General features: G+C 41.8%; 96 protein-coding genes and 3 tRNA genes (1 of these 99 running past the window's edge). 55 read left to right on the top strand and 44 right to left on the bottom strand.

Features of this window, described 5'->3' with window-relative positions; all coding sequences use genetic code 11:
• The 5 genes in view from HKX39_RS08710 to HKX39_RS08690 are tightly spaced (at most 7 nt apart) and all read right to left on the bottom strand, a layout consistent with a single transcriptional unit that may run on beyond the window.
• A protein-coding gene (locus HKX39_RS08710) for a sulfite exporter TauE/SafE family protein (protein WP_171680935.1) crosses the window boundary here: on the bottom strand, positions 1-35 show its 5' portion. It extends 790 nt beyond the left edge of the window; 35 of the gene's 825 nt are visible here — the first part of the coding sequence; it begins with the start codon at positions 33-35; its stop codon lies beyond the left edge, outside the window.
• 6 nt (positions 36-41) lie between these two features.
• Entirely contained in the window at positions 42-809 is a 768-nt protein-coding gene (locus HKX39_RS08705) for an ABC transporter ATP-binding protein (protein WP_171680934.1), read from the bottom strand.
• Positions 810-816: 7 nt separating this feature from the next.
• Positions 817-1551 (bottom strand): ABC transporter permease, encoded by a 735-nt coding sequence (locus HKX39_RS08700; RefSeq protein WP_171680933.1) that lies wholly within the window; start codon positions 1549-1551, stop codon positions 817-819.
• The gene (locus HKX39_RS08695) at positions 1548-2237 is read right to left on the bottom strand and encodes an ABC transporter permease (RefSeq protein WP_171680932.1); all 690 of its coding nucleotides are present in this window, start codon (positions 2235-2237) and stop codon (positions 1548-1550) included. Before HKX39_RS08695 ends, HKX39_RS08700 begins: the two co-directional genes overlap by 4 nt.
• Before the next feature lie 3 nt (positions 2238-2240).
• Positions 2241-3026, bottom strand: a complete 786-nt coding sequence (locus HKX39_RS08690; protein ID WP_171680931.1) for a transporter substrate-binding domain-containing protein — start codon at positions 3024-3026, stop codon at positions 2241-2243.
• A 118-nt stretch (positions 3027-3144) separates the two neighbouring features.
• Here HKX39_RS08690 and HKX39_RS08685 point away from each other — a divergent pair, with 118 nt between their 5' ends.
• The 7 genes from HKX39_RS08685 (at position 3145) to HKX39_RS08655 (ending at position 9067) form a co-directional block, all read left to right on the top strand.
• Positions 3145-3756, top strand: a complete 612-nt coding sequence (locus HKX39_RS08685) for a GNAT family N-acetyltransferase (protein WP_171680930.1) — start codon at positions 3145-3147, stop codon at positions 3754-3756.
• 4 nt (positions 3757-3760) lie between these two features.
• On the top strand, positions 3761-4675 hold the full coding sequence (locus HKX39_RS08680) for a LysO family transporter (protein WP_171680929.1): 915 nt from the start codon (positions 3761-3763) through the stop codon (positions 4673-4675).
• Between the two features lie 23 nt (positions 4676-4698).
• Positions 4699-5598 (top strand): EamA family transporter, encoded by a 900-nt coding sequence (locus HKX39_RS08675; RefSeq protein ID WP_171680928.1) that lies wholly within the window; start codon positions 4699-4701, stop codon positions 5596-5598.
• A gap of 102 nt (positions 5599-5700) precedes the next feature.
• On the top strand, positions 5701-5946 hold the full coding sequence (locus tag HKX39_RS08670) for a GlsB/YeaQ/YmgE family stress response membrane protein (RefSeq protein ID WP_171680927.1): 246 nt from the start codon (positions 5701-5703) through the stop codon (positions 5944-5946).
• Positions 5946-6299: a YkvA family protein gene (locus HKX39_RS08665; protein WP_171680926.1), complete on the top strand. Its 354-nt coding sequence runs from the start codon at positions 5946-5948 to the stop codon at positions 6297-6299. The genes HKX39_RS08670 and HKX39_RS08665 overlap by 1 nt, the downstream gene beginning before the upstream one ends.
• 24 nt (positions 6300-6323) lie before the next feature.
• Positions 6324-7694, top strand: coding sequence for a DUF2868 domain-containing protein (locus tag HKX39_RS08660; protein WP_171680925.1), 1371 nt, complete (start codon positions 6324-6326; stop codon positions 7692-7694).
• Positions 7694-9067 carry a DUF3482 domain-containing protein gene (locus tag HKX39_RS08655; protein WP_171680924.1) on the top strand — a complete coding sequence of 458 codons (1374 nt, stop codon included), beginning with the start codon at positions 7694-7696 and terminating at the stop codon, positions 9065-9067. Before HKX39_RS08660 ends, HKX39_RS08655 begins: the two co-directional genes overlap by 1 nt.
• A gap of 23 nt (positions 9068-9090) precedes the next feature.
• On the opposite strand, the gene HKX39_RS08650 is transcribed toward HKX39_RS08655, so the two are convergent.
• From HKX39_RS08650 to HKX39_RS08640, 3 genes are read right to left on the bottom strand one after another with little or no spacing between them, the layout of a single operon-like run.
• Entirely contained in the window at positions 9091-9612 is a 522-nt protein-coding gene (locus HKX39_RS08650) for a TPM domain-containing protein (RefSeq protein ID WP_343043442.1), read from the bottom strand.
• Positions 9572-10453, bottom strand: a complete 882-nt coding sequence (locus HKX39_RS08645; RefSeq protein ID WP_246226137.1) for a TPM domain-containing protein — start codon at positions 10451-10453, stop codon at positions 9572-9574. Before HKX39_RS08645 ends, HKX39_RS08650 begins: the two co-directional genes overlap by 41 nt.
• Positions 10453-11061: a LemA family protein gene (locus HKX39_RS08640; protein ID WP_171680923.1), complete on the bottom strand. Its 609-nt coding sequence runs from the start codon at positions 11059-11061 to the stop codon at positions 10453-10455. The genes HKX39_RS08645 and HKX39_RS08640 overlap by 1 nt, the downstream gene beginning before the upstream one ends.
• A gap of 109 nt (positions 11062-11170) precedes the next feature.
• Between HKX39_RS08640 and HKX39_RS08635 the strand changes: the two genes are divergently transcribed.
• From HKX39_RS08635 to HKX39_RS08600, 8 genes are all read left to right on the top strand, one after another.
• Positions 11171-11794 (top strand): LysE family transporter, encoded by a 624-nt coding sequence (locus tag HKX39_RS08635; protein WP_171680922.1) that lies wholly within the window; start codon positions 11171-11173, stop codon positions 11792-11794.
• A 44-nt stretch (positions 11795-11838) separates the two neighbouring features.
• Entirely contained in the window at positions 11839-13449 is a 1611-nt protein-coding gene (locus HKX39_RS08630; protein WP_171680921.1) for a peptide chain release factor 3, read from the top strand.
• A gap of 21 nt (positions 13450-13470) precedes the next feature.
• On the top strand, positions 13471-14034 hold the full coding sequence (locus HKX39_RS08625; RefSeq protein WP_171680920.1) for a hypothetical protein: 564 nt from the start codon (positions 13471-13473) through the stop codon (positions 14032-14034).
• 173 nt (positions 14035-14207) lie between these two features.
• Positions 14208-15572: an imelysin family protein gene (locus tag HKX39_RS08620; RefSeq protein WP_171680919.1), complete on the top strand. Its 1365-nt coding sequence runs from the start codon at positions 14208-14210 to the stop codon at positions 15570-15572.
• Positions 15573-15650: 78 nt separating this feature from the next.
• The gene (locus tag HKX39_RS08615) at positions 15651-16937 is read left to right on the top strand and encodes a di-heme oxidoredictase family protein (protein WP_171680918.1); all 1287 of its coding nucleotides are present in this window, start codon (positions 15651-15653) and stop codon (positions 16935-16937) included.
• Positions 16938-17945: an imelysin family protein gene (locus HKX39_RS08610; protein WP_171680917.1), complete on the top strand. Its 1008-nt coding sequence runs from the start codon at positions 16938-16940 to the stop codon at positions 17943-17945.
• 2 nt (positions 17946-17947) lie between these two features.
• On the top strand, positions 17948-18868 hold the full coding sequence (locus tag HKX39_RS08605) for a sterol desaturase family protein (protein WP_171680916.1): 921 nt from the start codon (positions 17948-17950) through the stop codon (positions 18866-18868).
• A 1-nt stretch (position 18869) separates the two neighbouring features.
• Positions 18870-20000, top strand: a complete 1131-nt coding sequence (locus HKX39_RS08600; RefSeq protein ID WP_171680915.1) for a cytochrome-c peroxidase — start codon at positions 18870-18872, stop codon at positions 19998-20000.
• Between the two features lie 124 nt (positions 20001-20124).
• Here HKX39_RS08600 and bfr read toward each other — a convergent pair whose 3' ends face one another.
• From bfr to rpoN, 3 genes are all read right to left on the bottom strand, one after another.
• A complete protein-coding gene (gene bfr, locus HKX39_RS08595; protein ID WP_171680914.1) occupies positions 20125-20601 on the bottom strand; it encodes a bacterioferritin in 477 nt (158 codons plus the stop codon).
• A gap of 152 nt (positions 20602-20753) precedes the next feature.
• Entirely contained in the window at positions 20754-20969 is a 216-nt protein-coding gene (locus HKX39_RS08590; protein WP_171680913.1) for a (2Fe-2S)-binding protein, read from the bottom strand.
• 221 nt (positions 20970-21190) lie between these two features.
• Complete coding sequence (rpoN, locus tag HKX39_RS08585; protein ID WP_171680912.1) at positions 21191-22561, bottom strand: RNA polymerase factor sigma-54; 1371 nt, start codon at positions 22559-22561, stop codon at positions 21191-21193.
• 6 nt (positions 22562-22567) lie between these two features.
• Here rpoN and HKX39_RS08580 point away from each other — a divergent pair, with 6 nt between their 5' ends.
• Together HKX39_RS08580 and leuA are read left to right on the top strand one after the other, a co-directional pair.
• Positions 22568-23182, top strand: a complete 615-nt coding sequence (locus HKX39_RS08580; RefSeq protein WP_171680911.1) for a hypothetical protein — start codon at positions 22568-22570, stop codon at positions 23180-23182.
• A 421-nt stretch (positions 23183-23603) separates the two neighbouring features.
• Positions 23604-25274 (top strand): 2-isopropylmalate synthase, encoded by a 1671-nt coding sequence (gene leuA, locus HKX39_RS08575; RefSeq protein ID WP_171680910.1) that lies wholly within the window; start codon positions 23604-23606, stop codon positions 25272-25274.
• Between the two features lie 125 nt (positions 25275-25399).
• Here leuA and HKX39_RS08570 read toward each other — a convergent pair whose 3' ends face one another.
• A complete protein-coding gene (locus tag HKX39_RS08570; protein WP_171680909.1) occupies positions 25400-25765 on the bottom strand; it encodes a DUF1840 domain-containing protein in 366 nt (121 codons plus the stop codon).
• A 101-nt stretch (positions 25766-25866) separates the two neighbouring features.
• Here HKX39_RS08570 and HKX39_RS08565 point away from each other — a divergent pair, with 101 nt between their 5' ends.
• The 4 genes from HKX39_RS08565 to HKX39_RS08550 all read left to right on the top strand — a co-directional run bounded on the left by HKX39_RS08565 (position 25867) and on the right by HKX39_RS08550 (position 32654).
• Positions 25867-29310 carry a phospholipase effector Tle1 domain-containing protein gene (locus HKX39_RS08565; protein ID WP_171680908.1) on the top strand — a complete coding sequence of 1148 codons (3444 nt, stop codon included), beginning with the start codon at positions 25867-25869 and terminating at the stop codon, positions 29308-29310.
• Between the two features lie 80 nt (positions 29311-29390).
• Positions 29391-31076, top strand: coding sequence for an arginine--tRNA ligase (gene argS / locus HKX39_RS08560; RefSeq protein WP_171680907.1), 1686 nt, complete (start codon positions 29391-29393; stop codon positions 31074-31076).
• Between the two features lie 7 nt (positions 31077-31083).
• Positions 31084-31911 carry an SPOR domain-containing protein gene (locus tag HKX39_RS08555; RefSeq protein ID WP_171680906.1) on the top strand — a complete coding sequence of 276 codons (828 nt, stop codon included), beginning with the start codon at positions 31084-31086 and terminating at the stop codon, positions 31909-31911.
• A gap of 128 nt (positions 31912-32039) precedes the next feature.
• Positions 32040-32654: a thiol:disulfide interchange protein DsbA/DsbL gene (locus HKX39_RS08550; protein WP_171680905.1), complete on the top strand. Its 615-nt coding sequence runs from the start codon at positions 32040-32042 to the stop codon at positions 32652-32654.
• 95 nt (positions 32655-32749) lie between these two features.
• On the opposite strand, the gene HKX39_RS08545 is transcribed toward HKX39_RS08550, so the two are convergent.
• Complete coding sequence (locus HKX39_RS08545) at positions 32750-33946, bottom strand: trans-sulfuration enzyme family protein (protein WP_171680904.1); 1197 nt, start codon at positions 33944-33946, stop codon at positions 32750-32752.
• Positions 33947-34020: 74 nt separating this feature from the next.
• Between HKX39_RS08545 and HKX39_RS08540 the strand changes: the two genes are divergently transcribed.
• Positions 34021-34656: a LysE family translocator gene (locus tag HKX39_RS08540; RefSeq protein ID WP_171680903.1), complete on the top strand. Its 636-nt coding sequence runs from the start codon at positions 34021-34023 to the stop codon at positions 34654-34656.
• 87 nt (positions 34657-34743) lie between these two features.
• On the opposite strand, the gene HKX39_RS08535 is transcribed toward HKX39_RS08540, so the two are convergent.
• Positions 34744-35805: an MBL fold metallo-hydrolase gene (locus HKX39_RS08535; RefSeq protein WP_171680902.1), complete on the bottom strand. Its 1062-nt coding sequence runs from the start codon at positions 35803-35805 to the stop codon at positions 34744-34746.
• 187 nt (positions 35806-35992) lie between these two features.
• Between HKX39_RS08535 and HKX39_RS08530 the strand changes: the two genes are divergently transcribed.
• The 6 genes from HKX39_RS08530 to HKX39_RS08505 all read left to right on the top strand — a co-directional run bounded on the left by HKX39_RS08530 (position 35993) and on the right by HKX39_RS08505 (position 44744).
• Positions 35993-36376, top strand: coding sequence for a MerR family transcriptional regulator (locus HKX39_RS08530; protein WP_171680901.1), 384 nt, complete (start codon positions 35993-35995; stop codon positions 36374-36376).
• A 153-nt stretch (positions 36377-36529) separates the two neighbouring features.
• The gene (locus tag HKX39_RS08525) at positions 36530-37708 is read left to right on the top strand and encodes an isovaleryl-CoA dehydrogenase (protein WP_171680900.1); all 1179 of its coding nucleotides are present in this window, start codon (positions 36530-36532) and stop codon (positions 37706-37708) included.
• A 33-nt stretch (positions 37709-37741) separates the two neighbouring features.
• Positions 37742-38923 carry an acetyl-CoA C-acyltransferase gene (locus HKX39_RS08520; RefSeq protein ID WP_171680899.1) on the top strand — a complete coding sequence of 394 codons (1182 nt, stop codon included), beginning with the start codon at positions 37742-37744 and terminating at the stop codon, positions 38921-38923.
• A 29-nt stretch (positions 38924-38952) separates the two neighbouring features.
• The gene (locus HKX39_RS08515; protein ID WP_171680898.1) at positions 38953-40560 is read left to right on the top strand and encodes a carboxyl transferase domain-containing protein; all 1608 of its coding nucleotides are present in this window, start codon (positions 38953-38955) and stop codon (positions 40558-40560) included.
• A 15-nt stretch (positions 40561-40575) separates the two neighbouring features.
• Positions 40576-42591 carry an acetyl/propionyl/methylcrotonyl-CoA carboxylase subunit alpha gene (locus tag HKX39_RS08510; protein WP_171680897.1) on the top strand — a complete coding sequence of 672 codons (2016 nt, stop codon included), beginning with the start codon at positions 40576-40578 and terminating at the stop codon, positions 42589-42591.
• A gap of 158 nt (positions 42592-42749) precedes the next feature.
• Positions 42750-44744 carry a UDP-glucose:protein N-beta-glucosyltransferase gene (locus HKX39_RS08505; RefSeq protein WP_171680896.1) on the top strand — a complete coding sequence of 665 codons (1995 nt, stop codon included), beginning with the start codon at positions 42750-42752 and terminating at the stop codon, positions 44742-44744.
• A 99-nt stretch (positions 44745-44843) separates the two neighbouring features.
• Here HKX39_RS08505 and HKX39_RS08500 read toward each other — a convergent pair whose 3' ends face one another.
• Positions 44844-45089: a hypothetical protein gene (locus HKX39_RS08500; RefSeq protein ID WP_171680895.1), complete on the bottom strand. Its 246-nt coding sequence runs from the start codon at positions 45087-45089 to the stop codon at positions 44844-44846.
• A gap of 15 nt (positions 45090-45104) precedes the next feature.
• The gene (locus HKX39_RS08495; protein ID WP_171680894.1) at positions 45105-46295 is read right to left on the bottom strand and encodes an acetylornithine transaminase; all 1191 of its coding nucleotides are present in this window, start codon (positions 46293-46295) and stop codon (positions 45105-45107) included.
• 375 nt (positions 46296-46670) lie between these two features.
• Between HKX39_RS08495 and HKX39_RS08490 the strand changes: the two genes are divergently transcribed.
• Both HKX39_RS08490 and gluQRS read left to right on the top strand, forming a co-directional pair.
• Positions 46671-48128, top strand: a complete 1458-nt coding sequence (locus tag HKX39_RS08490) for an RNA-binding domain-containing protein (protein ID WP_171680893.1) — start codon at positions 46671-46673, stop codon at positions 48126-48128.
• Between the two features lie 149 nt (positions 48129-48277).
• Positions 48278-49177: a tRNA glutamyl-Q(34) synthetase GluQRS gene (gene gluQRS / locus HKX39_RS08485; protein ID WP_171680892.1), complete on the top strand. Its 900-nt coding sequence runs from the start codon at positions 48278-48280 to the stop codon at positions 49175-49177.
• 60 nt (positions 49178-49237) lie between these two features.
• On the opposite strand, the gene HKX39_RS08480 is transcribed toward gluQRS, so the two are convergent.
• Together HKX39_RS08480 and HKX39_RS08475 are read right to left on the bottom strand one after the other, a co-directional pair.
• Positions 49238-50824: a GDYXXLXY domain-containing protein gene (locus tag HKX39_RS08480; protein WP_171680891.1), complete on the bottom strand. Its 1587-nt coding sequence runs from the start codon at positions 50822-50824 to the stop codon at positions 49238-49240.
• Between the two features lie 75 nt (positions 50825-50899).
• Complete coding sequence (locus HKX39_RS08475; protein ID WP_171680890.1) at positions 50900-51871, bottom strand: DUF2157 domain-containing protein; 972 nt, start codon at positions 51869-51871, stop codon at positions 50900-50902.
• Between the two features lie 194 nt (positions 51872-52065).
• On the opposite strand from HKX39_RS08475, the gene HKX39_RS08470 reads away from it, so the two are divergent.
• The 3 genes from HKX39_RS08470 (at position 52066) to HKX39_RS08460 (ending at position 57062) form a co-directional block, all read left to right on the top strand.
• On the top strand, positions 52066-54669 hold the full coding sequence (locus HKX39_RS08470; RefSeq protein WP_171680889.1) for a DNA topoisomerase III: 2604 nt from the start codon (positions 52066-52068) through the stop codon (positions 54667-54669).
• Positions 54670-54824: 155 nt separating this feature from the next.
• A complete protein-coding gene (gene hemN, locus HKX39_RS08465) occupies positions 54825-56189 on the top strand; it encodes an oxygen-independent coproporphyrinogen III oxidase (protein ID WP_171680888.1) in 1365 nt (454 codons plus the stop codon).
• A 57-nt stretch (positions 56190-56246) separates the two neighbouring features.
• Complete coding sequence (locus tag HKX39_RS08460; RefSeq protein ID WP_171680951.1) at positions 56247-57062, top strand: methyltransferase; 816 nt, start codon at positions 56247-56249, stop codon at positions 57060-57062.
• A gap of 87 nt (positions 57063-57149) precedes the next feature.
• Here the strand turns inward: HKX39_RS08460 and ilvB are convergent, their stop codons facing one another.
• Positions 57150-58883, bottom strand: a complete 1734-nt coding sequence (ilvB, locus tag HKX39_RS08455; RefSeq protein ID WP_171680887.1) for a biosynthetic-type acetolactate synthase large subunit — start codon at positions 58881-58883, stop codon at positions 57150-57152.
• Positions 58884-59011: 128 nt separating this feature from the next.
• Between ilvB and panB the strand changes: the two genes are divergently transcribed.
• The gene (gene panB, locus HKX39_RS08450) at positions 59012-59842 is read left to right on the top strand and encodes a 3-methyl-2-oxobutanoate hydroxymethyltransferase (RefSeq protein ID WP_171680886.1); all 831 of its coding nucleotides are present in this window, start codon (positions 59012-59014) and stop codon (positions 59840-59842) included.
• The gene (locus HKX39_RS08445; protein WP_171680885.1) at positions 59835-60320 is read left to right on the top strand and encodes an SET domain-containing protein; all 486 of its coding nucleotides are present in this window, start codon (positions 59835-59837) and stop codon (positions 60318-60320) included. Before panB ends, HKX39_RS08445 begins: the two co-directional genes overlap by 8 nt.
• 5 nt (positions 60321-60325) lie before the next feature.
• Here HKX39_RS08445 and HKX39_RS08440 read toward each other — a convergent pair whose 3' ends face one another.
• Positions 60326-60802 carry a nucleoside 2-deoxyribosyltransferase gene (locus tag HKX39_RS08440; protein WP_171680884.1) on the bottom strand — a complete coding sequence of 159 codons (477 nt, stop codon included), beginning with the start codon at positions 60800-60802 and terminating at the stop codon, positions 60326-60328.
• A 163-nt stretch (positions 60803-60965) separates the two neighbouring features.
• Here HKX39_RS08440 and HKX39_RS08435 point away from each other — a divergent pair, with 163 nt between their 5' ends.
• Complete coding sequence (locus tag HKX39_RS08435) at positions 60966-62543, top strand: YdgA family protein (protein ID WP_171680883.1); 1578 nt, start codon at positions 60966-60968, stop codon at positions 62541-62543.
• Between the two features lie 43 nt (positions 62544-62586).
• On the opposite strand, the gene HKX39_RS08430 is transcribed toward HKX39_RS08435, so the two are convergent.
• The 7 genes from HKX39_RS08430 to HKX39_RS08400 form a co-directional block, all read right to left on the bottom strand.
• Positions 62587-63414 carry a hypothetical protein gene (locus HKX39_RS08430; protein ID WP_171680882.1) on the bottom strand — a complete coding sequence of 276 codons (828 nt, stop codon included), beginning with the start codon at positions 63412-63414 and terminating at the stop codon, positions 62587-62589.
• On the bottom strand, positions 63411-72413 hold the full coding sequence (locus HKX39_RS08425; protein ID WP_171680881.1) for a two-partner secretion domain-containing protein: 9003 nt from the start codon (positions 72411-72413) through the stop codon (positions 63411-63413). Before HKX39_RS08425 ends, HKX39_RS08430 begins: the two co-directional genes overlap by 4 nt.
• 62 nt (positions 72414-72475) lie before the next feature.
• Complete coding sequence (locus tag HKX39_RS08420) at positions 72476-74209, bottom strand: ShlB/FhaC/HecB family hemolysin secretion/activation protein (RefSeq protein ID WP_171680880.1); 1734 nt, start codon at positions 74207-74209, stop codon at positions 72476-72478.
• Positions 74210-74306: 97 nt separating this feature from the next.
• Positions 74307-75044, bottom strand: a complete 738-nt coding sequence (locus tag HKX39_RS08415) for an ABC transporter ATP-binding protein (protein ID WP_343043441.1) — start codon at positions 75042-75044, stop codon at positions 74307-74309.
• The gene (locus HKX39_RS08410) at positions 75034-75822 is read right to left on the bottom strand and encodes an ABC transporter ATP-binding protein (protein ID WP_171680878.1); all 789 of its coding nucleotides are present in this window, start codon (positions 75820-75822) and stop codon (positions 75034-75036) included. The genes HKX39_RS08415 and HKX39_RS08410 overlap by 11 nt, the downstream gene beginning before the upstream one ends.
• A gap of 15 nt (positions 75823-75837) precedes the next feature.
• On the bottom strand, positions 75838-77724 hold the full coding sequence (locus HKX39_RS08405) for an ABC transporter permease (protein ID WP_171680877.1): 1887 nt from the start codon (positions 77722-77724) through the stop codon (positions 75838-75840).
• Positions 77725-77730: 6 nt separating this feature from the next.
• Entirely contained in the window at positions 77731-78924 is a 1194-nt protein-coding gene (locus HKX39_RS08400; RefSeq protein WP_171680876.1) for an ABC transporter substrate-binding protein, read from the bottom strand.
• A 163-nt stretch (positions 78925-79087) separates the two neighbouring features.
• Here HKX39_RS08400 and HKX39_RS08395 point away from each other — a divergent pair, with 163 nt between their 5' ends.
• Positions 79088-79864: a ferredoxin--NADP reductase gene (locus HKX39_RS08395; RefSeq protein ID WP_171680875.1), complete on the top strand. Its 777-nt coding sequence runs from the start codon at positions 79088-79090 to the stop codon at positions 79862-79864.
• A gap of 177 nt (positions 79865-80041) precedes the next feature.
• On the opposite strand, the gene HKX39_RS08390 is transcribed toward HKX39_RS08395, so the two are convergent.
• Both HKX39_RS08390 and HKX39_RS08385 read right to left on the bottom strand, forming a co-directional pair.
• Positions 80042-80812 carry a phosphodiester glycosidase family protein gene (locus HKX39_RS08390; RefSeq protein ID WP_246226133.1) on the bottom strand — a complete coding sequence of 257 codons (771 nt, stop codon included), beginning with the start codon at positions 80810-80812 and terminating at the stop codon, positions 80042-80044.
• A gap of 19 nt (positions 80813-80831) precedes the next feature.
• Positions 80832-81464 (bottom strand): nicotinamidase, encoded by a 633-nt coding sequence (locus HKX39_RS08385; RefSeq protein ID WP_171680874.1) that lies wholly within the window; start codon positions 81462-81464, stop codon positions 80832-80834.
• A 95-nt stretch (positions 81465-81559) separates the two neighbouring features.
• Between HKX39_RS08385 and HKX39_RS08380 the strand changes: the two genes are divergently transcribed.
• Positions 81560-83470: a UvrD-helicase domain-containing protein gene (locus tag HKX39_RS08380; RefSeq protein WP_171680873.1), complete on the top strand. Its 1911-nt coding sequence runs from the start codon at positions 81560-81562 to the stop codon at positions 83468-83470.
• Positions 83471-83622: 152 nt separating this feature from the next.
• On the opposite strand, the gene HKX39_RS08375 is transcribed toward HKX39_RS08380, so the two are convergent.
• From HKX39_RS08375 to HKX39_RS08355, 5 genes are read right to left on the bottom strand one after another with little or no spacing between them, the layout of a single operon-like run.
• Positions 83623-85200, bottom strand: coding sequence for a peptide ABC transporter substrate-binding protein (locus tag HKX39_RS08375; protein WP_171680872.1), 1578 nt, complete (start codon positions 85198-85200; stop codon positions 83623-83625).
• Between the two features lie 32 nt (positions 85201-85232).
• The gene (locus HKX39_RS08370; RefSeq protein ID WP_171680871.1) at positions 85233-86225 is read right to left on the bottom strand and encodes an ABC transporter ATP-binding protein; all 993 of its coding nucleotides are present in this window, start codon (positions 86223-86225) and stop codon (positions 85233-85235) included.
• A gap of 1 nt (position 86226) precedes the next feature.
• Positions 86227-87156 (bottom strand): ABC transporter permease, encoded by a 930-nt coding sequence (locus HKX39_RS08365; RefSeq protein ID WP_171680870.1) that lies wholly within the window; start codon positions 87154-87156, stop codon positions 86227-86229.
• A 1-nt stretch (position 87157) separates the two neighbouring features.
• Positions 87158-88093, bottom strand: a complete 936-nt coding sequence (locus HKX39_RS08360) for an ABC transporter permease (protein WP_171680869.1) — start codon at positions 88091-88093, stop codon at positions 87158-87160.
• A complete protein-coding gene (locus HKX39_RS08355; RefSeq protein ID WP_343043440.1) occupies positions 88093-89019 on the bottom strand; it encodes an ABC transporter ATP-binding protein in 927 nt (308 codons plus the stop codon). The genes HKX39_RS08360 and HKX39_RS08355 overlap by 1 nt, the downstream gene beginning before the upstream one ends.
• A gap of 102 nt (positions 89020-89121) precedes the next feature.
• Here HKX39_RS08355 and HKX39_RS08350 point away from each other — a divergent pair, with 102 nt between their 5' ends.
• Positions 89122-90066 carry a pseudouridine synthase gene (locus HKX39_RS08350; RefSeq protein WP_171680867.1) on the top strand — a complete coding sequence of 315 codons (945 nt, stop codon included), beginning with the start codon at positions 89122-89124 and terminating at the stop codon, positions 90064-90066.
• Here HKX39_RS08350 and HKX39_RS08345 read toward each other — a convergent pair.
• From HKX39_RS08345 to HKX39_RS08335, 3 genes are all read right to left on the bottom strand, one after another.
• Complete coding sequence (locus HKX39_RS08345; protein WP_171680866.1) at positions 90035-90826, bottom strand: metallophosphoesterase family protein; 792 nt, start codon at positions 90824-90826, stop codon at positions 90035-90037. The two genes, HKX39_RS08350 and HKX39_RS08345, sit on opposite strands and share 32 nt — an antisense overlap.
• 91 nt (positions 90827-90917) lie before the next feature.
• Positions 90918-91691 carry an NAD(P)H-binding protein gene (locus tag HKX39_RS08340; protein WP_171680865.1) on the bottom strand — a complete coding sequence of 258 codons (774 nt, stop codon included), beginning with the start codon at positions 91689-91691 and terminating at the stop codon, positions 90918-90920.
• Positions 91691-92257 carry a gamma-glutamylcyclotransferase gene (locus HKX39_RS08335; RefSeq protein ID WP_171680864.1) on the bottom strand — a complete coding sequence of 189 codons (567 nt, stop codon included), beginning with the start codon at positions 92255-92257 and terminating at the stop codon, positions 91691-91693. The genes HKX39_RS08340 and HKX39_RS08335 overlap by 1 nt, the downstream gene beginning before the upstream one ends.
• A 215-nt stretch (positions 92258-92472) precedes the next feature.
• Here HKX39_RS08335 and HKX39_RS08330 point away from each other — a divergent pair, with 215 nt between their 5' ends.
• Positions 92473-94767: a TonB-dependent receptor gene (locus HKX39_RS08330; protein WP_171680863.1), complete on the top strand. Its 2295-nt coding sequence runs from the start codon at positions 92473-92475 to the stop codon at positions 94765-94767.
• A gap of 112 nt (positions 94768-94879) precedes the next feature.
• The gene (locus tag HKX39_RS08325; RefSeq protein WP_171680862.1) at positions 94880-95560 is read left to right on the top strand and encodes a Fe2+-dependent dioxygenase; all 681 of its coding nucleotides are present in this window, start codon (positions 94880-94882) and stop codon (positions 95558-95560) included.
• Between the two features lie 140 nt (positions 95561-95700).
• On the opposite strand, the gene gyrB is transcribed toward HKX39_RS08325, so the two are convergent.
• The 3 genes from gyrB to dnaA form a co-directional block, all read right to left on the bottom strand.
• The gene (gene gyrB / locus HKX39_RS08320; protein ID WP_171680861.1) at positions 95701-98142 is read right to left on the bottom strand and encodes a DNA topoisomerase (ATP-hydrolyzing) subunit B; all 2442 of its coding nucleotides are present in this window, start codon (positions 98140-98142) and stop codon (positions 95701-95703) included.
• Between the two features lie 82 nt (positions 98143-98224).
• Positions 98225-99340: a DNA polymerase III subunit beta gene (gene dnaN, locus HKX39_RS08315; protein ID WP_171680860.1), complete on the bottom strand. Its 1116-nt coding sequence runs from the start codon at positions 99338-99340 to the stop codon at positions 98225-98227.
• Positions 99341-99342: 2 nt separating this feature from the next.
• On the bottom strand, positions 99343-100944 hold the full coding sequence (gene dnaA, locus HKX39_RS08310) for a chromosomal replication initiator protein DnaA (protein ID WP_171680859.1): 1602 nt from the start codon (positions 100942-100944) through the stop codon (positions 99343-99345).
• A gap of 359 nt (positions 100945-101303) precedes the next feature.
• On the opposite strand from dnaA, the gene rpmH reads away from it, so the two are divergent.
• The 5 genes from rpmH (at position 101304) to HKX39_RS08285 (ending at position 104731) form a co-directional block, all read left to right on the top strand.
• Entirely contained in the window at positions 101304-101438 is a 135-nt protein-coding gene (gene rpmH / locus HKX39_RS08305; protein ID WP_023951589.1) for a 50S ribosomal protein L34, read from the top strand.
• A gap of 35 nt (positions 101439-101473) precedes the next feature.
• The gene (gene rnpA / locus HKX39_RS08300) at positions 101474-101830 is read left to right on the top strand and encodes a ribonuclease P protein component (protein WP_171680858.1); all 357 of its coding nucleotides are present in this window, start codon (positions 101474-101476) and stop codon (positions 101828-101830) included.
• A gap of 1 nt (position 101831) precedes the next feature.
• Positions 101832-102062: a membrane protein insertion efficiency factor YidD gene (yidD, locus tag HKX39_RS08295; protein ID WP_171680857.1), complete on the top strand. Its 231-nt coding sequence runs from the start codon at positions 101832-101834 to the stop codon at positions 102060-102062.
• Positions 102063-102131: 69 nt separating this feature from the next.
• Positions 102132-103772, top strand: coding sequence for a membrane protein insertase YidC (yidC, locus tag HKX39_RS08290; protein WP_171680856.1), 1641 nt, complete (start codon positions 102132-102134; stop codon positions 103770-103772).
• 476 nt (positions 103773-104248) lie between these two features.
• The gene (locus HKX39_RS08285) at positions 104249-104731 is read left to right on the top strand and encodes a low molecular weight protein-tyrosine-phosphatase (RefSeq protein WP_171680855.1); all 483 of its coding nucleotides are present in this window, start codon (positions 104249-104251) and stop codon (positions 104729-104731) included.
• 231 nt (positions 104732-104962) lie between these two features.
• Here the strand turns inward: HKX39_RS08285 and HKX39_RS08280 are convergent, their stop codons facing one another.
• From HKX39_RS08280 to HKX39_RS08265, 4 genes are all read right to left on the bottom strand, one after another.
• Positions 104963-105388 (bottom strand): HIT family protein, encoded by a 426-nt coding sequence (locus HKX39_RS08280; protein WP_171680854.1) that lies wholly within the window; start codon positions 105386-105388, stop codon positions 104963-104965.
• Positions 105389-105623: 235 nt separating this feature from the next.
• A complete protein-coding gene (locus HKX39_RS08275; protein WP_171680853.1) occupies positions 105624-105800 on the bottom strand; it encodes a hypothetical protein in 177 nt (58 codons plus the stop codon).
• On the bottom strand, positions 105748-106152 hold the full coding sequence (locus HKX39_RS08270) for a hypothetical protein (RefSeq protein WP_171680852.1): 405 nt from the start codon (positions 106150-106152) through the stop codon (positions 105748-105750). The genes HKX39_RS08275 and HKX39_RS08270 overlap by 53 nt, the downstream gene beginning before the upstream one ends.
• An 854-nt stretch (positions 106153-107006) precedes the next feature.
• On the bottom strand, positions 107007-108173 hold the full coding sequence (locus HKX39_RS08265) for a methionine aminotransferase (RefSeq protein WP_171680851.1): 1167 nt from the start codon (positions 108171-108173) through the stop codon (positions 107007-107009).
• Between the two features lie 274 nt (positions 108174-108447).
• Between HKX39_RS08265 and HKX39_RS08260 the strand changes: the two genes are divergently transcribed.
• The 9 genes from HKX39_RS08260 to HKX39_RS08220 all read left to right on the top strand — a co-directional run.
• Complete coding sequence (locus tag HKX39_RS08260; RefSeq protein ID WP_171680850.1) at positions 108448-109578, top strand: RNA-guided endonuclease InsQ/TnpB family protein; 1131 nt, start codon at positions 108448-108450, stop codon at positions 109576-109578.
• Positions 109579-110075: 497 nt separating this feature from the next.
• Positions 110076-111971 carry a tRNA uridine-5-carboxymethylaminomethyl(34) synthesis enzyme MnmG gene (mnmG, locus tag HKX39_RS08255; RefSeq protein ID WP_171680849.1) on the top strand — a complete coding sequence of 632 codons (1896 nt, stop codon included), beginning with the start codon at positions 110076-110078 and terminating at the stop codon, positions 111969-111971.
• Positions 111972-112050: 79 nt separating this feature from the next.
• Positions 112051-112716, top strand: a complete 666-nt coding sequence (gene rsmG, locus HKX39_RS08250; RefSeq protein ID WP_171680949.1) for a 16S rRNA (guanine(527)-N(7))-methyltransferase RsmG — start codon at positions 112051-112053, stop codon at positions 112714-112716.
• Position 112717: 1 nt separating this feature from the next.
• Complete coding sequence (locus HKX39_RS08245) at positions 112718-113494, top strand: AAA family ATPase (RefSeq protein ID WP_171680848.1); 777 nt, start codon at positions 112718-112720, stop codon at positions 113492-113494.
• A gap of 3 nt (positions 113495-113497) precedes the next feature.
• Positions 113498-114451 (top strand): ParB/RepB/Spo0J family partition protein, encoded by a 954-nt coding sequence (locus HKX39_RS08240; protein ID WP_171680847.1) that lies wholly within the window; start codon positions 113498-113500, stop codon positions 114449-114451.
• A 235-nt stretch (positions 114452-114686) separates the two neighbouring features.
• Positions 114687-114772, top strand: a tRNA-Tyr gene (locus HKX39_RS08235).
• Between the two features lie 80 nt (positions 114773-114852).
• Positions 114853-114926: transfer RNA gene (locus HKX39_RS08230), tRNA-Gly, on the top strand.
• Between the two features lie 12 nt (positions 114927-114938).
• Positions 114939-115013 (top strand) — tRNA-Thr (locus HKX39_RS08225).
• Between the two features lie 49 nt (positions 115014-115062).
• On the top strand, positions 115063-115343 hold a 281-nt coding region (locus HKX39_RS08220), incomplete at its 3' end, for a GTP-binding protein (protein ID WP_246226131.1).

Here is a 115343-nt window from a genome sequence, read left to right as displayed (position 1 = left end):
AATAGAAGTAGTGAAAGGATGGTTATCGCATTCATATTTTCTTATTTTAAATTGCCTGACAAGAACTGTTGTAAACGAGGACTCTTGGTTTGATTAAAGACGTCCTCTGGTGTCCCTTGTTCTTCCACACATCCTTTGTGTAAGAACATCACCTGTGTGGCAATATTACGCGCAAAGCCCATCTCGTGCGTTACCACAATCATCGTACGCCCTTCTTCAGCCAATTGTTGCATCACTTTAAGTACTTCACCCACCAACTCAGGATCTAACGCCGATGTTGGCTCGTCAAACAACATAACCTCAGGCTCCATGGCCAACGCACGCGCAATCGCCACACGTTGTTGCTGACCACCTGACATCTGCGATGGATATTGATTCTCGACAGCAGGAGGCAAACCAACCTTTTGTAAGTAGTGACGAGCTCGCTTAATCGCCTCTTCTTTGCTCAAACCCAACACATGAATAGGTGCTTCAATAATGTTCTCAAGCGCTGTCATATGCGCCCAAAGATTAAAATGCTGGAACACCATTGCTAACTTTGTGCGGAAAGATTGCAATTTTTTCTCATCGCTCACACGACTTTGTCCACGCTTGTTCTTTTGCACATCAAGTGTTTCTCCTAATAAAGAAATTGAACCACTATCAGGAAACTCTAAAAAGTTAATACAACGTAAAAACGTACTTTTACCCGAGCCACTTGAGCCAATAATAGCAATCACATCGCCGGCTTTCGCCTGTAATGAAACACCCTTAAGTACTTCATTATCACCATATGATTTATGAATATTTTGTACATCTAGCTTAAACATAATCGTCCTATTTCTTCTCGTAAGCTAAAAAAGCCAAGGCTCTACGCTCAACAACTCTAAATAATCCTACAAATACAAAAGCCACTACCATATATAAAATGGCGGCTATTCCATAAGAGGTAAACGTCAAATAAGTGGCGGAATTCGCATCTCGCGCCACTTTTAAAATATCCGGCACGGTCGCTGTAAATGCCAATGAGGTCGAATGCAACATCAAAATTACCTCATTACTATACGCGGGGATAGCTCGACGTAATGCCGATGGCAATACAATACGACGATAAATTTGTGCCTTACTCATACCATAAGCATATGCTGCCTCTACCTCTCCATGAGGCGTTGCTTTAATATAGCCCGCAAAAATCTCTATCGTATAGGCCAAGGTATTTAAGGTTAATGCCAATACCACGCAATTATACCCGCTCATAAAAAAAGTATTAAGACTCGGGGTATTGCGCACAAATTCCAAGCTAATCATACCGCTATAAATCAAGAGAATCTGAATATATAGCGGTGTTCCTCGGAAAACATAGGTAAATAACCAAACAGGCCCACTTATCCAAGGGTTTTTAGACACTCGAGCAATCGATAGGGGTAATGCCAGCAAGAATCCAAACAACAGCGATAGCACTAAAATCCATAGCGTTACCGCTAGACCCGAAAACTCTGTGCCATCCCAAAAGATAAAAGGTTTCCAATACTCATTGAGAATTAAGAGGAAATTATCCCATGCTTCTGTCATAATTTAGCCTCTCTTACCCCAACGGAGTATTTTTTCTCTAACCACCATAATACGGCATTAGAAAGAGAAGTTAATACCAAATAAATAGCACCCGCGATCAGAATATAAAAGAACATCTGACCCGTCGCACGCCCAGCCTGCTGCGCCACTAAGACAATATCACTCAACCCAATAATCGATACCAATGCCGTTGCTTTCAAAACAACCAACCAGTTATTACCGATGCCAGGCAAAGCAAAACGCATCATCTGAGGAAAAAGAATGCGCGAAAAGATTCGCATGGGAGAAAAACCATAAGCTTTCCCTGCTTCTAACTGCCCTTTAGGTACAGCCAAGAAAGCACCTCGAAAGGTCTCCGCAAAATAAGCCCCATAGATAAACCCGATGGTAAGCACACCAGTCACAAATGGATCCAAGTCAAACTGTGCAAGCCCTAGTGCATCTGTCACCATATTCAACAACTGCTGAATCCCAAAGAATACGAGAAGCATAAGTACTAAATCGGGCACACTACGAATAATCGTGGTATAAAGCTGCGCCCATGCACGGAAAAACCAATTACCGAACAACTTAGCGGCTGCCGCTAATAAACCCAGCAAGAAAGCGACCAATAAAGAAAAAAATGCCAACTTGATGGTCTCCATCGTACCGACGAAGACCTGGTTGGCATAACCACCTAAAAACATAGTTTATTTAGCACCTAAAAAGTCTAATTCACCTTCAGCAAAATATTTTTTCGCTAGTGCGGTAATCACCCCTTCTTTTTGCAACTCTGCAATCGCCGCATCCACATCTGCTTTTAATTGCTTATCTTGCTTACGTAGGCCAAGACCAATACGATTAGCTAATAAAGGATGCTCTAATTGCTCACCCACAAACTCATAGTCTTTACCTTCTGGTTTATTTAATAGACCGGCAATACCATTGGGTTTCTCAGCAATCACCACATCAATACGACCCGCTAATAAATCCACAAAGGTTTGATCTTGGTCTTGATAAGAAACGATTTTCACCCCTTCTTTACCCCATACTTGCTTAGCAAACGCCTCTTGTGCAGAACCTTGCAATGCTCCTACGCGTAGAGACTTTAAAGACTCAATCGTTGGTACCACGCCACTGCCTTTTTTGGCAATTAATTGTGTTGGAATGGCATAGACGCTTTCTGAGAAATTAATCACTTTCTCACGTGCTTCATTATGCGTCAAGCTTGCATGAATAATATCGAATTTACGCGCTTGTAAACCCGGAATCAATGAATCAAAAGGTTGCTCTACCCATGTACATTTTGCTTTTAATTTTTCGCAGATGGCATTGCCCACATCAATATCAAAACCCACCAATTCACCTTTTTCATTTTTATATTCAAAAGGCGCATAACCTGATTCTGTACCAAACTTAATTTCTGTGTAGTTTTGCGCTACTGCCGTACCTGTCAAACCAAATGCCAAACCTAAGGTCAATAAAACTGAACGCATAAAGATTACCTCACATTGAGTTAGAGAGTTAGAAAATACGTCCATTATAAAACTTATGTTTCTTTCGACAAGTATCATCTACTATAATTTCATTAATTTTTTAACAAAAGGATACATAATGTCGTCAATTACGCCTTTCACTATGCCTCTACATAAAATTCAACTAGAGGGATATGGGCTAATTTTACAACCATTAAAACCTGGACATGAACCCGGTCTAGCCAAGGCGGCCGCCGATGGCGAGCTATGGAATCTCGTCTTTACCTCCGTACCAGCACCTGGTGAGGAAAGGCAGTATATTGACAAAGCCCTCGAAGAGCAAGCTCAAGGAAAAGCACTAGTATTTGTCATTATGGATGCAAAAACCAAAGAAATTATAGGCACTTCTCGTTATTACAATATCGTACCGGAATGTGCTCGCCTTGAAATTGGCTACACATGGTATGCCCAGTCACGCCAACGTACCTTTGTTAATACAGCCGCTAAATATCTAATGATGTTTTATGCCTTTGAAAGTCTAAAAGCCAATGTGATTGCTTGGCGTACCGATATTATCAACACTCGTTCTCAAGCAGCCATTGAGCGACTTGGTGCGAAAAAAGACGGTATTATCCGCGGTGATCAATTACGTCGCGACGGATCTATCCGTGACTCTGTCATCTATAGCATGACAAAAGAAGAATGGTTAAATGAACATAAGCAACGTCTTAAAGAAAAAGTGAGTTCGTAAATCTATGGATATTCTGTTTTCCCTTTTACCGATTTGTCTAGCCGTGTTCTTAGGCATGTTAGCCGGCAAATTTCTACCCTCTGCCATCAGCCTAAAAATATCAAAGATGATTGGACCCTTTGTTTGGGTACTCCTATTTGCGATTGGCTATAAATTTGGGCTAGTCATTGAAAACTTAAAAAACATTGCTCAAATACTAAAGCTCGCCACTATTTTCTCTATTGGAATTAGTTTGGTAGTCGGTATTTGTATTTATCTCATTTATGAACGCAAAACAACACAACAACGCCAACACCATGAAACAGACTTAGGCATTACTCATGTTCTCAAAGAATGCGCCTTTGCCTTTTTATCCATTATTATTGGTTGTGCCGTTGCGCAAGGACTCATTAGTCTAGGCTGGGATACTTCCCTTATGCCATCGACGGATGTTTTCCTCTATATCCTACTCTTTATGATTGGTGTGGATATTATCAATGCTCCTATCAACTTTAAAGCCATTAGTCCTCGCCTTATTTTTATGCCTATTGCCATTATCATTAGCTCGGCGGTGGGTGGTGTAGCACTCGCTGCACTACTGGATATGGACTTACGCTATGGACTGATTTTTTCGGCGGGATTTGGTTGGTTCTCACTCTCAGGGGTGATGGTCACCAGTCATCTTGGTGAATACTATGGAGCTATTGCATTACTCACCGATTTATTCCGCGAGTTATTCTCTATTGTTATTCTCTTTTTCTGGGGAGCACGTTATCCCGACTCATCTATTGCCACAGCAGGCGCTACCGCCATGGACACCACATTACCCATTATCAAAAAAGCCTCTGGCAATCAATATATCGCCCAAGCACTCTATATTGGTGTCGTTCTTAGCCTAGTGGTACCCTTTTGGTTAGGATTTTTACTTAGTTTCTTTTAACTTAACAAAATAGGCAACATCACATGCCATTATTTGATTGGTTTCTGGCTTTAGTCACCATTTTTGCTTGGGGGATTAATTTTCTCGCCAGCAAAATAGCCTTAACCGAGGCTCCTCCCCTGTTATTTGGAGCCTTACGCTTTATCTTGGTCGCTATCCCTGCGATATTCTTTGTCAGATTCCCCAAAGCACCGCTAAAAACCATCATCGCTTACAGCCTAACCATCAATTTCTTGCAATTTGCATGCATGCTCAGTGCCATTGCCTTTGGACTTGCCTCAGGCTTAACCTCTTTACTCATGCAATGGCAAGCCTTTTTTACTGTATTGATTGCTGCCCTTTATTTCAAAGAAAAAATCCCTATCGGCTTACTCGTTGCCTTTGTCATTGCTCTCATCGGTATGGTACTCATCGTACAAGGCGGCAATATGGATACTGCGCTACCTATGAGTGGGTTATTTGCAGCGATTGGTGCAGCCTTCTTCTGGGCATGTGGTAATATCACCATCAAGAAAATGCCACATGTCGATATGGTTAGTCTAGTTATTTGGGGCGGTGCAATGAGTATTCCTGCCTTTGCTCTCGCAAGCTACCTTATCGAAGGACCAGAACTCATCCAGCAAAGCCTATCGCAGATGGGGGTTAAAGGATGGGGAGGTATCGCCTATGCCGCTTATGTCTCTACGCTCATTGGTTATGTTATTTGGTGTAAGTTGCTCTCACGTCGCCCCATTGCGTTGATTGCCCCCTTAACCCTCCTTGTCCCCATCATTGGCTTTATTTCAGGCTATCTCGCCTTTGGCGAGAAAATGACGTGGGTACAATGGATAGGCTCCGCCATTGTGCTACTGGCTCTTGGCATTAATATCTTTTGGTTAAAAATAGTTAAGTTCTTACATCTTCAGGCATTTCGCAACAAATAATAAACTTTATCTACAAAAAAAGACTTGAAACCTCAGCATTCGCTCTTATAATAGGTCTTAATGAAGGAATACTCTATTCCTCTTGATTATAAGGAGTTTTCAATGGAAATTATTGGTGCTATTGTTATTGGTTTTATCGTTGGTTTAATTGCGCGTGCCTTAATGCCCGGCAAACAGTCTCTCGGCTTTATTATGACGACAGTCCTTGGTGTCGCTGGTTCACTAGTTGGTACTTATCTAGGTCAAGCCGTCGGTCTATACGACAATTTCTCTGAAGCAGGTTGGATTGGTTCCATCGTCGGTGCCATGATTCTTTTATTTGTATTCGGTCTTATCTCTAAGAAATAATGACTACGTCTACAGAAACAGAAGGCGTGTTCGCACGCCTTAAATCTGCAGCGACTCGCATCGGCAAACCACTCGTTGAAAAGGCGCTCTACCTCTATTTTGCACTTAGAAACCCCAAGACTCCTGCTTGGGCAAAAAAAGTGATTTATGGTGCTTTAGCCTACCTAGTGTTGCCTGTGGATGCTATACCTGACTTGCTACCTGGTGTAGGTTTTACCGATGACCTTAGCGTCATTACTGCGGCATTAGCCACGGTTTCACTCTACATCACGGCTAATGTCAAAGCACAAGCAAAAGAAAAAGTGAATAAATGGTTTAATACCGACAAGCCTAGCATAACAGACGTAAAATAGCGTCCTACTATTTTTCTTACTGATATGTCAACATTTCGCTTTCAAGACTTGTGGGTAGCACAAGCTATTCGTCAAAAAGAAGAACATTGGGGTCCCCTAGAAGATCAAGCCATTATGGTCAAGATTAAAGCGGACCCTAATACACATTCTATTGACCAGAAAATCATGCAACGCGCCCAATTGCTCGCGCAACGAGAAGGACTCACTCACGTTATTCAGCAATGGAGTGCTTCAGCCAAACTCGCCTTATGGGTTCTCGCTTTATTCGCTATTATATCGGGCGTCACACTGGCTTTTAATGCCCTAGATACCCAACAGCAACAAGTCAATATTCTCATTGCCTTAGCCGCACTCTTGGGTTTACATCTCTTTACTTTTTTTCTATGGCTCGCCTCCTTTTTAGCTTCTTGGCAACAACAAAGTCTGTTAGGTCGCCTATGGCTTTGGCTGAGTAAAAAACTCGCCCGCAGCCCAGACTCCACGCTAGCACTTCAAGCCTTTATCCATACCTCCAGCAGCAGTATGCGTTGGATTGTAGGCAGTATTACCCATGGTTTTTGGTTAATCACCTTATCAGTTGCTGTGATTGTTTTTCTCGCTCTTTTAGCGAGTCAACACTATAGTTTTGGTTGGGAAACGACCATTTTATCGGGACAAACCTTCGTACAATTAACGCATATAATGGGTAGCTTACCCTCCCTGTTAGGTTTTGACTTACCTAGCACCGAACTCATCTTGCAGAGTAACAATCAAATTGCTACCTTGCCCGATGCACAAAAAACTTGGTCTATCTGGTTAACGGGGCAAGTGTTAATATGGGGTGTTTTAGTACGCCTTATCAGCTTTATTTTCTGTGTCCTCAAAGCACGTTCAACGCTCAATAATATCGCACTCGACATTGAAAGCCCAGCTTATGCCACTTTAATTAATCGCTTTAGTCCAAGTAGCGAAAAAATAGGCTTAGATAGTCTAGCACCTCGCTATGAACTACCCACCATACAAACACAACAACTTGCATGGCGAACTACTCGTCTTATGGTGGGCATTGAATTAATCCCCCACCAACCATGGCCGATTATCCCTTTGCATAGCTCAGTATCTGACGCAGGCAAAATAGAAACAAGAGAAGAGCGCCATCAACTACTCGCTCGCCTCAGCCAACATCCTGTGCAAGAGCTTTTAATTGTATGCAATGGACAACAAACACCTGACCGTGGTATTGCCTACTTTATTCGAGATATCAGTCAATATGCCCAACAAACCAAGGTGTATTTACATATCGATAATGAGGCACAAAGCCGCCTCAACTTATGGGAAAAGTCATTAATGGATATGGGTATTGCTCAGGATGCCATTTGGCATCTCCCTCATCAGCTGCTTTCGTGGAGTGCTTGATGAATAAGGATATTCTTCGTTTAGCCGTCGTTGGACATACCAATACTGGTAAAACATCACTACTTCGCACCCTACTAGAAGACCGCTCTTTTGGCGATATTCAAAATGCTCCAGGTACTACTCGTCATGTCGAAGGGGCTCGCATTCAAGTCAATGCACAATCCTCTATTGAGCTCTACGATACTCCGGGATTAGAAGATGGTATTGGTTTGCATGATTATCTCGATCAACTTAGCCAATTTCATCAACAACGCTTAGATGGTCCAGACAGTATCCACCATTTTTTACAAAGCTCCGAAAGTAAAGGACGATTTGAACAAGAAGCTCGTGTATTACGTCAGCTCCTAGCATGTGATGCAGGCTTATATGTGGTCGATATTCGGGATCCAATTCTTGCCAAACATCGTGACGAACTCGCTATTCTAGCGCGTTGTGGTAAGCCCTTAGTCGCTATTTTAAACTTTATTCATAGCAAAGATAACTACCTCAATGACTGGCGAGAGACTTTAGCGCGTTTAGGCATTCATATGAGCATTGAATTTGACACGGTGGCACCTGCCATTGACGGCAAAGCACAACTTTACCAAAAACTCGCCTTAGTACTTGATAAACACTCCACAGCTCTCACTGGCTTAGCCGAAAATATCAAACAACAGCGTTATCTGCGCAAAACCATTGCCATGAATATGCTGGCAGAACTATTGATTGATGTCGCTTCTCTCAAAGTCAGTAGTCAAACTGATGAGCATAGCATCAAAATGCAATGGGCAGACATTCAGGATCGTATTCGTCAACGCGAAAATCGCTTTATCAAAGAACTCTTAAAACATTATCGCTTTTCCGAACAAGACTATCCCGAACAAACGTTACCTATTGAGGGAGAGCGCTGGGGCATGGACTTATTTCACCCAGATGCACTAGTCGATATGGGTGTACATGTCGGTAAAGGCTTTGCTGCTGGTGCGATGGCAGGAGCAACTATTGATGTCTTTACAGGAGGTCTTAGCCTAGGGGCTGCCGCCTTAATTGGAGGTGTCGTCGGCAGTGTATGGCAAGGCGTTGATAAATTCGGCAAACGTATTCTCGGCAAAATCCAAGGATACGAAGAACTTAGTGTTGACGATGCGGTTATCCGTTTATTAGGGTTACGAGGATTACAACTGATTGACGCGTTAGAGCATCGTGGGCATGCCGCCCAAGAGGTCATTAATCTCAGCAAATCCACCATTACACAATGGCAAGAAGGCAAGCTCCCTGATGAAATTCAACAAGCACGCGCCAACCCTGAATGGTCTAAGATTGGCGATGACTTTGAGAATGAAAGCGATCGAGAGAAAACCATCAAGGCATTGGCGGCTATATTGAATACTTAATCCATCTAGCCACCAACGCATCCTTAAAGTAAGACTGGCTTATCCACCAAAGCATTTTCTGCATTGAGCGGTAAGCCCTCACACGCTTTTGCCAATAAATGCTCAATAGCTAAAATCGCCCTTTTTAGTCCATCCTCATACTGCCCTGACGCCAAAGCTTGTGATAAGGCTTTGCAGACTTGTTGCCATTCCTCATCATTGACAGTAATACCTCGATCAGCAATGATTTCTATCGTATGCAACGAGAGGTTCAGATACAGTAATACTCCTGTGCTATAAGGCGTATCCCATACTCTCAAGCGACCAAACACCTCTAAGGCGCGTTCGTGACTGCTTAAGCCCTTCACGGGAGGATGAGCCTCTACCGCCAATACGAGCTCACCCGCATGACGAGTCTCACTTTGCGTAATTTCTTCCGCTAAACGAGCTAATACCGTATCGGTAAAAAAGCGACGCTTGAGGTACACACCATGCCAATGCCCCAAACCAATTTTATGTAAGCCATTACCAACCACCTGATGCACCTCCACCACCACTTGAGCCACCGCCTCCTCCGCCGAAGCCGCCTCCGAAACCGCCTCCGCCAAAACCACCACCGAAGCCACCTGGACCCCAGCCGCCTCGACGACGTGAATTGATACGACTCGCATTTTGACGTTGAATCGCACTAATTGGCTCTCTAAAAATAAAGCGAATAATACTCGCGATAATAAACACGGCTACCGCAGCAACTACAGCAAACAAAGGTGAACCCATAATGCCAAACGTCACACTCCCTGCCACCATCGCACCGATAGCCGGATGACCTAAAATCGCAAAGATAAAAACAACCGCGATAGGAATAACAATCGCCATCCAATCTTCTTGCTCAATATCCGCACTACTTCCCTTGCTCGGTAGTCCTTCATTTTTAATCAAGCCCATCATACGAGTAACGGCCGAAGCAATCCCTCCAGCAAAATCACCTTGCCTAAAATAAGGGTTCACATTTTCATTTAGGATGCGACTAGCCAATACATCAGGAATCGCACCCTCCAAGCCATAGCCTACTTCTAAGCGATGACGACGGTCATTTTTAGCAATAACCAAAAGCACTCCGTCATCAATACCCTTACGCCCTACTTTCCATGCCTCAAAAACACGAACAGCATACGTTTCTATCGTTTCAGGTTGGACTGTGGGTACCATTAACACAAAAATCTGTGACCCCGTTTCCTCATCAAACGCCTTTAACTGTGCATTAAGCCTATCTAACTCACTGGCTGATAAAGTCGCAGTGGTATCAACGACATAGTTTGTCGAGGCAGGGATCTCCACCTCTTGCGCAAAGGCACTACCGATAAAAATCAGTAGTGCACTCATGAGGCTAAATAAACGAACAATCATTACTGAGCCGTTGCTGGACGATTATTGAATTGTACTTTAGGTGCTTGCATAATCTCTACTTGATTTTCAACACCAAAGTTCGGTTTTACATCATAGCCAAAGACCTTAGCCGTAATGAGTTGAGGGAATTGACGGATAAAGGTGTTGTATGTTTGCACCTCCTTGATATAGCGAGTACGTGCTGTCGCAATACGGTTCTCTGTCCCTTCAAGCTGAACATTTAAATCACTAAATAAAGTATTGGCTTTTAGGTCTGGATAATTTTCTGAAACCGCCAATAAGCGTGATAGCGCCGATGTCATCTGACCTTGAGCTGCTTGGAATTGTTTAAGCTCCTCTTCTGTGGGTAATTTATCAGCACTCACTTGCAGAGAACCAACGCGTGAGCGTGCCTCAGCCACTTGTGTTAATACATCACGCTCATGCCCGATATAAGCATCAACACTGGCTACAATTTGAGGTACTAAATCAGCACGTCGCTGATATTGGTTAAGCGTTTCTGACCACGCTGCCTTAACACCCTCATCAAGCTTTTGAATATCGTTATAGCCACAACCTGCCAATAAAGTAGTCACCATTAAAACAATTAAAGCACGAAATTTTTTCATTACATTCTCTCTATTAAACGGAAGGGTTACACCCTACTATCCATTTATTATATAAAGAGATATACTCAATGTTTCATTTCTTTGATATTTTTAAGATTTTGGAGCCATGATGGCGTGGGTTGTTTGGGTCAATCTTTGCTTTGCCAGTTTTGCTATTTCACTTTCTCCCGGCCCCGGCGCTGTTTCCTCTCTGGCTTCCGGCCTACGTTTTGGCTTTGCACGAGGCTACTGGAATGCAATTGGGCTCGCCATTGGTTATGCCGCACAGTATGTGATTAGTGTGATTGGTGTAGGTGCTATTCTTGCTACTTCTGACCTCGCTTTTAATATCGTGAAATGGGTCGGTGTCCTATACTTACTTTATCTAGGATACAAACAGTATCGCTCCCCTGTCGCTATTATTAAAATTGATCAAAACCATACAGAGATACTCTCACGTCGAAAACTCATTATGCAGGGTATCTTAGTCAATCTAACCAACCCTAAGGGAGCTGTCTTTCTGATTGCGATTACCCCACAGTTTTTAAATATCCACGCACCGCTTTTACCTCAATATGCCATTATCTGTGCCACCTTAGTCATTGCAGACATGATCGTCATGGCAGGGTACACTGGATTAGCTGCTCGTATTATGAAGTTTATGCGTAGTCCACACCGTGCAGCCGCCCTTAACAAAATTTTTGGTCTCTTATTTATGCTAGCTGCCCTCTTTATGGCATTTATGAGCAAATAAGCGTTTAAAATATACTGTTTATTTCTAAAATTATCGTAAAAACAATGTCGTCTATTGCTCAAGAAGTAGCACGTCGTCGCACGTTTGCTATTATTTCTCACCCTGACGCGGGTAAAACCACCTTAACTGAGAAACTCTTATTATTCTCTGGTGCTATTCAAATTGCCGGTAGCGTAAAAGCGCGCAAAGCGAGTCGTCACGCTGCCTCCGACTGGATGGAAATCGAGAAACAACGTGGTATTTCTGTCGCCTCTTCAGTCATGCAGATGGAATATAAAGACTGTGTGATTAATCTATTAGATACACCGGGACACCAAGACTTCTCAGAGGATACCTATCGTGTACTCACAGCAGTTGATGCTGCTATTATGGTGATTGATGCCGCAAATGGTATTGAGCCACAAACCATCCGTCTTTTACAGGTCTGTCGTGCACGCAATACACCAATCATTACCTTCGTCAATAAGCTTGACCGTGAGGTGAAAGAGCCTTTAGATTTATTGAGTGAAATTGAATCCCACCTAGGCATGGATGCTATTCCATTTTCATGGCCTATCGGTATGGGCAAACACTTTGGTGGCGTATTTGACCTTCGTAATGACCGCATGCGTTTATTTAAGGCTGGTCAAGAGCGCCTAGACGGTAATGACGAATACATCGAAGGTCTACATAACCCTATCATCAAAGAAAAATTTGGTTCTTACTACGATAAAGCCTTAGAAGAAATCGAGCTCATTCGTGAAGCAACTCCTACCTTTGACCATGCAGAATTCCTTGCGGGCAAACAAACACCCGTCTTCTTTGGCTCTGCTGTGAATAACTTCGGAGTACAAGAAGTTTTAGATACTTTGGTCGAATGGGCACCCAAACCCGGTGCACGTCAAGCATTACAACGCACAGTACAGCCAGAGGAGCCCAAATTCACTGGCGTTGTATTCAAAGTCCAAGCCAATATGGATCCAGCACACCGTGACCGTGTTGCCTTTGTCCGTGTAAGCTCAGGTAAATTTGAACGAGGTATGCGCCTAAAGGTTAGTCGCACCAACAAAGAAATTCGCCCTAACAACGTGGTTTCATTCCTATCACAACGCCGTGAACTCTTAGATGAAGCCTATGCTGGTGACGTTATCGGTATTCCTAATCATGGCGTACTCCATCTCGGTGATGTATTAACTGAAGGTGAAAATCTCCAATTTACAGGACTACCCTTCTTCGCTCCAGAGCTTTTCCAAGCCGTTGAGGTTAAAGACCCCTTACGCAGCAAACAACTCCGCACAGGACTTACCCAACTCGGTGAGGAGGGTGCTATTCAAGTCTTCCGTCCTGAAGCTGCAGGTGGTGCCTTATTACTGGGTGCAGTAGGACAATTACAATTTGAAGTAGTAGTACATCGACTCAAAACCGAATATGGCGTAGATGCTCACTTAATGCCTTCACGCTATACCATGGCACGTTGGTTTACTAGTGATAATCCAGCTGCTCTACGCAAATTTATGACAAGCAATGCACAACATATTGCGTATGATGTGGTCGATGCCCCTGCTTTCTTAGTGAGTTCTATGGCACAATTAAGAGTAGCCGAAGAACTCAACCCAGATATTAAGTTCCATGCGATGCGTGAACATGGCGGTCAAGTCTTCCACGAAAACAGCTAAACCACGTTAAAGGTTATTTTTATGAGTTGGCGTTTATTATTTTTTACCTTACTAGTGCTTGCTGGTATCGCAACAGTGGGTGGTTTATACACAGGGGACTGGTTAATTGAGCATGCGCCTCGTCAAGCCAATCTACCGAACATCAGCGAAAACGACCCTATGCCGGTTGTAGGCGCTGACGGCACACCTCAGCTGCGCCAACCACCACAGCCATTAATGAGTGGTAAACTAGGTGTACCAGACCAAGTCGTCAATGTCGATTGGCACGTAAAAGCTGACAATCTTTCACAAGCAACAACAGCTTCCACAGTAGCAAGCCCAGCCACCAATACACCTCACACTAATGCGACAAATAGCGTGAGTAGCGGAGGTTCAAGCAGTCAAGCCATTCGCACGCGTCCTATTGGCGCTGCCAATACAGCCTCTGGCAGCGGTAGCGGTTGGGAACCAGCTTTCCGCCGAGAAATTGCCGCATGTCGTCAATTAGGTTTCTTTGAGCGTGCGAGTTGCGTGGGTGATGTACGAGAACGTTATTGTGGTGCTAATAAGGCATGGGGCAAAGTAAACGATTGCCCTGCTCGTTAAAAAATTAGATATCCTTATCTGTGGCGCTCCACATATCGGATACTTGAAGAATACCCAAAAAACCTTCCAAACTCATAACTCTTTTACGGTTATGAGTTTTTATTTATCCCTCTTATCTTTAAGGTGTATAATAAAAATAATTCTTATTATTGTTTTTATTATGAGGAAATGAGATGAGATTACGCCAACATTCTATAGCTCTAATTCTAGGGGGCATACTGACAGCCACACCTATTCTGATAAATCAAAATATCAGTGTGGCACAAGAAATAAAAGCAGAAAACATTACCGCTACGCTAACTAGCTATGCAAACCAAGCATACACCTTGTATAGCGCCAGCTTAAAAGATGCTCAAGCTCTCCAAAAGTCGATTCATGAGTTTACCAATAAACCCTCAGAAGCATCTTTTGAAAATGCCAAAAAAGCTTGGCTACAATCTAGAGAAAGCTATGGATTAACAGAAGTATTTCGTCTATCAGGCGGCCCTATTGATGCTGAAGAAGGTTGGGTAGCAGATGCTTATGGCAATCTTGAAGCACAGTTAAATGCATGGCCTTTAGATGAGGTGATGATTGACTACACCGTAGATGCTAACGGTAGACGCACGAGTGGCAATATTATTGATAGCAAAGGAAAATTCACCCCTGTTGGTGAAGATGCCAAAGCCGTCAATATTGATAAGATTACAACTGACACATTGGGTGAACTCAATGAAAACGGTGGTGAAGCTAATGTAGCTAGCGGTTACCATGCTATTGAATTCCTCTTGTGGGGTCAAGACCAAGATTACAATAATTTTGTCGAAGATAAAATTACACATGGTGCAAAAATAGCAGGGCAGCGTCCTTTAAGTGACTATACCACCGATAAATTTGCGAACCGTCGTAAAGCTTATCTCAATGCTGCCGTAGATAAATTAGTTATTGATCTTCATACAGTAACTTCAGGATGGGAGCCTAAAGTAGGCAAGGGGAATACAGGACTTTATCGCGCTGCTTTCTTAGGTCAATTAAAAGATCAAGATGCGGCTAAAAACATCGACGCTAAAGAGGCCTTACGCCAAATTATTGCTGGTATGGGCGTCTTTATGAAATCTGAATTAGCGAATGAGCGCATTGCTGTTGCCGTCCTAACCCCTAGTGAAGAAGATGAACACTCTTGCTTCTCTGATAATACGCACCGCGATATTACCCAAAATTTTGAAGGTTTTGTCGCCGTACTTAAAGGCGAGCTAAATGGTAAAAAAGTCGGTCCTGCGCTATGGGATGCTCTCTCTTCAACCGAACAAGCTGAAATTGATAAACTGATTACGGACATCCGTGCTCGTATCGAAAAAATGAATGCAACAGCCAACTCAAGTATGCATTTTGATTATCAAATCATGCCACAAAACGAAGCTGAAGCACGTAATATCGTTGGCATGAAGAATCAAATGCGTCGCCTAGGCGATCAAATGATTAATGTTGCTAAAGGCTTTGGCATCACCTTAACCGAAGATGATGTTACTGATTCGGAAGAAACAAAAGTTGAAGGCTAACGCACAGAAGTGGTTTAATCACGTTTGACTATGTACCTCAGCAAATGTCACACTTACCGTATTCTCCCCGCACTTTTTATGAGTGTGTCGGTAAGTGTTGCATTGGCTGATGATAGTCAGTCTAAGAATGCTCAAGAAGATTTACTCCTTCAAGGACGTTCCTTTTTTCATGTACCTTGGGTAGCAGCACCTAGTTCAACAACAGCACGTGATGGACTTGGTCCATTATTTAATGCCAATACCTGTAGCAGCTGTCATCTCACGACGTTGAAGCCACAAACTAGCTTTCTTAAGACAATTTCAACACAAGATAACACACCACCTATACGGCATTTTGTGCTTAAGCTGAGCCAACCTCATGTACAAAAACAAGCATCACAAATCACCACCCCAGACCCTGTTTATGGCTATCAAATTGCTATTAATGCCATATCCTCTGTAAGTGCCGAGGCTAAACTTAGCCTTCAAGCCAAAGAAAAAACCTTTACCTTTACTGATGGGACAATATTACCTCTTCGCCATTGGCAAGTTAAACTCAATAATTTCGCTTATGGTCCACTTGCATCAGAAACACGTACGAGTCTTCGCATTGCTCCGACCTTAATGGGACTCTCTTTTATAGAAAGTATTCCAGAGCAAAACTTAATTAAGTCTCAGCAACAACAAGAAAAAGAATTTCCTCTCTTGGCTGGACGTTTGAATACAGTTTATCACCCAGCCAATCAGCAGCAAACCATTGGTCGTTTTGGTTGGAAAGCCTCCCAAGCCGACCTCATCACCCAAACAGCCGATGCGGCATTTCATGATATGGGATTAACATCCATTTATTACCCTACTGAAAGCTGCACACCCACGCAAACGGACTGTCTTAAGGCACCACAAGGTCGTTCAGCTTATCCCCATGAGCCCTCCCACGACCTTACCCATCCACGCCTGATCGCCATTGCACACTATACAGCCAATCTGGCACTACCTAAAGCGATTAAGACACCCCCTGAAGAACAATCAGCCTTGCAAAAAGGACAAGCACTCTTTAAAAAGATGCAATGCATTGTCTGTCATCAAGCAGAACAGAAAACCTCCTCTGGCGAAGTATTTTTCCCTTATAGCGATTTCTTATTACATGATTTAGGTGAAGAGCTAGCCGACCATCGTCCCGAGTTTATGGCAAAAACCTCCGAATGGCGCACTACTCCTCTGTGGAGAAATCGTTATAAAACCCACTTCTTACACGATGGGCGAGCTCGTACCTTATTAGAAGCGATTGCTTGGCACGGCGGTCAAGCCGCTTCCTCACGCGAATTATTCAAACAACTCTCGCCCCAAGAACGAGAAGCGTTGATCATTTTTTTGGAAAGTCTTTAAATGAAAAAGTTTATTTCTCAACTCTCGCACGGCTTACTAGCTACCTTTGCACTCATAACAACAACACAAGCACAGGATTTTTCTATCCACCTCAAAAGTATTTATGAAGAGGTGATTGAGCATAATGCGAAACAAGCCACAGAAAGTTGTTATATCCTAGAAGAACAACTACAAACGCTCACCGATAACAAACCAGAAAGCATTAAGCCCGCTTTTACGCAATTAATTAAAGACTGGAAAGCTATTGAGGCGACCTATATATTGGGCGATTTACATGAGGATTATTTAGATACGCCTCGTCGTATCGATATTTTCCGTCAAGGGAAAGAAGATTGGCAGACCCAACTCAATCGTGCTTTGGAAGGAAAAAGCGAACCTAAAGTAGCTCTTTTTAAGCATTCTTCACGGAGTATTAATGCATTAGAGTTTATGCTCTTTCAAGACAATCACATTAGTGACCGTGAACGAGCATTTGCTACCCATATGACACAATCTATCTGCCGTCATCTTCACGATATTGAGCAGGGATATCAACAAGCCAAAACCAGGTTTCTGACAGAACAAGACAAATCATTAAGTTATATTGTGCATAGCTTAGCCAGCAGTATTTTTGCCGCGAGAGATTGGCGCATTGGAGATATCCGTGGTCTTAGTCGTAAATACAAAGGAAAACCAGATATCCGTCGTACTGAATACTTTTTAAGTAATCGTAGTGCAGACGCTTTAAGCAGTATTTTTAATACCCATCAACAAGTATTTGGACGTCACAATCAAGAACGTTTAAATGCGATTCTAACTTATTACAAAGAAGAAAAGCTTACCTCAAACATTAAAGATAATTTAGATAAAATCCAAGCAATTCTAAAACAAACATCAACTGATAAGGAATTATTTGATAAAGGTGAAGCCATTTATCAAATCAGCCATCAACTCTATCAACAATATTACATCAGCATGGTCGCTGCACTACCTATCGTCGCCAAAGTGCTCGATGCGGATGGAGATTAATCATGACAGATTGGCTTAGTGAGTTTCTTCTCAATACAGGACAACGACTATTCTGGGTCTATATTCTTAGCTCATGCCTGATAGCTATTGTCTATACACTTTTTCAGGCATGGCAATCAAACGAGTCAACGTCACGACACCTATCATGGCTTAATTTCAAAAACTATTTACTACACCCAAGTGCGCTTCTAGACTATCGTTATTTCTTTATCGGTACCTTGATTAAAATCATACTGATTGCACCTTTGATTCTTTCAGCAAAAACCGTCGCTATTACCGTTTTTAAATACTTAGCCCCCTATACTGACGGCCCTATTCAAATCCTCTCTCACCAAAGCATAACCATACTCTATACTATCAGCCTTTTTCTCAGTAATGACGTGAGTCGCTATTTCTTACATCGCTTATTGCATACCAATAAATATCTTTGGCAATTTCATAAAGTTCATCATAGTGCAGAAGTATTAAACCCTCTCAGTTTTTATCGTGTACACCCTATTGAAAACATACTTTTCGGTTTACGATACTCTCTTTGTGTAGGTCTGGTGACTGGGGTATTTTTAACACTTTTTGGACCCCGGATTAGCTTATGGACTATCCTAGGAACTAATGGTTTTTTATTCATATTCTCATTACTCGGCACCCATTTACGCCACTCTCATTTATATATCCAATATCCCCGCTATTTAGAGAAATTTTTTATCTCCCCTGCCATGCATCAAGTACACCACTATAAAGGGCATATGCTCTTTAACTATGGCAGCTATTTGGCTATATGGGATAGACTTTTTGGTAGTTGGAAAGCCTCTGCTGATGTTCAACAAGGTCTCCCTATGGGATTTGCAAACAATCAAATGCAACACTACCGTAGTGTTTCTCAATTACTCTTTCAACCCTTTCGAGCTTTGATGAAAAGGTATTAATATGTTTAAAAATAAAATAATAGTGCTTACCTTCTTCAGCTTATTATCATCATCAATAAGCGCCTCTCACATAGATAAGGCCACACTTGGTCAAGCCTTATTCTTTGACACACGCTTATCACTCAATAACAAACAAAGTTGTGCAAGCTGTCATAACCCACAACACGCTTTTATCGATGACCGAGAGAATAGCCGATTTCGTATGGTATCAGAAGGCGCTGACGGTCATTCTTTCGGTAATCGTAATACTCCCACCGCGATGTATAGTGCATTCCACTCTGCTCTTAGCTATGATACAAAACGTCAAACATTTAAAGGAGGATTATTTTGGGACGGTAGAGCCAAAGACCTCGCCGATCAAGCAGGTCAACCACCATTAAATCCCGTTGAGATGCAAATGCCCAATAAACATGCTGTTATTGAGCGCTTAAGTCAAATCGATTTTTATCAAGAGAACTTTAAAAAACTTTATGGCTCTGATATTTGGGAGAATGTAGACAAAGCTTACCAAGCCATGGGGGATGCGATTATGGCTTTTGAAAAAACCAAAGAGTTTGCTCCTTTTGACTCTAAATATGACCGTTATCTACGAGGTGAATATGAACTCACTCCACTAGAAGATTTAGGTCGTACCCTATTCTTTTCAAATAATAATGTGAACTGTAAAACTTGCCACTCTCTCAAACCAGAAGATAGTGAAGGTGAAGTTTTTACGAATTTTGAACACCACAATATTGGAGTACCTCGTAATCTGAAACTCATGGTACTCAACCAACTGGATAAGAACTTTAAAGATCAAGGCAGTCTAGAAAACCCTACCATTAAGGGTGATACAAAACAAGCGGGTAAATTCAAAACACCTACCCTACGCAATGTAGCCATCACAGAGCCTTATATGCACAATGGCGTGTTCAAAGATTTACGTACTGTTATTCTCTTTTATGATAAGTTCAATAATCCAGAACGTAAGATTAATCCTGAAACAGGCGAACCATGGGGAGAGGCAGAAGTACCTGAAACAGTGAATCTCACCGATTTAAGAGCGAATGCTTTAAGTGATAGAAAAGTCGATGCCCTAGAAGCTTTTCTAAAAACGCTCACCGATAGGCGCTATGAGCATTTATTGAAGTAAATTTTTAGATGTCTCGGTGTGTGCAGCCTTTTGTAAAAAGACGGCACATCAAAGCCTACATGATATAAAAAAGTCTGTTCAACCCAATAGAAGAACAGACTTTTAATCTTATAGAGCATCCGGATTAATCCGCACTTTCCATATGTGATTGGAGATAGTTTTGTAAACCTAAAGATTGGATAAGCTCTTGCTGTGTTTCTAACCAATCAATTTGCTCTTCATTTTCATCGAGAAGATGAACTAATAATTTACGAGTCACAAAGTCTTGTGCACTTTCCATATGAGCAATCGCTTCTTTTAACTCTACTTGAAACTCACGCTCCAATGCCAAGTCACAAGCAATGATATCTTCAACGTCCTCACCGATACGAATCTTACCTAAATCCTGAAGATTAGGTAGGCCCTCTAACATAAACACACGCTCGATAATATCATCTGCATGTTTCATCTCTTCGATTGACTTCTTATACTCGAATTTACCCAGACCGTCTAAGCCCCAGTTTTTTAACATACGGGCATGTAAGAAATACTGGTTAATTGCCGTTAATTCAATTTTTAAAATTTTATTTAAATACTTATTTACATCGTTTGGTGCTTTCATCGCAACCCCCTCTAATTAAACTCAAGATACGCCCATTCTAACACGCAAAAAAGCCACTCTCAAGCACGATAAATCGGCTGAAGAATGGCTTTAATTAAGGATTTTTGGCTAATAAGAATAGTTGCGATTTAGATTATTTATCTAGCTCTCAGTTAAGCAACTTTCTTCCATGGAGGATTAATTTCCGTCGCTTGAAGAATAGAAGCATCTACCTGTGGCTCTAAATAAGATTCTGCACAACTTGCACAGCATCCACAACAGGTCGCTACCCCTAGCTGAGCCTGCAAATCCGCTAATGTGCGAGCACCATTAGCCACAGCAGTCTTAATCGCTTTATCGCTAATTGCATTACAAACACATACGTACATAGTCGAAACCTATACAAACTTATCTCTAATGAGAATGATTATTATATGTTTTTTCTAATTTGTCAATTAATAATTATTATCATTAAGGTTTCTACTAACAAAATATTGTTTCAAGCTGTTCTTCAATAAACCGTGGATTACTTACAACAATTCAGCACAAAATACACAACCTCTTTGCTTAGAATCATGTGGTAAAAGATTGTGTGATAACAAGAAACTCCTCAACCCTGCAAAAGCGCCTGTGCTTTACGCAAAGAAGCGGTGGGGATATTCATGCCTTCGCGATATTTAGCGACTGTACGGCGTGCTATCGCAATCCCTTCTTTTTCTAAAAGCTCAGTCAATTTACTATCAGATAAGGGCTTTGCTTTAGATTCTGCCTCAATGAATGCACGAATTCTCTGTTGAATAGCAGTGGCTGAGGCTTGCTCACCTTCTTGTGTCGCCACACCACTACTAAAAAAGCGCTTGAGCTCAAAAACACCATAGGGAGTCGCCATAAATTTTTGATTAATGGCGCGCGAAACCGTTGATTCATGTACCCCTATCTGTTCCGCAATCACTTTTAAGGTGAGAGGCTTAAGCCCTGATAAACCTTGTTGAAAAAAAGCATATTGCTCTTGCATAATACTCTGTGCTACCGCTAATAATGTTGCAAACCGTTGATTTAACTGCGTCATAAAAAGTTTTGCTATCTGCAACTGCTCTAGCATTTCCTTGCTTGCTGATGCCTTATCGACCACTTTTAACATACGCTCATATTCCGCATTAATCCTAAGTTTTGGCACCACTTGAGGATTAATATACACTTCCCACGATCCATTTTTATAACGTGTCAAGACATCCGGAATCGCCAAATCCGCTTCTGGCGTACTGTACAACTTACCTGGTTTAGGATTTAAACGGCGAATTAATTGATGTGCCTGGCGAATATGCTCAATATCCGTCTCCGCTAATATTTCCAATGCATTTAAATCAGCACGTACTAAGGCATCTAACCCCTTTTCACAAATAATCCGCGCCACACTCAAAACATCGACATCAATACTAAAAGCCAACCGTTGCTTATCTAGCTGCAATAACAAGCACTCAGCCAATGACCTTGCCCCAATACCTGCAGGATCAAAACTCTGTAACACAGCCAACGCCTGCTCACCTTCGTCTAAAGTGATAGGTTGATGTAATAACTCACTTAAAGCGGTGACAATTTCTGGCAACGTTGACGACAAATAACCATTATCATCAATATCACCAATCAAGTAACTCACCAATGTTTTTTGAAAATCATCAATCTCACTTGTTCCCAACTGCTCAAGCAAATAATCTTGTAAACTTACCTTGGCGACCATTTCAGGGCTATAATCCTCCTCATCGTCGTGACGATAAGTAGGATAGTCCTCAGTAGATGAACCCTCTTCTGAGGAACCCCCTACGAGCTCTAGCAAAGGGTTGTCTTGCAACATCTGCTTTAGTTCTGTTTCAAGCTCTAATGAGGAGTACTGCAACAACTTCAACGATTGTTGTTGCTGTACCGTCATCACCATCTGCTGGCTAACCGTTGCCCTTATTCCTTGTTGTAAATTTACTGACATTATCTTATGACACCATCAGCTTCAAAAAACTCTGATCTTTCACTACTAAATAAAACCCTATTTAAGCTTGCACTACCGAGATTAATCACGCGTATCGTAGTCGTGGCAGTAGTAGCTATTATATGGCTAGTTATTGCCAATTGGTTACTCCATTTTGGCGCTCAACAAGACTATGCTTTTCTTAAACAATACAGCCCTCAAGTGAGCGAATACCTTAACAGTATAAACAAATATATCTGGTGGGGTTTAGTTTTAATTGGCTCAGTCGTGCTTTATTTTATACTGGCTGCATGGGTCGAAAATAGCATCAAAAAAGCAGGCTATATTGTACCCAAACAAGAAGTCATGGAAACCCTTATCCCTCAACTTTCCCAAAGCGCAAAAGATGTACTCGTTTGGGTATGGGACGATCAACGTGAGCCTATCACTATTAAAAACCTACACGATACACGTAATCAACTCCGTGCCAATCGAGTCAGCCGACTTGAACAAATTCGCCAACAACGCGAACTACTGGGTTTACATGCAGGAGCAGAAGTCTCTGCCCAAGAGTTGGTACGAGAAAAAGAAAATGTAGATCAATTATTAGGCAGCATTTCGCTTGATTTAGAAGAAAAATAACATCCTCCGTGCTTTTAAAATAGGAAATAATGTCCTCTCTACACTAAAGTATGGCGTTTTACGACTCAAGACTCATCATCACCTCCTACCACCTTGGAAACAACACTTCCAAGGTTTTTTTCTATCCACCACGAATTAGGACTTGATTTTCTTGTAAGTTTTGGTAAATAATAGGGTTATGGATACGCAAATTAACTCATTCTTGTTAAATTCCTCAGACCGTTACTTAGCTAATGGCGTTTCTGCTCGTGCGTACTCTTCTCTACTGCTGCTAGACCTAGCGATCGGTTGCCGAGCCTAGAGCTTTGGTGGTGCTCCGCAGCCTTATTCTGCCACTTTGGATTTTTTAAATAAACAAATCCCAGTGACAACTAGGCTAGTCCTGAATGCACTGGGTATCTGATAGATAAACAGGTGCAATATGCTTTCTAACCCAGCTTCAAAATATATCCCTTTTAAGCCTTTTACTCGTGACTTCTCTGAACGTACTTGGCCAAGTAAAACCATTACTAAACCGCCTATTTGGATGAGTACCGATTTACGTGACGGCAATCAATCCCTCATTGAGCCGATGAGTGTTGAACGTAAATTACGTTTCTTCAAACACCTCGTACAGATTGGTTTCAAAGAAATTGAAGTCGGTTTCCCTTCTGCCTCGCAAACAGACTTTGACTTTGTTCGCACCCTTATCGATGACAAACTTATTCCTGATGATGTGACAATCATCGTACTCACACAAGCGCGCGAAGACTTAATCAACCGGACAGCCGAGGCATGTGCTGGCACTAAAAACGCCATGATTCATATGTACAATGCGACAGCCCCTGCTTTCCGCAAAATCGTTTTCAATATGACCCAAGACCAAGTACGTGATTTCGCTGTGGCAGGTACTCGTATGGTCAAAGCCGCCATGGCAAAATATCCCGAAGTAAACTGGCGTTTTGAATACTCTCCAGAGGTTTTCAGTACGACAGAACCAGAATTTGCGGTCTCTGTATGTAATGCTGTCGCAGCTGAATGGGGAACGTCAGCAGACCGTAAGATTGTCTTTAACTTACCTGCAACAATTGAGGCAACCACCCCTAATTTATACGCTGACCAAGTCGAATACTTCTGTAACCATGTGAATAACCGTGAGAATGTTATCGTCAGCGTGCACCCACATAATGACCGTGGTACAGCCGTTGCAGCAGCAGAGCTTGCTGTTATGGCAGGTGCGGATCGAGTAGAAGGTTGTCTATTCGGTAGTGGCGAACGTACAGGTAATGTAGACTTAGTGACATTAGCACTTAATTTATACACCCAAGGCGTACATCCCGGTTTAGACTTCTCTGATATTGATGCCGTCCGCCTAACTGCCGAATACTGCAATCAGCTTCCTGTACATCCACGCCATCCTTATGTGGGCGATTTAGTCTTTACCGCTTTCTCTGGCTCTCACCAAGATGCCATCAAGAAAGGCTTTGCCCAACAAAAAGCAGACCAACCTTGGGAAGTTCCTTACTTACCTATCGACCCAGCCGATTTAGGTCGTAGTTACGATGCCGTGATTCGTGTCAATAGCCAGTCAGGTAAAGGTGGCGTCTCTTACTTATTAGAAAATGAGCATGGTTTAAATTTACCACGTCGCCTACAGATTGAGTTCAGTCGTGCTATCCAACGCGTAACAGATGAAACAGGTACCGAGGTTAATGGTAATGCGGTTTACGATATCTTCAAAAAAGAATACCTTACACAAAATACACCTTGGAGTCTTGTGAGCCACCAAATCACCACCTCATCTAATGGTGATAATAGCAATACCTTTATCATCGAAGCCGAACTTAAAAATGGCGATGAAGTGAAAAAAGTCCGCGGTCAGGGTGATGGTTCTATTTCTGCATTTGTAGATGCATTGAATCTACCTATCCGCTTTATGGACTACCATGAGCATGCCTTAGGTTCTGGTGAAAAAACCAATGCTGTCTGCTACGTGGAATTACGTTTAGGAGACTCAGCAACAGGCTTTGGTGTGGGTATCCACAAAGATATCGTCACCGCCTCATTTAATGCCGTATTAAGTGCTGTGAATCGTCACATTAATAACGGTTAATCACAAAGCACTCAGCAACAACGGCGAATCATCAAAAGATGGTTCGCCGTCTTGGCTAAAATAACACTTAAATGGCACAAAATAGTGCTGAATTAGCGAAAAATAAGTAGAATTAAGCTATTCGTTTACCACGCATTCCCTGTTCGCCACACCACCTGATCCTTCTCATTTTTTAGCGCTTGTTTCATCATCTCTAACAAAGGAAACGCACGACGTGCAAGGCTCACAGGCTCTTGCATAGGATGAGGCTTATCTTCCCCCTTTTCCTCTCGCTCATCTTCCTCTTGATAAGCATCTTTCACATTTTCTTTTTTATCTTCTGCAATCGCTTTTTCTAAAGCCTCAATACTCTCTGTCAATTGAGCATGCGTAATCACCCCTTCAGCAGGTACCGTCTCATAGGCTCGCCCCAAAGCATTCAATACCAACAAAGCATGCTTATCGAGCATTAATACATCACCGCTAGAATTTGAAGAAAAAGTAATCAACATATTAGTAGAACTCCTAATGGATAAACACGTGTCAGTGCTATTGTAAAAATAATATCCCAATTAGAAAATAACTGCATCTACTTAACTTTACGAGGTTAACGATGAAATTTCTATTTGGTCTTATTGGCACCCTATTCATCATAACAGCTCAAGCACAAGAAAACACCTGCCCAGCCGCTAAAACGGGGAATCCATGTTCACATTCCTCAAGAGCACCTTCACTCAATCTCGGCGCTGGCAACCCCATCCATCTAATGAGTGGTAATAAATTCCAAGCAGAACATGATATGCTCATGCGTCTATCGGGACTGGAAGTCACCCGCTACTATAATTCCATGGCAAGCACCGCCAGCCCTTATGGCGCAGGTTGGAATATCAGCTACAACACCCGCTTATTCCAATTTCCACACAGTTGGCAAATTCTCATGGATGACGGTCAACGCATTGACTTTCATCCACCGAATGGGAGCCCACAAACAAAAGCCCAAATAGCATCTTATGGGCATCTACAACAAAATACTCAACAGCACTGGGAATGGCATACCCCCGAAGGTACTATCCGCACCTTTAATTCCAAAGGACTCATGATCAAACTAGCGATTAAAGGGTTTCCTGATATTCATATTGAACACACCCAGAGCAAATCTCAGTCGCTAATTTCTCGCGTTTATACACAGGACGAAGAGCTAACTTTTCACTATCAACAAGCAGAAGACCTGTTGCTTAGCCATATCACCACGCCTGTCGGGACTATCTACTATCATTACCAAAAACCAGAACAGGGACTTTACCATCAACTTGATAAAGTACAACGTGCTGATCACTGGGAGCGTAAATACCTCTATGAACCCGAATTCCAAGCAGGAGACCCATACCGTCTCACCGGTATTGTTATGTTTACCCCAGAAAAGCAATTTCTACGTCTGAACGAATGGCATTATCAAGAGGACGGCAAAGCGATTTATAGTCGCTCCAGCTACCCTGCACAACACCGTCTTTCTATCTATTATCAACAAGAGGCTCTCAAAAACAATGATCGTAGCATCACCATTATTACCGATGAAAAAGGTCGTCAAACACAAATTCATGGTCTGATGCGAAACGGTCAATATCTCCTCGAAAAAGTCACGGGGCATGGTTGTCATCTTTGCCCACCTGTAGGCACTAATGCACAATATGATGATAAAGGGCAGCTTAGCCTACTAAATGGCTTTTCCATTCATCGCGATGATGCACAGCGCATCAACAAAATCGAGTTTGAACATCCCACTTGGAATAAAGTCAGTATTCAGTATAATCATCATGGCTATGTCAAAAACTGGCATACCCCATATACTGGCACACAACCACCCGGCCCTCATAAACTTATTCGCTACTACTTAGAAGAACCTCCCGAAGAGAATGAATTTGTCACCTTTAAAGACAATCAACTGGTTTATAAAAATGGTTTAATCTTAAAGCATCTATCACCCGATGAAAGCGTACAAATTCTCAGTCTAGAAAAAAACAATTCCCCTATTTGGGAACAACATCGTATTTATTGGGATCCTCGACTCCTTCAACAAGAACTCATTCATTTTGTTGATAAAGATATCAGTCTAGACTATGAGTATCTTTATGATGATCAACAACGGTTGATTGCCGCCAAACAATTTCATCTTCCTAGTGAGCAAGAAACACTCTTTTATTATGCATGGCATAAAGATGGTACGAGCAAAGGTGTTGCTATCAATGGCAAAACTATCACTCCCAATATTCAACGCGACAAACAAGGTCTACCTACCCAGATAGATCATCGTAAAGTCATCTATGGGGAAAGCAAACGTATCGAAAAAGTCCTCGAAAATGGCAAGACCATAGCAACCTATACCTATGACAAACATAGTCGTCGCACAACAAAAGAAACGATGCAAGGACGTACCTTATTTCATTATCAAGGTAATCGTTTAAGTCGCGAAGAATACTATCCTCACAAAACAAACTCTCCTCAACATAAGCAAAGTAAAGTCGCCTATACCCAACGACACTATGCTTATCGCGGTCTGATGTTAGTCGGGTTTATTGAGCAACAATACGATAAATCCCACCAACTTATCCGCACCGAAAACTTCTATGTCCACAATGACCATCTAGGCCAACCCTTTCTGATTAGTGATGCTCAACAACATATCCGTTGGCGTGCCTATTACTCACCGATGGGAAAAGCCACGATTATCACGGAAGACATCAGCTTTAATATCCGCCAACCCGGTCAATACTATGATGCCGAAACTGGTTGGCATGATAACTACTTCCGCACCTATGATCCAACCGCAGGGCATTATTTTGAACCAGACCCGCTCGGTCCTATTGCAGGAAATGACCCTTATGGTTATGCCGCGCAACAACCACGACAAGCAATTGACCCTCTCGGGCTACTGCTCTTTGCCTTTGACGGTACCACCAATAACATAAAATCCAACACGAATGTCTGGAAATTCTACCAACTCTATGACGGCGACAAATTCTACAAAGAAGGTCCAGGCGGTATCCCTGGTGAAAGTTGGAAAGATAAATGGGGCGGAGCACTTTTTTCAACCACTACCCATATCATCCTAGATGAACATAAACGCAATCTCATCAACTATATGAGCACTAAAAATAATAATTTTACCGATGTCACCCCCATTGATATTGTCGGCTTCTCACGCGGAGCTGCCATTGGCATGATTTTTGCCAATTATGTCAAAAGTTTGGTGAATGACGGCCTTTTCCACTATAGTGAAAGATACATCCAAAACGGTCTAGAATATATCCGCGACATCCGTACCTGTGTAGATTTACGGTTTATCGGTCTTTTTGATACGGTTGCCCAATTTGGAGCTAATGGCTTTCATAATAATCGCTTTGACTACTCCGCGGCCCCAGAGTGGGAGCTCATTACCCATGCCGCAGCGATGAATGAATACCGATATTTACTCCCTCTTACCACATATCATGGCAAAGACAATGTTATTGAGCAAGGCTTTCTTGGCAACCATAGTGACTCTGGCGGCGTCCATGTACCCGATGATTTAAATGATAAAAACAACCCTTTAAAAACCCACTTTGGTGATTTAAGCCATATCCCCTTAGCATGGTCATATACCCAAGCCCAACAATTAGGCCTTCCATTAAAGCCTCTTAGTGAAGTAGCTACCGTGCTGAATAGTCGTCTAAACCTTGTTCAAAATCCCGTCATGCATAACACCTATGGCGAATATTATTATTCTTACTACCATAATAGAGAAGACGGTTTAAATGACCGTAAAATCCGCACACTAGATCGTCATCTGCAAGCACCCAATCAAACCAAAAGAGCTTTCTTGCAGGGACAGTCAGAGCATTTAGGCGATAGCACGCGTCAAGAACATACTAAAGCTGCAGAGGTCGAGTTTCTATCGACTCAAGAACGTCAACTCTCGGTCGCTGATGTCGCCATCTACGGCAAACTTGATGCCCAAAAATATCTCAATTGGCTAGAAACACAGCTTAACTGGACAGCCCCACTCAAAGTCGTAGAGTAAATATGGTATGATTACTATTATTTCTTTTAAAAACAAACCCCTATGCTATGCCTAGGGGTCTTTAACTGGTAAATACATCTATGCTCCCTGAGCTACAAAATACATTAAGTCAACTACTGGCAGATGCCGTAAAAACATTACTCCCCGAACAAGAACAAGTCGCGATTAAACTTGAACGCCCCAAACAAGCCGAACACGGTGATGTCGCCAGCAATATTGCCATGCAACTCGCCAAACCCAACAAGCGTAATCCTCGAGAATTGGCACAAGATATCGTTGATACCCTTATGAGCAACCCTGCTGCCAAAGAGGTTCTTGAGTCTGCCGAGATTGCAGGCCCCGGTTTTATCAACTTACGCTGCACTACAGCGGTTCACCAAGAAGTCATCAACAAAATCCAAGAACAAGGAAGTGATTTCGCCAAAGCACCGAGCAATGGGGAGTCTTTAATGGTGGAGTTCGTGTCTGCCAACCCCACAGGACCCTTACACGTTGGACATGCTCGCCAAGCCGCACTCGGTGACTGTATCTGCCGCTTATTCGCTGCCGCAGGCTATAAGGTACATCGTGAGTTCTACTATAACGATGCGGGTAACCAGATTCATAATTTAGCCGTTAGTGTACAAGCACGTGCTCGTGGCATTGATCCAGATGATGCTAGCTATCCTGCTGATGGTTATCGCGGTGATTATATTGTCGATATTGCCAACGACTTTATCGCCAAAAAAACCGTCACCGCAGATGGTCAAGATGTTGTGGCGACAGGTGATTTAGATAATTTAGATGATATTCGTCGCTTTGCTGTCGCCTATCTGCGCAACGAACAAGACTTAGACCTCAAAGCATTTAATCTCAAATTTGATCAATATTACCTAGAAAGCTCTCTTTATACTGACGGCAAAGTAGAAGAAGCCGTTGAGCTTTTAAGCAAACATGGTCATACCTACGAACAAGATGGCGCTTTATGGTTACGCACCACCGAATTAGGAACAGGCGATGATAAAGACCGTGTGATGCGCAAAAAAGAAGGGGGCTACACTTACTTTGTTCCCGATGTTGCCTACCACTTAAGCAAATGGAATCGTGGCTATCACCATGCGATTAATGTCCAAGGGAGTGACCATCACGGTACTATCGCACGTGTTCGTGCAGGCTTACAAGGACTAGACCTAGGTATTCCAAAAGACTACCCTGCTTATGTACTTCACAAAATGGTTCGCGTAACACGCAATGGTGAAGAGGTCAAAATTTCTAAACGAGCAGGCTCTTATGTCACTATGCGAGACCTTATCGACTGGGTGGGTCAAGATGCTACTCGCTTTTTCCTCATTCAGCGTAAAGCAGACACCGAATTTACCTTTGACATTGACCTAGCTTTATCAAAAGGTGAAGAAAACCCTGTGTACTACATCCAGTATGCACATGCACGTATCTGCAAGATTTTACGTGATAGCGCAGAGCTCGCCCAACAAGTCGAACAAGCCGATATCAGTTTACTGACGGCTCCATCAGAAATCACGCTATTAAAACGCCTCGCTGAACTACCTAATATGATTACATTAGCCAGCAAGGACTTAGCACCGCACTATATCGCTTTCTGGTTATTAGATTTAGCGGCTGATTTCCACTCTTGGTATAACGCTGAGCGTATTATGATTGACGACCAAGCCCTTAAATTAGCGCGTCTTGCACTCGCCGATAGCACACGTCAAGTGATTGCAAATGGCTTGGATCTTTTAGGCGTATCTTCACCAGAACAGATGTAATTTTATTATGACAACAAGACGCAAATCTCCTCCTCGTCGCAATGGTTCATCACCATTCGGCTATGTTATTTTTGGTATCGTTGCAGGTCTCGGCATTGCCGCAGCAGCGGCATATTATCTACGTGCGGACTCCCAAAAATCAGTACCGAGCACACCGGTGATAACTCAACAACAAAAACTGACGCCTCCTGCACCACGACAAGAGCCAACACCTATCGTGACACCTGCGCCAGAGCAGCTACCAGTTGTTGCACAGACACCACCTATCGAAACAACAACGGTGGAGCCACCACCTCCATCAATCGCACAGCAAGTAGGTCAGACCACTCAACCCCCTGTTGAGACGGTAACCCCTGCTGCACCAGCCATTACGGCACAACAACCACCTAAGCAACAACCATCTCAGACACCTAAATCAGAGCAACCGGATACCAAGGAGCCTAAAAAAGACGCTCCTAAACAGGTTGCCAGCAAACCATCGACAAAATCTGATGACCAAATTGGTCATCTTATTAATACGATGAATAACCCTCAAAAAGCCGAACCTAAAGCACAAGCAGTGGCTAAAGCAACACCGGCCCCTGAAAAAACCACGTCAAAAACAAGTGACCCACAATATTTACAAATAGGCTCTTTTAAAAGCTCCTCAGAGGCAGATGCCAAACGTGCACAACTCTTAATGCAAGGGTTCTCTAATATCACCATTACTAAAGCAAAAGTCAATGACACCGAATTTAACCGTGTTCGCATTGGACCCTTCTCATCAGATGCCTCACTTAAAGAGGCTCAAGAGCGTTTAAAATCACAAAATATCAACGCAACGGTCATTCGTTAAAATGCAACATTTGTTTAATTTGGAAACAAATTGAAGTACAAAAGCAAGCGAGAGGGCAGTATATCTAACCCTCTCGCTATTTTTTTGTGTCATCATAATAAAAATAATCTTATTTATAAGGATGTCACATGTCAGTTTTTAATACTCTTAAAAAACTTATTCCAGCCCTTGGTTTTGTCGCTATTGCGGCCTCTGCACAAGCGCAAGAAAAATACGTTTCATTTGACCCTGCATTTACTTCTCAAACTCCTAATAAAACTGAAGTATTAGAGTTCTTCTCTTATGCATGTGGGCATTGCGCCGCTATGGAACCTATGGTTCAGCAACTCTCTACTGACTTGCCCGAAGGGGCTGTATTAGTCCCTGTACCGGTCGGCTTTAATGCCTCAATGCAACCTATGCAGCACTTATTCTATACACTCGTTGCTTTAGATCGCAAAGATTTGCATTCAAAAGTATTTGATGCCATTCACAAAGAGAAAAAACGTCTCTTTACCAAAGAAGCTATCGTGGATTGGGCAGTGTCTCAAGGTATCGACAAAGCGAGTTTCGAATCAACCTATGACTCTTTTGGTGTCAATGCCAAAGTTCGCAATGCGACGACCTTAACTGACCAGTACAAAGTCAATGCTACACCGTCATTTGCCGTGGCAGGTAAATACCTCACCTCTCCGGGGATGACAGGCACTTACGAAAGCAGCATTGCCTTAGTTAAAGAGTTAGTAGCTAAAGAAGTCAAATAAGCCAAGCGAATTTCTATAAGCCTCTCCATCAAAAAGCCATCTTCCTCATAGAAGATGGCTTTCTAACTATCTATGCTGTACAACTACTCAGCGCTCTACCCTACAACAGCTCTTGCCTTTGCTAATGCTTGCTCATAATCGGCTATTAAATCCTCAACACTCTCCAGACCAATATGCATACGCACTAAGCTTGGGTAATTCTGATTCCAATACGCATGATTTTTAAGAAAATCCGTATTCACCATATCAATGAGGCTTTCATAACCACCCCATGAATAACCAATACTAAATAACTCTAGTGCCTCAACAAAAACCTTTGTCTGCGCCTTTGTAAAGTTTAATGCTACCGATAACATACCATTGGATCCTAAGGCATCACGCTTCCATAATGCATGATTTACATCTTTTGCGTAAGCAGGGTGATAAATCTGTAAAGTTTCCGCTTGCTGCTCAAAAAATTCACATACCTTTAAAGTACTTTCTGCTTGGCGTTTCATCCGCACATCAATCGTACGCACACCACGAATCGCCAACCATACATCATCGGCACTTGTCGAAAAGCCTAAAGCATATTGATTAATATCCAATTGCTTAATCACCGCTTCATCCTTGGCAACCACCGCACCCATTAATAAATCCGAATGACCTCCGATATATTTTGTCACGGCGACCACACTCACATCAGCACCCAAATCAAGTGGACGATAAGCAATACCCGATCCCCACGTATTATCAGTAACAACCAACAGGTTATGCTTTTTAGCAACCGTAACAATCGCTGGTAAATCTAGCATCTCAAATAACAAAGACCCCGGACTTTCAACATAAATCAGCTTTGTATTTGGCTGAATATTCGCTTCTAACGTCGCCATATCGCGCATTGAACAATAGGTACTGCTAATATTCATTCGCCGCAAAACAGTATCATCCAATTGACGCACAGGGCCATAAACACAATCGGCAATCAACATATGATCACCCGCACTCAATAAGCTTAATAACGCCATACTGATGGCATTTAACCCAGATGGTGCTAAAAAGGCACGACTCCCCCCTTCTAACTCACACATAATTTGCTCAAAAGCCGCATGCGTGTCCATCCCCATACGTCCATACCCGACGATACGCTCCCCTGCAGCTTGTCGCTTATACGTATCATGCAAATCATCAATACTATTAAAGCGTACCGTACTTGTTCGCATAGAAGGTAAAGCGACTGGCGCACGAGGGTGAAATTCATCGCAAGGTGCGGTACCAAGATGAGAGAGTTTTGTCAGTAATGAATGTGCCATGGGAAATACTTATTTAAATTTAAAAGAAAGAAGATTACTATGTACTAATCCGTACAGTATAACAGTAAATTTTTATGATGCCTTTCGAGATCTTTATTAGCTTTTTTGGTATTTCCGTACTACTCGCACTATCGCCTGGACCGGATAATATCTTTGTTCTTTTACAAAGTGCTTTGCATGGATTACGCGTTGGTATTAGCATAGTGCTCGGTTTATGCTCTGGATTAATTTTCCATACCTTATTAGTGACCTTGGGTGTCGCGACGCTTTTAAAAACATCACCAACAGCCTTCTTTATTCTTAAAGTTGTCGGTGCCTTATATCTACTCTATCTTGCTTATCTAACTGCCAAATCAAAACCTATTAGCATTTCCACAGAAACCAACTCAGCAAAGCCTAAAATGAATCTTTGGCAATACTACCGACGAGGGGTTTTTATGAATATTACTAACCCTAAGGTAACTTTATTCTTCTTAGCCTTTCTACCACAGTTTATTTATTCAAGCGAAGTATCTACCACACAGCAACTACTTTTGTTGAGCGCAGTGTTTATGTTAGCGGCCTTGTTTACCATGGGAAGTATTGCCCTTTTTAGTGGTTATTTTGGAAAAATTATTCAAGATAAACCTAAGGCTCAATATGCCTTAAATCTTCTGACAATCATTGTCTTTGTAGGATTGGCAATTAATTTATTACTCTCACAACAATAAATCCTCATCAATACAAAACCTCCATAGATGCATACTAACTACGGAGGTTTTGCAAATTAAAAAACCATCAGATAATCGTTGGCCGGGCTATATCTTCATAAAACGATAAATACCATCCTCGCCTAGTACACGCTCCACCTTTCCATCAAAATACAAAGCATGCAAGTGAGCTAAAGCCTCACCCATCGCAAAGGTCAATTGATGCAAATCTAGCTCTCGCTTAAACATCTTAGGCACTACCTCGCTCACACAGATAGGTTGCTCACACATCGCTAATACTTCAGCAAGACGCTCCTCATGGTGAATTTGTTGCTGACGAATACGCTCATGAATACCCTTAAAAGGACGACCATGAGAGGGCAGCACAAAAACATCTTCGGGCAAATGTTGATATTTCGTCAAAGAGTTTACATAAAGAGGGAGTGGGTTTGCCTCTGGCTCATAATCAAAAACACTGACATTGGTGGAGATTTTTGGGAGTACCATATCCCCAGAAATTAAAACATTCAAAGCGGGACAATACAATGCCATATGCTCTGGTGCATGCCCATAACCCGAAATAAGTTGCCATTGATACGTACCAATTTGCAAAGATTGCCCATCCATTAATCGATGATATGCCGCAGGAGGTGTCGATACCAAACCCGGATAATATGCCGCACGTGCTCGAATTTTTTCCTGAGACTCAGTGTCTGTTAGACCATGACGCGCAAAATGTGCCACCGCCATATCTCCCCCTGTCCCCGCGCCCGCCACAGCATTAGCCGTCCATAACCGTGACACCATATAATCAGTCATACTCATAAACAAAGGTGCCTGCCATTTATCACAAAGCCAACCAGCTAGCCCAACATGATCAGGGTGCATATGTGTCACAATCACTCGCGTAACAACTTGTCCCTCTAACTCGTTTTTAAAGACCTCTTCCCATAAGGCCTTAACAGGGTCTTTTGCAATCCCACAGTCCACAATTGCCCAACCCTTTTTTCCTTGGAATTCATCTTTTATCAACCATAAATTAATATGATTAAGAGCAAAAGGCAGAGGCATCTTAATCCACTTTACGCCTGGCACTACCTCTAGCGCAAAACCAGCCTCTGGCTCTAAACCCTCAAATGGGTAGCTAAGTTTTAATTCATTTTGATTCACCACACTCTCCTTTGAAAATCAAACCGACACCTATTTGAAAACTCGACATACAGTAGCATCTTAGTGATTTATCTATCTATTTAGAAATGAGCATATAACAGCTCTTATATGCTTGACAATCCACATTAACCATAGTAAGGTTTACGTTAACGTAAGGTTTGATTCACTCATAAATTTTCATACAATTATGGCAAAAGACAAAACGTGGACTATCTCAGAATTATCCCAAGAATTTAATGTTACTCCACGCACCCTACGCTTTTACGAGGATCATCAAATCCTTGATCCCATCCGTGAAGGACAAAAGAGAATTTATACTCATCGCGATCGTACACGCTTAAAACTTGCTTTACGTGGTAAGCGTCTGGGATTTCCGCTGAGCGAAATTCGTCATCTTATCGATATGTATGACGGTCCAGGTAGCACAGCAACACAGCTCAAAACCTATATTGATGCCCTACAAACCCATAAAAACCAGCTCCTTCAACAAAAAACCGACTTAGAACAAACTCTTGCCGAAATGGAGGAGCAAGAAAAACATTGTTTGACGCTCTTAAAAAACCTAACCTAAGGAAAACCCTAAGTTTACGTTAACGTAAAGCAAGAGGTAAAATACAACCGTCGTATAGATTGATTAAAAGGGAATTTCCCTTTTTGACCCCTCACCATTTCAGGACACTGACTTTTTGGATAGTTACCGTCCTTTAAAACTAGGAGATTTAATATGCACTTACCGGGTTTAAATTTCGACCTAGGCGAAGACCTAGATATGTTACGCAGCGCTATTTATGAGTTTGCACAAGCAGAAATTGCGCCCCGCGCCCAAGAAATCGACCGTACAGATCAATTCCCTATGGATTTATGGAAAAAATTCGGTGATATGGGTCTATTAGGTCTTACTGTATCTGAAGAATATGGTGGTACCAACTTAGGCTATCTAGCTCACATGATTGCCATGGAAGAAATCTCTCGTGCTAGCGCCTCTGTTGGCTTATCTTATGGCGCACACTCCAATCTTTGTGTTAACCAAATCCATCGTAACGGTACCGAAGCACAAAAACAAAAATACCTACCTAAACTCGTTTCTGGTGAACATATTGGTGCATTAGCGATGTCAGAACCTGGGGCAGGCTCTGATGTCGTCAGCATGAAACTTCGCGCAGAGAAAAAAGGTGATAAATACGTTCTTAACGGTAGCAAGATGTGGATTACCAATGGTCCAGATGCAGACACCTTAGTCGTCTATGCCAAAACAGAACCTGAGGCACATTCTAAAGGCATTACAGCCTTTATCATCGAAAAAGGCTTCAAAGGTTTCTCTATCGCACAAAAACTCGACAAAATGGGTATGCGTGGTAGTCATACCGGTGAATTAGTTTTCCAAGATTGTGAAGTACCCGAAGAAAATATTCTTGGCGAATTAAACGGTGGCGTTAAAGTCTTAATGAGTGGATTAGACTATGAACGCGCCGTTTTATCAGGTGGCCCACTTGGCATCATGCAAGCCGTCATGGATGTTGCTGTCCCCTACATCCATGACCGCAAACAATTTGGTCAATCGATTGGTGAATTCCAGCTTATTCAAGGCAAAATTGCCGATATGTACACGGCATTACAAGCTTGCCGTGCGTTCTGCTATACCGTTGGCAAGAACTTAGACAAGGCAGGCGCTGACCATGTCCGCCAAGTACGCAAAGATTGTGCTGCGGTCATTCTCTACTGCGCAGAGAAAGCGACTTGGATGGCAGGCGAAGGTATTCAAATTTTAGGGGGTAATGGTTACATTAATGAATACCCTGTCGGACGTCTATGGCGTGATGCTAAACTATACGAGATTGGTGCAGGTACGAGTGAAATTCGTCGTATGCTCATCGGTCGTGAATTATTTAACGAAACTAAATAGTCAATAGTTTAAGGTTTTTAAAAAGGATTAAATATGTCAGATCCCGTTGTTATTGTTTCCGCCGTTCGTACACCCATGGGCGCTATGCTTGGTAGTTTGTCAGGCTTAGCTGCTCATGAACTAGGGGCTATCGCGATTAAAGCTGCCGTTGAACGTGCGGGTATCAAAGGTGAAGATGTTCAAGACGTTATTATGGGTAACGTGCTTCAAGCCGGTCAAGGTCAAGCACCAGCCCGCCAAGCAACTCTTGGTGCAGGTCTGCCTAAAAGTGTAGGTGCTTTAACGATTCACAAAGTGTGTGGTTCAGGCTTAAAAGCCGTTATGCTAGCACATGATATGTTGGTATCAGGTAGTGCAGACGTTATCGTTGCCGGTGGACAAGAAAGCATGTCAAATGCCCCATACCTTTTACCTAAAGCGCGTCAAGGTTACCGTTATGGTCACTCTACTGTCTACGACCATATGGCATTAGATGGTCTAGAAGATGCTTACCAACGCGGTACCGCTATGGGCGTATTTGCTGAGCAATGCGTTGACAAGTATCAATTCACGCGCGAGCAACAAGACGCTTATGCGATTGAATCTCTCCGTCGTGCCAATCAAGCGATTGCGGACGGTAGTTTTGCATGGGAAATTGCCCCTGTGACTATTGCCGGTCGTGGTGGAGATGTCGTGGTTGATACAGACGAAGCACCCACAAAAGCTAAACCAGAAAAAATCCCTACCCTACGTCCAGCCTTTAAAAAAGACGGCACAGTGACCGCGGCTAATGCCTCCTCTATCTCAGACGGTGCCGCCGCATTAGTATTAATGCGTGCCTCAACCGCAGAGAAACTCGGTGTTAAACCTCTTGCCCGCGTTGTCGCACATACCCAGCACTCTCACGAACCAGCATGGTTTACCACAGCCCCTGTCGGCGCGATTCAAAAGTGTCTAGACAAGGCTGGCTGGACCAAAGACGATGTTGATCTCTACGAAATCAACGAAGCCTTTGCCGTGGTGACAATGGCTGCCATGCAAGAGTTAAACCTTGACCACGCTAAAGTCAATATTCACGGAGGCGCGACAGCACTTGGACATCCAATTGGTGCATCTGGTGCCCGTATTCTCACAACACTTATCGGTGCATTACGCAAAACAAGTGGCAAAAAAGGTATCGCAACACTTTGTATTGGTGGTGGCGAAGCCGTAGCACTTGCTGTCGAAATGTACTAACTGTACTCACAAACACAATGGGATAGACTATGCCAGTTATTCAATCAAAAATTAATACTCGCTCTCAAGCATTCATAGATAATGCAGCAAGTATGCAAGCTCAAGTAGATGACTTAAAGCTTCAACTTAATAAAACGGCATTAGGAGGTAGTCAATCCGCTCGTGACAAACATACCGCTCGCGGGAAACTGTTACCCCGTGAGCGCGTTGAGCGATTATTAGACCCCGGTAGTGCCTTCTTGGAACTCTCACCATTAGCCGCACATGGCATGTACGATGACGAAGCACCTGGTGCAGGCATTATCACAGGGATTGGTCGCGTATCTGGCATAGAATGCATGATTGTATGTAATGACCCAACCGTCAAAGGCGGTACATACTATCCCATGACCGTCAAAAAACACTTACGTGCCCAAGAAATCGCCCAACAAAATCGCCTACCATGTATTTATCTCGTCGATTCTGGTGGCGCTAACTTACCTCGCCAAGATGAGGTTTTCCCTGACCGCGAACACTTTGGACGGATTTTCTTTAACCAAGCCCAAATGTCCGCTCTCGGCATTGCACAGATTGCTGTGGTAATGGGGTCATGTACCGCAGGTGGTGCTTATGTCCCTGCGATGAGTGACGAATCTATCATCGTCAAAAATCAAGGAACTATTTTCCTTGGGGGACCTCCGTTGGTCAAAGCAGCGACAGGTGAAGTCGTCTCCGCTGAGGACCTTGGTGGTGGTGATGTCCACACTCGTTTATCTGGCGTAGCAGACCATTTAGCCAATAATGATTTACATGCTTTAGAACTAGCGCGTGAAGCGGTGGCTCGCTTAAATCGCAAGAAAGATATTCCTTTACGTCTTATTCCATCACGAGAGCCTTTATACAACCCCGAAGAGCTCAATGGCATTATCCCTGTGGATACTCGTAAGCCTTTTGATGTACGTGAGGTCATTGCTCGTATCGTTGATGGTTCGGAATTTGATGAATTTAAAGCACGCTTTGGAACAACACTAGTCACAGGCTTTGCACATATTCATGGAATGCCTGTCGGTATTATTGCCAACAACGGCATTTTATTCTCTGAAGCCGCTCAAAAAGGCACGCACTTTATTGAATTATGCTGCCAGCGCAAAATTCCTCTTGTTTTCTTACAAAACATTACAGGCTTTATGGTCGGTCGCAAATATGAAAACGAAGGAATTGCCCGCCATGGTGCTAAGATGGTGACTGCCGTATCCACAGCCTCTGTGCCTAAATTTACTGTCTTAATTGGCGGTTCTTTCGGTGCTGGTAACTACGGCATGTGTGGCCGTGCTTTTGGTCCTCGCATGCTTTACATGTGGCCAAATGCACGTATCTCGGTAATGGGTGGCGAACAAGCCGCTAGCGTCCTCTCCACCATTAAACGTGATCAGTTCGAAGCAAAAGGCGAAACATGGTCAGCCGAAGAGGAAGAAGCGTTTAAAGCGCCTATTCGTGCCAAATACGAAGTCGAAGGTCACCCTTACTATGCGTCTGCACGCCTATGGGACGACGGCATTATTCAGCCCGCTGATACGCGTCGCGTTCTCGCCCTTAGCCTATCTGCAGCCCTTAATGCACCTATCGAAGACACCAAGTTTGGTGTATTCCGTATCTAATAGGAGAGCCACCTTATGTTTACTAAAATTCTCATTGCTAACCGTGGCGAAATTGCATGTCGTGTTGCTGCAACTGCTCGCAAAATGGGTATTCGTACTGTTGCTGTTTATTCTGATGCCGATGCCAATGCCGCTCATGTTGCCGCATGCGATGAATCTGTCTATATCGGTGGTTCAGAGCCTCGTCAAAGTTACCTCCGTGCAGATGTCATTCTAGAAGCCGCTAAGAAAACAGGCGCACAAGCCATCCACCCTGGCTATGGCTTTCTATCAGAAAATGAGGCATTTGCTCAAGCATGTGCTGACAATGGCATTACCTTTATTGGCCCCCCTGCCTCTTCTATTGCTGCAATGGGTAGCAAATCTGCTGCTAAAGCACTCATGGAAAAAGCTGGTGTACCGCTTGTTCCGGGTTATCACGGTGAAAATCAAGACCCGGACTTTTTACAACAAGAGGCCAACCGTATCGGCTATCCTGTCTTAATTAAGGCCAGCGCCGGTGGTGGTGGTAAAGGCATGCGTATTGTACAGTCTGAAGCAGAGTTTAAAGATGCTCTCAGCTCTTGCAAACGCGAAGCCATCAGTAGCTTCGGTGACGATCGTGTCCTTGTCGAGCGTTATTTAAGCAAACCTCGTCATATTGAAATTCAAGTGTTTGCGGATAGTCAAGGCAATACGGTTTACCTTTTTGAACGCGATTGCTCAGTACAACGTCGTCACCAAAAAGTTATCGAAGAAGCCCCTGCACCGGGGATGACCGAAGAACGTCGTCAACAAATGGGCGAAGCTGCTGTTGCCGCCGCTAAAGCTGTTGGCTATGTCGGCGCAGGTACTGTTGAGTTTATTGCAGAACCCGATGGTCGTTTCTACTTTATGGAAATGAATACCCGTCTACAAGTAGAACACCCAGTGACTGAAATGATTACAGGCTATGATCTTGTCGAATGGCAATTACGCGTCGCTGCCGGAGAACCACTACCCGTCACACAAGCTGCCCTACAAATCAAAGGACATGCGATTGAGTCACGTATTTATGCAGAGAACCCTGAAAAAGGTTTCTTGCCTTCTATTGGTCAATTACATTACCTACATCTCCCTGAACACGTTAAATTCGAGATTAACGAAGGAACTCGTGTAGATGGTGGTGTACGTCAAGGCGATACCATTTCACCTTTCTATGACCCTATGATTGCCAAGCTGATTGTTTGGGGTAAGGATCGCGAACAAGCTATCGCTCGTATGAAGCAAGCCTTAGCAGATACCCAAGTAGTGGGCGTTAATACTAATATTGCTTTCTTAGGTCGTTTATTCTCAAATAATGCCTTTACAAGTGCCGATTTGGACACAGGGTTGATTGAGAAAAATACGGAGCAATTATTACCTAAAGCTCAAGCAGCTTCAGTCACAAGTGTTGCCCATTTAGTTGCTGCTTTATTAAGTAAGCGTGGTCAAATGACACCTTCATCGCATCAACAACAACACTCTACTGACCCTTGGGACTTAAACGATACTTGGCGTGTTGCTTCGGTCTTTAATGAAACCATTCATCTACGTGATGGAGAAACTGATTGCATCGTACAACTTGCTCGTTCAGGACAGGAATGGACATTGACCCTTAATGGACAATCTCATGCCTTTACTTGGCGTGTTACTGAAAATGATGGACGTTTTGCAACTCAAGTCTGCTTAGCAGGTGTTAACTCAAGTATGAGCGTCATTGTTCAAGGTGAAGACGCTTATCTATTTGATCAAGGTCAAGTCACTCATCTTCAACTACCTGACGACTTACATCATTCTGCCGACGAACAAGCCCATGGTGGAGGTTTAGTTGCTCCAATGCCAGGTAAGATTATTTCACTTGCCGTCAATACGGGCGATACAGTGAAAGCAGGTCAAACCTTGCTAGTCATGGAAGCGATGAAAATGGAGCATACGATTACATCCCCTTCTGACGGTAAAATCGAAGAAATCTTCTATGCCGTCGGTGATCAAGTCTCTGATGGCGCAGAACTCATCAAGCTTTCTGAATAACCTCCTTTCTATTCATCCCTCATATCCTCTCTGCCCCAGAGAGGATATGTCCATTTATAGCCTGTTAAAAAGTGTTAATCATTACTTTTTTTACTAGTTCTATCATAGCTGAAACGGTATGATAAGAGTATCTACAACAATTACTATGTATTTTGATTATGACAACAACACCAGCTGCCAGTTTACATGCCTTTGAGCAAGCACTTACACAGAATAATCTCCCTGAAGCAACCCAACAGTTTCTTAAACTATTAATCACCTTAGATGCAAACTTTGGTGCACTTCAAAATATCGAATATAGCTTTCCTAGTCAGCTAAATGTTCCTGAATTGACGGAAGAGCAAACCATTTATTTCTGCACTAAAGCCGCTAATCTCATTACCGAGCTATTTACAAATCCTGCTTTAGAATTAACGTATCAACAAGGTATTGATATTCTCATTCGTCAACGTTGGTTAGCCTTAATCTTTGCTACCTCACCCTATGTCAATGCAGACCATATCTTATCTCACTATTTGACCAAAACTCCTGACGGTCAATTACATATTCCAAACCAACTCAGTGTATGGGTTAAGTTCTGCATTATGTATTTACCAGAATCTACCGTCAATATTAATCTTGACGCTATCTGGAATGGTTCTGCATACTTGTGTGCTGCACTATGTTTTGCGCTACAATCTCCGCGTTTTATCGGCACTCCAATCGCTTTTAACAAACGTCATAACATCCTTAAATGGCTCCCAGAAAAGCTTAATCAATTAGATGATTTAACTGCTTTACCCTCTGCCATCTCCCACGATGTGTATATGCATTGTAGTTATGATATTGATGCCAATAAGCATCTAGTCAAAAAATCACTCAACGGCATCATCCGCAAATATCTACTCAAGAATGGATGGCAAGACCGTGATGTCAGTGTCATTGGAAAAACTAATGGCAAGCCTGTCATGGTAGTTTTATTAGAGCATTTTCATGCTACACACTCTATTTATCGTACGCACTCAACTTCTATGGAGGCTGCGCGCGATAAATTCCATATCATTGGTATCGGTCAAGACTCCGTGGATCAAGCGGGGCGCGATGTTTTCCATGAGTTCCACCAAATTCCATCATCCAATGTTCTTGAGCAATTGAAGTTCGTTCGAGAAATTTGCGAAAAATACCAAGCCGCTGTGTTATATATGCCAAGCATTGGTATGTTCTTGGAAACCATTTTTGCAAGTAATACTCGTCTAGCGCCAATCCAAGCCATTGCCTTAGGTCACCCAGCCACCACGCATTCTGATTTTATTGAGTACGTTATTGTGGAAGATGATTATGTCGGTTCAGAAGATTGCTTTAGTGAACAGCTTATTCGTTTACCCAAAGATGCTTTACCTTACAAACCATCGGCGTTAGCACCTAATAAAGTAGAATACCGCTTGATTGAAAAACCAGAAGTTGTGCATATTGGTATCGCCTCAACAACAATGAAGCTTAACCCATACTTCCTAGAAGCGTGTAAAGTGATTCGCAACCGTGCAAAAGTCAAAGTGCATTTCCACTTTGCACTAGGTCAATCTATCGGTATTACACACCCTTATATCAAGCGCTTTATTAAATCTTTCTTAGGTGAAGATGCTTCGGTATATCATCACTTACCATACGATCAATATCTACGTAAACTCTATCAATGCGATATGATGATTAACCCATTCCCATTTGGCAATACCAATGGCATCATTGATATGGTTACTTTAGGTCTAGTCGGTATTTGTAAAACAGGTCCTGAGGTACATGAGCATATTGATGAAGGTCTATTTAAACGACTCGGCTTACCTGAGTGGTTAATTGCGAATACAGTAGATGAATATGTAGAGCATGCGGTTCGTCTTGCCGAAAACCACGAAGAACGTATTGCACTACGTCGTCATATTATCGAAAATAACGGCCTACATAAACTATTTACGGGCAATGCTTCGCCTTTAGGAGAGGAATTATTAAAACGCGTCAATACTTTAGAACAAAAGGATGCTGTGACTGCTACTGAAGAAAAAACAGCTGTCACTAAAAAAGCAACGCCTAAAAAAGCAGCCACCAAAAAAAGTGCGCCTAAAAAAGCGAGTAGCACTAGCAAAAAAGCAAGTGACTCTCAAACCTCTTTAGAAGTGTAATAGGTTCACAGAGAGGTTCATTTACCTTTCATACAAAAATGCTCCTATTGTTTCAAACCTAAACAATGGGAGCATTTACTATTTAAAACGATAGATGAATTAATGCAGACCAAAGAAAAGCTCTTTCACCTGTACGCTGAGTTTTAAAAGCAATTTCTCTGCCATCTCTACTTCAACACCTTCTTTTTTAAGATTTTGAATAAATACGGGTAGAGAATCTTTCAGAATTTGCACATCACCGTCTGGAACACGCATAAACTCAATGCCACTAATATGTTGGATTCGCCCGTCAGCGAGCCTTCTCCACCCATTAGTATCAAAACGGGGACGATTCTGTTGCTTCATTTCCATCATTGAGCCTTATGGACGAACTTTTGCGATTAAATCGTCAAGACGAGTCAACATTAACTCAATCTCTTCGCTCGTAATATTTAAGGCCGGCATAAAGCGTAATAAATTTGGACGTGGTGCATTGAGTAACAAGCCCTCTGGTAAGGCCTCACGAGCCGCTAGTACTAATTCATTACCATAATCACCGTCTAAGAGTAAGGCACGTAGTAATCCCACACCACGCTCACCTTTCATTCCGTATTTAGCTGAAAGTTTTAAAAGACCTTCTGATAATTGCGTAGCACGCGCTTTTACGTTATCCATAAAGCCATCGGCCATTAAAGTATCGAATACCGCGACACCTACCGCTGTCATCAATGGATTACCGTTATACGTCCCCCCTTGATCGCCATATTCAAAGACTGAAACCTCTTCACGCGACAGCAAAGCCGCCAGTGGTACTCCACCACCAATCCCTTTACCGAGTGTCATAATATCTGGCGTAACCCCATAGTGTTGATAAGCAAATAGCTCACCACAACGGCCGTAACCGGTTTGTACTTCATCCACAATAAAAAGTAAGTTATGCTCTTTACAAAGCGCTTGCAAACCTTGCATGAATTCTTTAGTCGCAGGAATCACACCACCCTCACCTTGTACAGGTTCTAGCATAATTGCGACTGTCTGTTCATCAATTAAAGCACGCACAGAATCCAAATCATTTAATTCAGCTTTTGGAAAACCGTCCACTTGCGGCGGGAATTTTTTGTCCCATCCTTCTTTACCCGAAGCTGACATGGTCGCTAAGGTACGACCATGAAACGCATGATTCATCGTAATAATTTTATACGCACCATTACGTTTTTTCTGTCCCCATTTGCGTGCTAATTTAATCGCCCCCTCATTGGCTTCAGCACCACTATTCGCAAAAAACACACGATCAAATACACTCGCTTTGGTCAAACGAGAAGCTAACTCCAAAGAAGGTTGATTGTAAAACGCAGGCGATGGATTGATTAACAAGCCTGATTGTCGATTTAAAGCCTCTCGAATAGCGGGAGGATTATGTCCCAAACAGTTCACTGCCCAACCTTGAATCACATCAAGATAGCGCTTACCATTATGGTCTTCTAACCACGAACCTTCGCCTTTGACAAAGACGATTTCAGGACGTGCAGTAATGTCCATTAAAGACTGAGTATCAGCGAAATTCACGGTCATGGGGTTTCTCCTCTTGAAAAATTTATTTTAGCATTTTGTGGGGATTAAAATTTTGAATTTGTTTAACCGTTGTTTAACCAAAAGCCTACTTTTCATCAAGAAAAATAGTTTATTTTAATAAAATCAATAAGTTATAAAATTGAATTTGTTTAACCGTTGTTTAACCAAAAATTTATTTTATGAGCGAAGTAAAACAAATAACTAATATAATTCAATCAGCTATAGTAGCTCAATTTGTTTAACCGTTGCTTAACTAAAAGCCTGTTTTTTATCAAGAAAAATAGTTTATTATAATAAAATCAATAAGTTATATAATTGAATTTGTTTAACCGTTGCTTAGCCAATAAATTGCCTTTTACATTAAAGAGAATGTGAATGAACCATAAAGATATCCGCCAATTGCAGTATTTAACTGATGAATTGATTAAATTACCCAAAGAAAATGAATGGGTTGAGTTTAAAATCAATAATAAGGATCCCAAAATGGTTGGAGAAGATATTTCTGCTCTTGCCAATAGTGCTGCGTTATTAGGCAAAGTATCTGCTTATATGATTTGGGGAATAGACGATGCGGATCATAAAATCGTGGGGACAGATTTTCAACCCTCTACAACCAAACACAAACAACAAGAACTAGAAAGCTGGTTATTGCAAAAACTTGAGCCGAAGATTGACTTTCACTTTTGGGAGTTTGAATATCAAGGTTTTAATGTCGTTATTTTAGAAATTAAAGCCGCTGTCCATAAACCTGTAAGATTTGATGGAACAGAATACATTCGTATTGGCTCTTACACCAAAAAACTGCGTGATTTTTCAGAAAAAGAGCGAGAACTGTGGCGTATTTTGGATCGTATCCCCTTTGAAAAGCAAATAGCACTCAAATCTGTAAATGGTGAAAAAGTGCTTCAACTGCTTGAATTTGTCAAATATTTTGATATGACCAAACAACCATTACCTGATACACAACAAGGGATTTTAGCAAAATTACAAGATGATAAATTAATTATTGATAATGCAGGACTGTGGGATATTACCAACCTAGGAGCCATTTTATTTGCCAAACGTCTATCTGATTTTGACCATTTAGCCAAAAAAGCAGTACGCATTATTCGTTACCAAGGGAATAATAAATTCACGACTGAGAAAGAAATTAACAGTCTCGCGGGATATGCCGTTGACTTTGAGCAGATTATGCAAAGCATAAAAGCACTACTCCCCTCTTATGAGGAAGTCGGCCTAACCTTTCGCAAAGAGATGAATACTTATCCTGAAATTGCATTGCGCGAATTAGTGGCTAATGCTCTTATTCATCAAGATTTCAATATCTCTGGTACATCGCCAATGATTGAAATTTTCTCACATCGCTTGGAAATTACCAATACAGGTTCACCTTTAGTCGAGGTAGATCGTTTTATGGATAAACCACCATGTAGCCGTAATGAACATTTAGCTGCATTGATGCGAAGATTAGATATCTGTGAGGAGCGTGGCACAGGTATTGATAAAGTCATCTTACAAATTGAGCTTAATCAAATGCCAGCACCTTATTTTGAAGACTTAGGGAACTATACAAAAGCCGTATTATTTACTTATCGTCCCTTTTCAGATATTACTAAGGAGGAACGTTTGCGCGCTTGTTACTGGCACTGTGTTTTTAAATATATCAATCGTGAGCAGATGAGTAATGCAAGTTTGAGAGAGCGTTTTGGTAATGCGGTGAGTAGTGCAATGATTAGCAAAATCATCAAAGAAGCACAAGAAAAAATGCTTATTAAAATTTTTGATCAAGAGGCTGGCTCCAAAGCCAAGAAATATATTCCGATATGGAGCTAGTTCAATCAATTAATTTGTTTAACCGTTGCTTAACCAAAAGCCTACTTTTCATCAAGAAAAATAGTTTATTATAATAAAATCAATAAGTTATAGAATTGAATTTGTTTAACCGTTGCTTAACCAACTACTTAAATAATAATTGATTGTCTATGCAGACTACCTCTTTCCCCATTATGTCTCCTTATATTGGTCGTTTTGCACCCAGTCCTAGTGGACCCTTACATAATGGCTCGCTTGTCGCAGCAATGGCAAGCTATCTTGATGCACGCGCACATCAAGGTCAGTGGCTACTCCGTATCGAAGATATTGATACGCCTCGTGTAGTCGAGGGTGCGGATGCACTGATTATGCAACAACTACAGCAGCTTGGTATGCATTGGGATGGTGACGTTATCTGGCAATCACAACGCCTTGCGCGATATGAAGAAGTCTTTGCACAACTACGTCAACAACAGCTTATTTATGGTTGCGCCTGCACCCGCAAAGAAATCGCCGATAGTGCTATTGCGCTCGGTTTACACGCTAATGGTCAATACCCCTATCCTGGGACTTGTCGTCACGGTACTGATAAACCTATGCGTGCTTGGAGGCTACAAATGCCCGATAAAGAGGTGCTTTTTAAAGACCGCTGGTTAGGTCATCAGCAGCAAAACCCGCAACAAGATATTGGCGATATTATTATCAAACGTGCCGATGGCTTGTTTGCCTACCAGCTAGTGGTGGTTATCGATGACGGAGATCAAGGCATTACCGATATTGTACGAGGACAGGACTTATTGGACTCGACACAGCGCCAACTTTGTATTGCTGATTATCTCGGTCTAACACACCCTCGTTATATGCATGTCCCTCTTATCCTCGATGAGCAAGGGCGTAAACTTTCCAAACAAAACCATGCACCAGCCATTAGTATGCATAATGCGCTCCATAGCCTTCAACAAGCTTGGTTGGCACTGGGATTTGAGATTTTTCCTTGCTCAACGGTAGAGAGCTTTTGGGCATCCGCGACCGAAAAATGGGCGAAAAGATTCTTGCCATCACTCTCGTAGTACGAGTACCTCTACCCGTCGCAAAAAGCTTTTATAGACACAAAATCCAACACTAACCACTCACGGTCTGGTGAGTGGCTGTAATTTCTCATCCAATAACTGCTTAAGCAATATCGTCCCATCCTCTGCTCGGCGGAATTCACCATAGCGAGCTTGCTCAAAATAACTCGCCAATCCTTCTGGGAAAAAGTATTGATGGGTACTCAGACGCCATTGCCATTCCCCTCTTTTTGCCTTAATCCAAATAGCATTCGGGCAATCGACACTCGCTTCTTGTATCGCACTCGAATGACACATCTGCATCACGCCCTGCGCATCTTCTTTTAAATACAGATACGCATATCGACTCTCATTGATATCCACATCCACATCATTAAGCAGGGCAAAATTTAACTCCATATAATCACCTTGCATAATAGATCGAGGATCCAAGGGCGCCAACGCCAGAATAATCGGCTGACCCTCTCGTAAAATGCGCTCATTATTATCTATACTGTAATTGGCAAGCCCTAGCACCCCCACGAGGGTAATGACGGTCGCTATTAGCACTCTTTTGCCAGCACCTTGCCATAGACCTAAGCGTGATGACTCAAGCGCAGTACGAGGTTTTGTGAGTGCAAAAATCATCGCCACTATGACTAATAAGACCGTGCCAATACCAAGTAAAAAGTAGGATTTATTCAGTAAACTACTCTCCAAAGAGTAATAAAGCATACTCAACGAGACCAAAATACCCACAATCCCTACCCAAAATAGTCCCTGTTGACACAAGAAATACGCTAATAACAGCATATCCAGACAAAGGATAATCTGTGGATGGTCAATCCATAACCCTCCCAATCCTAATAGCACCAGCACACTTATCCAACGCAGACGAGCAGGGAACTCACTCCTTAGACCATAAGCCAATAAGGCTGGACTCAAAGCAAATAAATAGGCGCTGAATTTTTGCCAAATGAACTGCTGATATAAACCACCAGTCATTTGCACCCACATACTCACCTCATGAGAAAAGAAGTGAGCTTCATTGGTAGCAACCGTATCTGGCGATACCATACCCATCATTGAGGAGAAAAGAATACCGCTGCCAAATAGATAAATAAACCCACCCCACATCATCGGTGACAGTAAGCCACGTAAGCTGTGCGCTTGCATTGATGGTACGGCTCTTGGCGTTTGTGTCAAGCGATATCCACTCCACAAGCTCATCAACGCAACCAAGAAAAACAGTACACTTTGGGTAAACCATATAGAATCTAAAGAATGCGTAAAATCCAAACTCATGACGGTCAGTAACACCCAAAATGCTACCAAACTCATCATACGAATTAAAAAAGCCTTTATCTGCCAGAATACCACGCCCAACAATAAGAGTAAGCAGACTTTTTTTATCCAAAAGCTCTCGCCATAAGGGTTGAGGACAAATACATCCAACAACATACACCCCAAACCGCTTAGCATAAGGGCTTGTGCTACGATTTCTTGCGTTTCTTTATCCCTTTGGCGAATAGATTCTCGATAGAGACCCCATGCGACACCAGACAACAAGAGTCCCATCGGAAAAACACTATCCTCAAACCCACTCAACAAGACAATCCCAGCAACAACAATCGCCGTCGCTTGCGTGGTCATCCATAATAAAAACAATTGCAATGCCCAATGGAGAGGCTTTTTGGAGACTACTAAAGGCTCATTTTGACCCAGAGCCCCATCGGCTGCTACCTATTGGATAGATGAATCCGTCATCGGCCCGATGGATGACGATAAAGGCGATGAAGGGCTATTCTTTGAAATACGTCGAATAAAAAGCGTCCCACCTATGCCAATAGCAAAGAACAACACCCCTAAGAACACCAAACCACCCAGATCAAAAAGCAGTTCTAAAAAGTCCTCACCCAGCAGCATGAACACACTATAAATAAAGCTCAATACCGCAAGAACGATAATCACCATATCTCGGATAATCTTGCTATAAAACCATACCCCCACAGCCGATAATGCCAGACCAAATACAATGATTAATCCCTTGCTATACCATATCGTTTCTGAGATACGACCAGTATTAAATTGTGCCATCTGTAAATACACCAGACTACATGCGACTGCCAGCGCACTTAATCTCACCAAAACACGCCATTGTCGATCATGAAAAACATCTTTCAACCATTCGGTCGCTACCAATAACACTACACTGAGCCCTGCTGCAATCCATGATATCAGTACGACATCCAAACCCAATTCTGATAACCACAGCACAAGACTTAATACCAAGGTACTGAAAAATAGCAACGCATTCGCGATATGTGATAAGGCAATCAATAAAAACAACTGAAAAAATGTCCACACCGCAAATAACTGCCAGACATCAGCCCCCGTCTGATAAGTCTGCCCTATCAAAGCGAAAAGTCCGCCTATGCCTACTGCCGCCAAGAAAAACCATAAGCGAGAGCTGAGATGGAGCGCCTGCTCTTGTCGTCGTCGAGCAAAAGAAAAAAGTCCTGCTAGCACACAAAAGACAAAAATAAACTGTATACCATACAGCTTGGTAAAATGACTAAAGCCATCCCAATTTGCCGCTATCCATGTCACTAAGCCCGAAGAAAAAAGCCCTGCACCGAGCAGAACACCTAAAATCCCCAAATAGAATGCACCACTAGGAAAAAATAAAAATTTTTCGACAGACTTATTTGACATTTTTTATAACTCACTGATTTTTAATAACTTATTAATATAAAGACAAGCGCTGTAAGTCTCTTTTATACGAAAAAGGCATCCACTTAATTGTAGAAATAATGAATTTTTACTTGCAAAAAGTAATTTCCCTCTCGTATTATCCCAGAAAATACACTTTTATTTGATTTCTTATCATCCGTATATCAAGGAATATAATGACAAAAACACTAATTATTGCTGAAAAACCTTCTGTCGCACAGGATTTATCCCGCGCACTAGGTGGCTTTGAGCGCCATGATGGTTATTTTGAAAATGAGCAATATGTCCTTTCCTCCAGTGTGGGTCATTTATTAACCTTATTCAATCCCGATGATGTGGTTCGTGGTAAATGGTCTTTTACCCATCTGCCCGCCATTCCCAAAAATGGTTTTGACATTCAACCAGCGGATAAAAAATCATTAGACCGTTTAAAACTCCTTGTCAAACTCCTCAAACGTAAAGATGTTAGTGCGATTATTAATGCATGCGACGCGGGACGCGAAGGTGAGCTGATTTTCCGCTACATCGTGCAATACGCTAAAGTCAACAAGCCCATTCAACGTCTCTGGCTACAATCGATGACAAAGCAAGCCATTCTTGAGGCGTTTGATAATCTACGATCTGATGAAAGCATGAAGCCCCTTGAGGCTGCTGCTCGTTCACGTGCAGAAGCAGACTGGCTAGTGGGTATCAATGGCACCCGTGCCATGACCGCCTTTAATAGTAAAGACGGTGGTTTCTTTAAAACACCGATTGGTCGTGTACAAACGCCCACTCTAGCGATTGTCTATGACCGTGAGCAGAAAATTCGTCAATTTGTCTCGAAAAACTATTGGGAAGTAGTGGCTAGCTTTGTCTCTGCGGCAGGTATTTATGAAGGTCGCTGGATAGATAAAGACTTCAAAAAAGACGCTAATGACCCAGAGAAAAAAGAAAGTCGTTTATGGTCTGAAACCGCGGCGCAAACCGTAGTCATGGCATGCCGTAATAAAGCCGGTAGTGTGAGCGAAGAATCTAAACCTCTCACTCAAAATTCACCGGCACTCTACGACTTAACGAGTTTACAACGCGAGGCGAACTCTCGTTTTGGTTTTTCTGCTAAGACGACGCTAGCCTTGGCACAAGCTTTATATGAGCGTCACAAAGTCATTACTTATCCACGTACTGACTCACGTTACCTACCAGAAGACTATATTCCTACGGTTAAACAAACCCTCTCTGAAATTTCACAGAGTGGTGCCGCAATTAATCGTAGCCACACCTCCTTTGCGCAAACCATTCTAAGCAATAACTGGGTAAAACCGAATAAACGTATTTTTGATAATAAAAAGGTCTCTGACCACTTTGCGATTATTCCGACCTCACAATTACCTAAAGAGCTAAGTGATGCCGAGGCGAAAATCTATGATCTCATCACCAAACGCTTTATGGCGATTTTCTATCCAGCAGCCGAATATCGTGTTACCACACGTATTACGGTCGTGAGTGGACATCACTTTAAAACTGAAGGTAAAGTACTTGTATCACCAGGTTGGTTAGCCGTCTACGGTAAAGGTGCTCAAGACGGTGAGGATAGTCTTGTTCCTGTCTCAGAAAACGAGCAAGTCAAAACCGAAGAAATTCATATTGAAGCCAATGCGACAAAACCACCCCCACATTACACCGAGGCAACGTTATTAAGTGCCATGGAGGGTGCGGGTAAACTTGTCGAAGATGATGAATTACGCGAGGCGATGTCGGAGCGCGGCTTAGGCACACCGGCGACACGAGCGACCATTATTGAAGGCTTAATTGCTGATCAGTACTTACGTCGAGAGGGGCGTGATTTAGTCGCCACCACGAAAACACGCCAACTGATGACCCTACTCAATGGTTTGAATATTAAGGAACTCACCTCTCCCGAACTCACGGGCGAATGGGAGCATAAGCTAAAACAAATCGAACAAGGTACATTAGACCGCAACCGCTTTATGCAAGAGATTGCCCAAAGCACACAAGTCATTGTCAAACGTGCCAAAGAATACGAGCATGATACGATTCCAGGCGATTACGTGACGCTTAATACCTCTTGCCCTGCCTGTGGTGGCATCGTCAAAGAAAACTATCGCCGTTTTGCTTGTACCGACTGTGATTTCTCCATTACTAAAAATCCAGGTGGGCGTAATCTGGAAACCGAAGAAGCAGAAGAATTACTTACCCACCGTAGTATCGGCCCCTTGTCGGGCTTTATTAGTAAGCTAGGGCGTCCTTTCTCGGCTATTTTGCGATTAACAGAAGAAAACAAACTTGAATTTGACTTCGGACAAAATAATGAAGCCGAACAAGAAGAGATTGATTTCAGTAGCCTCACTGCACTTGGAAAATGTCCTAAATGCACCTCAGGTCATATTTATGATATTGGCATGAGCTATGTCTGCGACCAATCTACCAATAAGGACAATCCTTGCGACTTCAAATCAGGCAAAGTTATCTTACAACAAGAAATCTCCCAAGAGCAGATGAGTAAACTGCTTGAAACAGGCAAGACCGATTTATTAGAGGGATTCGTGTCTAATCGCACCAATCGCAAATTTAAAGCCTTTTTAGCCATGGATAAAAAAGGCAAGATTGGTTTTGAATTTGAAGAACGAGGCACAGCCACAAAAGCGGCGACAAAGAAAGCCTCGAAAACAGCAACAACATCGGCGACCAAAGCAACAACTGCCAAAAAAGCCACCACGAAAACGGTGGCCAAAAAAACAACTAAAACAGCAAGCAAGCGAGCAACAAAGAGCAGTTAATCACTGACGCACCCTTACACTGCTTACATGCTCTCACAAGAGTATGCTCACTGTGCCTGGCAACCATCACAACACTCTCACTAAAGGGTTTTTAGTGGGAGTGTCTTTCATTCTGTTAAAATAAAACATTACACTTGTTTGAAAAGACGGTCACAATGAATACCACGCTCATTCACAAATACAATATCCCCGGTCCTCGTTACACAAGCTATCCTACCGTTCCCTATTGGGACGAAACCAGCTTTTCCACAACAGGCTATATTGAAACACTTAAGCGTAGTTTTGAAGAATCTAACGATAGCGAAGGGATTAGCCTTTACATTCATCTCCCCTTTTGTGAAAGCCTCTGTACTTTCTGTGCCTGTCATAAGCGTATTACTAAAAAGCATTCTGTCGAAGAGCCTTATATTGATGCCCTAATTAAAGAATGGGGAATGTACCTTAACCTCTTTGGTCGCCAACCTAAAATCAAAGAGATTCATTTAGGTGGCGGTACACCGACTTTCTTTAGCGAAGATAATCTCAAGCGTCTACTGACGACGATTTTTGAGAGTAGTGCGTTAGCCGAAAATCCTGAGTTAAGCTTTGAAGGACATCCCAATAATACACGTCGCACCCACTTACAAATGCTCTACGACTTAGGTTTTCGTCGTGTCAGCTTTGGTGTGCAGGACTATGACCCCATTGTACAAAAAGCCATTCATCGTATCCAGCCTTATGAAAACGTACAGAGTGTCACGCAAGCCGCTCGCGAGATTGGCTACACCAGTATCAGTCATGATTTAGTTTTTGGTTTGCCTTTCCAATCATGGAAATCCATGGAAAACACAATTCGTCGCACGATTGCTCAGAAACCAGACCGTCTAGCCTTCTACTCATATGCTCATGTGCCTTGGATTAAAGGCGTGGGGCAACGTGGCTTTGATGAAAACGATTTGCCCTCTGGCGAAGAAAAGCGTGCCTTATACGAAAACGGTAAGGTCTTACTGGAAGAGCTGGGTTATGTAGAAATTGGGATGGATCATTTTTCTCTTCCTAGCGATGATTTATATAAATCCATGCTCAATAAAAAAATCCACCGTAACTTTATGGGCTATACATCATCATCGACACAGCTGATGGTCGGTTTAGGGATGTCGGCTATTGGAGATTCATGGTACGGTTTTGCCCAAAATGAAAAAGAGTTAGAACAATACTATGCGCGCCTAGAAAAAGATGAGTTGCCTATTTTCCGTGGACATTTACTCAATACCGAAGACCTCATTATTCGCCGTCATATCCTCAATCTCATGTGCTTACTAGAAACTCGCTGGGATAAGCCTGAACAGCAATTTAAAGAGCTTCCTGAGGTCTTAGCACGTCTCAAAGAAATGGAAAATGATGGGCTTATTGAGATGAGTGAGCATGCGTTAAAAATCACCGATAGTGGTCGTTTATTTGCGCGTAATATCTGTATGTCGTTTGACCTCAGAATGCTCAGAAAACAACCTCAAACACGAATTTTCTCAATGACAGTCTAAACCATGCGTGATACTAAATAAGCTCGAAACAATAAAACAACTGATGCGCACTCGCTTATCCCTGAGATTAAGCCTGAGCAGAGTATCGAACTCCTGAAAGAGCTACATATTCTCACGCGTGATGGTAAGCTCAATCAAGACACACGGCGCAAACTCAAACAAGTCTATCATCTCTATCAATTTATCGAGCCTTTAATGGCCGATATTATTGAACATAAGGGCAGTCTAAATCTAGTCGATCATGGTGCGGGAAAATCTTATCTCGGCTTTATCCTCTATGATTTATATTTGAAACAATTTGATCAAGCCCATGTATATGGGATTGAAACACGTGCAGATTTAGTCAAAAAATCTCAAGACCTTGCTCACCGACTTGGTTTTAGCAAAGGGATGTCTTTTAAAGCGATGTCGGTGGAAGAATCCATTCAAACGCAAGAGCTTCCTGAGAAAATTGATATTGTAACTGCCCTGCATGCTTGCAATACAGCAACCGATGATGCCATTCGTTTTGGTTTAGCTCATAATGCTCGCTATATGGTACTCGTGCCCTGTTGCCAAGCCGAAGTGGCCTCTATTTTACGTCAAGAAAAAGGACAGACCCTCGGTAAAACTCCCTTATCCGAACTCTGGCGTCACCCTATTCATACCCGAGAATTTGGCTCACATCTTACTAATGTCCTCCGTTGCCTCCAATTAGAAGCGCGGGGTTATCAAGTCACCGTGACGGAATTAGTCGGCTGGGAACACTCGATGAAAAATGAGTTAATCATTGCGAAAAAGGTAGGTGGGTTCAAAAAAAGTGCCCGAGAACGTCAACTTGCCATTCTCGAGCAATATCATTTATCTGCCCTCAAAGAACGCTTTGCTTATTAATAATCACAACCCCAGTTATACGCAACCCAGTATAACCTTCGTTATACTGGGCAGTAATTGATAAGTATCAAGAATAATTATAGAAAACTATTCCTCAACATACCAATTATCTTCTGATAACATCACTTGTTGATGTCCATAGCCAGCCGGCATCATCGGGAAGCAGTTTTCTTGTGCTTGCACACGCACGTCTAAGAAATAAGGTCCTTCTGATGTTAAGCAGGTGACTAAGGCTTGTTCTAATTCCGAAGGATTAGCAACGGTCGCTCCCTGCCAGCCAAAGGCTTTCGCTAAAGCCACAAAATCAGGCATACATGCATTATAGCTATGGCTATAACGCTCACTATGAATCAGTTCTTGCCACTGGCGTACCATACCCATATGTTGGTTATTACATAGAATCACCTTTACGGGTACCTTATGTTGCATCGCTGTTGCCATCTCCTGAATATTCATCAAGATTGACGCATCACCAGTAATACAAACCACTAAGTCATCTGGATTGGCAATTTGAGCACCAATGGCAGCAGGCATACCATAACCCATCGTCCCCGCACCTCCTGATGTTAGCCAGCGATTAGGGCGTTTAAACTGTAAATACTGTGCTGCCCACATCTGATGTTGCCCCACATCCGTACTGACAATCGCATCTTTATCACTGATGAGACGATTGACTTCACTTAACAAATGCTGTGGCAAAATCACCTCTGATGATGGCGTAAACGATAAACATTGCTTGCTACGCCACTTCTCAATACGTTGCCACCAATCGTCCATACGTGAAGCATCTTGTGCTAATGCTTTTACCTCATTAAATAAATCCTTAAGAACCGTATAACAATCACCGACTAAGGCAACATCTGCACGTACCACTTTATCAATAGAAGCAGGATCAATATCTAAGTGAATTTTCAAAGCATGAGGGCAGAAATCCGATAAGCGCCCCGTAATACGATCATCAAAACGAGCACCAATACATACGATTAAGTCTGCATGGTGCATGGCTAAATTTGCCTCTAAGGTTCCATGCATACCCAACATACCGAGGAACTGCTTATCTGTCGAAGGGAAAGCGCCTAAGCCCATTAATGTTAAGGTACATGGTGCGCCGGTATAGCTCACTAGATTACTAAATACCTCACATGCCTCTTTGCCCGAATTAATTAAACCACCTCCGCCATAAAAAACTGGGCGTTTAGCATTCACAATTAAGGATGCCGCTCGTTTAATAGAGGCTTGTAAAATAGATGGCGATACTTGTGGAGGACTCTCCAATGGCACTACCTCACTCGCTGTTGAGGGAACAGCTGCCATTTGAATATCTTTAGGAAAGTCTAATAATACTGGCCCAGGACGACCTTGTTGCGTCAGTTGAAAGGCTTTAGATACCAAGCCCACCACATCTTCCACGCGTTTAATTTGTGCATTCCACTTAGTCACCGGACGAGAAATACCTACAGCATCACATTCTTGGAAAGCATCCGTCCCAATCGCACTGGTTGCCACTTGACCACTAATACACAAGACAGGAATAGAATCACACATCGCATCTAATAGCCCTGATGTCGTATTGGCCATACCCGGACCTGATGTCACTAAGACCACGCCTGTTTTACCGGTTGATCGTGCATACCCTTCAGCCGCATGCAAGGCAGCCTGCTCATGACGTACTAGAATATGACGAATACGTTTTTCAGAATATAAGGCATCGTAAAGCGGTAATACAGCACCACCGGGATAACCAAAAATCGTATCTACTCCTTGTTCAATCAAGGTATTCAACAAGGCTTGAGCACCATTTAACTGTGTTTCTTGCGACATAACTTATCCCTGAAAAAAATGATTTTATGAACTTGCCTTATTGTAACGTAAATACTCCCTTGCTTATCTAGCTTAGAGCGTTAAATTAGGGTATGCTATACCTTTCTTTAATCTTCAAGGATGTTCAGATGAGTGTGCATAGCGAGATTAAACGCATCACCGTTCCCCAAATTAAATCCATGAAAGGACAAGACAAAATCGTCTGCCTAACGTCCTATACAGCACCTTTTGCTCGCATTTTGGATGAGTTTGTCGATTTAATTCTGATTGGTGACTCTACGGCGATGGTAGGGTACAACATGGAAAACACCCTTGCGATTACGGTTGAACAAATGGCAGCTCATGCACAAGCGGTAGTCCGTTCAACTCAACGTGCTTGTGTAGTGGTGGATATGCCTTTTGGGAGCTACCAAGAATCCCCCGAACAAGCTTTCCGTCACGCGGCTTATATTCTCCAAAAAAGCAATGCAAGCGCCGTTAAGATGGAAGGCGGTGCTTTCCTTGCAGAGACCACACGCTTTCTAACCGAGCGCGGTATTCCTGTGATGGCGCATGTTGGTCTTATGCCCCAATACTTCAATACCATGGGCGGCTTTAAAGCCCAAGGTCTTAGCGAAGAAATGGCAGAACGCATTTACCAAGATGCCTTAGCCCAAGCACAAGCAGGAGCATTTAGTATTGTCATTGAGGGGAGTGCTGAGGCATTAGCTCGCCGCATTACAGCCAATGTCGCCATCCCCACTATCGGTATCGGTGCTTCACCACAATGCGATGGTCAGATTCTGGTCACCGAAGATATTCTTAACCTCAGCGGACCTCGTATCCCTAAATTTGCTAAGCAGTTTGCCGATGTACAAGCTACGATTCGTGATGGGGTCAAAGCCTATGCCGATGAGGTACGTGCCAATACTTTCCCTACCTTAGATAACTGTTTCGGTGTACCCAAGAAAAATGCTTAAAACTCCCAAACCTACCAACGTAAAAGGCTATCCTTGGCATAAAGTTAAACGCTCTACCTTGCATGGTACAGGCATATTTGCGGCTAAGGATATCCCTGCTGGCACCAAAATTATGGAATATGTGGGTAAGCGTATTACTGCGGATGAGGCGGACGCGATGTTTCCTGTCAATCCTGAGGATCCTTTTCACACCTTCTTCTTTTCTCTGTCTAATGGCAATATCATTGACGGTGGACAAGACGGTAATGACGCTCGCTGGATTAACCATGCTTGCGAACCTAACTGCGAAACCCAAGAAAATAACAAAGGTACTCGCGTCTTTATCTACGCCTTACGTGACATTAAGAAAGGCGAAGAATTATTTTACGATTACCACTTACAATTAGAGGGTCGTCTCACTAAAAAACGCAAGCAAGAATATCTTTGCTTATGTGGCACTCCTAGCTGTCGAGGCACGATGTTAGCACTTAAAAAATAAACCACTTAAACGAGTGCTTTTAAGCACGCCTCAAAAGAGACCGCCTGTCCATCCACACTACACGCAATCATCAAGTTGATATTTAAACCAAAGTCCTCAACAAGATACCCCTCTTGATCTATGCCATCCTGGTGAGGGACTTGATGTCGTAAATCTTGTTGTTGCTCAGTATAAATCCATACCTTTTTACCCAAGGCCTTCGCATAACCAATTTCAAAAATCGTCCCCGAATCTGGCTCATACCCTCGGAAAGGATTCACATTCGCAATCACCATATCTGCCTGTTCAATCAAGGCTATATTTGCCTGATAAATCCATCGTGCTAATGCACGTCCTGAGAGATGACTCGGTGCGGCATTATCCAAAGGGTATAATCCAATAAAACCATATTCTTCACAAAGCTGCTGCAAGGTCTTACCATGCGCTACGGCATCCTGACGAAAAACATCAAAACCTGCTAAATAAATTTTCTTTGCCGTCATTTTTACCTCTTATTGGACATCCTTCATAAACAGCCTATAGTAACTATTTTCCAATTTGTTTTCGAGTCGTTTTCGTTATAATAAGCTATTACTTCTAGGGTGTGTTTATCACTTTTCCCTACTACATTAACTTTTTTCTATGCTTCCATCTAGGAGTGTTGATATGCGTAAAACAACATTTATAACAGGTATTGTTATTGCTCTTGCTGCCATTTATCCAATTGCCAGCCATTATCATGGTAAACAAATCAAAGAGCGCTTAGACACTCAAGTGCAACAGCTCAATCAGAAACTTGCGGAATTCGGCCTCAAGGATGTCCACATCACCGCTGATCAAGGTGAGTCGGGTATTTTTTCATCACAATATATCTTTGGTCTAAAAGCGCAAAACGGCGAGCATATTGAACTCCTAAACAGTGCGATTCAGCATGGACCGTTTCCACTCGACGCACTTAAGAAAGGCCATTTCAGCCCTAGCAGTTATACCAATACCATTACCTTAATTCGCAATGAAAAAACAGCGCCTTTTTTTAAACTATTCCAAGTAGAGCAACCTTTACTCGTAGAATATACGCATGGCTATAATAAACACATCAAGGGCAATGCACAACTCGCTCCACTCTTGGCAGAAAATAAAACATCTACCAAAGAAGACCAATTTTCTATGGGCAAGGTACAGTTAGATTTTAAGACTAACCACCAATTCTCCGACTTTAGTACACAATGGACCCTAGACGGTCTGCAAATAAAAAGCACCTCTCAAAACACCCCTGCTTTCGAGTTAACCATGGGGTCTGTAAAAGCGAGTACCCAAGGCAGCGTATCCGCCCAAAATCAGTTTAACTATCAAACAACATCCGACATCAAAGACATCCGTGTAGAAGTACAAAATAATATCATCACGGTACAAGAAATAAACGGTACAGGAAACGTCGATGATGACGGTATCATGATTGGCTTGAACGAAAAGGGAAGCTATAAAAATATCCTGCTTAATGGCAACCCAATTGGCGAGATAGATATCGACATGGGTTACCAACGCCTAGACTCTGCCTCGACGAAGCAATTTCTCAGCATCGCCGGGACTATTCTTAGCGACCTCATCAAACAAGACCTTAATAAACCTGCTGATACTAAAGTAGATGTAGAAGCTATTCTTGCTCCTCATTTACCTACCCTCAAATCCCTAGGACAAGATATCTTTAAACACTCACCCGTGCTGCAGTATGGTCCTATCACCCACCGTAACCAAGGCGGAGCATTTTCGATTAAAGCGGACATGGGATTTCGTTTTCCTGACTTAGCTCAAGTACAGTCACAGGATGAGCTGGCAATACAAAGTATTGCGAAAGCAGACTTTTCGCTAAAAAGCCATCAAGATTGGTTATCGACCCTTCTCATTGATGTGATGAACTTTGCGGCAAAAGACAAAGGTCTACCTGCCCCTAGCGCCGAAGAAAAGCAAATCATGCAAAAGCTGAATGCTGATATTCAACAAGCCCTCCTACAATCAGAATTAGCCAATGCAGACCAACAGGCGGTGAGTATTACCCTAAGCGCCACCGCACCCGAGGGCAAGTCATTAAAAGACATTGAGACCATCCGCTACAACGGACAAGACTATCCTGTGATAGCGCTCGTGGGACTTTTGGATAGTCGCTTTAAACAATTTATACAACAGATGGCACTGTCTGAATCACAAATGAAAGCGACAGAGATTTTTAGTAAGTATATGGATTAATCGACACTAAATAGCCAGAGCATGTGCTCTGGCTATTAAAACACTACCACGGCTTAGCCCAAGGACTAAAGTCAAATCTTCCCTCTTTTTGCAGTAAGGTATGTGCAGAATAAGCGTCTATCGCCTCACCAGGGTTCTCCAAATAATACATCTGCTTAAAATTACAATCTTTTACCCAGTACACTCGTTTTTCTGGGTCTTCCTCTAGAATATACAACTGATCACCTATCGTACTCCCATCATCCGGTAGGCTGCTGTCTAAGAAGCAGCGAAAAGTCGGCCATCCATCGTTGTACAACTGTGGAATTTTCTCCTCTAATATCGGTAAGATAGTCTTTTTCCAACGCCTGTCAGCTAATTCTGCATAATTTTCAAAAGACAAATAAAACCGCGCCCCTCCCACCAACATTCGGGGATACCATGCGGCTACGCTAGGAGATACCCCCCATAAACCTGCCCTTTTTAACCACGACTCTCTAATACTTGGATGAAAATAATTAATACTTCCTGTGATAATTTCTTGAGCATGTGCTCTTACCCATATCACACGATCTTTAACAACCAAAAAACCTGCATGTCCCATATTACTCAAAGGGCATGCTGGATGAGGTACTGGACGAAACCAATAAAACCCCACCATATACTCAGAGGCATGCTCTTTTAACACTTGATAACTGAGTGGTTGTAGCTCCCTTAAAGGCTCAATAATCCACTCTTTCCCTCCTCCTTTTAAGAGCTGTGTATCAGAGAGTTCCCATCCTCCGTGACTCTCTATATAGGCAATCTCTTTTTCTTGAAGCTGAGAAAAATCCGTCACAATATGATCAAATTCTTCTTTAGCTTTTTCAAAAGTTAAGATCGGTCGTATCATCGTTTTTTTCGCTCCTGCTCTATGGCTTTCTCAATCTTATCAACCATCTGATTTTGCTGCTTTTCCAAATAACGCTTATACTCCGGATGAATGGACAGACCATCCCAACTTTTCCATCCTTTTCCAGTAAATTCTACCCTACATCCCTTAGAACAGTTAGCAGAGTGTATCATCGGTTGTAAATTATCAATATCATTAAGCAATGCACGTTGAACCTCTTTAGGTAATTCCTTAAAACCTTTCATTTCCTTCTCTAAATAATGCTTCGGTAAAATATGATCAACGGATACTTTCGCACTAGCAGGAATCGCCTCCAACTGATTGGTTAATGGATTTAACCAATGTGCATTCCCATCTACAAACCAAAAATCATGTAATTGTCCATACTTATTAGTGAAATCTGTCCGCTTTTTCAGTGCTGCCGCTTCTGCAATCAAGGACGTCATCTTCTCCGTGTCCTTGGCTTGCTTAGCCACTTCATACGCTTCTTTAATAGACGTATAAGTTGCCTTAGCAGTATCTCCTATTAAAGGGGCTGTCGCTAGCGTCGCAAAAAAGTAATCCCCAAAGGTTTCTGCCTCTGCAAAACCCTTAATATCACCAATAATCGGGGTAAAGTCCGCTAGCGTATTCCCTAGCCATACAGCTAGTTCATTCTGCTTTTGAATAAATTTTTCATATTCCGCTGGATTATCTCGGCGCATTTTCATCACCACTTCAGCCGCTTTAAGACTCATCCAATGATTATTCTCCACCGCCCCATCAACTGCCTGTGCTGTCTGGGGAAGATTGCTCCCACCTGCACTAGCGCCTATGCCTGCACCAGCAAGTCGTAAAATCGCTGAGAGCGATTGTTTTTCTTCGGCACTCAGCTCACTGCTCGGTTTATCATATAGGTACTGTGAAAGTACTGGCGCTAGTAACTCGGCTCCTCCTGCGGCGACTGCACTACTCACAATATCCTGTCCACCTGCTGCCGCTACCGCACCTGCCAATACCGCATGAGCAATCACGTGTGGGGCACTACCCTCCATCTTATGTGCCTTGGCATACTGTCCTATCTGATAAGCCGCTAACGGACTTAAACTTGCCGCGGCTATACCTGCGGCATGCTCGCTAGGCGATGATAAACCCGCCGACAATACGCTAAGACCTAAGCCCACGCTATCCAGCATCGCCACTTTATCCTCGTACGCCTTTTTGCTCAACTCTCCTCGCTTAAATGCTGCTTCATACTCAGCTTTACGGTGATTCAGCAGACGCCGAGCAGACGCCACATTTTGGCTAAATGCTTGACCCACTTCCACTTGTATTTGCAGCTCTTTTTCTAACTCCTGGCGGTTAAACGTATTAGCAAGTGGTGTTTGATTCAGGACTTGTACACTACTTAACGAGGTGTACACACTATCCTTCATTGCTTGGGCGGATTGTCCCGTCAACAAAGCCTGCTGTTGCTCATCAGTGATAGTGATATCTCGTGTCCCAATACCTGACTCTGTACGACGATACTGTGAATCACTATCGCTACCATAACCCACCGCACCACTGATACGATGACTAGCCTTGCCTTTATCATCCACCACCTGACCATCCCAACCGCCTTTAGCATCCGCCGATACACTCAGTCCGACTCCCTCTCCTTCATAGGAGGCAACATTCTGTAGTGCCTGCGTCTGCAAGGTAGCTGTGCTAACACTATTTCTCCCTTCTTGTTCTGCACGTATACTTGAAGTAATTATCCCGCCAATAAGCTGCGTTTTCCCCTCAACATCCACCTTAAAGCCATCATCTCCCGCAAATAATCCCGAGGGAGTTTGGACACTGGCATAATCAGCCTTTATTTTTTGGCGATGATGATTCACACTACCCGATAGACCTGTACCTACGGTTATCTGTCCACCTGTCTGACGTTGACGACCTGTATATGTAGACATTTCTTGCACACTCTGGATATGCAAATCTTGAGCATAAACATCTATCCCCTTGCCAAACACTTGTGCACCGATAAGTTCAGCCGTACCTCCCGTCTGCAAGATTGTCTGACTACCCGTATCCCCCACTCGACTCTCTCGCCAACTCAGCTCTTCACCATTGCCATAGCCATGACCTCGGTTAGCGCCAGCCGTTACACCGACACCCAATCCACTTTGTCCATAACCCATGCTCACACCCGCATTCCAACCACGGCTCTTTTGCGTCGTGTTTTCTACCTGCGATTGAGCGGCTGCCTGTAATGTGATTCCATCACGTGCTACAAGGTAAGTGCCTTGTTGTCCCACCACATCTGACCCCACAATATCAATGGTGTTACGCTCACCACCATTTGCCTGTATCCATACCTGACCACCAGCCAATACCTGGCTAGGTGCCGCTTGTGTTTGTTCCTGTTGTTGCGTTGACTGATGTTTTTGTTGTCCCATCGTGATGGAGACGCTTGCTTGGATAGCATTGGGATGTCCTCCAGCCACCCCTTTTATCAGTGACTGTGCTGCATCAACGGCTTCATAGCCTTGCCACGCAGCATTCGCAACCGCCATGGCGTTCACTCGAGCATTCTGACTCGCACCAACCTGCTTCACTGCTTGGACTGCTCCTTGTACCGCCTGTACCACAGGAACATTGAGTGCGACGCTCAAGCCACTCTGACTAAATCGCTGCTCAACTTCTTGTTTACTATGCTGCTTACTTGCCTGAATCCGTACTTGTGGTGCATAAATACTCACGTCACCTTTCGGTGCTGAGATCCGGGATGCCTCTTGGCGATACTGTTGCCCCGCTTGTAGGTGAACATCCCCCTCTAAACTTCCCACCATGCTTCCTAACACAGTTTGCGTCTGCGTACCTTGTCTCAGGGATTGCGCTTGCCGTCCGATGGTAAATCCCATACCACCCGTACCCCACACGCCACTCTTGGTATCTTTTGCATAATAAATATGCTCGTACTGCTGATTCGCTGCTTCAATGCTCAGCGTATCACCCGCCCATAACTTTGTACCTCGGTCACTGACCACTTGACTCCCGCTTACCGTTAGGTCTTCGCCACTCAGTAGCTGAACATGCTGTCCAGTGAGTTCGCTCGCTATTGCCTCTTGTGCTTGTTCACGATAATAACGCTCTCGACTTTTTGAACCTAAACCACTACGGTCTTTATGATAACGATGTTCTGCATAATCCTGCGTCTGCTCTCCTGCCTCAATCGTTAAATCCTGTTGTGCACTGACAAGTAATGTCCCCTTTTGGCTCTCTAATTGACTCCCTCTCACTGTCACTGCATTATCTGCTTGTAAGCGTAGATTTCCTTGGGCAGACAACCGACTCCCCACTTCCTGTGTTTCCCCCTCTTGGCGATAGTTACGCGCATTATTTTGTGTTCGCTCAAAAGTTTCTGTCTTCACGCCTGCGACACTTATATCACGCCCTGCCAATAAAGTCATCTCTCCTAAACTAGATAACTGTGCGCCTAAAAGCTGAATATCCCCTGATGAGGCAATCACTAACTGCCCATCTGCTTGCTTTACATATAACCCAGCTACTCGATCAAGTCCTGTCCAATTAGCGGTAAACCCATTAGCCTGATTGGTTGTGCTACGCGTTGTACTCTGGACATCAACCATTTTTCCTGCATGTAAATATATGTCGTCCTGCGCATGAACCTGTCCTCCTTGAATACGCAACCTCTCGTTTGCCGATACATTGACGGTTTCACCCTGTATCTGTCCAGTATGCGCGATATTTTCCGCTTTTAAATTGACTATTTGACGACCAGCTATCACACCTGCGTTATGCATATCCCCTTGTACATTAAGTTCTATTCTGTCTGCAGCAATCAATGCTCCTTTCGTATTTACATCACCTGAACGAGGCAATAGATATACCCGAGGAACAAGCACCTTCTCAAAGCGCCCATCAGTTAATCTCACCTGTTGCCACTCTAACCAGACAATATCACTACTTAACCTTGCCACTTGTTCTGCACTCAAGGCAATCCCTGGTCGTAAATTCATCGCCTTAGCTGCCGTAATACCGCTTTGCATTAACGCTTTAAACTGTTCTTGGTCATCGTGATACCCTTGTAAATAACGCTGACCTGTTGCCTGCATAATTTGATCACGTACCAACCGCTGCTCATAGTACGCGTCCCCTAGGCGCTTATGTTGCCAATTACCATCTCCCTGTAGGGCTTTTAACATATAGTCACTACCCAACCAACGACGGTAATCCGCAAAAGCAGGGTCAGTCTGCACCACATACTGTGGATGATGAGGTGCGATACGATAAATACTTTGTGTTGGTAAGATCACTTGAGGTAAGTCACTAATACGAACAGCACTTATATTCGCACCTTGCGTCTGTGTCTGCAAGCCTGGAGGACGAGAAGTATTGTCCATCTCTTTTGCCATGCGTCCATCATCTGCTTCTCGCTGATTCACCTGTTTTTGTGTTACATCACTAATGGCATACGGATTCGTTACCAACCCACGCTGACTCTCTACACGCGTCACAGGAATAACAATACTTTCTTGATAGTCTCGTTCATATGAACGTTTACGACTCCATTTACGCTCATGATAGCGTTTAAACCCTCCTCGCCAACGTGTCCTCGTATACTGTGACGTCCCTCTATCTTCAATATAATGTAATCCTTCTGCCTCAATATTTTGTAAATTACCCACATCTCCCGATAAGGTTTTACCGGCGATAATATGACTCTTATCATTGACGAATTTATCACCTGTTAGCTGTAAATTTCCCCCAGCTATTATCTGCCCAGGCTTCGAACTCGCCACTTGATCTTCAAACTGATACCGCTTAAATAGATAATGCGTAAAATCTTTTATCTCTACCCTAAAGCGCGCATTATATGCATCTATCTTCTCCTCCAATGCATCATATAGTGGGATATTCTGCGTTATCCACGCTTGATAGGTATCATAAATCGACTTTTCTTGTGCATACGCTGCCATCTGCTCTTGATACGTCACACAAACTGCTTGAATCGCATTAGGACTACCAGCTGCACAATACCCTGAATGATAGGGCTCTACAGGAGGTTGTGGTTCTTCTTCACTTTGCGGTTGCTGTGTAGGCTCTGCTTGCGGTGCCGTTACCCCAAAATATGCCCAGACAGGATCATCTATGTCGTAATTAAACTTCTCTACACCATCCTCACACTCATAAGCGGCTCCTCCTTGGCGATAACATAGCGTCTCATAAACACTCGGAATCGGCGTCACTCCCAATTCAATTACGCCTCCATAATCCGCCATATTTTTATTCACCAGCTTACCCGCTCGGCTAAACTTGACCCACTTTAAATCACTCATCTGGCGACGGAAAGACTCTCCCGATTTCGCCACTTCGTTATGCGTACTCGGCTGACCTATCGCCACCTTTTTTGCCAGGGCAAAATTGCTATTATCATTTTGTAAATGCGCCACCGCTAGCGACATATCACCACCAGCCTCTATCTTGCCCCCTTGATTATCCACGCGCTGAGCCTTACCTATGGCTTGATAATCCTCTGTTAATCGTCCTCCTATCACCAAGGTATCTGCACTCAGTAATAAGCTGTCTTCTTGATTAATCAAATGTCCAACACCCAAGGCTAAATGTTCTCTAGCTGCAATAACCGCCGATTTTTTATCACCATTGGCTTGTGTTTCTTCAGCATTGAGCAACTTATCTGCCTCAATAGCCACATGGTCACCATAAACACGTCCAGTACCTATATTCTGTACCTCTTTTGCTCGAATCGCTGTCAATCCATGACTATTAATTAAGCCTCGATTGCTCAGTAAACCCTCACTATGTAGCATGACCTCCTTATCACCTATAAGCTCGCCACTAGCCGTGTTCTCAATACCCTTTGCGGAAATCCTTAATGTCTCCCCCGCCTGCCAACGGTGCGCATTATGTACCTTTCCTAAACTACTAATATGTAACTGACTGCCTACAGTAATATCGCTTGCACTGATAAAATCATCACGTACCTGAATAGACAACCCTTGGCTAGACGATAATCGTCCATCGCCACTTAAAGATTTTGCATGGATAGTCACGCCTTGATTTGCATGGATGTCTCCTCCTTGATGATTAATCTGCAAACGACGTTCACTCACACTGGCTACTTTATCCGCAATCGTGATTTCCCCATCAGCAACAATCTGTCCTGCTTGATTATGCAATCGTTCCGCTAATGTCAGCTCAACATTCCCTCCCGATGCTATCCGACCTTTTTCATTATCAAGCACTGGAGCGACCACTTGCATATGCTCACCCGCGAGCAGCTCACCTTGGATATTCGCTAACTGCTCTGCAACTGATACATGTAGCCGTTGAGTACTTCCCAGCATGCCCAATGTATTATCTACACGTTGTGCCTGTACCTGTAAGTTTTTACCTGATAAAAACTTACCCGATAAATTTTCTAATGCACCTTGCACATTGATCGTCATATCTTGTTGGGCTTGTGTCTGAGCATTTTGATGTAATAATTGCTCTGCCGATATCTTCACCGCTCCTTGTGTACTCAAGCTCGCCTGCGCTAAGTTTAACTGTGCCCCCTTAAATAACACATCCCCTTGGCTTAGCCACTGACTTTGCGATAGGTCTATATTTCCTTGTGCATCTACCTGTATCCCTCGGTTAGCATACCCCTGACTCCGTGCTAAATCGACCTCATTAGCAGCGAGCGTTAGACGATGACCTGCGTACATACTCCCTTGTCTCTGTTGCAATTGTCCTGTGGTATTAATCTGCAGCGATTGTCCCGCTTGCCACACATTGCCCTCACCCAACACCTGTTGTGCGTTTATTTTTATCGCCTCTCCTGCTAATAACTTAGCACCCTCCTGTACAAGTCCACCACCAATCGTCAACTCAATCCCTGTTTGTGCGTCTATCGTACCGTGGGCATGATAGATATCTCCCTTCACATCTGCCTTAACGGTATCCGCATAGATTTTTCCACTTTGATTTTCTAACGTTCCTCCTACATGAAGATGAATATCTTGCTGTGCCTGCACGATCCCGTAACGATTAGATAACTGACCCACCTTAACCGTAATATCGTGCTGAGCGGTAATCTCACCACCCTCATTCATTAACTGGTTATGCTGGACTGTTTGAATATAACCTGCCTGTATGCTACCTTGCTGACTATTGGTTAAATCCGTAGAGGTGAGCATGATACCGTCATTTGCCAACAACTGACCTTGTTGATTTTCTATCGCCTGTTTAACCCCAATGTCCAATGTCTTTTGTGCTTGTATAACACCTTGTTGATTATTCAAATGCGTTGCACTTATCTTTACATGCTCTTGACCTTTTAAGATACCCTGTTGGTTATCTAACTGGTGTACTTGAATATTCAATCCATGTTGCGATTGAATTTCTCCTCGATTTTTAAATAACGACCCCTTTACATCTAAATCATTCGTATAAAGCTGCCCACTATTGTTTAAGGATTGACTAACCTCTAGCGTGACGGCTTGGTTACTCAATATACGCCCTGCATTTTCAAGAGCCTGAGTAATGCGTAACTTCCCCGCTGGTATTACAGTCACCTGCATATTATCCAATACTGGCGTCATCACCTCTGACTCCACCTGTGTTTGTGTCGCCTCCGTTTTAGAGCTATCTGGTAAACGTTGGTTTAAATCAGGCTTCATCTGAGGTTCTGCAATCACGCCCATTTGCCCACGATTATCCAATTTAGCTGTCGTTAAATGTAACCCTTGTTCTCCTGACTGAATAAAATTGGCTCCCTCACCTTGTCGCAACGATTCGGTTTCAATATCCATTCGCCGCGCCACTATATCACCCTTGTTATGGAATAAGGTTTTATTGCGTACAAAAAGTGTTTCTGGCGTTGTCAATACACCCTGATTATGTAACTGCTCACTCTGAATCCTTAAATCACGCTTGCTAGATATCGTCCCTTCATTCACCAAAGAGCGGACATTAAGCTGTACCTCTGCTTGGTTAGCACTAATTTGCCCCTGATGACTCAGCTGACCGTCAACGCTAATCTGTACCTGCCCAGCACTCGCTAACGCTTGTCCTGCATGGTTCACCCCAACACCCTTTTCTGTACTAATTAATTGGATTGATCCTGCATACATCCCACCAAGATTACCCGTATCAATCGCCACTTTAGGAGGAGCACCATGCTCATGTTCAACAACCACAGCGGATACACCAGACTTCGAGTCATGAGCAATATCATTACGTCCAGCAATCAGTTGTAAGTCCTGCGCCCAAATCCCTCCTTGAATCTGTGCAGCACGAGAAAGTAAACGCGTATAATCCGCACTGGATGTATCTAAACCTGCACCGGCAATCGTCAACATACCTTCGCGAACCTGATAACCTTGAAGAGTCCCTGACGCGTACTGAGGACGACCTGTCGTTAAGGTAACCCCCGCTGCATTAATAAATCTCCCTCCGTTTACCTCAATGCCTGCTGGGTTAGCAACAACGACCTCCGCTCGTCGTCCTGCCACCTCTATCGTCCCTCCTAATATTGAGGCTCTCGCACTATTAACCTGATTCACAATAATTCTAGCTTCACCTCGTGCTAACCAAGGGTTTGCCGCCACCCACCCTGCTGTCTGCGTTTGCACCGCCTGACGACTATTATTCAAAATAGCCCCCTTGGCTGTCACATCAAATTGAGAAAATTGGTTAATGGATACCCCCTCCGAACTCGGCGTTTGAATATTCACTTGTGGTACACCACTCGCCGTTCGCAATATCGTCGCTTGCTGATGTTTCGATGCTAATCCATCAGCCACAATCCCTTGCGCTAACACAGGAGAACTAATACCAAACGCACTTAATATGACATTACTCAACACCGTAAAACGCCAAAAATGACTCACTCTCATCAAAGTCACAGATGAATGACTCACCTTACCTTGAGCTTTTGCACATTCTGATACTACTGTCATGGCACCACGTTTTTTATTAAAAATAACTTTAAACAATTGACGATTCATGACTGCATTCCCCTCATTTTTAATTTATTCATGCTTTGATTATTAACCGTTTGTCCGTTGAACTAAAACATATAACTCACATTAAAACCAACTGTCGTTTTCGCTGTTTGAAAATAAGACGGTTTCTTAAACGGTTTCCCTACAAACATATCGTATTGCCACTGCCCATACCATCGGAACTGACCACGTAATCCTAGTACTCCCCCAACTAAATGCTGTCCCAATAAATACTTAGCACTCTGTCCCGATACATAGCCTGTATCAACCCCCAAATAAGCTTGATGATTTTCATGATACTGCCATGCTAACTCTTGTCGCCAGTACCATCCTCGCTCAGCGGACAATGTCATTTCCCCATCAAACCCCCTCACGGTATAACGTCCTCCTATCGCAAATCGATCTAACGGTACCAACGGTGTTTTATTCCACTGCGCCTTAAACTGTGTATCATAAATAAAATGTTGTTGACCCAACGTAAAAGGAACATGTAGGTTTGCCTCCACGCCCCACACTTTCATGCGGGATGTCCCCTCACCAAATGCCTCTTCCGGTGCCGATAAACTACCCCGATAACCCGTCCCTCGCTTATAATGCGCACGCCATTGCCAATGACCTCGCCCCCACTGCCAATGATGCATCAACTCAACTTGCCACCCTCCCATTCGTCTACGTTGAACATCAATCTCCGTATCGTTAATATACGTGTGCACATCCCTTCGCCATAACTTACCTGTCAATAACACCTTATGTTGTGCGTGACGAAATAACGTCCGAGTTAACCCTATTTCACTCTGACGACTTTGTCCGTTATAGTCATAGACAGTACTATCTCCTGCCACTGCTTGATGATACCGATAATAATGATGATTCCAAAAAGCCTGCCAATGCCCAAACGGAACGGAATAATGCAAACTATAGCCTCGCGTACCACTCCGTGCTCGCGTACCATCTAAACCTCGATAATCTGCCTTATGCCCTAAATCCTTTTGAAAAGACAAATAAAACAAATCACTTAGCCCCAATGGATTATCTGCGGAAAATGTCATACTCCCTTGATACTTTCCTGTATAACGACTCCCCCCATCATCCACACTCATCGTGAGACGATACGGTACTTTTCGCTGACGCCAATACACGACAATATCACTCTCATTCGCTCGCTCTGATGGCTCAATATCAATCTGTGCCTGAACCGTCGGCAAGCGTCGAAAATTCTCTAAACCCTGCTCTACCTCATATAAATTAAAAACATCTCCCTCTCTTATCGGAAGTTCATTCTGAAATTGACTAATCCGCTGTGCATAAGTTTGTGGAGTATCTGATTGGTCAATACGAATACGACCCACCCGACCAGCATGAACCGTTAAAACTAATTCACCTTGATTTAAATCTTGAGGCTTAGCCAGTATTCTTGTAGTTGTATAGCCCTTAGCTATTAGGGCGTTTTGCGCATTCACCATCAAGGCATTTATACTCTGTGCCCCTAAACACTGCCCAGGCATAAACCCACTTTTTATCAAAGATTGCTTCAGCGTAAAATCCCAATGCGAAAAAAAATCGCCATCAAACGTTACCCGTTCAATAACGAAACATACAGACTCTTTCACCGGAAATACTGCCGTCTCTCTCAAGGGAACATCCATAGAGGAAACCATTCCCATCTCAGGCACCAATCGTTGCTCTCGCTCACGAAACCGCTGTGCCTCGCGTTGAATGAAATCATCTGCTGTCTGCCCATAAGCTGTCATGCAGAAAAGACTCGCACATAGTCCTCCAACAACTATCCCCTTCATCATGCCTCACTTTTTCGATTTTTAACTTATTAGTGAGACAATACCTCTACCTTCACTCTCCTTCAAGTCCTCTAGGATATCTCTAGGGAAAGTACTAAGATTACACCCCCAAATATTGCTGTCTTACCGTCGCATTCGCTCGTAGGGCAGCGATACTATCGCTATATTTCACTTCTCCCTTTTCTAAGATATACGCACGGTCAGCCACACTCAACACAAAGTCCAGATTCTGTTCTGACAATAGCACCCCCACCCCTTGTGCTTTCAGTTGTAATACCATGGCTTTTAATTGATCAACGATAATGGGTGCTACGCCCTCACTCGGCTCATCTAATAAAACCAGATAGGGATTGCCCATCAAGGTACGTGCCACACTCAGCATTTGTTGCTCCCCACCACTCATCTTAGTACCAGGACGCTGACGCATCGTCGCCAGATTAGGAAAGAGTTCAAATAATTTTTCTGGTGTCCACTGTGCGACGGGCTGACCGTCTTCCCAATAACGAGGCGCTTGTTGACCGGTGAGTAAATTTTCTTCGACATTTAGTGCCGCAAAAATACGTCGATCCTCTGGTACATAACCGAGACCCAAGCGAGCAATTTTATAGGTCGCTAAGTGATTTATTCGCTGCCCTAAAAACTGAATTTCTCCTTGCTTTTTATCTACCAACCCCATAATGGATTTTAACGTCGTGGATTTACCTGCACCATTACGACCAATCAATGCTACAACTTCGCCGCGCCCAACGCTTAAACTCACATCAAAAAGAATATGTGCGCCACCGTACCACGCATTGAGTCCTGTGACTGTCAGTAAATAATCCAAATTAGCTGCCACTGCTACGCTCCTCAATCACCGTACTCCCCAGATACACCGCCTGCACCGTTGGATTGCTCCTAATCTCATCAGGCGTCCCTTTCGCTATGATACGTCCTGCCGCCATCACAATAATCTCATCCGCAAAACCAAAGACGACATCCATACTATGTTCTGTAAAAAGCACCGCCATATTTCGCTGTTGGGCTAATTTCTTCGTTAATGCCATCATCGCAATACGCTCTGTCGGCGACATCCCAGCAGCAGGCTCATCCATCAATAATAGACGAGGTTGATGAGCCAATGCCATAGCCAACTCTAGCCGCTTGACATCACCATAAGCAATCTCACTCGCTGCTTGATGGGCATGCTCCCCCATCTCTAAAGCATCTAATAAATCCTTTGCCTCAGCTTGTAAGTCATGATGACTACGATTAAATAACGACAATCTTTTATGCTGTGCTGCCTGTAAGGCAAGTTGTACGTTCTCAATGACCGTCAATGAGCTAAAGATTTCTGCAATTTGGAAAGTTCGTCCTATCCCCAAAGCACAAATCTCATCGCTACGTCGCACCAATAAATCGACTCTATCACCTTGCTCGGGACGGATAAACCAAACATGTCCTTGGTTTGCCTTAGTTTGTCCACCAATCATATTAAAGGTAGTCGTTTTACCGGCTCCATTAGGACCAATCAGAGCAACTAACTGCCCTTCCTTGAGTGACAAGCTCACTTCACTGACTGCCCAAAAATCGCCATAAGCTTTGCTAATATTATCGACGTGTAAAATAGTCTTCATCTACTTCACCCTCTATCATTGTCGATTAAGACGCAATCGTTTTAAGTAGTCTGCTACACCCGCTATTCCCATAGGAAATAGCAACACCAAGCCGATAATCACCATCCCTAACAAAGCTTTCCAATAAGCCGTGATATTGATGACATAATCATGTAAAAAGGTATAGCTAAAAGCCCCTATCACAGGTCCGAGTAAAGACTGGATACCTCCGAGTAACACCATCACTAAACCATCCACCGACCGACTCACACTTAATTCCTCGGGAGAAATACTTCCCTTAGAAAAAGCATATAAAGCCCCAGCCAAGCCAGCAAAAAAACCCGAGATAATAAACACTTGCCATTGCACTCGACGCACATGAATACCAATCGCCTGAGCAAGCAAGACAGAATCTCGACTTGCACGCATGGCATAACCAAAAGAAGAAAACGTTATCCAACGCAATAAGAAAATACTTACTATCACCACCAGTAAGGTAAAGTAATAGTAATGATTGCCCTCTTCCAACCATGCACTCGGCCAGATACCAATTAGACCATTAGAGCCTCCTGTAAAGCCCTCCCATTGAAAGACGATAGACCATATCAATTGCGCAAATGCCAAGGTCAGCATGGCTAAATAAATACCACTTAAGCGGATACAAAACCAACCAAAAATCACCGCAAACAAGGCAGCAACCACAGGAGCCGCTATAAAGCTCCACGCCATCGGAATTGCCAGCTGTGAACTCAATACGGCCGCGGCATAAGCGCCCACGCCAAAATACACCGCATGCCCAAAACTATGCATACCCGCCAATCCCGCCATAAAGTGTAAACTCACCGCAAAAAGCGCTGCAATCAAGGCATCTTGTAACAGAATCATCACATAGGCATGATCAAATAGCGGAATCATAGCAAGACATAAAATCGCTCCTATCATCAACACTTTTTGTGGTGATGTGGCAAACCGTAACGGTGCCTCAATAGGAGCAGAATTACGAGATTTTTCTTGTGGCTTGCCTAATAAGCCCCAAGGTCTACTCACCAGTACCAATGCCATTAATAAGAACTCAACGATTAAGCTTAGCTTGCTAAAATTAATCATCACTCCTAATACATTAACCGTACCTAACCAATTGGCTATCGCCTTGACTTCCGCAATAGATAAGGCAGCAATAAAAGCACCTAAAATAGAGCCCATTCCGCCAATCACGACTACCGCAAATGCATCGCCAATTAAGCGTAAATCTAGGCTTAAGCTAGCTGGTTCATTCGGTAACTCTAACGCAGCCCCTAAGCCAGCCAAAAAAGAGCCTAAAGCAAATACACTGGTAAATAACCATGCTTGATTCACACCTAATGCGGCTAGCATTTCTTTATCTTGTTGTGCTGCTCGCACATAGATGCCCCATCGCGTGCGATTAAGCAAATACCAAAGTCCCAGCAATACCAAAGGTCCCACACTCATCAACACAAAGTTATAGGTGGGAATATGCCGTCCGAATAGATTAATAGAGCCTGTTAAACCAGGAACTTGTGGTCCTAATAAATCCTCCGCTCCCCAATACCAAAGTACGGCATCACTGATGACCAACACCAAAGCAAATGTCGCCAATAACTGAAATAGCTCTGGTGCATGATAAATACGTCGTAATACGACAATTTCAATCAATGCACCTAATAAACCGGTCAATAAGGCCGCACTCAATACCGCCAAAAGATAAGTCCCTATGCTATCCGCCCCCCACCACGTGGTGAGCGAATAGGCGAGATAAATACCCACCATATACAGAGACCCATGGGCAAAATTGACCACACGCGTGACACCAAAAATCAGGGATAAACCGACAGCCACCATAAACAATGAACTGGCACTAGCCAGTCCATTGAGTAATTGAGCAAATAATGCAGCCATATCCATAAGGGCTTACGGCTGTGGACGTAAGCGACGAACTTCTTCATCACTTGGTTGGACATCGGCTCCGTTTACATAACGAATATCCACCATGACTCCCTTACCGTCTTTGACATCTAAACGACCGACATAAGCCCCCATCGTTGATTGATGGTCAATCGCACGGTATTGAATAGCCCCTAACGGACTCATATGCTCAAGTCCCTTAAACGCGTTGACTAGATCTTCGGTTTTGGTGGAGTTGGCTTTTTCCAGACCTGCGGCTAAGGATTGCACCATCATATACCCTACAATACTGCCTAAACGAGGATAGTCATTAAATTTATCCTGATACGCTTTTAAAAAGGCATTATGCTCTGGCGTATCAATGGCATACCAAGGATAGCCGGTAACAATCCAACCCTTAGGCGTATCTTCTCCCAAAGGATCTAGATACTCTGGCTCCCCTGTTAGCAAACTGACCACCTCTACGTCTTTAAATAATTGACGGGTATTCCCTGCACGTACAAATTTGGTTAAATCCGTACTAAATAAAACATTAAAAATGGCCTCAGGTTTGGCATCCGCAAGAGCTTGTACCGTACTGCCTGCATCGATTTTATTAAAAGGCGTTGCTTGCTCGGTCACAAATTCAATATCCGGCTGACGCTCCTTCATCATTTTCTTAAAGGTTTCCGCTGCCGATTGACCATACTCATAATTCGGATATACCAAGGCCCAACGTTTTTTATTTAATGCAACGGCATCATCAATCAACATAGCAACTTTCATATAGGTAGAATCACGTAAGCGGAAGGTTCGCTCATTGCCTTTTTCCCACGTAATCTTATCTGTCAACGGCTCACCCGCCAAAAAGAAGACATTTTTCTTATCCGCAAAGTCCGCAATCGCTAAAGCGATATGCGATAAAAAACTCCCCGCTAATAAATCTACCTTATCGCGTTGCACCAATGTCTGTGCCTCGCGAATTGCATTGCTTTGCGTACCACCGTCATCACGCATAATCACTTCTAGCGTCTTTCCATGAATACCCCCTTTGGCATTCACTTCCTCTACAGCTAACTCAATGCCTTTTTTATATGGTTCAAGAAAGGCTGGTATGGTTTTATAACTATTAATTTCACCGACTTTAATGACTTCCTTAGCCTGCAGTCCCAAGCTACATACACTCAATAAAAAAGCACTCGCCCAAGCCAAGCAACGCATACTGTTTCTCCTAATGAACCAAAAATGTAAGCCATACTATAACAATTTTTTACACTTAGTTAAAACTTTTCCCTGCTTTTTTGTGCTTTATCAAGCGGTATCAGGACGTTATTGGTTAAAATGTTGGCTGTTTATATTTATTCAGAAAAGGTAAGTTGGCATTATGGCATCTGCATTTTTAGAAGGAAAAGTTCTTAGCGTTCATCACTGGACAGATCGTTTATTCAGCTTTACTACCACACGTGATACGGCTCTACGCTTTAGTAATGGGCATTTCACTATGATTGGTTTGATGGTTGATGGTAAACCTTTACTTCGTGCGTATAGTATTGCGAGCCCTAACTACGAAGAACATCTCGAATTCTTAAGCATTAAAGTCCAAGACGGTCCTCTCACCTCTCGTTTACAACACATCAAACCAGGTGATTCGATTATTATCGGTCGCAAGCCAACAGGGACTCTTTTATTAGATTATTTATTACCTGCAAAACGCCTTTATCTTTTTGGGACAGGTACGGGGCTAGCTCCCTTTCTCAGCATTTGTCGCGACCCTGAAACATACGAACGTTTTGAAGAAGTGATTCTTGTGCATGGTGTTCGCCAAGTCAATGAGTTAGCTTACTACGATATGTTTACTAAGGAGCTCCCTGAGCATGAGTTCTTAGGAGAGATGGTCAAAAAACAATTAAAGTACTATCCAACAGTGACACGTGAGCCTTTTCACACACAAGGACGTATTACGGACCATATCGCTACAGGTAAACTCTTTAAAGACTTAGGCGTACCCGAGTTAAATCCTGCCGAAGACCGTGTGATGATTTGCGGTAGCCCAGCGATGTTGGCAGATCTTAAGCGTATGTGCGAAGAGCGTGGAATGAAAGAGGGCAATACCTCAACACCTGGTGATTTCGTTATTGAGCGTGCGTTTGTGAGTCAATAAGAGAACGTTGACCTCTCTTTTTTAACAGCTCACGCTTATTAAGCTTGTTAAGTATAAATTAATGAGCAAAAAGATTGATGCTCTCATTATCAAAACGACTGGAGATAGTGCTTCTTCGGTCGTTTTTATATTGCCAAACCCATCATAGCATCCTCATTCCGCAGTGATAAAGAAACCTTATTTATCTTGACTGCGATCAATCACTCCTAAATGATTAGCCACAGCACGTTCAAATATGAATTGTTGATCAGGAAGCTCATTCACTCGACGCTGTTTTACGACCATCGTGCTACTACCACCCCCATCGAGATTAATCGCATGTGGCACTTTTAAGTCTTTAAAAAGTCTTGCGAGCTGCGTCAACGTATACCCTCTAAACCTCTCTAGCCTTCCCTCAACAACCACCATATAAAGATAACGATTATCTTCGCTTAATCCTATTGCCGTACGAGGGTGATGTCCTCGTCCATTACGCTGACAAATCGCTGGACTACTCGGAGCACACATAAATTTGCCATTTTGCATACTTTGCCAACCACTGATGACAATATGCCAAGAAGGCTTATAAATCGTTTGTTGATTATAGGGTTCAATAAAACATTGATTATTTTTAGTACATGCCAAAAAACTATATTGCTTATAATCTCGACTATTGGACCATGTTTTTTGTTGCGAGTAATTCAGTCCTAAAGGCTGACGGTTTTCATTATAAAAAGCCCCATTAATCGCCACGGTCGCCTTATGCTGATAAGCAAAATTACTCGTTGTTTCGCTATTACCCGGTATCGTCCCAATAAGTTCAAGATGTGGGCAAGACAAATCCACTTTCGCAATATGCACATGCTGCCCACGCTGCTCATAAGCCACACAAGGACTGACTTGCTCTGTTGCCGCCAAACTAGGCGACACAAAGAGAAAAGACGCCATAACGCGTTTTAGATATTTCATCCGTTTTATCAGGGTATGACTATAAATCATCACTCAACACAATGCCAATACCTAAATCACGACAAGTTTGTCTGACCGTCTCATCACTAGCCGGTGTCACGGGTGCGCATAAGTCCCAAATAATCGTTGTATGAAATCCATGGCTTTTAGCATCTTGTGCTGTCCATAACACACAGACATCACGAGCCAGTCCCGCAATATACACAGAGGTAATCCCTCGCTCTTTGAGATACCCTGCTAAGCCTGTGCTGGGACGCTCACCGTCAGGACCATAATTCTCTTGAAAGGCACTATAGGAGTCCACATCGACGCGACATCCTTTGCGCAGAATTAAATCCATCTTATCCCAATCAATCCCCTGTGCTAATGCCGCACCATGGCTCCCTTGTACGCAATGGACTGGCCATAAGGTCTGGGCTTGTTCATATAAACGGATACTCTCAAAAGCTTGTTTTCCCTCATGCTGCGTCACAAAAGAAATATGATTCGCTGGGTGCCAGTCCTGTGTCGCGATGTGACAAGCAAATAACTGACGTTTCACCAACGCCTGTACGCCGGGTAAAATCCCATCCGCCTCATAGCATGCTAACGCACCACCGGGTAAAAAATCATTTTGAATATCTACAAGAATTAATGCTGCCTGATTATGCATATAGTGCTCAACCTTTTCTCACGCATGAAAAACCTAACCGAAAGTATAACCTTTTGTGGGATAATTTTAGTATTGATTTTTTTCGTGACGTATTTATGAAAGCTATATTGGTTGAAGGTGTTGCGGGTAGTGGTAAAACAAGCTACATCGCTGATGATGTTCGTGATCGTTTGATTCCCGGTCAGGCATTGCTATTAACCTTTAGCCGCACCGGTCGCGCTGTTTTACAACATTATCTTGCCCAACGTAACGTCAAGGATTGTTTTGTCCACACCATTGATGGTTTTGCCTTACAAATCCTCAAACAATTAGGCGATACTCGTTTTCTCCTGAGTCGTCAACGTATCGAACAAGAACTTCTGCCTGAGCTTTATCGCTATGTCAGTGCACAAATGGCAAGTTATGCACAAACCATCGGCGAAGAAATTTTTCTTCCTTCTGAATCTCCTCGTCTTATGCAAGAACTGATGAGTGATATTGATTTCTACCGTGCGTCTTGTGCTTTTGAACAGGATGATGAGGCAATGCTGGAAGAAATGCTAGCCGGTAAGCTTAATCATGATTGGCGCTTAATCCGTCGCTTATTTGCGGCTTATGACAACTATCGCGAGACATGGCACCCTAGCCTATCCGAACAAGATCAAGACCTTTTTGAACATAATGATGAATTCCCTCATATTCAAGGCGAACAAGGTTTTCGTTCCCTAGGGGAAACGGTCTATGATTTACTCGCTTATGTAGAAGACAGTGATATTCTAGAAAAAATAGGTGCAAAGTACTCTCAACACTTTATTGATGAATTCCACGATACGACGCCTTTACAACTGCGTTTCTTGCTACAGCTCGCTAAACATACCCACTATGTCTTAGCCGTAGGAGATCGCTTTCAAAATATTTTTGCCTGGCGAGGCACCAATACCGATATTGTTTTTGAGCAATTTAAGCAACAACTTAAGGCACAGACACAATACCTTAATCATAGCTATCGTTATGGGCAAAGCATTGCCAACTTAGCTCATCAGATTATTCATCGTCCTATTGAGAGTAAAACTACACATCACTCAAGTATTCATACTATCGACACACATCAACTCGCTAAACTTGACCGTGAGGCGGTTATTATTACCCAAGACGTAGTCAGTCAAATCAAAGCAGCATTTGCCTTATTTAGTCATAGCAAACAAAAAATCGCTTTTGGTATTCATCATACGATTGGTGTAGCCATTCTCAATATTCTCTGCGTTTTACGCTATGACTATTTACTGGACCCCAAGAGTAAACTTATCAAAAACATTGGAATAGACTTTGCACAGTTTTTACAATTACCCCAATGTTTGCTGTCCTATTCAGCCAAACAAGAAATGCTAAAAAAACCTTCCCTAGAAAGCATTCGTATGTACTTTGATATCCATCTAGGGGTCTCAGATGAGCCGGCATATCAGCAAGATTTACGCCAAACGCTACTCGCTTGGATGAGCCTTGCCAATCAAGAAAACCGTCTTGTTTACGATATTATGTATTGGTTTGAAAAAAATGCTCGCCTCTGGTCTATCCATTCACATCGCTTATATGACCGTATCGCTTTAAGTAGCTGGGAGGCCCTTAAAGAAGACGCGCGTATTCATCAATACACATTGGCACAATGGCCTGAAAGAGCCAATCAACTCCATCGTCGTTGGAGTGATAGAGAGGGCATTCGCTTTGCGACAGTGAGCCAAGCAAAAGGAAGAGAGTATGACAGTGTGCTTGTCTATGACGCCCAGCCCAATGGCTTTGCACAAGGCATCCGTGATGAACTCTCTCGTCATCAGTTCTATGTCGCCATTACTCGTGCCAAAAAACAGCTTAGTTTCTGTGCTGACCATGCTCAGCATACACAAACACCACAAAAAGCCACAACAAAAACATCCTTAAATACCCATGACCACCCGGCTATCAACGAAAAAAAACGCCTCGCATTGGAGGCGTTAGCAGACATCAAAACTCAATTGAAGAAGAGAGTTTGAATTTTTCGGCAATCAATCCTTAAAGAGGATTGATTGTCAAAAATTTATTTTGAATATGAAATAGTTAAACTATGAGAGAGTTTAACTAGGAAATAGTCTAACTATGAAAGAGTTTAACTATGAAATAGTTAAAAGATTAACGAGTTAATCTTTTAGTCCTTTGTCGCATGTTTCAAATCAATATAACCTACTGGATGACGCAAAATACCTTTAACGTTTTCCTTTTGTAGATACGTTTGATTATAGAAATACAATGGAACAATAGGTGCTTCTGTGATTAAAATCTTCTCTGCTTTTAATAAAGCATCCCAACGTGCTTGTGCATCGGCAGCGACTTGCGCATCAGCTAATAACTTGTCATACTCCGCATTTGACCATGCTGTACGGTTCATAGAGTTACCTGTCACAAAGCTCTTTAATGAATTATAAGGATCAGCATAGTCATTAATAAATGAGCTACGAGAGAACTGTAATTCTAAACCACGTTGTTTGGCAAAGAACACTTTGTTTTCCATGCTTTGTAACTTAATGTCCACGCCTAATGCTTCTTTCAACATATTTTGTACGGTTTCTACAATACGCTTATCATTAGGATTGTTGATATACGTTAATGTAACCTCTGGAAGTGTCGTGTATTTCTCTTCTTCCATACCTTTGGCTAATAGGGCTTTGGCTTCCTCTAGATTGGTTTTAATCAAATCACCACTCTCTGCACGGAAGTCTTTGCCATTAGGACCAGTAAAGCCTGGAGAGACAAAACCATAGGCTGGTTGACGACCTTGCTTAACCACATAGTTCGCCAAATCCGCCTGATTAATTGCTAAAGCAAATGCACGACGAATATTTTGGTTTTGGAACGGTGCCATCTTAGTATGGAAACGGAAGAAATAACTACCCGCTTGTGGCATATTATGGAAGTCTTTACCGTCTTTTAATTTGTCATACATCGCTGCTGGCACAGGAGATGGTGTCGCATCTAACTCACCTGTACGATACATTTGGAAGGAGGTATTGGTATCGCTCACCATCGCAAATTCCACTTTATCGATTTTTACGCTAGCGGCATCCCAATAATTAGCATTCTTAGTGAAGACTAAATTCTTAGCGTGATTCCACTCTTTTAATGCAAAAGGACCATTACCCACAAATGTCGCTGCCTCAGTATGCCATTTTGGATTAGCGGTGGCTACTTTTTCGTTAACAGGCGCAAAGTTAGGATTTGTCAAAATATTTAGAAAAGCCACACTAGGATTCGCTAATTTCACTTCTAAGGTGTAATCATCTAAGGCTTTAATTCCTAAATCTGCTGCAGTACCTTTACCTTCGTTAAACGCTTGTGCACCTACAATATCATACGCCAAGAAGGCTGCTGGTGACGCCGTTTCTGGTTTTAACATCTCCGTCCAACCATAAACAAAATCACTCGCTTTAACAGGATCACCATTAGACCATTTAGCATTTTGACGTAACTTAAACGTATATGTTTTTCCATCTTCAGCCACGACCCAGCTTTCTGCTGCGGCAGGAGCAGCAACATGTTGAGCATCTAAACGAACCAAACCCTCTACCAAGTTATTTAATGGTTCCCAAGAAACCAAGTTAAATCCTTGTGATGGATTTAAAGATGTCGGTTCTTCGAGATTGTTTAGGTAAAGTGTCTTTTCAGCATGCGCTGCCGATACTGATAGACCTAAAAGGCAAGAAAGAAGCGTAAAACGAAAAGCTTTCATTAGAGGACCTCTAAAAATAAAATAACAACAAATTATAAACTACACTGAGCACGAGAATCTTGCAACCAACAAAGTACCTTATGCTCGTTATCCATAGTATGTAAATCAGGTAAGTATCGTTCACATACTAATAATTTCTTCTGACAACGACTAAAAAAACCACAGCCTTGTGGCGGTGCAAATAAATCCGGAGGGTAACCCTCAATTGGTTTTAAACTATCCTCCGACATATCTAAGCGAGGTACAGAGGCTAACAGACCCTGTGTATAAGGGTGACTGGCTCGATAAAAGATATCTTGGCGATTACCATATTCAACACATTGACCCGCATACATAACGGCAATATGGTCGGCAATCTTGGCGACTACCCCTAAATCATGAGTAATCAAAATAATCGCTACCCCTGTTTTCTCTTGAATTCTCGCAAATAACTCTAAAACTTGCGCCTGAATCGTTACATCCAAGGCAGTCGTTGGTTCATCCGCAATCAATAAATCAGGGTCACACATCAATGCCATCGCAATCACAATACGTTGACGCATCCCCCCTGAAAACTGATGAGGATATTGATTTAATCGTGATTTTGCCTCTGCAATACCCACTAAGCTCAACATCTCCACCGCTTTAGCATAAGCAGCTTCTTTGCTTAATCCTTTATGCTTACGCACCCCCTCTGTCAATTGTTCTCCAATAGTAAGGATAGGATTTAATGCGGTCATTGGGTCTTGGAAAATCATGGCAATCCGATTTCCTTGAATTTCTCTTTGCTTTTTCTTAGATAGACTCAATAAATCTTGCCCATCAAAAATAATTTCACCACTAGCAATCTGTCCGCTTGGCTTTTGTACTAACCCCATAATCGCCTGACACGTGACCGACTTACCACAGCCAGATTCACCAACAATCGCCAAAGTTTCGCCTCGTTTGACTTCAAGATTAAGATGACGCACAGCATGCACCACACCACCATAGACCTTAAAATTAACCGATAAGTCACGGATACTTAATAATGTTTCTGTACTCATCTTACTTCCTCAATTTAGGGTCTAAAGCATCTTGTAAACCATCACCAAGCACATTAAAGGCAAACATGGTTAAGGAAATACAAAGTGCTGGGAAAAACAGCTGCCACCACTCACCCGATAAAATCACAGGTAATGCATCATTCGCCATCACACCCCAAGACGCAAAAGGGGCTTGAATACCCAATCCTAAGAAACTTAAGAATGCCTCTGCAAAAATCGCACTCGGTACCGTTAAGGTCATTTGGACAATAATAGGTCCCATCGTATTCGGGAGTAAATTCTTACGAATAATCCTCCAAGGACTGGCTCCAAAAGAGCGAGAAGCCGTCACATACTCATAGGTTTTAAGTTGTAAAATTTGCCCCCGTACAATACGTGCCATGCTAATCCAACCCGTAATCGTCAACGCCACAATAATGGTTAACAGACTTGGTCCCATCACCACCATCAATAAAATCACAATCAGCAAATACGGTAAACCATAAAGAATCTCAACAATACGCATCATTATCGTATCGGTACGTCCACCCTTAAAGCCACTATAGCCGCCATAAGTAACACCGATTAAAAAATCAATAATCGCTGCCATCACCCCCACAAAAAGAGAAATACGCGCGCCATACCACGTGCGGACAAAAACATCTCTCCCTAAATCATCCGTACCAAACCAATGGGTCGCCGAAGGGGGAAGATTTTGCGAGCTCAAGGACTGTGCCGTGACCGAATGAGAAGATAGCATAGGCGCAAAAATCGCCATTACTAACATTACCACCAAGAAAAATAGCCCTAACATCGCGAGTTTATTTGCACGCAAACGACGCCAAGCGTCTGACCAATAAGACAGACTAGGACGCATGACTTCTGGTGTTTTTTCTCCTGTCGGTTCGATATAAGGCTTAAATAATTCATCAGGAATATGTGATTGACTCATTCTACTCTCCCTGCGATGATTTATCGAATCGGATACGTGGGTCTAATAAGCAATACACCATATCCACAACAAATAATAAAAAGACCAAAATCGCACTATAAAAAACCGTTGTCCCCATAATCACAGGATAATCACGATTGCTAATAGAGTCGATAAAATAACGCCCCATTCCCGGAATCGCAAAGATTTTTTCAATCACAAAAGTCCCCGTCAAAATGGACGCCAATAGAGTACCTAATAAAGTAACTACCGGCATTAAAGCATTACGTAAGGCATGACGCACTACCACTTTCCAAGGAGATAAGCCCTTAGCACGTGCTGTACGAATATAGTCCTGCGTCAAGGTTTCCAACATACTCGAGCGAGTTAAGCGCGCAATAATAGCCATCGGTGTCGTCGCCAAGGCAATAATCGGCAATACCATATGCATAGGCGTACGCCATGTCGCCGCAGGAAACCAACCCAAGTTGACGGATAATTCCTGAATTAATAAGGTCGCTAAAATAAAATTAGGGATAGAAATGCCTAATACCGCAAACCCCATCGCCACATAATCAATCAAACCATTATGGCGTAACGCAGCAAATACCCCTAAAGCGATTCCCGATATCACGGCGACTAATACCGCCCAAATACCTAGTTCAAAGGATATAGGAAAAGCACGCTCAATGAGTTGCACCACCGTGGTATCAGGATTACTGATAGACGGTCCAAAATCCAAGGTGAAAATCGACGCCATATAGTTAAAATACTGTACATATAAAGGCTGATCTAACTTATAGAAACTCCGTAGATTTTGCTCTACAGCTGCATTAAAAGAGCGATCCTGATCAAAAGGAGAACCCGGAATAATATGCATTAATAAAAACGTTAACGATGCAATGATGATAATCGTCATAATCATCATTAAAAAGCGCTTAATGACATAACGACTCATCAAGACTCTCCTTGCTCTAAGAGATGACAGGCAACAAAGTGTTTAAGCTTATATTCTTTAAATTGAGGAGCTTGTTGGCGGCATTTATCCATAGCCTTTGGACATCGTGTATGAAAAACACAACCCGAAGGTAAATTCATCGCACTCGGTAACTCACCCTCTAACAATATACGCTGACGCTGATCCTCAATATCAGGGTCAGCAATAGGAATCGCCGATAAGAGTGCTTGAGTATAAGGATGTAGAGGTTGTTCGTATAATTCCTGACTATCAGCCAACTCTACTAAATGCCCTAAATACATCACACCTACCCGATCAGAGATATATTTCACCATAGATAAATCATGGGCAATAAATAAATAGGTCAGTCCTTTTTCTTTTTGTAAGCGCTGCAATAACAAGACAATCTGCGCTTGGATAGAGACATCTAATGCAGAAATAGGCTCATCAGCAACAATAAATTTTGGCTCTAAAGCCAGCGCTCGTGCAATACCAATCCGTTGACGTTGCCCACCAGAAAACTCATGCGGATAACGATTAGCATACTCTTTCCGTAAGCCTACTTCTTCTAAAAGACTGTAGACTTTTTGACGTAATGCCTCACGATTGGGGTAAAGTCCATGAATTTCTAATGGCTCAGCAATAATATCCAAAACAGTCGAACGAGGATTTAAGCTTGCGTAAGGGTCTTGGAAAATCATTTGCGCATCACGAATAAGCGCTTTTTTATCATTCCCTTTTACGTGATGAACATTTTTTTTATCAATGAGTACCTGACCGCTATCCGTGTTGTAAAGACCCAAGATAACTCGCCCAGCCGTAGATTTACCACAGCCAGACTCCCCTACCAAACCAACGGTTTCCCCTGGGTAAATCTCTAAGCTAAAATTGCTTAATGCCTTAACCTGCTGTTGCTGATTTAGCACAAAGGTTTTACTAATATTTTTTATCGAAACTAAAGGTTCAGACATAAGGTTTAAAGATAAAATATGATGAAACCCCTATTCTAACTGATTACATTAGACTTAATGAGCAAAAATCCACTTCCTATTCGTGCCGGTATTAGCGCAAGTCGACTTTACCTCCCAAAAGAACCTTGGGACATGCTTATCGACTTTCTGATTGCCCGTTTTCCCCATATGTCACCCGATATTATTCGAACACGACTCGCTCGTGGAGATATGGTCAATGAAGAAGGAATTCCCTATACACTTAATAGTCCCTATCCAGCAGATTCTTGGCTATGGTATTACCGTGAGGTTGAGCAAGAAATCCCTGTTCCTTTTGATATTAAAATTATTCATCAAGATGAGCATCTTATCGTTATTGATAAACCCCATTTTTTAGCGAGCATTCCCGGCGGGCGATACCTACAAGAAACCGCCTTAATTCGTCTCAGAAAAATGCTCAATAACTATGCGATTAGCCCTATTCATCGCCTAGACAGAGATACGGCAGGCTTATTACTTTTTTGCGCTAATCCTGACTATCGAGGCGCTTATCAAACACTCTTTCAAGGTCGAGATATCGATAAAGTCTACGAATGTGTTGCCCCGTTCAATCCGCATATCACGTTCCCTCTCACCAGAAAAAGTTATATTGAGAAAAGTGATAGTTACTTTACTATGCAAGAAAAAAGCTTTCCCTCAGAACAAGAGCCTCTTGTCAATAGCCAAACGGAGATTGCGCTAATTCAGCATAATGGACAATTTGCCCATTATCGCCTACATCCCTTAACAGGTAAAAAACATCAGCTACGTGTCCATATGAATGGCTTAGGACTCCCTATTTGCCATGATGAGTTTTATCCCCTACTCTTACCAGCAAGGGCCGCAGATAATTTTGAACGCCCATTACAATTACTTGCAAAAGCCATTCGATTTACTGACCCCATCAGCGGACAACAACGCTACTTTGAAAGTCAACTGACACTCGATCTGGTTAATCAGTATTTTTCGGAAAAGGCTTCGTAGGACAACAAGGGTTATAAATACGACGACGTACTTCAGCCACACGATCAGGATATTCCCCATCTGTCTCACCAGCACGAATGATTTCACCCGCTAAATTGGTAACACCACGATAGCCTACTGCATAGGCCTCAAATCCCATTCGTTCAAAATGCGGTCGGTAATCATAAGTATCATGATGATGTCCATGAAAAAGCTTACGAATCCCCAATTGACGTCCTAATCGATCAATCGCAGAAAAACCATAACGATTACAAGAGGGGGCTTCATGCGTGACCAATACATCAGCACATTGTGTGCGTAAGCTCATATACACCGAAGGGAAAATAGAACTCCGTTGCTTTAAGGTTAAACCACCTCGAAAATGGATTCTCGGAGAAACATTTTTTATAAAATCATCTGGAGAAAAATAATTCCACTTGGCTTGTTGTGGTGTCCAAATACGTCCTCTAAAAACACCACCCAATCCTGCAATACGCAGACCCGCTATCTCAGCAACACGACCATCTAAATTACGATCAGCCAACTCACTGGCAAATAAATTATCATAAATAAGTTCACTATCCGTATCGTGATTACCCGGAATCCACCAAACTTCGGTCAGTTTCATCACATCACGTAGAATATCGTGTAAAGGGGTCTCCGCTTGCAAATCTCCAAGGAATACAATAGCACGAGGTCTGACTTGCTCAACCACGGTTAAACAATGCGCAAACCCCCCATGTGTATCACCAAAAAAGAGAATATCATTCGCCGAAGACATGAGATTACTATAAATTCTATCTAGTGCTCATTGTAACCAATATGCACCTTTCGCTCCAAGCTTAGCTAAGCTACGCCGAAAATTTCTTTCTCTAAGTGCTCATTCCTATCCTAGGAATAGGAAAATCATCATAACGTGTTTGGATAATTTTTCCCTTTACATGAGCATATGTAAACGGTGACAATTGAACACCAAGTAACTGAGCTTGTTGTCGATAAAATATTTCTCTCGTAGGATGCTGCGGGTGCACAATATGTCGAAGACGACTGCCGTCTGGTGTCGCTACAGCATGCATTAAAGCGGCAACAGCATCATCTCTATGCACCATATTAACCACTTGTTGTCCATTATCAATCTCCGTCCTTTGTGCTAATCGATAAATAGGGTGTCGATCTTTATCAAACAACCCTGCTAAACGCAAAATGGTTTTATGTGGGATATGACTATTTAAAATCGCCTGTTCAACAGCAAGAATTTTCTGTGCACTTTCGCTCATAGGCGAGGTAGGGCTTAATTCATCCAGTACACCTTCAATATCAGAAAAGACACTAATACTACTCGTATAAATTATATGCTCTACCTGATATTGCTCAGCTAAAGCTATCCACTCCACTAATCCTTGTACATAATTGGATGAACAAGAGGGGGGAAGTAAACATACCCATGTCTTTGCTATTTGCCAAGATTGTTTGTTTTGTAAGGCATCAGGCTCTGTAATATTGAATACATCAACTTGAAGATTATGATGAGTGAGAAGCGGCTTAGACTTGGCATAGGTTCCTTGAACCTTATACCCTTGCGTTACTAACCGATAAGCTAATGGGCTACCTAAGTAACCCATGCCAAGAATAAGAACAGATGACATTACAAAACAGAAGCCGCTGTCTGCGACTCTCCTATATACCCTGTGTCAGTACTTTTCCACTCAACTACACCTTCTTGACTTAAAGATAGGCGACTACCGCCATGCTTACCATCTTTCATCATATACGTCCAAGCATTGACTAAGCCTTCCTCTGTTTTAATCGTAATTAGTACACGCTCATAAAGATTCTTATCACTACCTGGATTAAAATCCTCTAGCAAATCAATAGGGGGGATTTCTTGATTAGGGTTCTTAAAATACATCAACTCCCCTTGTACCATATCCCAATCACCACGAGGAGGTTCAAAGTTTAAGACTTTCCCTTGCTGTTGTGCATCAAGCTTATACTCCGTCGTACCAATCGCCTGGATGGTTTGCTCTGGTAATTCCATCGCTGGATAGCCCGCCTCCAGAGCATAAAGACGCCCCCAGCACCAAGCAGGCTCAATACTCACCGCTGTTGAGCAGTGACGCGCATAATTGGAAAAACCTTTTTTTAACGTTCCGTAAACAAATAATGGGAATAGCATGATATGTTGTGAATACTGCGTTGCAACAAATAACACTTATTGTCAATCTTTTCTATACCTGCGGAAATTAGTACTTTCCATAAGATATGCGTAAAGCTGGCATTTTATCGACATTAGCGTTGTAGTTTCAATACATATTCATGCAATAAGTCATCTTTTTTTACAAAATGTTAATCTTTTATTGTTTCAGTTAATGATAATAGTTATTATTAACGTTCTTATTCATAAATTGATGGAAGGAAAGTTATTTCATGATTAAAAAATCTCATTCAAATAGCCTAGCCCCGCAATGGATGCCAACAGTTGCTTTAACAATGGGTGCTCTTAGTATTCTACCGAATGCACAAGCACAAGAAAGCACAACCCTTGAAACCATTACGGCAAGCAAAGAATCTATCAAAACCGAACAAGTACAAAGTTCTAAATTTGAACGTCCTCTGATTGATACGCCACAATCCATTCAAGTTGTCCCTACACAGGTCCTCAATGAACAAGGCGCTCAAACACTACAAGAAGTACTACGTAACGTTCCGGGAATTACTTTCTCAATGGGTGAAGCAGGTGCTGGTTGGGGAGATATGTTTACGATGCGCGGCTTTAGCGCAGAACAAAGTGTTACTGTCGATGAAGTTCGCGAAAGCGCTTTAAGCACACGTACTGACACATTTAACTTAGAAGATGTCAGTGTTTTCAAAGGAACTGGTTCATTTGAATCAGGCGTTGCCGCAGTAGGGGGCAGTATCAATCTCAATAGTAAAAAACCTCAACTCGATACTTTTAACCATCTTCATCTTGGTGTCGGTACCGATAATTACCGCCGAGCGACTATTGATCTTAATCACAAACTCAGCGACACCATCGCCTTTCGTCTGAATGCAATGGGGCATAAAAATGGGGTTGCCGATCGAGGCCCTACCGAGATGAATCGCTGGGGTATTGCTCCTTCTATCACATTCGGTCTTGGTACACCAACACGCTTAAACTTATCTTATTTCTATCAAAAAGATGAAAATATCCCCGACTTTGGTTTACCTGTTAATGTAGACACAGCCGAACGTATGCAAGGTGTAGCATGGGATTTTTGGGGAGGCTATAAAAACGTCGATACCGAAGAAACAAAAACACAGCGTTTCTCTGCTAAGTTAGAACATGACTTTTCAGATAAGGTTAGACTATCTAACACCTTCTCTTGGTCTCGTGTAGATCGTTTCACCAGTTATGCGACGGGTGGCCGCTTATTAAATGTCGGCAATATCACTGACACAGGCTACCAAACAGGAAGCTTTAACACCAATAACTACTGGGGTTATACTCGTACAAACCTTAACTACCCAAGTGGATACCTCGCTACAGCACGTGTACCTCGTATTACCCGTGCTTACCGAGGCGAAACCTATGCCAATCAGACTAATTTAAACTTAAACTTTAATACAGGTGCCATCGAACACGCTATGCTTGTAGGCGTAGAATGGTACAAAGAAAGTTACCGTATGCGCCCTTGGTCACGCACCTTACCTAATACAACGGCAGGTCGTGAAATCATTGACGTACGCAACCCCTCACAATGGTGGAGTGGTCCTGTCAGCTTACAATCTAATACAGATCGCTCTGGGGCTGAAGTCAATAATATTGGTTTATACGTCTACGATAGCATTAAACTCAACCCACAATGGGAAATTGCAGGGGGTATTCGTTTTGACCAATACACCGCTAAATGGTTTGATACAAATGGCCATCGTGTTCCAGGTCGTTTAAAAGACAATATCTGGAGTGGTCGCCTAGGTGTTGTGTATAAACCTGTTGAAAATGGCTCTATCTACTTGTCTTACAGCCAAGCAGGTCAACCATCTGTTGCTGCACTAGCATCTCGTAGTGGTTCAGGATCTGACCGCATGAAATACTCTCCAGGCAAAGCACAGACATGGGAGCTTGGTACGAAATGGGATTTATTCAATAATAATCTCGCTTTAACGGCAGCTATTTTCCAAACAGAAAAAACGAATCCAACCGATACAAATCCTGACAATCCTTTAGAAGTGACCCAGTTCGCCGCTAAGGATCGTGTACGAGGTTTAGAAATTACTGCCTCTGGTAATTTAACTGACCGCTGGTCAGCCTATGCAGGCTTTAGCTACCTTCACAGCAAGATTATTCGTGATGACGCGAATCCTCTCGATGTCGGTGGTCGCTTGAAAAATGTCCCTAAATACACATTCAACCTATGGACAACTTATGCGGTTAACGATAACCTTGATCTCAGTCTAGGCGCTCAATATGTCGGCAAACGCCAATTTGCTCGAGGAAATATCGCCGTAGGTCGCGCCAACTATGGTTATGATATTACCAAACAAGCCCCTGCTTATTGGTTATTTGATGCGGCTGTTAACTATCGTGTCAATAAGAATGTCGATGTTCGTTTCAATGTAAACAATATCTTTGATAAGAAGTACTATGCTAAAGTAAGCACAAGTAGTGATGGCTTCCAAAAATTTGCCATTCCAGGTGCTGGTCGTACCTTCTTATTATCAACCGATATTCGTTTCTAACACAGTTAATATCTTCGTGAGCTAAGACTGAATACGCTGAGAAAGCGTATTCAGTCACTTTTTTTCATTTCTAGTCTTTAACTAAGGTTTTAATTTCTAAATAAGGGTTGTTATGCTTTTAGACATTCCAAATATTCTGACCCCCGATGAGGCAAAACATCTTCGAGAAAAACTACTCACTGCCAACTGGGTCGATGGACGTGCCACCGCTGGATCACAATCTCGTCATGTTAAACATAATCAGCAACTGGATGAGCGTGACCCCTTTGCTTTTCAATTAGGACAAGAAATCATCCAAAAACTCACACAAAATCCTACGTTTATGTCAGCTGCTTTACCTAATCGTTTCTATCCCCCTCTATTCAATCAATATACAGGGGGAGGGGAGTATGGTATGCATATCGACGGATCTATTCTCTTTAATCTACATAACAAGGAGCGTGTTCGTACCGATGTATCAGGCACTTTATTTCTAACTGATCCAGATAGCTACGAAGGTGGTGAGTTGGTAATAGAAGACACCTATGGTCAGCGCAGTATTAAACTACCTGCAGGACACCTCGTCCTCTATCCATCAACTAGTCTACACAAAGTCAATCCTGTCACAAAAGGTGCGCGTATTAGCTGCTTTTTCTGGTTACAAAGCCTTGTTCGAGAGGATAGTCAACGTGCCATATTGTACGAATTAGACCAGTCTATTCAAGCACTCACCGAAGTTACTCCTGGACATCCTCGCTTAGTCAGCTTAGCAGGGGTTTATCATAATCTTCTGCGTCGCTGGTCAGATACCTAAAAATCACTCTATTAGCTATCAGTTACCCATATTCAGGGGTATGCTCATACTCTCGTGAACTGTGAACTGATATGAATTAAAAAAACCTGCTCAATGCAAACTTGAGCAGGTTTTGGACTTATGTGCGTTTAGACCAGACTCTACACGTCTAAATCACCGACAGAAAGCGCATTGGCTTCAATAAACTCTCGACGAGGTTCAACTTTATCACCCATTAGGGTTTCAAAGATTTGATCTGCTGCAATCGCATCTTCGATACGTACTCGTAGTAAACGACGAACACTTGGATCCATCGTCGTTTCCCATAATTGGGTATGATTCATCTCTCCAAGACCTTTATAGCGTTGTTTTGTCACGGCAGATTCTGCCTGCTTACGCAACCAAATAACAGCATCACGGAAATTACTAATCACCTCTTCAGCGGGTTTATCTGACTTACCACGGAATACAATAGCCCCTTCACTAATTAGACCATTAAATGTCTCAGCCGCTCGAGCAAGAATACGATAATCACTACTTGCCAAGAACTCTGTATTTAATAACGTTAGACGTGTATTACCATGATGAATACGACGCACCACAATACGATAGCTATTGGTTTCGGCTTCAAATTCAGCCTCAACTGTCACCGCATTTGGATTTAACGGTTCAAGTAATGCCTCTTGTAATGTCTTAGCACTTGCCTGAGCAACACTTTCTGAGGATAAATCAATCTTAATGCCTTCACTAATTGCCGTCAGCGCTTTTTCATCCATGACACGAGATAAGCGCTTAATCACTTTATCTGCTGATAAATATAAATCAAAGTATTGTTTTAATTCATCATCAGTAATAACTTTATCACCTTGACGGATACCCGCTTCTTTTAATGCAATTTCTTGCATGAAAGCTGCTTCTTCGACCTCGTCTTTGAGATAACGCTCAAGTTTAGAACCTTTTAACTTCACTTTATAGAGTGGTGGTTGAGCAATATATACGTGTCCTGCCTCGACTAATTTTGGCATTTGACGATAGAGTAGAGTAAGCAATAATGTACGGATATGCGCTCCATCTACGTCCGCGTCGGTCATGATAATGATACGGTGATAGCGCAATTTCTCAAGATTAAACTCTTCACCAATACTAGTACCTAGCGCAGTAATCAATGTCGTAATGGCTTCACTCGCTAACAATTTATCAAAACGTGCTTTTTCCACATTAAGCACCTTACCACGCAACGGTAAAATCGCTTGGAATTTACGATTACGTCCTTGTTTTGCTGAACCACCCGCTGAGTCACCCTCGACGATATACAATTCACTCTTTGCAGGGTCACGCTCTTGGCAGTCTGCCAATTTCCCTGGTAAGCCAGCACCCTCTAGAATACCCTTACGACGAGTTTGCTCACGTGCTTTACGTGCAGCTTCACGAGCACGTGCTGCTTCTACAATCTTGCCACAAACGCTTTTTGCATCATTAGGATTTTCTAATAACCACGTTTCTAGCGCATTGGCGACCACTTCTTCTACTGGCGCACGCACTTCACTAGAAACTAATTTATCCTTAGTTTGACTACTAAATTTTGGCTCAGGTACTTTAACCGATAATACGCAGCTAAGACCCTCGCGCATATCATCACCCGTCGTTTCTACCTTGGCCTTTTTAGCGAGTTCATTATCCGCGATATACTTATTGATTACACGTGTCATCGCGGCACGTAAACCCGTCAAATGGGTACCACCATCACGCTGAGGAATGTTATTGGTAAAACATAAAACCTGCTCACCATAACTATCATTCCACTGCATAGCCACATCCACACCCACTTCTGTACCTCCAGCAGATGAACTGCCTGATACAAAGAAGACATTGTTATGTAGAACCGTTTTTGTCTTGTTAATATATTCTACAAAACCTTTTACGCCACCAGAGAAAGAAAAGTTTTCTTCTTTACCTTGACGCTCATCCACTAAACGGATACTCACTCCGTTATTGAGGAATGATAATTCACGTAAGCGTTTTGAAAAGATTTCATAGGTATACTCAATATTACCGAAAATCTCAAGATCGGCTAAATATTGAACACGTGTCCCTGTTTTATTCGTTGTACCAATCACTTTTAATGGCTCAACACGCTCACCACGACGGAACTCCATTTGATGAACTTGACCATCACGGTTAATTGTTAACTTTAACCATTCAGAAAGCGCATTCACACATGACACACCTACACCATGTAAACCACCAGAAACCTTATAAGAGTTCTGGTCAAACTTACCACCGGCATGTAACTCCGTCATTACGATTTCTGCCGCACTACGACCATATTCATCGTCTTTATGAATATCTGTTGGAATACCGCGACCATTATCCGATACAGAAATAGAATTATCCGTATGAATTGTCACCACAATATCATCACAATAGCCTGCTAGGGCCTCGTCAATGGCATTATCGACAACCTCGAATACCATATGATGCAAACCTGTACCATCAGATGTGTCGCCAATATACATTCCGGGACGCTTACGAACGGCCTCAAGACCTTTAAGCATCTTAATCGAATCGGCACCATAATTTGGCGTGTTTGTAGAATCGGTCATAATGTGAATACACTTTTAAAATAAGTAAAACGCCGTCATCACCCTAAGAGCAATGACGGTTGAGCAAAATTAAGGAAGCAACTTAATTTTTTAATGGCATAACGACATAACGGAAATGCTCTTCATCAGGTAGAGAAACCAATACTGGTGAACTGGATTCACCTTTTAAAGAAATCACTACATTTTCCGTCTTGGCGGTATTCAATACATCCAATAAATACGTCGCATTAAAACCAATCGTAATCGGTTCACCGCTGTAATCTAGGAAAAGCTCCATCTTCGCTTTTTCCGTTTCGTCTTTATTAGAAGAAGTAATACGCAATAAATTCTCACCAAAATACAACTTAATACTACGTAGCTTATCCTCAGCAACAAGAATTGCCGCACGTTGTAAATTTTGGAGTAACTCTTCGCGATTAATTTGTAAATGGATGCCGTAATCCGTTGGAATCACGCGCTTATAGTCGGGGAACTTACCTTCGACTAGCTTTGAAATAAGCTCTACATCACCAAAACGGAAACGAATCTGTGCATCAGCGATACTCACTTGTACCTCTGCATCACTATCATCCAAAAGACGTAGCATTTGATCTACCGTCTTACGAGGGATAATCACACTCGCTTCGCTATTCGCTGACTCTACCGACTCGGCAGCATGTGCTAGACGATGTCCATCTGTCGATACCGCACGAATTAAACCTGGCTCAACCACCATCAACATACCGTTTAAGTAATAACGTATATCTTGATGAGCCATGGCATAGTGAATCATATTAAACAAACGACGCAAAGCACTTTGTGTCATGGTGAAATGATGATTCCATTGCTCAATTTCTGGCAATAGAGGGAAATCTGCGCCCGGCAATGTCTGTAATGAAAAACGACTGCCAGAACATTGTAAAGTCATCTGACGATCTTCTACATTGGCACTGACCTGACCCGCCGCTGGTAAAGCACGTAAAATATCTTGTAGCTTGCGTGCAGCAACCGTAACAGCCTCCACATCATCACCCACGCCAAAGTTGGCATGCGTAGTGATCTGGATAAGCATATCGTTGGCAACAAATGCCATCTTATCGCCTTCTTTTTTCAGTAGAACATGCGATAAAATAGGCATTGTCGTTTTACGCTCTACAATACCCACAACAGTTAATAGCGGCTTTAAAAGCGCATCTGTACTTGCTTGGAATAATTGCATCATTATCCTTTTAAGGTTTGTTCTAAAACGTGCAACTCGTGATTTAACTCACGATCCGTCGCACGAAGTTCTGTGATACGCTCAACCGCATGATGTACGGTCGAATGATCACGTCCCCCAAAAGCTTGTCCTAACTCAGGTAAGCTCTTGCGAGTTAATTCTTTGGCTAAATACATCGCCACATGTCGAACACGCACAATATTCGCACGACGACTTTTTGAGTATATATCAGCTACCTTTATTTTATAAAAATCTGCGACAGTTTTCTGGATATTTTCTACTGTAATCAAACCATTTGCTACTCGAAGCAAATCTTTTAATGCTTCTTTACAAATATCCACCGTAATTTCCTTCATACGACGGAACTGCGCAAAGGCGATAACCTTTTGTAGCCCCCCTTCTAACTCTCGTACATTACTGCGAATATGCTTCGCAATAAAGAAAGCCGCCTCATCCGTAAGTTCTATATAGTGATGATTTTCTGCTTTTTTCATCAAAATCGCTACACGCATCTCTAACTCAGGTGGCTCAATCTGAATAGTCATCCCCGAATTAAAACGCGAAATAAGGCGTTCTTCGATATCTTTTAACTCTCGAGGATAGGTATCCGAACAAATCACGATCTGTTTGCCTCGGCTAACCAATGCTTCATACAAGTGGAAAAACTCTTGCTGTGTACGCTCTTTATTCCTAAAGAACTGAATATCATCAATCAGTAAAAGATCCAACTTCGCATATTCTTGCGCATCTTGTAAACGATAGTCTACCCACTTACCATCACGCATTTTGGCTGAAATTTCCGTGTAATAGTCATTGGCATGAATGTAGCGAGCATAGCGAACCTTGCCTTCTTTAAATAGCTCATTACCAATCGCATGCATTAAATGTGTTTTACCAAGACCTGTGCTGCCATATAAGAATAATGGGTTATACCCTTGGCGCCCTAGATTACGAACCACATTCTTTGCAGTAGCTTCAGCCAATTCATTGGAATGACCGACAACCAAATTGGCAAACGTTAAGTTAGGGTTTAAATACGTAGCTTGATAAAGATCTCTTTTCGACTCAGGTACGTCCAAAACACCCTGATTAATTGCCACTTCGTTTTGTTCATCACTTGAGGAATCCTTTGCCTGATGAATAGGTGGCGCAATAATCGGCTGACTAGGTGCGATATCTGCCTCATCTTCCTCAATCACCACACTAATCTGTGTCTCACCAATTTTGCTTATGGTTTCGACAGCTGGCTGAGACATATGCTGAGCTTTAGGCGCGCTAGGTGTCGTTTGAAGACCTTCCTTAACCTGTACAGGATTTTGTGTAGCCGTAGAAACGGTTAAATCTTTATTGGCCGAAACATTTTTATTAATTAACACGACCACTTCAACGTCGTGATTAAATGTTTCTTTAATGAGTGACTTAATCAATGGGGCATAATACATTTGTGCCCAATTCTGCTTAAGCGGATTCGGTGCAGCAATCTGAAATTCTGTCTCATCTTCATTAAAACCAATAGGACTCAAAGGCATAATCCACTGCTTGATATGAGCAGGAGCAACCCCCTGTGAAAGATGATTAACGCATTGTTGCCAGAACTCTGTCATTTTCGCTACGGTATTAAAAACAAAAAAGCATTTTACCATAACATCAAACAAAGTTATCCACAAAAACGCCCAGTTACAAAAAGTTATCCACAGAAAAAGAGGGATGTTTTAGCCTTAAAACAGACACTTTTTATCCCTTTTTTAGTATAAAATCAATCACCTATTGACTAAATTCAATTTTTTTGTTGAAATGTAGGGCTTGCTAAACTATTTGTTTGGTCGGGTAGGTATTTTCTTATAAAAATGAAATACACCTATTCAGCCTAAGCCAAGATTATCTTTAAGTGCTTGTTTTCTAAGCGCTTATTTAAAATTAACGAAATTAGCTCTTTGTGTAGCTCTTTACTTTTGGGATTATCATGAAACGTACTTTCCAACCTTCAGTTACTCGTCGTAAACGCACTCATGGTTTCCGTGTGCGTATGAAAACACGTGGTGGCCGTGCTGTTATCAATGCACGCCGTGCAAAAGGTCGTAAACGCCTAGCTGTTTAAGCCTTTGCAACCTATCTCGCATAGGTTATACAAGCATGTCTAGCGCCAACTATCCCAAAGAGGCGCGTCTACATCGCCCCTCTGAATTCGCTAACGTTTTTGCAAACAGACGCGTAACTCGAGGGGCTTTGTTCACTTTGCACTATTGCCCAAATCAACTTGAGATAGCTCGTTTAGGCTTAGTGATTGCCAAAAAAAACGCTTCTCGTTCGGTGACACGCAATACTATTAAGCGTGTTGTTCGTGATGTGTTCCGTCATCGTCGCTTACAACTCTCACACAAAGACTATGTGATTCGATTACATCGTCACGTGACCCCTTGTTCTTTACGAGAGTTACGAAAAATAGTGCGTGCAGATGTTGAACCTCTTTTTGATCAATGGCTCGCTTGATATGCTCAAAAAAATTCTTATCGCTCCCATAAGATTTTATCGATATTTCATTAGCCCATGGACAGGTAACTCCTGTCGTTTTACTCCTAGTTGCTCTATCTATGCTATACAAGCCATAGAAACGCATGGTCCAATAAAAGGGGTTTACTTAGGGGTTAATCGTATTTGTCGATGTCATCCCTGGTGCAAAGGTGGTGAAGATCCCGTGCCTCCAGTGATTAAAAAGCCTTAATTTACTGTTTTATATAGTGATTTAAGGTAAACTTATGGCTTTCTCAACTGTTTTATAAGCACAACTCACATGGATATTAGACGTGGCATCCTTTGGATGATTTTTATCTTTTCAGTGTTCATGGTTTGGACGAATTGGCAAGCCTACAATGCCCCACAAGTAGCAACAACGCAAGCCAATACCAATACTCAACACCCTTCTGCACCAACAGCGGCTAATACAAGTTCAGCTCCTGTTGTTGCATCAAACACTCCTGCGCAAGCGTCTGAAAAAGTACAAATTAGCACGGATGTGTTTAATTTAACTTTTGATACTTTAGGTGCGCAAATCGTACGTGCAGAACTTCTTCAACATCACGATGCCGAAGATAAAACTAAACCAACGGTTTTATTAGATAACGATAAAGTTCTTTACACCGTACAAAGCGGTTTAGTAGGTCCAGCTAACTTACAAAAATCCTATCCTAAACAAGATACCTTATTTACTTTAGTATCAACAGAGAAGGCTTTAACAGGTGAGACTCTAGATGTCGTCTTCCGTGCTGAATCTGACGGTTTAGAAGTAACACGCACTTATACATTGCATAAAAGTAGTTATCGTATTACGGTAAAAGACGATGTGAAAAACACAAGTACTGAGGTACAAAATCCTTCTCAATACCGTCAAATTACACGTGATAGTCATGAACCTGCAGGCGGTATGTCAATGGCACCTACCTACACAGGTTGGGCGATTTACTCAGATGCAGAGCGTTTCCAAAAAGTGACTTTTGATGAGATTAACAAAAACTCAGCTGAATATGTTAAGCAAGCACCAGATGGTTGGATTAGCTTTATCCAACATTTTTTCGTCACTGCTTGGATTCCAGAACAAGGTAAAGAACGCACTTACGATATTCGTAAAGCGGGCCAAAACCTCTATGCTATCAGTGCAGTAGAATCATTAGGTAGCGTCGCTCCTGGTGCTTCTGTCAGCAATACTGCAACATTATGGGTGGGTCCTCAAGATCAAAAAGCCCTAGCGGAAATTGATCCAACATTAGATTTAGTTGTAGATTATGGTTGGTTAACTTTCCTAGCTAAACCAATGTTCAAACTCATGAGCTGGTTGCATAGCTGGATTGGTAACTGGGGTTGGACAATCGTTGTCTTAACTGTCATTATCAAGCTTTTACTCTATCCATTATCAGCTGCAAGTTATCGCTCAATGGCGAAAATGAAAACCGTTGCACCACGTATGCAAGCCTTACGTGAACAATACGGTGATGATCGTCAAAAACTAAATGCAGCCATGATGGAAATGTATCGTACAGAGAAAATTAATCCATTAGGTGGCTGCTTACCTATCCTATTGCAAATCCCAGTATTCCTAACACTTTATCGCGTATTATTAGCCAGTGTAGAAATGCGTGGAGCGCCTTGGATGGGTTGGATTACTGACTTATCTGTATCAGATCCGTATTTCATCTTACCAATCATTATGATTGCGACAATGTTCCTACAGATGAAACTTAACCCAACACCACCTGATCCAATGCAAGCTCGCATTATGATGATTATGCCACTTGTATTTGGTGTGATGATGTTGTGGTTCCCAGCAGGTCTAGTACTTTACTGGGTAGTCAATAACATCCTTTCTATCGTACAGCAGTGGTGGATTACTCGCAGCTTAACACAAGCTGCCAATGAGCAAATTCTTACTCATAAATAAAAATAGGGGGCAAGGGGATTTATTAATTAAAAACGAGTCCCTATTTGTGTTCCCTCTGTATATTGGATATTATCCATAAACTAATAACCCCCATAAGTTGGACACCACTTATGGGGGTTTTACTATAGCTAGAAAAATAATTAATCATCTCATTAGCTAATGCACTAAATCTTATGGCACTATAACGATAATAAGTAACTGCTCTTGGTGTTTAAGTCCTAGAAAATTGGGATTTACATAACTATTGGCGCATGATAAAAAGATCTTGCCATCGTTTCAATAGCTATATGATAGTGATAAGAATAGTATTTTAACTACACAATCAATCACCTTATTAAAAGAATCTAATAGGTAAAAAGATTATTAAAATATACTTTCATTTTAAATTTATTCTTAAAATTAAAATATCCATTATTAACTACTTATTATTTTTAAATACGCATTATTTTTTGATTAAATTAAGCTTTTAAAATCTAATGAAAACAGCAAAAATCCATATCCAATTCGTTTGCTTAGGAAATATCTGCCGTTCACCCATGGCAGAATACATTATGCGAGAAAAGATTAAACAAGCACATCTAGAACATACAATTTTTGTCGATAGCGCAGGTACCTCTGGATGGCATAATGGCGAAAATATGCATGAGGGTACTGCGTATGTATTACAACAACATCAAATCGATACAAAAGGATTTACAAGCAGCCAAGTCAAAAAATCCGATTGGGATACCTTTGACTATATAGTGGCGATGGATAATAATAATTTACGTGATTTAGAAAACTTATTTGGTAAACATCCAGAAAAACTATTCCAAATTACTAGTCTCTGCCCAGACCTCAGCCATGATCATATCCCAGATCCTTGGTATACCGGAAATTTTAATGAGACCTATCACCTATTAGATGAATGTTGTGATGCACTTTTAAAATGTGTGAAAGAACGTTTAAAAGGAAATTGATATTATTTGTTTTTTTATGTTCAACCAATTAATGAAAATGACAAACCAATATAAAAGAGGAAGATTTTATAATATAAAAACCTAGGCTGATATGTAAGATGAAGTCTGAACTTCTGCAGTTTATGCTTTATCTAACAATCCCTACCTCCTAGAACCTATTTCCTAGAACCGGAACTGTTAGATAAAATTTGCACTTTTATATAGCTCTCTATAAATTATTTTAAATTTAAACTATATGGCAGCAAGTTCTTTTGCTAGAATTTCAGCTAATGCCTTGATTTCTTCCATATTACCCGGTTTATGAGCATGTTTATCTACTTTTTCTCCGATGTAATGCGGAACTAAATGATAATGCACATGGAAAACCGTCTGACCTGCACATTCATGATTAAACTGAGAAACAACTAAACCATCTGCACCTGTTACTTTCATCAATACAGGAGCAATTTTTTTAGCCGTTGCCATACATGCCTGTGCACCTTCTACAGATAAATCAAAAAACGTTGGGGCAGGCTCTTTTGTTAATACTAATAAATGCCCCTTTGTTTGCGGCATAATATCCATTATGGCATAGGTTTTATCATCTTCATAAATTTTGAATGAAGGTAATTCACCACGTAGAATCTTTGCAAAGACGTTATTGTTGTCGTAATTCATAACTTTTCACCTTTAGAATAATAATGTCTATATAGAATAGGTATATCCTAGAATATATAGGTTAAGGATTCAAGTATATTAAATAGAACTAATTAATAAAGCATTTTTATTTGTATACATTTAACTCGGCTAGGAAGTTGTTCATCAAGTGCATCTGCTAAGGTTTTGTATGTAGACATTAAGAATTCCCTTCATAGATAAAGTTTAAATATGAAGGAAATATACCCTAGAACATTTAAGATAGTGGATTAGGATCTTCTTTTAATAAATCTTGAACACCTAAATTAAATTTCTCTCTATTATCTCTACTTTTTAATGCTGTATCATAGACTGTTTCATAAGCTTTACGCTCTTGTTCTTTACGTAGGTATTCTTGTCTTTGAGTTTCTAAAGCATAGTCTAGCTGCTTCATTTCTAGTTCCCATCAAAGCAACATTAGCATTAGTTTCTTTCTCTTTTAATCCAAACTCTTTACCCCATTGGTCTCTTTCCCCAAAGTATTTAGCTAATGCTCCAGTCTTTAATAGGTTAGGATTTTCAGACATTAACTTATTAGCACCTGCTAAATCTCCTTTAGCTATAAGGGTCTGGATTTGATTAACTATCTGTCTTTCTGCTACTTCTTGTAATCTATCCTTATGCTCTTGCTGTCCTTTAGCTAATTCTTGTAAAGAATTAATTCTGGATTCATCAGCACCTCGTACAGCCTTATGGTCTATATATCTACCATAGCTTTCTTTAAGCTTAGCAATATCTCCATTCACTCTTGCTTGTTGAAGGGCTTCAGGGTCTGTATACGCCTCTAATTTATCTAGGTAGTATTGCGTATTAAGGTCTGTCTTTTTCGTTTGATATTGGTCGATTAAACCAGTTTAGACCTTGCATAGGATTTTTAAAGGTAGAGGCTAAAGTGTAATTTTTGAAAACTCTTTATAAAAATGTTCTTATTATTTGGATAACTCTAATTTAAAGTCTTTTTAAAATTTTTGTACAATTTAGTCAAATTATTAAAAGTAGATTTTTTATATTATTTTTTTAAAACTAATTATTTGATTAATAAATATTTTTTTGAGTTATCCAAATTATCCACAGAGTTTTATTATTTTTTTAAGTATATATATTAAATATTCTTAATATAGAAATTTTGATGAATGCAATGTTCTATCAATAAGATTGAAAGAGAACTGAATATCTTTTGCAATACCATTCATAAATACATCTACTCTAAGACACCAATTTACTGTTATTAAGCAATAAAACTTCATTATTTAATGAACTTGATTTATTTAAGAGGAATATACTTACCGTATAAGTATTTGAAGAAATTTTGATGAGTAATATTTGTTTTAATAGATTTAGTAATTAATCGTAGAATAAAAAGTTTTAATCTTTTTTATTTCTAATAAAAATTAAAAATAAAAACTCTGTAGATAACGCTATTAAAGATATTGAATAATTAAAAATCTTTATAGAAAAGAGAAAATTATCCTATTTAAAAAACAATAGATAAATAAACTTTTCCTTTTTGTTATGATTACTTAACTTTATGATTTTTAATTAATTTTTAAAATTATCCTATTTATCCACAGAGTTTTATTATTCTTTTTAAGTATATATATTAAATATCCTTAATTCTCTGAATAGCTTCTTTCAAAGTGTCATCATATTTAGCAAAGCAAAAACGAACGAGATTATTATTGGCTTCTGTACTAGTTGGATCTTTATAAAATGCAGAAACAGGAATTAAACCCACTTTATATTGTTTTGTTAAATCACTTACAAAATCAAATTCATTTTTCGAAGACATAGCGGAATAATCTGCTAATAAAAAGAAAGTCCCTGCACTTTTAATAGGTTTAAACTTTGTTTGTGATAAACCATTAAATAATAAATCATGTTTTTCTTGATAAAAATTAGACAAATTGGAATAAGTACTTTGATCTTTCATATATTCTGCTAACGCGTATTGCATAGGAGAACATACAGTAAACACCATAAATTGATGAATTTTACGGAATTCTTTACTTAGCTCGGAAGGGGCATAACAATAACCTACTTTCCAACCAGTTGTATGATATGTTTTTCCAAAAGAAGATATAACAAAAGCACGTTTAGCAATCGCAGGACGACTTGCTAAACTTAAAAATGGTTTTTTATCAAAAACAATATGTTCATAAACTTCATCAGCGAGAATGAGAATATTATGACGGTCAAGAATTTGTTCTATTCTATCTAAATCTTCTTTTTCTAAAGTAATTCCTGTTGGGTTATGCGGGAAATTTAAAATAAGAAGTTTTGTTTTATTTGTAATAGAGGCTTCAATACGATCCCAATCTACGCTAAATGATGGATTAGTCTCATTTGGAGGCGTAAGAGATGTATAAACAGGGATGCCACCAGCTAAACGAATGCTAGGGGCATAAGAATCATAGCAAGGCTGTACAACAACAACTTCATCACCTGTTGTAACAGAAGCCATAATTGCAGCCATAATCGCTTCTGTAGCCCCATTAGTAACAGTAATCTCATTTAATGAATCATATTTTGCTCCATAAAGCGCTGCCATTTTTTTTGCTAATTCTTCCCTTAATGGTGCTACTCCCGGCATATAAGGATATTGATTAAATCCTTCTTTCATCGCTTTGTTAACTAAGTCAATAAGTTTTTCGTCAGGATTAAATTCAGGAAAACCTTGACCAAGATTAATTGCTTGATTTTCCGCTGATAACTGACTCATTACAGTAAAAATAGTAGTCCCAATATCAGGTAATTTAGATTGAATCATTTGTCGCCTTTTCTTTATAAATTATTCATAGAAAATGTTTTTTCAAAATAAAAGTTTATTAGAGTTTTTTTAAATAAACAATAGCTTTATAAATAGTTATTAGAAACTTATTCTCAAAGTTTAAAAAGGATATCCGAAGAGTTATCCACAACTAAAATGCTCCACGTGAAACGTGGAGCATTTTAGTAGGACAAATTTATCCAATGGGATTTTCCATTATTGTTATTCCATCAAATTTTATTGATAATAAATCAAACAGTTTTGGAGATTTAAAATGATGATTTATAAATCTTTTAAATTTGAATTGATTCTTAACAATGAACAAATTAGATCTTTGAGAAAGAATTTTGGTTGCGTTCGTTTTATTAGTAATAATGCTTTAGCTTGGCATAATAAATGTCGTGAAAGCGGGAGTAAACTAAGATTTGATAGTAGAGATGCAATGAGAGAATTAGAATCATGGAAAAAAGAATTTCCATGGTTAAATGAATATCAGCCTCAAATTATTAAAGAAGCTATTCGGGATTTAGAAACAGCTTTTAAACATTATTATGCAAAAAGATTAGCTTATCCAAGATTTAAGGCTAAAGGTGTTAAAGAGTCGTTTAGAGTCAGCGAAGGATTTAAGGTAGAACAACAAAATAATCGTTGTTATTTACCGGAAATAGGCTGGATAAGATATATCAATAGTCGTGAAATTAAAGGAACAATTAGAAGTATTACTATTAGCTATAAATGTAAAAAATTTTTTATAAGCATATTAGCATTATTGGAAGCAAAACCTGTTAACCATCCTGAGCGTGAAGTAGGTATTGATTTGGGTATCGCACAATTTGCAACTTTATCTAATGGAGTGATATATACACCATTAAGTGTCTATAAAAAATATAGGATATATGCACAAAAATTAGAGAAGCAGCTTAAAAATAAACAACTATATAGTAATAATAGGGAGAAATTAAAGGATAAGTTAGCTAAATTGCATAGCAAGATGGCTAATTGCAGAAAAGATTTTTTGCATAAACTATCAGATAAATTAACTAAAAGATATCGTCAAATTTATGTAGAAGATTTAAAAATTAATCGGATGGCAACCTCAGGTAATTTATTGTCAAAAAAAGAGTTGGTTGATAATAAAAAAGAGTTGAATAAATCAATTATGGATCAAGCTTGGTATGAATTTAGAAGACAGCTTGAGTATAAGTCTAATTGGAGAGGAGGTAAAAGTATAAAGGTGTCTTCTGTAAATACTAGTAAAGAATGTCCTATATGTCATTTTATCTCTAGTGAAAATAGACCTTATAGAGGTTTATTTAAATGCGTGAGGTGTCATTATTCAAATAATGCTGATGTTGTAGGTGCATTAAATGTATTGGCAAGAGGTCGTATATTTGCTAAATCATAAAGTTCCCTCTTTTTAAAAGAAGAAATTAATTCTCAAAGAAATAGAATTTTTCTATAGTAATATTTATTAAAGATTTTATTTGGTTAGCCAATTAGAAAATTGTTAAAAATAGGGTTTAATAATTGTTTAATTTATGAGTAATGAATAGAAATTATTAATAATTTTTGAATCTTAAAACTTTAAAGAGATATTTATAAATATAGTTTAGATTGAAAAAATAAAAAGTTGTAATTTTTTCAGGGTAGGGCATACCCGTTGAGCTTGTGAAGTGAATTTCATCAGAGATCAGCAGCAAGAACCCTCAGAGAGCCTGTATGCATCTTATTCAAAGGGCACATAGGCTGGTATGAACGTCGTACTTAGCGGCGGGGTGCCAAGTTTCACGTGGAGCAATCAATTAGCATAGCAACCAGCCTATGTGAAAAAAAGTAGCAGTTTAGTGATAAAATACGTGTATCTAATAGTTCCATAGAACACATCTTACTTGCAAATTATCAATGAATTATCCAGAAGAATTTGACGTCATCGTTGTTGGTGGCGGTCATGCTGGTACAGAAGCTGCTCTTGCTTCTGCTAGAACTGGCGCTAAAACTCTTTTATTAACGCACAACATCGAAACACTAGGTCAAATGTCTTGTAATCCATCAATTGGTGGCATTGGTAAAGGGCATTTGGTTAAAGAAATCGATGCTTTGGGTGGTGCTATGGCTTTGGCAGCGGACGAGGGGGGTATTCAGTTTAGGATATTGAACTCTTCTAAGGGGCCGGCTGTGCGAGCTACAAGGGTTCAAGCGGATCGTTTGTTATATAAACAGGCTATTCGTAGTCGTTTAGAGAATCAAGAAAACTTATTTATCTTCCAGCAATCAGTTGATGACCTGATTTTAGAAGGGGATAAAGTTGTTGGCGCTGTTACGCAAATAGGAGTTAAATTTCGTTCTAGAGCGGTTGTATTAACTGCGGGCACTTTTTTAAATGGTTTAATTCATATCGGATTAAGCAATTACTCGGCAGGTCGAGCTGGGGATCCTCCAGCGATTAGTTTAGCTCATCGTTTGCGAGAGATGAATTTACCACAAGGTCGTTTAAAAACGGGTACACCTCCACGTATTGATGCACGAACAATTGATTATTCAAAATTAATTGAGCAACCGGGTGATGTTGATCCTATGCCGGTGTTTTCATATATGGGTTCTCCGGAAATGCATCCAAAACAGGTTTCTTGTTGGATTACGCATACAAACGCTCGTACTCATGAAATTATTCTTAATGGCCTTGATCGTTCGCCTTTATATACTGGTGTCATTGATGGAGTTGGCCCTCGTTATTGTCCATCTATCGAAGATAAGATTAAACGATTTGCAGATAAGGAATCACACCAGATTTTCTTAGAACCAGAAGGTCTATTAACACATGAAATTTATCCAAATGGTGTGTCTACTAGTCTACCTTTTGATGTTCAATTGGATTTAATTCATTCTTTACCTGGTTTGGAAAATGCTCACATTCTTCGTCCGGGTTATGCTATTGAATACGACTATTTTGATCCTAGAGGATTAAAAGCTAGTCTGGAGACAAAAGCTATTCAAGGATTGTTTTTTGCTGGTCAAATTAATGGTACAACTGGTTATGAAGAGGCGGCTGCACAGGGCTTGTTAGCTGGTTTAAATGCAGCGCGTTATACAAGAGACCAAGAGGCTTGGACTCCTCGTCGTGATCAAGCCTATCTGGGTGTATTGGTGGATGATTTAATTACACGAGGGGTAACAGAGCCTTATCGTATGTTTACATCTCGTGCTGAGTATCGTTTAAGTTTACGAGAAGATAATGCTGATTATCGTTTAACAGAAATTGGGCGAGAATTAGGGCTGGTTCCTGATGATCGCTGGGACGCATTTTGCCGTAAGCGTGATAATGTTGAAAAAGAGATTGAACGATTAAGAAGTATTCGTGTCAATCCGCGCACTTATTCTGAAGATGATTCTATTGCTTTGTTTGGTAAAGCTTTAGAAAGGGATTATTTATTATCGGATTTAATTAAGCGACCAAATGTTTCATACCAAGCGCTTTTAAATCTTCCTTCGGAAAAGAATTATCAACCTGAAACGCCATTAAGCAATACGGAAATTGAACAAGTTGAGATTCAATTAAAGTATGCAGGTTATATTGCACGTCAGCAAGAAGAAGTTAATCGCCATATTCATTATGAGAATCAGAAAATCCCAGCTTCTTTGGATTATGACTCAATGACAAACTTATCTTTTGAAGTTCGTCAAAAACTAAAAGAGCATCGTCCAGAAACTATTGGGCAAGCAAGTCGTATTTCTGGTGTAACTCCAGCGGCTATTTCTCTGTTACTGATTCAGTTAAAACGTATGCAAACTACGTTATAGGGAATAAGGAAAGATAGATTAGTCGTTTACCTTTAAGATGAAGTGGTAGCTCTTTTAGGATAAAGATAAGGTGTCAAAAATGGATGCAACGATTGGTGCTAAGTTAGTAGAGGGAGTAAATGTTCTAGGACTTCAAGTGACGTCTGGGCAATTACAAAGTTTGTTGAGTTATATGGATTTATTAAAGCGATGGAATAAGACCTATAACCTGACAGCCTTAAAAACTGACGAGCAAATATTAGCTCACCACATTTTGGATAGTCTGGCTGTTATTATTCCTTTACGGGAACGATTTGCATCATTAGAGACGCTGCGAGGATTGGATGTCGGTTCTGGTGGTGGCTTGCCTGGTGTGGTGTTGGCTATTATGAATCCGAATTGGCAAATTACATGTATTGATGCTGTTGAGAAAAAGACAGCTTTTATTATGCAAGTAGCTGGTGTACTTGGATTGAAGAATTTAAAATCTAAACATACGCGAATAGAGGCTTATGATATTGAACCTGTGGATATGGTTATTTCACGAGCATTCGCTTCTTTGGCTGATTTTGCTAATTTAGCAGGTCAGCATGTTGCAGCAACAGGTAGTTTGGTTGCCATGAAAGGGCATTACTTAGAAGATGAGGTGCAAGAATTAAATGCACAATCAAACTGGAGAGTAGAGCAGTATTTACCTATTACTGTGCCTCAATTAGATGCGGAACGTTGTTTAATTTATTTAAAACCGAATACTAAAGGAAACTAAAGTGGCTAAAATTTTTTGTGTCGCTAATCAAAAAGGCGGTGTTGGTAAAACTACCACAGCGATTAATCTTGCCGCAAGTTTGGCTAATCAAAAGAAAAAAGTACTCTTGATTGATTTGGATCCTCAAGGTAATGCGACTATGGGAAGTGGTATTGATAAGAATGAATTAGATTTGAATATCTATCAGGTGCTTATCAATCAAGCGACTGTCGAAGAGGCTAGCGTATATTCTGAAAACGGCAACTACGATGTTTTACCCGGTAATCGGGAGTTATCGGGTGCCGAATTAGATTTGGTGCAGTTAGAAGAGCGTGAGCATCAACTAAAAAAAGCATTAGCCAGCGTTGATGATAAATATGATTTTATTTTGATTGACTGCCCGCCGACCTTATCTTTATTAACATTAAATGGCTTGAGTTCTGCGCATGGGGTTATCATCCCAATGCAATGTGAGTATTTTGCATTGGAGGGGTTAGCAGATTTGGTGAATACCATTAAACGCGTTCATAAGAGTATCAATCCCAATTTAACGCAAATTGGTATTTTGCGCGTTATGTTTGACCCACGAATTACTTTGCAGCAACAGGTTTCAGAACAGTTGGTATCACACTTTAAAGATAGTGTTTATAAAACAATTATTCCTCGTAATGTTCGTTTGGCGGAAGCACCAAGTCATGGCATTCCCGGCGTAAATTATGATAAATCTTCTCGCGGTGCAAAAGCGTATACACAATTTGCTGCTGAATTGATTAAACGTGTAAAAGTTATGGATAAGTAAATTATGGCAACAAGTAAAACAAGTGCGAAGACAGCAACTAAAAAGGTTGCGGCAAAAGGTTTAGGAAAAGCCGTTAAAAAAAGTGCTTTAGGCAAGGGATTGGATAATTTATTGGGTAATGATGTTGATGTATTAGCAGATTTACAAAAAAAGCCGGATGCAAATTCGAATACTTTATCTGTGGATGTTTTACAAGCAGGTAAATATCAGCCACGTTCACATATGGATGAAAGTGCTTTATTAGAGTTATCTGAATCCATCAAAGAACAAGGTTTAATGCAGCCAATTTTGGTGCGTCCGATTGGTAAAGGACGATATGAAATCATTGCTGGTGAGCGTCGTTTTCGTGCCGCTAAATTAGCCGGTTTAGATGAAGTGCCCGTTTTAATTCGTGATGTGAGCGATCAAAATGCGGCTATTATGGCATTGATTGAGAATATGCAGCGCGAGGATTTGAATCCTTTAGAAGAAGCTAAAGGTATTCAAAGACTTATTCAAGAATTCAAATTTACACAGGAGCAGGCTGCGCAATCAATAGGTCGTTCACGTCCTGCTACCTCAAATTTATTACGATTATTAAATTTAGCTGCCCCAGTACAAACAATGTTAAATGCTGGTGATATTGATATGGGACATGCTCGTGCTTTATTGGCACTGGATAATGCTCAGCAAATTATTGTAGCTAATCAAGTTCATGCTAAAAAGCTCTCTGTCCGTGAGACTGAGAAGTTAGTCAATAGAATTCTCGCAGGGGAGAGTGCTAATAAGACAACGGTTAAAAAGACGGTTAACCGTGATATTGAGCGCTTACAAGAAAATTTGTCAGATTATCTTGCTACCAATGTCAGCTTTAAACTAAGCCGTAAGGGAAATGGGCAATTAATTATTAATTTTAATGATGCAGAACATATTAATGCCTTATTGGAAAAAATGGGTCTAGATGTAGTTTTTGATTAATTCATTGATTTTAAAAGAAAATTTAATTGAATTAAGATAAAAAGCAAGCTTTATAAGGATAAAAACTTGATTATCTTTTTATAAAGACTTGCTTTTTTTTATGGTTTTGCTATAATTACATTCTTGCTACAAAAATACAACAACGACTCCCCGTCTTGTTGCTATTCACTACATTTTCTAGTGAAGTTATCTTGACAATACTAGGAAATCAGTTCATAATCTCAAATTACTTTGGGGTAGAGTGCCCGAGTGGCTAAAGGGGGCAGACTGTAAATCTGTTGGCTAGCGCCTACGTTGGTTCGAATCCAACCTCTACCACCAATACCTTTTTATTTGTTCTTTGTCGAGCTAAAAATCACATCAGCTACTAATGAATAAATAAAGTAGGTGTTTGAAGTTGCGCGGGCGTAGCACAATGGTAGTGCAACAGCCTTCCAAGCTGATGATGAGGGTTCGATTCCCTTCGCCCGCTCCAATAATAGTATTCGCCCATGTGGCTCAGTGGTAGAGCACTCCCTTGGTAAGGGAGAGGTCGCGGGTCCGATTCCCGCCATGGGCACCAGAAAATTTTTTTATTAATTTCCAGTAAGACATATTCAGGAGTCTTGGTCATGGCAAAAGGTAAGTTTGAACGTACCAAACCGCACGTAAACGTAGGTACAATTGGTCACGTTGACCACGGTAAAACAACATTAACGGCAGCGATCACTACAGTATTAGCGAAAGAGTTCGGTGGTGAAGCGAAAGACTACTCACAAATTGACGCGGCTCCAGAAGAGCGTGCACGTGGTATTACGATTAATACAGCACACGTAGAGTACGAAACAGCAAACCGTCACTACGCACACGTAGACTGCCCAGGCCACGCTGACTATGTTAAGAACATGATTAC

The sequence above is a fragment of the Pelistega suis genome (assembly GCF_013133795.1).
GTDB classification, from domain to species: Bacteria; Pseudomonadota; Gammaproteobacteria; order Burkholderiales; family Burkholderiaceae_B; genus Taylorella; species Taylorella suis.
This window is presented reverse-complemented; position numbering and strand designations above follow the sequence as displayed.

Coding starts and splice junctions, on each gene's coding strand:
- HKX39_RS08705 (WP_171680934.1), bottom strand. CDS start 809: ATGTTTAAGCTAGATGTACAAAATATTCATAAATCATATGGTGATAAT.
- HKX39_RS08700 (WP_171680933.1), bottom strand. CDS start 1,551: ATGACAGAAGCATGGGATAATTTCCTCTTAATTCTCAATGAGTATTGG.
- HKX39_RS08695 (WP_171680932.1), bottom strand. CDS start 2,237: ATGTTTTTAGGTGGTTATGCCAACCAGGTCTTCGTCGGTACGATGGAG.
- HKX39_RS08690 (WP_171680931.1), bottom strand. CDS start 3,026: ATGCGTTCAGTTTTATTGACCTTAGGTTTGGCATTTGGTTTGACAGGT.
- HKX39_RS08685 (WP_171680930.1), top strand. CDS start 3,145: ATGTCGTCAATTACGCCTTTCACTATGCCTCTACATAAAATTCAACTA.
- HKX39_RS08680 (WP_171680929.1), top strand. CDS start 3,761: ATGGATATTCTGTTTTCCCTTTTACCGATTTGTCTAGCCGTGTTCTTA.
- HKX39_RS08675 (WP_171680928.1), top strand. CDS start 4,699: ATGCCATTATTTGATTGGTTTCTGGCTTTAGTCACCATTTTTGCTTGG.
- HKX39_RS08670 (WP_171680927.1), top strand. CDS start 5,701: ATGGAAATTATTGGTGCTATTGTTATTGGTTTTATCGTTGGTTTAATT.
- HKX39_RS08665 (WP_171680926.1), top strand. CDS start 5,946: ATGACTACGTCTACAGAAACAGAAGGCGTGTTCGCACGCCTTAAATCT.
- HKX39_RS08660 (WP_171680925.1), top strand. CDS start 6,324: ATGTCAACATTTCGCTTTCAAGACTTGTGGGTAGCACAAGCTATTCGT.
- HKX39_RS08655 (WP_171680924.1), top strand. CDS start 7,694: ATGAATAAGGATATTCTTCGTTTAGCCGTCGTTGGACATACCAATACT.
- HKX39_RS08645 (WP_246226137.1), bottom strand. CDS start 10,453: ATGATTGTTCGTTTATTTAGCCTCATGAGTGCACTACTGATTTTTATC.
- HKX39_RS08640 (WP_171680923.1), bottom strand. CDS start 11,061: ATGAAAAAATTTCGTGCTTTAATTGTTTTAATGGTGACTACTTTATTG.
- HKX39_RS08635 (WP_171680922.1), top strand. CDS start 11,171: ATGGCGTGGGTTGTTTGGGTCAATCTTTGCTTTGCCAGTTTTGCTATT.
- HKX39_RS08630 (WP_171680921.1), top strand. CDS start 11,839: ATGTCGTCTATTGCTCAAGAAGTAGCACGTCGTCGCACGTTTGCTATT.
- HKX39_RS08625 (WP_171680920.1), top strand. CDS start 13,471: ATGAGTTGGCGTTTATTATTTTTTACCTTACTAGTGCTTGCTGGTATC.
- HKX39_RS08620 (WP_171680919.1), top strand. CDS start 14,208: ATGAGATTACGCCAACATTCTATAGCTCTAATTCTAGGGGGCATACTG.
- HKX39_RS08615 (WP_171680918.1), top strand. CDS start 15,651: ATGAGTGTGTCGGTAAGTGTTGCATTGGCTGATGATAGTCAGTCTAAG.
- HKX39_RS08610 (WP_171680917.1), top strand. CDS start 16,938: ATGAAAAAGTTTATTTCTCAACTCTCGCACGGCTTACTAGCTACCTTT.
- HKX39_RS08605 (WP_171680916.1), top strand. CDS start 17,948: ATGACAGATTGGCTTAGTGAGTTTCTTCTCAATACAGGACAACGACTA.
- HKX39_RS08600 (WP_171680915.1), top strand. CDS start 18,870: ATGTTTAAAAATAAAATAATAGTGCTTACCTTCTTCAGCTTATTATCA.
- bfr (WP_171680914.1), bottom strand. CDS start 20,601: ATGAAAGCACCAAACGATGTAAATAAGTATTTAAATAAAATTTTAAAA.
- HKX39_RS08590 (WP_171680913.1), bottom strand. CDS start 20,969: ATGTACGTATGTGTTTGTAATGCAATTAGCGATAAAGCGATTAAGACT.
- rpoN (WP_171680912.1), bottom strand. CDS start 22,561: ATGTCAGTAAATTTACAACAAGGAATAAGGGCAACGGTTAGCCAGCAG.
- HKX39_RS08580 (WP_171680911.1), top strand. CDS start 22,568: ATGACACCATCAGCTTCAAAAAACTCTGATCTTTCACTACTAAATAAA.
- leuA (WP_171680910.1), top strand. CDS start 23,604: ATGCTTTCTAACCCAGCTTCAAAATATATCCCTTTTAAGCCTTTTACT.
- HKX39_RS08570 (WP_171680909.1), bottom strand. CDS start 25,765: ATGTTGATTACTTTTTCTTCAAATTCTAGCGGTGATGTATTAATGCTC.
- HKX39_RS08565 (WP_171680908.1), top strand. CDS start 25,867: ATGAAATTTCTATTTGGTCTTATTGGCACCCTATTCATCATAACAGCT.
- argS (WP_171680907.1), top strand. CDS start 29,391: ATGCTCCCTGAGCTACAAAATACATTAAGTCAACTACTGGCAGATGCC.
- HKX39_RS08555 (WP_171680906.1), top strand. CDS start 31,084: ATGACAACAAGACGCAAATCTCCTCCTCGTCGCAATGGTTCATCACCA.
- HKX39_RS08550 (WP_171680905.1), top strand. CDS start 32,040: ATGTCAGTTTTTAATACTCTTAAAAAACTTATTCCAGCCCTTGGTTTT.
- HKX39_RS08545 (WP_171680904.1), bottom strand. CDS start 33,946: ATGGCACATTCATTACTGACAAAACTCTCTCATCTTGGTACCGCACCT.
- HKX39_RS08540 (WP_171680903.1), top strand. CDS start 34,021: ATGATGCCTTTCGAGATCTTTATTAGCTTTTTTGGTATTTCCGTACTA.
- HKX39_RS08530 (WP_171680901.1), top strand. CDS start 35,993: ATGGCAAAAGACAAAACGTGGACTATCTCAGAATTATCCCAAGAATTT.
- HKX39_RS08525 (WP_171680900.1), top strand. CDS start 36,530: ATGCACTTACCGGGTTTAAATTTCGACCTAGGCGAAGACCTAGATATG.
- HKX39_RS08520 (WP_171680899.1), top strand. CDS start 37,742: ATGTCAGATCCCGTTGTTATTGTTTCCGCCGTTCGTACACCCATGGGC.
- HKX39_RS08515 (WP_171680898.1), top strand. CDS start 38,953: ATGCCAGTTATTCAATCAAAAATTAATACTCGCTCTCAAGCATTCATA.
- HKX39_RS08510 (WP_171680897.1), top strand. CDS start 40,576: ATGTTTACTAAAATTCTCATTGCTAACCGTGGCGAAATTGCATGTCGT.
- HKX39_RS08505 (WP_171680896.1), top strand. CDS start 42,750: ATGACAACAACACCAGCTGCCAGTTTACATGCCTTTGAGCAAGCACTT.
- HKX39_RS08500 (WP_171680895.1), bottom strand. CDS start 45,089: ATGAAGCAACAGAATCGTCCCCGTTTTGATACTAATGGGTGGAGAAGG.
- HKX39_RS08495 (WP_171680894.1), bottom strand. CDS start 46,295: ATGACCGTGAATTTCGCTGATACTCAGTCTTTAATGGACATTACTGCA.
- HKX39_RS08490 (WP_171680893.1), top strand. CDS start 46,671: ATGAACCATAAAGATATCCGCCAATTGCAGTATTTAACTGATGAATTG.
- gluQRS (WP_171680892.1), top strand. CDS start 48,278: ATGCAGACTACCTCTTTCCCCATTATGTCTCCTTATATTGGTCGTTTT.
- HKX39_RS08475 (WP_171680890.1), bottom strand. CDS start 51,871: ATGTCAAATAAGTCTGTCGAAAAATTTTTATTTTTTCCTAGTGGTGCA.
- HKX39_RS08470 (WP_171680889.1), top strand. CDS start 52,066: ATGACAAAAACACTAATTATTGCTGAAAAACCTTCTGTCGCACAGGAT.
- hemN (WP_171680888.1), top strand. CDS start 54,825: ATGAATACCACGCTCATTCACAAATACAATATCCCCGGTCCTCGTTAC.
- ilvB (WP_171680887.1), bottom strand. CDS start 58,883: ATGTCGCAAGAAACACAGTTAAATGGTGCTCAAGCCTTGTTGAATACC.
- panB (WP_171680886.1), top strand. CDS start 59,012: ATGAGTGTGCATAGCGAGATTAAACGCATCACCGTTCCCCAAATTAAA.
- HKX39_RS08445 (WP_171680885.1), top strand. CDS start 59,835: ATGCTTAAAACTCCCAAACCTACCAACGTAAAAGGCTATCCTTGGCAT.
- HKX39_RS08440 (WP_171680884.1), bottom strand. CDS start 60,802: ATGACGGCAAAGAAAATTTATTTAGCAGGTTTTGATGTTTTTCGTCAG.
- HKX39_RS08435 (WP_171680883.1), top strand. CDS start 60,966: ATGCGTAAAACAACATTTATAACAGGTATTGTTATTGCTCTTGCTGCC.
- HKX39_RS08430 (WP_171680882.1), bottom strand. CDS start 63,414: ATGATACGACCGATCTTAACTTTTGAAAAAGCTAAAGAAGAATTTGAT.
- HKX39_RS08425 (WP_171680881.1), bottom strand. CDS start 72,413: ATGAATCGTCAATTGTTTAAAGTTATTTTTAATAAAAAACGTGGTGCC.
- HKX39_RS08420 (WP_171680880.1), bottom strand. CDS start 74,209: ATGATGAAGGGGATAGTTGTTGGAGGACTATGTGCGAGTCTTTTCTGC.
- HKX39_RS08410 (WP_171680878.1), bottom strand. CDS start 75,822: ATGAAGACTATTTTACACGTCGATAATATTAGCAAAGCTTATGGCGAT.
- HKX39_RS08405 (WP_171680877.1), bottom strand. CDS start 77,724: ATGGATATGGCTGCATTATTTGCTCAATTACTCAATGGACTGGCTAGT.
- HKX39_RS08400 (WP_171680876.1), bottom strand. CDS start 78,924: ATGCGTTGCTTGGCTTGGGCGAGTGCTTTTTTATTGAGTGTATGTAGC.
- HKX39_RS08395 (WP_171680875.1), top strand. CDS start 79,088: ATGGCATCTGCATTTTTAGAAGGAAAAGTTCTTAGCGTTCATCACTGG.
- HKX39_RS08390 (WP_246226133.1), bottom strand. CDS start 80,812: ATGAAATATCTAAAACGCGTTATGGCGTCTTTTCTCTTTGTGTCGCCT.
- HKX39_RS08385 (WP_171680874.1), bottom strand. CDS start 81,464: ATGCATAATCAGGCAGCATTAATTCTTGTAGATATTCAAAATGATTTT.
- HKX39_RS08380 (WP_171680873.1), top strand. CDS start 81,560: ATGAAAGCTATATTGGTTGAAGGTGTTGCGGGTAGTGGTAAAACAAGC.
- HKX39_RS08375 (WP_171680872.1), bottom strand. CDS start 85,200: ATGAAAGCTTTTCGTTTTACGCTTCTTTCTTGCCTTTTAGGTCTATCA.
- HKX39_RS08370 (WP_171680871.1), bottom strand. CDS start 86,225: ATGAGTACAGAAACATTATTAAGTATCCGTGACTTATCGGTTAATTTT.
- HKX39_RS08365 (WP_171680870.1), bottom strand. CDS start 87,156: ATGAGTCAATCACATATTCCTGATGAATTATTTAAGCCTTATATCGAA.
- HKX39_RS08360 (WP_171680869.1), bottom strand. CDS start 88,093: ATGAGTCGTTATGTCATTAAGCGCTTTTTAATGATGATTATGACGATT.
- HKX39_RS08350 (WP_171680867.1), top strand. CDS start 89,122: ATGAGCAAAAATCCACTTCCTATTCGTGCCGGTATTAGCGCAAGTCGA.
- HKX39_RS08345 (WP_171680866.1), bottom strand. CDS start 90,826: ATGTCTTCGGCGAATGATATTCTCTTTTTTGGTGATACACATGGGGGG.
- HKX39_RS08340 (WP_171680865.1), bottom strand. CDS start 91,691: ATGTCATCTGTTCTTATTCTTGGCATGGGTTACTTAGGTAGCCCATTA.
- HKX39_RS08330 (WP_171680863.1), top strand. CDS start 92,473: ATGATTAAAAAATCTCATTCAAATAGCCTAGCCCCGCAATGGATGCCA.
- HKX39_RS08325 (WP_171680862.1), top strand. CDS start 94,880: ATGCTTTTAGACATTCCAAATATTCTGACCCCCGATGAGGCAAAACAT.
- gyrB (WP_171680861.1), bottom strand. CDS start 98,142: ATGACCGATTCTACAAACACGCCAAATTATGGTGCCGATTCGATTAAG.
- dnaN (WP_171680860.1), bottom strand. CDS start 99,340: ATGCAATTATTCCAAGCAAGTACAGATGCGCTTTTAAAGCCGCTATTA.
- dnaA (WP_171680859.1), bottom strand. CDS start 100,944: ATGACAGAGTTCTGGCAACAATGCGTTAATCATCTTTCACAGGGGGTT.
- rpmH (WP_023951589.1), top strand. CDS start 101,304: ATGAAACGTACTTTCCAACCTTCAGTTACTCGTCGTAAACGCACTCAT.
- rnpA (WP_171680858.1), top strand. CDS start 101,474: ATGTCTAGCGCCAACTATCCCAAAGAGGCGCGTCTACATCGCCCCTCT.
- yidD (WP_171680857.1), top strand. CDS start 101,832: ATGCTCAAAAAAATTCTTATCGCTCCCATAAGATTTTATCGATATTTC.
- yidC (WP_171680856.1), top strand. CDS start 102,132: ATGGATATTAGACGTGGCATCCTTTGGATGATTTTTATCTTTTCAGTG.
- HKX39_RS08285 (WP_171680855.1), top strand. CDS start 104,249: ATGAAAACAGCAAAAATCCATATCCAATTCGTTTGCTTAGGAAATATC.
- HKX39_RS08280 (WP_171680854.1), bottom strand. CDS start 105,388: ATGAATTACGACAACAATAACGTCTTTGCAAAGATTCTACGTGGTGAA.
- HKX39_RS08275 (WP_171680853.1), bottom strand. CDS start 105,800: ATGAAGCAGCTAGACTATGCTTTAGAAACTCAAAGACAAGAATACCTA.
- HKX39_RS08265 (WP_171680851.1), bottom strand. CDS start 108,173: ATGATTCAATCTAAATTACCTGATATTGGGACTACTATTTTTACTGTA.
- HKX39_RS08260 (WP_171680850.1), top strand. CDS start 108,448: ATGATGATTTATAAATCTTTTAAATTTGAATTGATTCTTAACAATGAA.
- mnmG (WP_171680849.1), top strand. CDS start 110,076: ATGAATTATCCAGAAGAATTTGACGTCATCGTTGTTGGTGGCGGTCAT.
- rsmG (WP_171680949.1), top strand. CDS start 112,051: ATGGATGCAACGATTGGTGCTAAGTTAGTAGAGGGAGTAAATGTTCTA.
- HKX39_RS08240 (WP_171680847.1), top strand. CDS start 113,498: ATGGCAACAAGTAAAACAAGTGCGAAGACAGCAACTAAAAAGGTTGCG.